The sequence below is a fragment of the Kribbella sp. NPDC051770 genome, from assembly GCF_040681455.1.
In the GTDB taxonomy this organism is placed as follows: domain Bacteria; phylum Actinomycetota; class Actinomycetes; order Propionibacteriales; family Kribbellaceae; genus Kribbella.
Map to the genome: position 1 here is coordinate 115344 of NZ_JBFAYT010000008.1, position 110460 is coordinate 225803.

The window sequence follows — 110460 nt, forward strand, 5'->3', positions numbered from 1 at the left end:
CACCCCGTCAGCGCCAGCTGCCCCAGCGCGCCCGTCGCGGCGACATGCACCGACTCCTCGTCGATCCCCGCCCACGCGGGGTACAGCGTCGTCAGCCACCGGAACAACCCGGCATCCGGCACCAGCCCGCGAGTCACCCACTGGTACAGGTGCTGGTGCGTGTTGACGAACCCGGGCGTGACCACGCACCCCCGCCCGTCCACCACCCGAGCCCCTTCGTACGCCGGCGCCGGACCGGCGCCGACAGCAACAATCTGATTGCCCTGGACAACTACATGACCGGTCGTGAACTCCCGCCGGTGAGGATCGAGGGTGACGACCGCCGCCGATTCGACGACGGTCGTCACAGTGCCGCGCTCGGCCATCGAGCTCAGCAGAACCCCGGTACGGCGTGCCAAGCGCTCCCGGCGTCGGAAGCGTCGTCGCGCACGACGGTCGCCTCGATCAGCCCGTACGGGCGATCGGCGGCGATGAAGACCTCGCCGGGGTTGTCCACCCCGAACGGCGACAGGTCGACCAGGAAGTGGTGCTTGTTCGGCGCCGAGAACTTGATCTCGGCGACCTCGGGATGCTGCTCGAGCACCGCCGAGCCCATCCCGTACAGCGTCTGCTGCAACGCGTAGCTGTGGATCTTCGCGAACTGCTCGAGCAGCAGCGCCTTGATCCCGTCGTACGACTTGTCCCAGTCGACGTCGGTGTGGTCGTAGCGCCAGCGCGCGACCAGGGAGGTGGCCAGGATCCGGTCGTCGGTCTCCGGCAGGGTCGTGTACTTGTCCTTGCGGAACCCGTGGAACTCCGACCCGGTCGACTTCAGCACCACCAGGTCGTGGATGCCCGACACCACGTACGCCGTACGCTCGGCGCCCCGGCCCTCGACGTTGACGATCGTCGACCGGACGCCGCTGCCGGAGCGGACGAAGGAGTGGTCGTGCTCCTGCCCGTCGGCGACGATCCGCTCCCACGGGTACTCCTCGACCGCGATCCGGGCGCCGTCGGCGGCCGGCGTCGCCTCGAGGAAGTGGTCGCCGAGGGTCAGCGCGAAGTCCTCGATGGCGCCGACGCCCTTCTCCTTGGCGAACGCGAACGCGGTGTTCTTCTGGGTGTCGGTCGGCAGCACCTCGGCCTGGTCGCCGGTGGTGTGCGCGTCCTCGAAGCGGCCGCGCAGCGCGGAGGAGACGTTCAGGTCGCGGATCTGGTGGCGGGCGGTGTCACGGTAGATGCGGACGACGCGGCTCTCGGCCTTGCCGTACTGGTTGGCTCCCAGGTGGATCGCCATCGGGTCAGCTCCCTCGATAGGTGGAAAAGGCGAACGGACTGAGCAGCAGCGGGACGTGGTGGTGCCGCTCGTCGGTGATCGTGAAGGTCACGGTGACCTCGGGGAAGAAGATCTCCTGGCCGGACGCGGCCGCGTAGGCGGCGACGTCGAACCAGAGCTGGTACGTGCCGGGCGCGAGCCCGTGCGGGGTCAGGTCGTTGACCCGGCCGTCGTCGTTGGTCCGGCCGGACCCGAGCTCGACGACCAGGTCGGCGGCCCGGTCGCCCGGGCGTTCGGTCCCGATCCGGGACAGCCGGACCGGTACGCCGCGCGCCGGTCGCCCGAGCGCGGTGTCGAGGACGTGCGTGCTGACGGTGCTCACACTCCCACCTCCTGGTCGACGACCTTGGTCAGCCGGAGCACGGCGATCTTGCGCAGCTCGTCCCGTACGACGGCCCGCTCGGTCGCGTCGTCGTTGCCCAGCCGCTCGCGCAGCGACGCCAGCATCTCGGCCGCCGACAGCCCGGTCGCGCAGATCAGGAAGACCCGCCCGAACCGTTGCTCGTACGCTCGGTTGCCCTCGGCAAGCGAGGCCCGCACCGAAGCGTCGTCGCCGACCCCGGACTGCTCGGCCCGCGACCACGCGGCCTCGGTCCCGTTGCCGTTGGCCCGGTCACCGATCCGCGGGTGCGCGGCGAGCGCCTTGTCGACCTCGGCGTCGCTGAACGTCTCCGCGGTCCGGCTCGCGACTGCGGTCAGCGCCGCGAGGTCGTCGTACGGGCGGCCGGCGAGCACGCGCTCGACCCAGCGGTCGACGTCGCAGCAGGCGGCCAGCATCGGTCTCAGCCGGTCGGCCGGCCCGGAGTTGAAGGCGCGCAGATCCATCAGTTCTCCCCAGTGGTCAGCAGTTCGCCGTCGATCCAGACGGCGCGCACGTCGGCCGGGGTGCCGAGCGTGAAGATCCGGGCCAGCACCTCTTCGGCGTCGGCCGCGTGCGTGATGCCGACGGCCAGCGGCGAGCTGTCGGCGGGCCGCAGCAGCTGGGCGTCGAAGCGCTTGCCGACGCTGAGATCGCCGACCTCGTCCAGGCCGAGCGCCTCGGCCCCGGCAGCCGTTGCCAGGTGCAACAGGTGCGCCGAGGTCAGCGGGTGGCCGTGGTCGCCGAGCAGCTGCTGGCAGAAGTACGCCTGCAGGCCCTCCTTGAGCAGCGAGAAGCCGGTGCCCGCGCCGACGTCCGAACCGAGCGCGACCCGTACGCCGTGGTCGAGGTGCCGGCCGATCGGGAACAGCCCGCTGCCGAGCGCGGCGTTGCTGGTCGGGCAGTGCGCGACGGTCGCGCCGCTGGTCCCGAGCAGCTTCAGCTCGACGTCGGTCGGGTGCACGTTGTGCGCGAAGACGCTGCGCCGGCCGACCAGCCCGTGCTTGTCGTACGTGCTCAGGTAGTCGCTGCCGCCGAACAGCTCGGCGACGGTCGCGATCTCGGCGTCGTTCTCGTTCAGGTGCGAGGTGAACCAGGCGTCCGGTACGTCGTCCAGTACGGCGTGGCAGGCGGCGAGCAGCTCGTCGGTGCAGGACAGCGAGAAGCGCGGCGTCACGGCGTACCGGTTGCGCCCGACGCCGTGCCACCGCGAAGCGAGCGCGACGGAGTCCGCGTGCGCGCGGTCGGGCGTGGTCAGCAGGTCGGGACGCAGCAGCCGATCGCTCACGACCAGGCCGCTGGTGACCCGCAGCCCGACCCGGGAGGCAGCGGCGAACAGCGTGTCCATCGCATCGACGTAGTGGGCGCCGAAGACCAGCGCGCTCGTCGTCCCGGCCGCCGCGAGACCGCGGACGAACTCGTCGGCGACGCTGCCGGCGTACGCCGGGTCGGCCATCCGTGCTTCCTCCGGCAGCGCGTACTTGTCCAGCCACTCCATCAGCGGCATCCCCATCCCGCCGACCGCGCGGATCTGCGGGAAGTGCACGTGCGTGTCGACGAACCCCGGCAGCACCAGCCCGCCGGTCAGGTCGACGACCTGCTCGGCCGGGTGCGCGCGGCGCAGCTCGGCGTACGGGCCGCGGGCCTGGATCACCCCGTCGACCACCAGCAGCGCGGCGTCGGTGGCGACCCGCAGGGTGCCGCCGGTGAACGGGTTGGCCGGGGTGTCGAGGAACGTGCCTCGGAACATGGTCATTGGGCCTCCCGGCCTGGACTGAGGAGTGGAGGGAGCGAAGCGACCGGAGCGACGAGGGAAGGCTGGGAGTTCCAGCCCAATGACCCGCCGTGCCGGAGGCACGGCATTGGTACAGTCATGCTTGTGCCTCACTTCTGGCCGGCGCTTGGTTGCGCTCGGCATTGAATTCCTGGAGCAGCCGGGCCGCCACGCTGACGGCGATGGTGGCCGGCTCCTTGCCGGGCAGGTCCGGCAGACCGATCGGGGTGGTGATCCTGGCGATCGCCTCGGGCGGGTTGCCGTCCTCGGCGAGCTTGCGCTGAAAACGCGTCCACTTGGCGCTGGAGCCGATCAGGCCGATCGTCGCCAGCTGCTCGTTGCGGATCGCGGCGTCGCAGAGGGCGGCGTCCTCGGCGTGGTCGTGGGTCATCACCAGGGCGTGCGTGCCCGGCGGGAGCTCGCCGACGACGAGCTCGGGGAGCACCGGGACCTGGTGCACGTGCACGCCGGCGACGGCGTCGTCGAGGACAGACAATCTTTCGGCCGTCAGCTGGTCGGGCCGGGAGTCGATCAGGTGCAGCTCGATGTCGTGCCGGGCGAGGATCCGCGCCAGCTCGAGGCCGACGTGCCCGACGCCGAAGATCGCGACCGACGGTACGACGGCCAGCGGCTCCAGCAGCAGCTTCATCTCGCCGCCGCAGCACTGCACGGCCTGCTGGTACGGCGCCTTGTCGGACAGCGCGAACTCCAGCACCTCGGGCTCGGTGGCTCCCTCGGCGATCATCTGCCGGGCCCGGTCGACCGCGACCATCTCCAGGTTGCCGCCGCCGACCGTCGCCCAGGTCTGTTGAGGACCAACGACCATCTTGGCGCCCGCCTCCCGCGGCGAATGCCCACGCACCGACAGGACGGTCATCAGCACGCCAGGCTGACGCTGCTCCCGGAGGCGCTGAACTGCTCGCATCCACTCCATGGCGGTTCTCACACTCCGCTCAGGTTGGAAGACAGGGCCTCGGCGGGGAGCGACGAGCGGGCTGCAGCGAGCGCCCAGTACACGGCTTCCGGGGTGGCCGGCGAGGGCAGGTCGACGCTCGTGCCCTCTGGGCCGAACGCCGCCGCTGCTTGCCGTAGCGCCTCCCGCACCGAGAACGCCAGCATCAGCGGCGGCTCACCAACCGCCTTGGAGCCGTAGACCGCGCCGTCCTCATGCGCCTTCTCCAGTAAATGCACGTTGAACACCTGCGGCATCTCCGAGAAGCTCGGCAGCTTGTACGTGCTGGCTGCCTGGGTGGCGAGCCGGCCACGATGGGGCCCGCTCGACTCGTCCCAGCGCAGATCCTCCAGCGTGAGCCACCCGGCGCCCTGGACGAAGCCGCCCTCGATCTGGCCGATGTCGATCAGCGGGCTCAGGCTGTCGCCGACGTCGTGCACGATGTCGACCCGGCGCAGCGTGTAGCTGCCGGTGAACGCGTCCACCTCGACCTCGGACGCCGCGACGCCGTACGCGAAGTACTTGAACGGCTCGCCGTGCATCGCGTTGGCGTCCCAGTGCAGGCCCTCGGTCCGGTAGAAGCCGGCCGCCCAGAGCTGCACCCGCTGGAAGTACGCCGCGCTGACGATCTCCTCCCACGGCACGCCGTCACCCGAGAGCCCGCGCACGACCCCATCGACGAACCGCACGTCGTGCGCACCGATCCCGAGCCGCCCGCCGGCGACCTGCGCGAGCCGCTCGCGGATCTGCTCGCACGCGTTCTTGATCGCGGCGCCGTTCAGGTCCGCGCCTGAGCTCGCGGCCGTCGCCGACGTGTTCGGGACCTTGTCGGTCCGGGTCGGCGCCAGCCGCACCCGTTCCAGCGGTACGCCGAGCGTCGTGGCGGCGACCTGCAGCATCTTCGTGTGCAGACCCTGGCCCATCTCGGTGCCGCCGTGGTTGATCAGCACCGACCCGTCCTTGTAGACGTGCACCAGCGCACCCGCCTGGTTGAACGCGGTCAGGTTGAACGAGATCCCGAACTTGACCGGCGTCGCCGCGATCGCGCGCTTCAGGTGGGGATGCGACGCGTTGAACCGTGAGATCTCGGCCTGCCGCCGCGCGATCTCACCGCCGCGCAGCACCTCGCTCCAGCACGCCTCCAGCCGCTCGGCGTGCCGCACCGGTTGCCCGTACGGCGTGGTGTGGCCGGGCTGGTACAGGTTGCGCCGGCGCAGCTCCATCGCGTCGTACCCGAGCAGGGGCGCGCAGCGCCCGAGCACGTCCTCGATCACGAGCATGCCCTGCGGCCCGCCGAACCCGCGGAACGCGGTCTGCGACGTCTTGTTGGTCTTCGCGATCTGCCCGTCGACGCGCACGTTCGGGATCCAGTAGGCGTTGTCGATGTGGCACATCGCGCGCGCCAGCACCGGCTCGGACAGGTCGAGGCTCCAGCCGCCGTCGGCGGTGAGCGTCGCGTCGAGCGCGAGCAGGTGGCCGTCGTCGTCGAAGCCGACCCGCCAGCGGCTGTGGAAGCCGTGCCGCTTGCCGGACATCGTGACGTCCTGGGTGCGGTTCAGTCGCAGCCGGACCGGCCGCCCGGTCAGCGTCGCGCCGAGCGCCGCGATCGCGGCGAACCCGTGCGGCTGCATCTCCTTGCCGCCGAAGCCGCCGCCCATCCGCAGGCACTGCACGGTGACCGCGTGGCTGGCGACGCCGAGCACGTGCGCAACGATCTCCTGGGTCTCCGACGGGTGCTGCGTGCTGCTCTGCACGAAGATCTGCCCGCCCTCGTCGACCAGCGCCAGCGCGACGTGCGTCTCCAGGTAGAAGTGCTCCTGGCCGGCGAACTCGAACTCGCCCTCGAACACGTGCGCCGCGGTGCCGAAGGCCGCCTCGACGTCACCGTGCTCGAGGTGCCGGCCGGTGCCCTGGAAGTTGCCTGCGGCAATTGCTTCGCGGACGCCGATCAAGGACGGCAGCTCGTCGTACTCGACCTCGACGGCCGCCGCGCCGAGCCGTGCGGCCTCCAGGGTCTCGCCGAGCACCCAGCAGATCGCGTGGCCGTGGAACATCACCTCTTCGTTCGGGAAGAGCGGCTCGTCGTGCTTCACCCCGGCGTCGTTCACGCCCGGGACGTCCTCGGAGGTGAGCACGCGAACCACCCCCGGTACGTCGTACGCCGGCTTGACCCGCAGCTCGACGATCCGGGCGTGCGCGTGCGGTGACTGCACCGGGTAGGCGTGCAGGACGTCGCGGGTCCGGACGACCAGGTCGTCGGTGTACAGGGCCTCGCCGGTGACGTGCAGCGCGGCGCTCTCGTGTGGGAGCGGTACGCCGACGACGGCCTGGGCGGGGCGCTCGGACAGCTGGCTCATGCGCTGACCCCCTCGACGTCGAGTTGCTGGGCATGGAAGCGGAGCAGCGACTGGCCGAGCATCGCCGACCGGTACGACGCGCTCGCGCGGTGGTCGTCCATCGGGGTGCCCTCGGTCGCCAGTACGGCGGCCGCCTCGCGGATGGTGCGGTCGGTCCACGGCCGGCCGATGAGTGCCTGCTCGGTCGCGGTGGCGCGCAGCGGTGTCGCCGCGACGCCGCCGAGGCCGATCCTCGCCTGACTGATGACCCCGTCGGCGATGTCGAACGCGTAGCCGACGGCCACGCTGGAGATGTCGTCGAAGCGGCGCTTGGCGATCTTGTGGAACGCGGTCAGCCGGGCGAGCGGGCGCGGGATCACGATCGTGCGGATCAGCTCGTCGGAGGCCTTGAGGGTTTGCCGGTAGCCGGTGAAGTAGTCGGCCAGCGCGACGACCCGCTCGCCGCGGCGCGAGGCCAGGACGAGGGAGGCGTCGAGGGCGAGCAGCGCCGGTGGGGTGTCACCGATCGGGGAGCCGGTGCCGAGGTTGCCGCCGATCGTGGCGCCGTTGCGGATCAGCCGGGAGGCGAACTGCGGGAAGAGCTGCGCCAGCAGCGGGACGCGGCCGGCGAGCATCCGCTCGATCTCGGTGAGCGTCAGAGCAGCGCCGAGCCGGATCTCGTCGTCGCCGACGGAGAACTCGCGCAGCTCGGTCAGCCGGTCGACGGCGACCACGAGCGGGGAGCGGACGCCGCGCAGGTTCACCTCGACGCCCGCGTCGGTCGACCCGGCGACGATCTTCGCCTCTGGGCACTCGGCGATCACGTCCAGTACTTCGTCCAGCCGCGCGGGCCGGACGAACTCGGCGCCGTCGGACTCGATCCGGGTCGCCACGGGCGCCGGGGGAGCACTGGTACGCCGTACAGCAAGTGAGTCGTCGGCCTCCGGGTCGCCCAGCGCGTAGGCGGCGTCCCGAATCGGCCGGTAGCCGGTGCACCGACACAAGTTCCCACTCAGCGCGTGCAGGTCGAACCCGTTCGGCCCGTGCTCGTGTTCACACTCAGTTGAAGAACGAGTCGGCCGGTAGTACTCGGCGGCCATGCTGCAGATGAAGCCCGGCGTACAGAACCCGCACTGCGAGCCGCCCCGAACGGCCATCTCCTGCTGGACCGGGTGCAGGTCGGCGCTGCTGCCCAACCCCTCCGCGGTGATCAGCTCCTGCCCGTCCAGCGCGGCGGCCGGGATCAGGCAGGCGTTGACCGCGGTCCACTCGGTCGGGCTGTCGATGCCCGGCCGGGCGACCAGGATCGAGCAGGCGCCGCACTCACCCTCGGCGCAGCCCTCCTTCGCTCCGGTCAGCCCGCGGTCGCGGAGCCAGTCCAGGACCGTGGTGTGGACGCTCGCGCCGTCCAGCGAGAGCTGGTTGCCGTTGACCTTGATCGTCGTACTCATCAGTTGCTGCCCCACCTGCTGGTTCGTGCACTGTGGATCGGGTTGGCGTCGGTCAGGAAGTCGTCGAAGCGGAAGCCGGCGATCTTCGCGATCTCCAGCAACGCCGCGGCGTGCTCCTGGTTCTCGCAGTTGCCGAGCCGTTCACGGCCCTGCTCGACGATCCGGGCGAACGAGTCCGCGTCCCGGACCGAGATCACCAGCGGGAAGCCGAAGCGCTGCTCGTACTGCTCGGTGATCGCCGACAGCTCGTCGCGCTCGGGCTCGGCCAGGAAGGTCAGCCCGCGGGTCGCCTGGTCCCGCAGCGACGCCTCGCCGGTCAGCCCGTCCGCGACCAGCTGCGACCCGAGCTGCGGGTACGAGCGGATCAGCTCACGCTGCTCCTCGACCGAGCCGGAGAACAGCGCCTCCTGGAAGGACCGCCGTAGCGCGTGCGTGTCGGTGAACGGCCGCATGTCCCAGGCCCGCTCGACCATCCAGCGCGGGCCCTGGAACAGCCCGGCGAAGGTCTCGACGAACTCCTCGCGCGACATCTTGTTCACCTGGTCCAGCCGGACCGAGCCCTCACCCGGCTGTCCGGCGACGGCCGGGCCGAAGTCCTTGCCGACGTGGTGGAAGAGCAGGTTCAGCAGGATCGCGGTCAGGCTGCCGAGCGTGATGCCGCTGCCGAAGATGATCTCGGCCCAGTCCGGCACCGCCTGCGCGACCTGCGGCTGCGCGGTCACGTACATCGCCAGCCCGACGCTGGTCGCGACGATCACCACGTTGCGGTGGTCGTGGAAGTCGACCTTGGTCAGCGTCTGGAACCCGACCACCGCGACCGTGGCGAACATCGCCAGCGCGGCGCCACCCAGAACCGGGTGCGGGATGCCGGCCACGATCGCGCCGGCCTTCGGCAGCAGGCCCAGGATGATCATGATGACGCCGGCCGCGGCGACCACCCAGCGGCTCTTCACGCGGGTCAGGCGGACCAGTCCGACGTTCTCGGCGAAGCAGGTGTACGGGAACGAGTTGAAGACGCCGCCGATCGTGGTGGCCAGGCCGTCGGCGCGCAGCGCCCGGGCGATGTCCTCGCGGCCGATCCGCTTCTCGACGATCTCACCGGTCGCGAAGACGTCCCCAGTCGTCTCCACCGCGGTGATCAGCATCACGACGACCATCGAGATGATCGCGGCGACCGAGAACTGCGGCCAGCCGAAGTAGAACGGTGTCGTCACTCCGACCCAGCCGGAGTCGGCGACGGCGCCGAAGTGGGCGTCCCCGAGCGCCCAGGCGACCAGCGTGCCGACGACCAGGCCGACCAGTACGGCGACCGTCGCCATGAAGCCCTTGAAGACGCGCTGGATCAGCACGATCAGCGCGAGCGTGCCCAGGGCGTACGCGAGGTTCTTGCCGCTGGTCGGGTCCGAGGTCGGACCGGCACCGCCGGTGGCGTCCGCGGCCGCGACCGGCAGCAGCGCCAGCCCGATGATCGTGATCACCGAGCCGGTGACGACCGGCGGGAAGAAGCGGATCAGCCGGCTGAAGAACGGTGCGATGAAGAACGTCGCGAGACCGGCCACCAGGACGGCGCCGTAGATGACCAGCAGGCCGTCGGTCCCACCGCCCGCGGCCAGGCCGATCGCGATCATCGGCGAGACCGCCGTGAAGGTGACACCCTGCAGCAGCGGGAGCCGGACGCCGACCTTCCAGAACCCGACGGACTGGATGATCGAGGCGATGCCGCAGGTGAACAGGTCGGCGTTGATCAGGTGCACCAGCTGCTCGGTGGTGAGGCCGATCGAGTTCGCCAGCAGGATCGGGACGATCACCGCGCCGGCGTAGAACGCGAGCACGTGCTGGGTGCCGTAGACGGCGAGCCGCCCGGGGGACATCACCTCGTCGACGGGATGACGAGCGGTGTGGCGGCGGGGGCGCAGGGCTGCCTTCATCGAACACCCTCCAAGGGGTCGGCGGCGGATTGTGACCTGCACGACAGCTTGCGTTCACCCCGCAGTCGCGGGCTATCGACGAACCTCCGAAGATCGGCCGCCGGGGTGGGCCCGGATCTGTGCGATCACCCAAAGAGCGCGGGTCAGAGGGATTTCAGCGCGAGGAACACGTCGATCTTGTCCTCCAGCTGGGACAGATCGCGACCGGTCAGTTGCTCTACGCGTTCGATCCGGTACCGGACCGTGTTGACGTGCAGGTGCATCGCTTCGGCGGTCCGGGACCAGGAGCCGGAGCAGGCGAGGAACTCGCGCAGGGTGGCGAGCAGCTCGCCACCGGTCTTGCGGTCGTGCTCGAGCACCGGGCCGAGCACGCGGTGCGTGTAGGTCCGGCGTACGTCGTCCGGGACGGTGGCGAGCAGGAGAACGTGGGAGGCGACCTGGTCGGAGGTGACGACGGAGACGGGAGTGGTGCCCGCGCGGGCGACGCGGTGGGCGAAGCGGGCTTCCTCGAGGGCGCCGGCGAGGGCGTCGACGGCGGTCTCGCCGCTGATACCGACGGCGATGCGTGACCTTCCGAGACCGGGCGCAAGCCGGCCGAAAGCGCGCCGGAGCAGAACGGGGAGATCAGATGTCCAGGGCAACAATCCGATGAGGAGCCCGTCACGTCCGGGTGCGACGGTGGCCGGTCCGATTGTTCCGGCAACATCTTCGAACACAGTCACAGCCACCTCGGCCGACCCTGCGTCGCGCGGTGCCTGATCTGCGGGCTGCGGCGTGAGCAGCTCGGCAACCACAACCACGAGCGGGCGCTCCGGCTGGGCGCCTGCTTGGCGTAGCCGGGTGGTGACCTCGGGCAACGGGCCGCCGGACTCGACCAGGCTGAGCGCGTCGGCCATCAGCGGACGCAGCGCGAGCCGGCCCTCGTCACGGCGTACGCGGTCGAGGGCGGCGATCGCGCACAGCTCGTGCACGGTCTCGACCTGGTCGCGCGGCCAGGTCGAGTGGTCGCCCTCGATCACCAGCAGCCAGGCGGTCAGCCGGTTGCCCAGCCCGGACCCGACCGGGAACACGCTGTACGCCGCGTCGCCCGCGTCCGCGACCGCCGGTGTCCGGTCCGCAGTCAGGAAGCGCCGCGTCACCGCGTCGAGGGTGAGGTCGTCGAGCGGCTCCGGCCCCGGTACGACGTGCCGCCCGGTCGCCGTGATCACCCGACAGGTGTGGCCGATGTCGGCCGAGATCTGCGCCGCGAGCTCGTCCAGGCTGCGCCCGGAGGCGATCGCCGAGAGCAGCTGCCGCTGCCGGACCAGGCTCGCGGAGAGTCGCGCGCCGCTGTCGGAGGCGGCCGCGACGTACTCGGTGACGTCGGCGAACGCGACCTCGGTCGGCACCTCGAGCAGCGTCAACTGATGCCGGCGGCATGCATCGACCAGATCCTGCGGGATCGTGCCGAAGAGCGCCTTCCCGGCCAGGATCGTCGTCGCGCCGCGTCCGGCGACCGAGGCCACGAACGTCTCGCTGTCGGTGGGACCGCGGCGCCAGACCAGACCGGTCAGGACCAGTTCGCCGCCGCTCAGGTAGTTGCCGGGCTCAAGCAAGTCGGTGGTGACGAGGCGGCCGATCGGGCGGTCCGAGGCGTCCTGCGCCTGGAACAGCAGACGCAGACCGAGCTCCGGTGCGCCGAAGAGTTCGGACAGCAGCATCGTGGATCACCTCCCGCCCCTTTTGAAGAAACCTACAGCGCCCGGGGCGCTTGACGCTGCCGGTGCGGGCAACTTATCGTCCTTTCGCAGAACAGAAACAATATTCCACAATGCGGAAGACGAGGGCTGATGATGCTGCGCTACACGGTGAACTGCTCGATCCTGTTCACCGAGCTCCCGCTGCTCGACCGGCCGGCCGCCGCGCGGACCGCCGGGTTCGACGCCGTCGAGTTCTGGTGGCCGTTCGCCGAGGCGGTGCCGGCCGACGCCGAGATCGACGCGTTCGTCCGGGCCGTCGAGGACGCCGGGGTCCAGCTGACCGGGCTCAACTTCTTCGCCGGTGACATGCCCGGCGGCGACCGCGGCCTGGTCTCCTGGCCGAAGCGGTCCGGGGAGTTCCGGGACAACATCGACGTCACGGTCGGCATCGGCGAGCGGCTCGGCTGCGGCGCGTTCAACGCGCTGTACGGCAACCGCGTCGACGACGCCCAGCCCGCCGAGCAGGACGAGCTCGCCGTCGAGAACCTCGGCCTCGCGGCCCAGGCCGCCGGGCGGATCGGAGCCGTCGTCCTGGTCGAGCCGGTCAGCGGCGCCGCGCGCTACCCGCTGCTGACCGCCGCCGACGCGCTGGCCGTGATCGACAAGGTCCAGGCGGCGTACGACGTACCGAACCTCGGGCTGCTGGCGGATCTCTACCACCTCGCGGTCAACGGCGACGACGTGGACCAGGTGATTGCCCGGCACATCGACCGGATCGCGCACGTGCAGATCGCCGACGCACCCGGCCGCAACCAGCCCGGCACCGGAACCCTTCCGCTCCAGGCGCAGCTCGGCGCCCTCGAAGCCGGTGGCTACACCGGCCTGGTCGGGCTCGAGTACAAGCCCACCGACACCACCCTGACTAGCTTCGACTGGAGAATCTGATGACGAACATCGCCTTCATCGGCCTCGGGATCATGGGCAGCCCGATGGCCGTGCACCTCGCGAACGCCGGGCACCAGGTGGCCGGTTTCAACCTGGACATGGCCGCCGCCAAGCCGCTGGTCGAGGCCGGCGGTCGCGCCGCCGAGTCGATCGCGGACGCGGTCAAGGACGCGGACGTGGTCTGCGTGATGGTGCCGGACTCGCCGGACGTCGAGCTGGTGCTGGCCGGACCGGACGGGGTCTTCCAGCACGCGCAGACCGGTGCCCTGGTCATCGACTTCTCCAGCATCCGGCCCGACGTCACCATCGAGCTGGCCGCACAGGCCCGCGCGAACGGGTTCCGGTTGCTCGACGCCCCGGTTTCCGGCGGCCAGGCCGGCGCGGTGAACGCGGCGCTGTCGATCATGGTCGGCGGCGAGGCCGAGGACTTCCAGACCGCCAAGCCGCTGTTCGACGGGGTCGGCAAGACCGTCGTGCACGTCGGCGGCAACGGCGCCGGGCAGACCGTGAAGGCCGCCAACCAGCTGATCGTCGCCGCCAACATCCAGGCGGTCTCCGAGGCGGTCGTCTTCCTGGAGGCGTACGGCGTCGACACCAAGGCCGCGCTGGAGGTGCTCGGCGGCGGGCTGGCCGGTTCGGCGGTGCTGAACCAGAAGAAGGAGAACATGCTGTCCCGCTCCTTCGAGCCGGGTTTCCGGATCGACCTGCACCACAAGGACATGGGCATCGTGACCGCGGCCGCGCGCGAGGCGGGCGTCGTCGTACCGCTCGGTGCGCTGGTCGCGCAGCTGGTCGCGTCGGCGCGGGCCAACGGTGACGGCGGGCTCGACCACTCCGCGCTGCTGCGCGGCGTCGAGCGGCTGAGCGGGAAGGCGACGAGCTGATGGCCAGGATGCGTGCGGTCGACGCCGCGGTCCTGATCCTGGAAAAGGAAGGATCCACCCAAGCCTTCGGGCTGCCCGGCGCCGCGATCAACCCGTTCTACAGCGCGATCCGCAACCACGGCGGCATCAAGCACGTGCTGGCCCGGCACGTCGAGGCCGCCTCGCACATGGCCGAGGGGTACACCCGCGCCACCGCGGGCAACATCGGCGTCTGCATCGGTACGTCGGGCCCGGCCGGCACCGACATGATCACCGGCCTGTACTCCGCGTCCGCCGACTCGATCCCGATCCTGTGCATCACCGGCCAGGCGCCGGTGGCCAAGCTGCACAAGGAGGACTTCCAGGCCGTCGACATCGCCGCGATCGCCAAGCCGGTCGCGAAGTGGGCGGTCACGGTGATGGAGGCCGCGCAGGTGCCGGGGACGTTCCAGAAGGCGTTCTGGCTGATGCGCGAAGGCCGGCCGGGGCCCGTGCTGATCGACCTGCCGGTCGACGTGCAGCTGGCCGAGATCGACTTCGACATCGACACCTACGAGCCGCTGCCGGTGACCCGCCCGGCCGCTTCGCGCGCCCAGGCCGAGAAGGCGCTGGCGATGCTGAACGCGTCCGAGCGGCCGCTGATCGTGTCGGGCGGTGGCGTGATCAACGCCGACGCCTCGGCGCTGCTGGTCGAGTTCGCCGAGCTGGTCGGCGTGCCGGTCGTGCCGACGCTGATGGGATGGGGGTCGATCCCGGACGACCACGCGCTGGCCGCCGGGATGGTCGGGCTGCAGACGTCGCACCGGTACGGGAACGCGACGATGCTCGCCTCGGACTTCGTGCTGGGCATCGGGAACCGGTGGGCGAACCGGCACACCGGGTCGCTGTCGACGTACACCGAGGGCCGGAAGTTCGTGCACGTGGACATCGAGCCGACGCAGATCGGCCGCGTGCTCGCGCCGGACTACTCGATCGTGTCCGACGCGCGGGCCGCTCTGGAGGTCTTCGTCGAGGTCGCTCGGGAGTGGGCCGCTGACGGCCGGCTCGCTGATCGCTCGGCGTGGGTCGCGGAGTGCCGGGACCGCCGTACGGCGTTGCAGCGCAAGACGCACTTCGACGAGGTGCCGATCAAGCCGCAGCGCGTGTACGAGGAGATGAACCGGGCGTTCGGGCCGGAGACGCGGTACGTGTCGACGATCGGGCTGTCGCAGATCCAGGCGGCGCAGATGCTGCACGTGTACCGGCCGCGGCACTGGATCAACGCTGGGCAGGCCGGACCGCTCGGGTGGACCGTTCCGGCGACGCTCGGCGTTGCGGTGGCCGATCCGGAGGCGACCGTGGTCGCGCTGTCGGGCGACTACGACTTCCAGTTCCTGATCGAGGAGCTGGCGGTCGGGGCGCAGTTCCAGATCCCGTACATCCACGTGGTCGTGAACAACTCCTACCTCGGGCTGATCCGGCAGGCGCAGCGCGGGCTGGAGATGGACTACTGCGTGCAGCTGTCCTTCGACAACATCAACAGCCCCGAGGTCGGCGGCTACGGCGTGGACCACGTGAAGGTCGCGGAAGGGCTCGGCTGCAAGGCGCTGCGGGTGTCCGCGCCGGACGACATCCTGCCGGCGCTGGAACAGGCCAAGAAGCTGATGGTCGAGCACCGGGTGCCGGTCGTCGTCGAGGTGATCCTGGAGCGCGTCACGAACGTTGCGATGGGCACCGAGATCGACGGCGTGGTCGAGTTCGAGGCGCTCGCCGAGCGGCCCGAGGACGCACCGACGGCGATCGTGCCGGTGGGCTGATGCGGGTCCTGGTCGCCTCGGACAAGTTCAAGGGCACGCTGACCAGCGCGGAGGTCGCCGCGGCGGTGAGCGACGGGGTACGACGGGTGCGGCCGGATGCTGTGGTCGACCGGGTCGTCGTGGCCGACGGTGGCGACGGGACACTCGCTGCCGCCGTCGCCGCGGGGTTCTCGTTCGTGGCTGTCAGGGCGACCGGGCCCACCGGGCAGCCGGTGCCCACCGGATACGCCCGGCGGGGTGACACGGCGGTGGTCGAGCTGGCCGACGCCTCCGGGCTGATCCGGCTGCCGGGTGGAGTGCTCGCTCCGATGACCGCCGGCACTCGCGGCACCGGCGAGCTGATCGCCGCTGCCGTCGAGGCCGGCGCGACCCGCGTGATCCTGGGGATCGGCGGGAGCGCGAGCACCGACGGGGGAGCGGGGATGCTGCGCGCACTGGGCGCGCGACTGCTCGACGCCTCCGGCACCGAGGTCGCCGACGGCGGAGCGGCACTCGCTGACGTGGTCTCCGTGGATTTGGAGGCCCTCGCCCACCTGAAGGACGTCGAGGTGATCGTCGCCTGCGACGTCGACAACCCGCTGACCGGGCCGAAGGGCGCGGCCGCGACGTACGGCCCGCAGAAGGGCGCGAGCCCGCAGCAGATCGAGCAGCTCGACAAGGCGCTCACGCACTGGGCGGACCTGATCGCCCAGGCAACCGCGCCCGGCGCGAGCGCTCTCGCGCCCTTCGGCGCGGATCCCGGGCGCAGCCCGGCGCCCGAGCCCCACCCGGAGCTCGGCTCTGGATCGGCACGCCTTCCCTTCCACCAGATCCCCGGTTCGGGGGCCGCTGGGGGTGTGGGGTTTGCGGCTCTGGCTGTCCTCGGCGCTCGGCTTGTGCCTGGGATCGAGCTGGTGCTGGAGCTGGTCGGTTTCACCGAGCGCCTCGCCGGGGTGGATCTGGTGGTGACCGGCGAAGGCGCTCTCGACGACCAGACACTGCACGGGAAGGCCGTCTCCGGTGTCGCCTCGGCGGCGCAGGCGGCCGGCGTTCCCGTGGTGGCAGTCTGTGGGACCAACCGGCTGGACGACCGCCGCCTGCGGGCGGCGGGGATCGAGGCGGCGTACGCGTTGACCGATCTGCAGCCCGACGTGAGCCGGTGCATCGCCGACCCCGTGCCGCTGTTGCGCGGGCTCGGGGAGCGGATCGGCCTACGATGAGAGCGACTGAGAGGGGCGTCGGATGACCTCGCTGGGGCTTGTCGTGCAGGGCAGCCGGGTGGTCACGGCCGCGGGGGAGCAGGCGCTTGCCGTCGGCATCGAGGGCGGGCGGATCAAGCTCGTCGCGCCGTACGGGACCGCGCTGGACGCCGCGCGGACGGTCGAGCTGGCCGACGACGAGGTGCTGATGCCGGGCGTGGTCGACACGCACGTGCACGTGAACGACCCCGGGCGGACCGAGTGGGAAGGCTTCACCAGCGCCACCCGCGCGGCGGCCGCGGGCGGCGTGACCACGATCGTCGACATGCCGCTGAACAGCATCCCGCCCACCTGCGACGTCGCCGCGCTGGAGCTGAAGCGGAAGACCGCCGAGCGGCAGGCGTCCGTCGACGTCGGGTTCTGGGGCGGCGCGATCCCCGGCAACGTCGCCGAGCTGCGCCCGCTGCACGACGCCGGGGTGTTCGGGTTCAAGTGCTTCCTGCTGCACTCCGGGGTCGACGAGTTCCCGCCGCTCGACCCGGCGCAGCTCGAGGCCGCGATGCGCGAGATCGCGACCTTCGACGGGCTGCTGATCGTGCACGCCGAGGACGCGCACCTGATCGAGTCCGCGCCGAGCGGGCGCGGGTACGACGGGTTCCTGCACTCGCGTCCGCGCGCGGCCGAGAACGCCGCGGTCGCGGGCGTCATCGAGCTCGCGCGCAGGACCGGCTGTCGCGTGCACATCTTGCACGTGTCCAGCGCCGAGGTTCTTCCGCTGCTCGCCGACGCCAAGCGGGACGGCGTATGGATCACGGCGGAGACCTGTCCGCACTACCTGACCTTCTGCGCCGAGGAGATCCCGGCCGGCGGTACGGCGTACAAGTGCTGCCCGCCGATCCGTGAGGCGGCGAACCGCGAGCTGCTCTGGCAGGGGCTGCGCGACGGCGTACTGGATCTGGTCGTTTCGGACCACTCGCCCTCGACGGTCGACCTCAAGCACCTGGACACCGGTGACTTCGGGACCGCCTGGGGTGGGATCGCGTCGCTCCAGGTCGCGCTGCCGGCGGTCTGGACGCAGGCCCGCGCCCGCGGGTTCACGCTGACCGACGTCGCGCGCTGGATGTGCGCGGCGCCTGCCGCGCAGGTCGGGCTGACCCAGAAGGGCCGGATCGAGCCCGGGTACGACGCCGACTTCAGCGTGTTCGCCCCCGACGACGCCTTCGTGGTGGACGCCACCACTCTGCAGCACAAGAACGCCGTCACCCCGTACGCCGGACGCCCGCTCGCCGGCGTCGTCCGCGCGACGTGGTTGCGCGGCGCACCGATCGACCTCGACGCCGGCCCGCGCGGCCGGTTGCTGACCCTAGGAGACCCACGATGAGCTACTACTCGCCGTCCGGCGGACACCCCGCCCAGACCGAGCTGACCACCGACCGTGCGGTCTTCACCGAGGCGTACGCCGTCCTGCCGCGCGGCACGATGCGCGACATCGTCACCAGCCTGCTCCCGTTCTGGGAAGGGACCCGGCTGTGGGTGCTGGCCCGGCCGCTGTCCGGGTTCGCGGAGACGTTCTCGCAGTACATCGTGGAGGTCTCGCCGGGCGGCGGCAGCGACCGGCCGGAGACCGATCCCGGGGCCGAGGCCGTCGTGTTCGTTGTCGAGGGCAACGTCGTACTGACCGTCGAGGGGGAGAAGCACGACCTGGCTCCCGGCGGCTACGCGTTCCTGCCGCCGGGCACCGACTGGACGCTGCGCAACACCAGCGACCAGGTCGCCCGCTTCCACCTGCTCCGCAAGGCGTACGAGCGGGTCGACGGTCTCGACGTACCGCCGGTGCTGGTCACCAACGAGACCGAGGTCGAGGGCATCGAGATGCCCGGCACCGAGGGCCGCTGGAAGACCCAGCGCTTCGTCGACCCGAGCGACGTCCGGCACGACATGCACGTGAACATCGTCACCTTCGAGCCCGGCGGCGTGATCCCGTTCCCGGAGACCCACGTGATGGAGCACGGCATCTACGTGCTCGAGGGCAAGGCCGTCTACCTGCTCAACAAGGACTGGGTCGAGGTCCAGGAGGGCGACTTCCTCTGGCTCCGCGCCTTCTGCCCCCAGGCCTGCTACGCCGGCGGCCCAACCCGCTTCCGCTACCTGATCTACAAAGACGTCAACCGCCACCCGAAGCTGCCCCGCTAGCCGCCTACCGTGCGGGGTATGACCGCTGACTTCCCCACCCCACCCGCCATCGACAGCCCCGAGGAACGGACCCGGTACGAGCGCGGCGCCGCGGTTCTCGACGCGGTGGACGGCGGCGCCGCCCCGGGAGTGATGGCCGCCCTCGGCGACGTCGCCCCCGCGATGGCCCACCACATCGTCGCCTTCGGTTTCGGTGACATCTACTCCCGCCCCGGCCTCGACCCCAAGCAGCGGCAGCTGGTGACGCTCGGGATTCTGACCGCGCTGGGTGGCTGCGAGCCGCAGCTGGAGGTGCACGTCGGTACGGCGCTGAACGTGGGGCTGACACCGACGGAGATCGTCGAGGCGCTGACCCACGCTGCCGGGTACTGCGGCTTCCCGCGGGCGCTGAACGCGATCTTCACCGCGAAGAAGGTGTTCGCCGAGCGGGGCCTGCTGCCGGTGGCCGGGGAGCAGCGCATGGACGGCTCGGAGCCGGTGGGCGACTAAGGTTTGCTCGTGCCTGATACCTCTCGGAGACCGCGTGTGCTCGACGTTCTCGGCGTTGACGAGGTCTGGGAGGTGCCGGACGGCTGGGTCGAGGGGGTGCGCGGGCGGCTCCGGGAGTGGGGGGACGACGCCGGTGCGCTGCGGCCCGGGGTGTTCGCGGAGTTCGTCGAGGGGACTCCGGCGGCGGTCTGGTTCGTGCACGAGGTGGCGCCGCTGCTGGCGGGGTGGGTGCCGGTTCTGCGCGGTGAGTACGCCGACCTCGGTGCGGTGCTGACGCGGGAGTTCCACCGGCCGGGGGCGCGGGTTGGGGGCGACGGGTACGTCGTACGGGTTGCGCAGGCGGACTGGCCGTTGCAGATGGTCTCCGGGGCTCGCGGGTTTCCCGAGGATGCGCGGATGCAGGCCTTGCGGGCGTCGCGGGACGTCGTGGAGCTGTTCGTGGAGGCGCCGCCGCTGGCGGCTCGGGCGCAGGCGCTGACGGCGGCGTTCGAGCGCGTGCTCGCGGATCGTGACGCGACCCGGATGCATGTCGCGGCGGACTACGACACCATCGCGGAGTACTGGCGGAGCGGGCTGCTGACCGACGCCGAGCGGGCGGTGCTGCCCGAGCTGGGTGGGCCGGCGGCCGCGTTGCGGTACTCGCTGGACTCGCTGCGGGACGTGCACGGGAAGCTGACGGCGGTGGTCGCGGACGACGAGAGCCGGGAGTTCGCGCAGCTGCTGGCGCGGATGATCCGGGCGGTCGGGTTGCGCGGGCAGCCGGCGGCGGTCGGGCAGATCCTCGGCGTCGCGGGGTGGGACGTCGAGTACGCGATCGCGGACCTGGAGAAGGGCTTCGACCCGCACGGCTGGCTCGCGCGGAACACGGCGTGGCTGGCGCGGGCGGTGGGCGAGGGGCACGAGGGGCTGGCGCGGTCCTGGGCGGCCGCGGCGACGCGGGTGTCGGTGCAGCTGACCGGCGTACCGGAGCGTGGGGCGTGGCCGGATCCGGAGGTGCCGGACCTGGGGGCGTTCTTCCAGCGGCCGGTGGCGACCGAGGAGCCGGTGAAGGTGACCTGGACAGCGAAGCCTGAACCTGAGGTCGAGATCGAGCCCGAGGTCGAGGTCAGGCCCGAGGTCGAGCCGGCGCCGGAGGAACTGGTCGTCCGTGAGGTTCCGGTGACCGAGGAGACCGGCGCGCTCGCCGAGCTCGACGCCCTGGTCGGGCTGGAGTCGGTCAAGGACTCGGTCCGCCGGATGGTGGCCGAGATCAAGACCAACCTGCGCCGCCAGGAGTTCGGCCTTCCGGCGCAGGAGCGCGCCCGGCACATGGTGTTCGTCGGCAAGCCCGGTACGGCGAAGACCACGATCGCCCGCCTGCTCGCGCGCATCTACAAGGAGCTCGGCGTCCTGGAGAGCGGTCACGTCGTCGAGGTCGACCGCTCCGATCTGGTCGGCCCGACCGTCGGTACGACGGCTCCGATGACCGCCGCGAAGTTCCGCGAGGCGCTCGGCGGCGTACTGTTCGTCGACGAGGCCTACACGCTGGTCCCCGAGGGCCAGCCGGGCGACTTCGGGCTGGAGGCGGTCGCCACGATCCTGAAGATGATGGAGGACCACCGCGACAAGTGCGTGGTGATCGTGGCCGGCTACCACCGCGAGATGCAGCGGTTCATGGAGTCGAACACCGGTCTGCAGTCGCGGTTCCCGAAGCTGCTGTCGTTCAGCGAGTACGACACCGACCAGCTGGTGGCGATCTTCGAGCTGCAGGCGCGGCAGCAGGGGATGGTCTACACGCACGAGGTGCTGGTCCGGGTCCGCAAGGTGATCCCGCCCGCGCCGCGGGGGCACAACTTCGGCAACGGGCGGTTCATCCGGAACCTGCTCGAGGAAGCGATCTCGAACCAGGCGACCCGGCTCGCGCGCCGCGACCCGGACACGCTGACCGAGCGCGACCTGCGCGAGCTGCTCCCGGAGGACGTGAAACCCGCCGCGTCGATGCGCGCCGAGGACTACTTGCTGCAGAAGCCCGGCACCTGATCAGAAGGGGCCGGCCCGCCGCCGATCCGCGGGCCGAGCCGCCGCTCAGATCTCCGGGACGCGTTCCCCGTCCCGTACCGGTCCGGGTGCTGTGCCCTCTCCGAACGGATTGCCACCCAGCGCTTCCCGCCCGTGCGGCATCAGCCAGTTCGCCAGCTCCGGCCCCTTGGGCACGATCTGGTTCGGGTTGATCGACGTGTGCACCAGGTAGTAGTGATCCTTGATCTGCTGGAAGTCGACGGTGTCCCCGAACCCCGGCGTCTGGAACAGGTCCCGCGCGTAGGCCCACAGCACCGGCAGCTCGCTCAGCTTGTTCCGGTTGCACTTGAAATGCCCGTGGTACACCGGATCGAAGCGCACCAGCGTCGTGAACAGCCGCACATCGGCCTCGGTGATCGAGTCCCCGACCAGGTACCGCTGGTCGAGCAGCCGATCGGAGATCCAGTCGAGCGCCGCGAACAGCTTGTCGTACGCCGTCTCGTACGCCTTCTGCGACCCGGCGAACCCACACTGGTACACCCCGTTGTTCACGTCGGTGTAGATGCGCTGGGCAACCTCGTCGATCTCGCCGCGCAAAGCCTCGGGATACAGGTCGGGTGCGCCCTCGCGCTGGTACGTCGTCCACTCCGTCGACAGATCCAGCGTCATCTGAGCGAAGTCGTTGGTCACCACCGCACCCGTCGGCTCGTCCACGATCGCCGGCACCGTGATCCCCTTCGGGTACTCCGGATCGCGCTTGAAGTACGCGTCCTGCAGCCGCGGGATCTTCAGCACCGGGTCGACCCCACCCGGGTCGAGGTCGAACGTCCAGCTCCGCTCGTCGTGGGTCGGGCCGCAGAAGCCGATCGACAGCACGTCCTCGAGGCCGAGCAGCCGGCGGACGATGATCGCGCGGTTCGCCCACGGGCAGGCCCGCGCGACCACCAGCCGGTAGCGTCCCGGTTCGACCGGGAAGCCGTCGCGGCCGTCCGCGGTGATCCGGGTGGAGATGTAGTCGGTGTCTCGGTCGAACTCGTCGTTGGAGGGCACCCCAGCAGAGTGCCCCACCAACGCCGAGTTCACTCGGTCACGGCGCGAGTCGCAGGTAGTCCAGGTTGAATCCGCCGCTCTCGCAGAACACGGTGAGATCCTGCTCACCCGCCGGGAGCGTGATCTCGGCGGTCACGGTCTGGTACGTCGCCCAGCCGCCGGTGTCCCGGACCGACACCTTGGCCAGCACCGCCCCGGAGGCGTCCCGCAGCGAGATCGCGTCGGTCGCGACCGCACCGGTCCCGTTCGCGGCCCGGACCTCGACCGTGTACGTGCGGGCCTCCTCGACGTCGAGCCGGTACTGCAGCCAGTTCCCGGCCGCCGTCCAGCCGACGTTCTTGCCGCCGCTGGCCGACGGGTTGGTCTCGACGAAGTTCGCGCCGCCGTCGGTCCAGCCGTGCTGCGCGACGTACGCCTCGGCCTCGACCCGCTCGCCGACCGGGGTGCCCTTCGGGTTGACGGTGACGTGCAGCGTCAGTTCGTCGTACGCCGCTCCGTCGGTGACCCGGATCTTCACGTCCTGCTTCCCGGCCGCGGTCGGCCGCAGCGTCACCAGCCCGGTGCGCGCGTCGAGGCTGACGCCGGCCGGCAGGTCCTTGGCGTAGAAGGCGAGCCGGTCGCGGTCCCGGTCGGTCGCGGACAGCTGCACGGTCGTGGTCGCGTACTGGTCGGCGACGACCTCGGGCACGTCCTTCAGCACCGGCGCGCGGTTGTGGTGCCCGTTCGGCACGTCGCCGTCCCACCGGTACGTCGCGAACGAGTTCGCCGGGACGGTGGTCGTGAACGACTTCCCGGCGAGCACGACCCGGACGGTCGTCGGGACCGTGTTGGAGTTGCCGAGGATCGCGACGAAGTCGTCGCCGCGGTCCTTGAACACGACGTTGCTGACGCCGTTCGAGGTCGCGCTGGACTCGACCCGGGTGTGCTCCGGCCCGAGGTACTTCGCGAACTGGCCCATCGCGTAGAGCTCGTTGCGGACCGTGAAGGTGCGTGCGGTGGTGTCGACCTTGACCAGCCGGTTCGGCCACTTGGTGGTCCGGCCGACCTCCTCCCAGTCGATGTCGTTGTCGCGGGCCGGCGTCCAGTGCAGCGTGCCGCCGTCCTGGTCGGTGGTCTGCGCCCACATCACGTACGACGACGCGTCCAGCCGGAAGTAGCTCAGGATCGTCGCGGGGTTCAGGTCGCTGGTCTCGGTCATGTGCACCGGCTTGCCGGTCTGCTCGTAGGCGTCGCGCATCACCGTCGGGTCGCCCCAGTACGGGTGGAACGCGATCGCGTCGCTCGCGGCCTTGGTCTTCGGGTCGTTGAAGATCCGGTAGTAGTTCTTGGTCTCGGTGCTGTTCGGGTCGCGCCAGTCGTAGAAGTTGAAGTCGTGCACGTACAGCTCGGTGCGCAGCCCGGCCCGGCGGACCTCGCGCTTGATCGCGACCGCGAGCTTCTGCTGCTGCTCGACGCTGATGTCCATCGCCGGGTAGACCACGTCGATGCCCGGCTCGTTGAGCAGGGTGAGCGCGTCGACCTTCACGCCGTACTTGGCGTACGCCTGCAAATACTTCACGTAGTACCGCGCGAACACGTCGATGCAGTCGTCGCGCAGCTTGCCGACCTGGTAGTACGACGTGGTGCTGCCGGGCTTGAGCGCGACCTCGCCGGTGAACCGGTTGTTGGTCTTCATCCAGGCCGGTGCGCTCCACGCGGAGGCGAAGAAGGTCGCCTTCGGGTTGTAGCGCTGGATCAGCTTGACGGTGTCGATGATGTGCGCGTCGACGTCGCGCTTGATCGAGAAGTGCTTGAGCCCGAAGTCCTCGCTGACGCCGGCCGGGAGCTCGTTGTAGGACCAGAACGGCAGGTGCTCGATCAGGTCGGGGCTGCCGATGGTGAGCCGGAACCGGTCGAAGCCGGCGCCGTTCCTCGGGTCGACGAGCAGCCGGACCGCGCGGTCGCGCTCGGCCGGGGTGAGTTTCCACAGGTTCGAGACGCTGGTCTCGTCGAGCGAGAAGCCGACGCCGGTGTACTTCTGGCGCAACGTGCTCGGGTCGACGACGACGGTCGCGTCGGTGGCACCGCGCTCGTCGCGGGTCACGAACGTGGTCGGCAGCGGCTGCCAGGCGTGGTCGGGCCCGCTGGAGGAGGTGCCGGTGACGGCGGCGCCGCGATCGGGCCGGCTCGCGGTGGCCGGCAGGCCGGCCGCAGCCAGCACACTGCCGGCCGCCAGCGCGACAACGACCGCCGCGGAGATGGAACGCCTCACGAATCCTCCTGGAGCTGGGGCGGGGAAAGCGCTTGCATCCGAGACGCTACCGGCAGCATGCGCATTCCACACCCCCTCCACGGTTCCGGAACTCCCACCCCATCAGCCCCCAACGCGGTCTTTGAGCACCGCTCAGTCACTTTTCGCGCCGAAAGATGACTGAGCGGTGCTCAAAGTTGGCGTTGGGGGGGCGAGGGTGAGGCCGAGCAGGACCTTGCGGCGCTCGTCGACCACCATCCGGGCGTGTTCGGCGTACGCGTCGGCGACGTTCTCACCGACCGGGCCGCTGCCGACGACGATGACGTCGTACTCGTCGGTCACCGGGTCAGCGCCCCGGCGCGCGGTTCACGATCTCCTGCAGGAACCAGCCGTTGCCGTCCGGGTCCTCGAAGGACAGCCAGGAGCCGTAGTCGCGGCGGTCGGCGTCGGGGCCGTCCACGCGGTTCGCCGTACCGGCGTGGTGGAAGACGCCGTCGGCGTCGTGCCAGACGCCGGAGACCTCGATGCCGAGGCCGAGCAGGTGCTCGCGGGCCGCGACGACGTCCTTGACCGTGAGTTGCAGGCCCTGCAGCGAGCCGGGTTCACCGTTGGTGACACCGGTGCCGAAGATGATCGAGCACTCCGAGCCCGGCGGGGTGAACTGGACGACTCGGAAGCCGTCGCCGACCGTGAAGTCGGCGTCCTCGCGCCACCGCAGCTGCTGGTAGAAGGCCTTGGCCTTGTCGACGTCCGCGACCGGGACCACCACGACCTCGAGCTTGAAATCCACCGCTGATCTCCCTCGTTCCGGGCGCGCACGCGCGCGACCGGAGCCGACGGTGCCAGGCGGATGTTCACGTCTTGTGAGCGTTCTGTGCACGGGTCTGATTGCGGAAGCCGAGTGTCCGGGACGGCGGTTAGGGTCGCGGCCATGGAGATGATGACTGGAGAGCAGATCGCGGCGGCGAAGCTGGCCGACTGGCGCAAGCTCGGGCAGGGGATGCACGCGCGGTACGTCGTGGCGGACTTCGGCGCCGGCGCGCGGTTCGTGAGCGCGGTCGCGGACGCCGGTACGGCGGCCGGGCACCAGCCTCGGGTGACGCTGGGTGACACGTTCGTGGATCTCAAGCTGATTAGCGACGACGCGGTGTACGTCGCGAACGGGGTCGAGCACGTCGTCGAGTACACGACGCGGAAGGACCTGGAGCTCGCGCAGCAGATCACCGAGATCGCGGCGACGCAGGGTGTGAAGGCCGACCCGGCCGGGATCACGACGATCGAGCTGGCGCTGGACACCGCCGACGCGGCGAAGGTCGCGCCGATGTGGGCGGCGCTGCTGACCGGCGACACCGCGGCGTCCGGGCGGGGGACGCCCGGGAACGACGTACGGGACGCGACCGGGCGGGTGCCGATCCTGTGGTTCCAGGACACCGACGCGCATGAGACGCCGCGTCAGCGGTTCCACCTCGACGTGTGGGTCGCGCCCGAGTACGCCGAGCAGCGGATCGCCGCCGCGGTCGCCGCGGGCGCGACGATCGTCGACGACAGCGAGGCCCCTTCGTTCGTGGTCCTCGCCGACGCCGACGGCAACAAGGCGTGCGTGTGCACGGACTCGCTAGGTCTTGACGACTGGGGCGTGACGCACTAGGCGGCGGCTCCGGTGGGCTGGAGCTGCGTGCGCAGGCCGGTCAGGATGCGGGTCAGCAACCGCGAGACCTGCATCTGGCTGATCCCGAGCTTGTGGCCGATGTCGGCCTGCTTCCAGTTCTCGACGAACCGCAGCTCGAGGATCTCCCGGTCCCGGGCGTCCAGCTCGGTGAGCAGCGGCGACAGCATCTCGGTCGCCTCGAACCGGTGCAGCTGCGGGTCCTCGGGGTCGGCGATCACGTCGGCGAGCGCCAGGTCGTGGTCGCCGTGCCCGGCCGGGCGGTCCAGCGACAGCACGGTGAAACATCCGCGCGCTCCTTCGGCCTGGGTGACCTCGTCGACCTCCGCGCCGACCTTGGCCGCGATCTCCTCCAGCGTCGGTTCCCGCCCGAGCTCCTGCTCCAGCTGCGGCAACGCGCCCGCGATCTTGCCCTGCAGCTCCTGCAGCCGGCGCGGGATCCGGACCGTCCAGCTGCAGTCGCGGAAGTAGCGCTTCACCTCGCCGCGGATCGTCGGGACGGCGTACCCGATGAACGGGACGCCGTCGTCGACACGGTAGTTGCGGACGGCCTTCATCAGTCCGAGGCAGGCGACCTGCTCCAGGTCGTCGTCCTCGACCCCGCGCCCGCGGAACCGCTGTGCGATCCCGCGGGCGATCTCGAGATTGAGCTCGGCGACCCGTTCGAGCAGCCGCTGCCGCTCCCCGGGATCAGTGGCCCGGGAACGGGCTTCGAGCAGCTCCCGGGTGGCCGACTCGCGCAGCGCGCGGTCCTCGGCCGAGGTGCAGTTGGTGGGTACGGCGGTGTGCATCATCGTGACCTCGCGACGGAGTCGTCACGGCGCGGCCTCTTCTCCGGACCGCGGTCATTGCGCTTCGACCGGCACACGTACCCAACGGTCAAACGTTCAGCCGAACACCGGTCCCGCGGTGGTGCCGTCGTCGTACGGCATCGCCATCAGGGCCTGGGCCTGCGCCTTCAGCGTGTACATCGCGCCGATCGACGGCCCGAGCTGCTGCGGTGTCCCGTTGAACGCGAGCTGCAGCTGCGCGAGCAGCCCCTGGTACGTCTTGCTGAACGCGTCCTGAGCGGCCCGGATCGGACTCCCCGGCTCGGCCAGTTCCGGGTTGCGCCGCATCGGCAGTACGCCGTCGAAGTCGACCGTCAGCTTGTCGCCGGTCGGCCCCGAGCGTGGGGTGTCGCCGCGCTGGTACCGCCGGCCCTGAGCGAGCTCCTGGAAGCGGTAGTAGTGCCCCACCTCGGCGCGCTCGGGGTGGAAGACGTCCTGATCCCCGTCCCAGACCTCGCCGCGCGACGTACCCTCGCCCTGCTCGACGATCTCCTCCAGCGCGGCGAGCGCCGACGCCAGATCGGTGACCGCCGTCAGCTTGCCGGTGCTGTGCGCGAACGGTCCCGCGGTCAGCTGGTACGACGGGTCGCCGGTGAACACCGCCGCCTCGCCGAGCCGCTCGGTCAGCTCCCGCAGCCCGTCCTCGATCGCCGAGTAGAACTGCCCGATCGTCTCGTAGCTGTCACCCTCGGCCGGAGAGCCGGGCGGTGCCGGCTGCTCCAGCCGGAGGAACATCTCCAGCGCCTCGGGCCCGAACGGCACCAGCGACAGCTCCAGCGACTTGTCGCCGTGCGGCATCGTCCGCGGGTGCCCGGGCAGGATCGCCGGGGTGTCCAGCCGCGGCTGCCCACCGACCGCGTTGAGCAGATTCGCCGCCAGCGCGAGATGAATCATCTCCTCGGCGAACACACTGCCCACCAGCTGCACGGCATCCGGATTGCGCTCCGGGTCGAGCGAGTAGAGCGCCACCAGGTACGGCGGCAACGTCGCGTGCTCCAGCTCGATCGCCCACTGCAGGTGCTCCCGCAGCTCCTCCAACTCCACAGTCTCGTTCCTCTCAGCTGGTCAGGACGGGCGGGCGGCGCGCAGGTGCTTGCGCTGCTCGAGCTCGGCTTCCTCGACGACGACCAGCATCGGCTGGGTCGGGTCGCAGAGCATGGTGACGGTGAAGCGCAGCGTCGACTGGTCGCTGGCGTTGCCGTCGGAGTAGTGGATGACGTCGCCGCCGGGCTCCCAGAAGGCCTCGCCGGCGCGGATGACGCGCTCGGGTTCGCCTTCCAGCTCGAAGCGCATCTCGCCCTCGATCACGTAGCCGAAGGCGGGGCCGCCGGGGTGGCGGTGCGGGGGAGCGCCGGGGTCACCCGGCGGGTACTCGATGACGACGGTCATCGCGTGGGCGCCGTCGGGGATGACCGGCGGTTGAGCTTCCTGCAGGACGGTCAGTGCGGTCTGCCAAACACCCATGGGAGTTCCTTCCGGAGTGGGGGACGATCAGGAGTTGTCGCGCAGCCAGTCCGCGTACGCCGTGCCGCCCTGCTGGGCGTCGTCGCCGGGGACCAGGGCGTACTCGGTGGGGGAGATGCCGTAGTAGACGGCCTTCGGGTCGGTGACCACCTGGCGCGAGTCGTTGCTGTTGGCAAGGACCTCGCGGAAGAAGTCGTCCATCCGGAAGCGCTCCGGGCCGGCCACGTTCACGGTGCCGTTCAGGGGCTCGCCGACGGCGGTCCGGCCGACGGCCTGGGCGACGTCGGCGCCCGCGATCGGCTGGAAGAACACGTGCTTGAGGTGCACCGCGTCCCCGACGGTGGAGGCGTCGGCGATGCTCGGGACGAACTCGAAGAACTGGGTGGCCCGGACGATCGAGTACGGCACCTCCGCGCTCTCGATCAGCTTCTCCTGGGCGAGCTTGGCCCGGAAGTAGCCGCTGTCCAGCAGCTGCTCGGTGCCGACCACCGACAGCGCGACGTGGTGCCGTACGCCGGCCGCCCGCTCCGCGGCGAGCAGGTTGCGGGTCGAGGTCTCGAAGAACTCCAGCACCGCGGCGTCCTCCCAGACCGGGGCGTTCGAGACGTCGACCACCACGTCGGCGCCGGTGAGCGCCTCGGCCAGCCCGGCACCGGTCAGCGTGTCGACGCCGGTGCTCGGCGCGGCCGCGACCGCGTCGTGGCCGTGCTCGCCGAGCTTCGCGACGATCTTCGAACCGATCAGACCAGTACCGCCGATGACCACGACCTTCATGTGAAGCCTTCCTGTCCGCCGGCGGCGCTCGTTGCCGTCCGGTCACCAGCTAAGACAGGAAGGCCCCGGGCCCTGTGACAGCGCCGGCGAACAAGTTCACTCCACGAGCTTGCCCTCGCTGGACACCTCGCGCATCAGCGCGCTCAGCTCGGCCGGGACGGCCGGGATCTCCTCCTGCTCGACCTGCCCAGGCCCGGACCAGACCAGGTTGACCTGGAGCTTCTCGTCCAGCTCGGGGTAGTCGGAGCGGTTGTGGCAGCCGCGCGTCTCCCGGCGTACGAGGGCGGCTTCGAGGGTCGCCCGCGAGGCCAGCGCGGACGCCTTGAGGTCGAAGGCGTGCGCGAGGTCCTGGAAGCCGGCGATGTCCGGGTGCACGCCGAGGTCGCCCATCCGCTGCTCGACCTCGGACAGCTCGTCGAGACCGGCGGTCAGCCCTTCCTCGTCCCGTACGACGCCCGCCCGCGTCGTCATCGTGTTCCGCAGTGCCCGCTGCAGGGCGCGGACGTTCTCCTCGCCGTCGCTGGCCAGCAGCCCGTCGATCTCGGCGCGCGCCTCGCCGACCGCCTCGGCCGAGCGCTCCTGGCGCTGCAGCCCGTTGGAGTACCGGGCCGCGTCCTCGGCGACGATCCGGCCGAACACCATCAACTCGATCAGCGAGTTGCCGCCGAGCCGGTTGGCGCCGTGCAGCCCGCTGGCCGCCTCACCGATCGCGTACAGGCCGTCGACGCCGGTCCCGTGGTCCTCGGGCCGGACCCAGACGCCGCCCATCGAGTAGTGCGCGGTCGGCGCGATCTCGATCGGCTCCTTGGTGATGTCGAGCATCTGCAGCTCGAGCAGCGTCTGGTACACCCGCGGCAGCCGCCGCATGATCGTCTCCCGCGGCAGGTGCGAGACGTCCAGCCAGACGCCGCCGTGCGCGGTCCCGCGGCCTTCCTTGATCTCCGTGTACGCCGCCAGCGCGACGCGGTCCCGCGTCGACAGCTCCATCCGCTCCGCGTCGTACCGGGCCATGAAGCGCTCGCCGGACGCGTTGCGCAGCTGGCCGCCCTCGCCGCGGGCGGCCTCGGAGACCAGCGTGCCGGCCGCGTTCTCCGGCTCGATCAGGCCGGACGGGTGGAACTGGACCAGCTCGGGGTCGCGGATCCGGCCGCCGGCCTCGACCGCGAGCCGGAACGAGTCGCCGGTGTTCTCGTCGCGGCGTGACGAGGTGTGCCGCCAGATCCGGGTGTGGCCGCCGGCCGCCAGGATCACCGCGTCGGCACGGATCAGGTACCGCTTGCCGGTCACCTGGTCGAAGCCGTACGCGCCGAAGACCCGGTTGTCCTTGGTCAGGATCCGGGTCACGTACACGGTGTCCAGGATCGGCACGTTCAGCTGCAGGGCGCGGTTGACCAGCGTGCGCTGGATCTCCAGACCGGTGTAGTCCCCGGCGAACGCCGTACGCCGGTAGGTGTGCGCGCCGAAGAACCGCTGCGAGATCCGGCCGTCGGCCTCACGCGCGAACGGCATCCCGTACCGCTCCAGGTCCGCGATGCCGCGGGCGGCCTGCTCGGTGACGATCTGGACAGTGACCGGGTTGGCCAGCAGGTAGCTCTCGCGCAGCGTGTCGGCGGCGTGCTGCTGCCAGGTGTCCTCGGGGTCCATCGTCGCGAGTGCCGCGTTGATCCCGCCGGCCGCCAGCGAGGTGTGCGCGTCGCCCCGCGATCGTTTGCCCAGGGCAAAGACGTCGACGCCCTGCTCGGCGAGCTCGATGGCGGCGCGCAGGCCGCCACCGCCGGTTCCGATCACCAGGACGGAGGTGGAGATCTGCTGCTCGGTCACGGTCACGGCGGTGCTCCTCTGGGTAGCGCGGGGGTTGTGCCTACTACCCAGAGGACCGCGCCCGGGGCCCGGATGTGACCGGGTGTGAGAGACCTAACTGCCCGGGGCCACCGGGTCCAGGCGTGGGTATGGCGCATCAGACATCCCGAGGTCGCGCCAGACGAACCGCGGGACGCCGGCCAGGAACTCGCGCAGGAACCGCGAGCTGTGCGCGACCGACTGCTGGCTGTGCTCGCCGGGGGAGAACCAGGCCCAGTCGTCGGCGATCCGGAACGGCGCCGGCGAGCTGGCCATCAGGAACTCCATCTGGCGCGGGTGGATCACGTCGTAGGCGAACTTGGTGCTCGGCGCGGTGACCTTGAACTGGTCGTTGAACTGCTCGCTCTCGAAGCTGATCCCGCGCCCGAACGTCCGGCCGGAGACGGTCAGCTCCGGCATCCGGCAGGGCAGCTGGAAGCCGAGGATCGCCTCGCTGTGGTTCTCGGTCACCGTCCGCGTCTGGGTCCGGCCCTCGCTGTCGGTGTAGCTCTCGGTGCGCGTGGTCTGCCAGTGGTGGGTGAACGCGACGAACGGCGGCCCGTCGCCGTCCCGGCCGCGGATCACGTTCTCGGTCCGGTGGCTGTGCCCGGCCCGGGACGACGGGGTGACGTCGAGCAGGCTGTCGTCGACACCCACCCAGTACCAGTCCGGGTGGTGGTAGAAGGACAGCCGCGGCTGCTGTTCCGGCTGGATCCGGTGGTCGAGCGGGGTCGCGTCGATCGCGTCGGCGACCGCGGCGAGCTGCTCCAGCCACGGGCCGAGCTGGTCGACCTCCTTGCGCGGCGGGTCGAGCACGGTCAGCTGGTCGCCGTCGATCCCGAGGCTGAGGCCGGGCATTCCGGCCGCCAGTCCGTTGAGCTGGTTGCAGACCTGCGGCGTGAGCACTTCCCCGGCGTACGCCGGATCGAGCGCGCCGATCTGCCACGCGGGACCGAGCGCGCCCGGCGACGGCATCTTCGTCGCCTCCACGCCCCAGCGGGGACGGGCCTCGCCGCCCATCACCCACAGCTCGGGCAGCCGCCGGGACAGGGTTACCATCGCGACCCAGCCCTTCCAGTTCTCGGTCTTGTACTCGATCACCTGGAACGGGCGGCCGGACGCGGTGTTCCCGCTGATCTGGTCGTCGGGGTCACGGCGGAAGCCGAGCCCGAACGGCGGGTTGGTGAGCCGCGCGACGGTGCCGAAGTCCGGGCTGTTCACGAACGTCCAGCCGCGCTCGCGCAGCGACTTGATGTACTGCTGGCGGCGGACCAGGGCGATGATGCCCCCGACGACGGCGGCGGCGACCACCAGACCGATCACCAGTACGACCGCGGTTCCTGCTGTCACGACTGTGCCTCCCCGAGTTCCCCTGGACGATAGCCCGGGATCAGGCCAGCCGGTGCTCCTCCAGCCAGGTGGTCGCCCGGCGCTTGGAGGCGCGCGAGAGCCACGCGTCCTGGATCACCTCGGCCAGCTCCTGGCGGGACAGGCCGCCGAGCTCGCCGGCGCGGACGAGCACCGACAGGTGGCCGTCGAAGTGCGGCGTACTGAAGAACGGGCTGCGCTCGTCCTCGACCAGGGCGAGTTTGTCGTCCTCCGACGGGACCCAGATCACGATCACGTCGTCGTACCGCTCGCCGGTGTCCGGGTCGAACGCGTCCGGCCGCGGGGTCCGGAAGAACACGAACGACTTGCCGCCGACCTGGTAGACGGGGTTGCCGGAGCCGCCCTTCTCGACCGTGACGTGCGGCATCCCGAGCGCGACCTCGTGCACGTCGGCAACCTTGGCTCTGCGGCTCGGCATCTGGTCAGTTTAGATGTCAAAGCGGGTGGGGCGGCTCCGACCAACGGGTGTCAGACCACTTCATCGGAGGGAACGATCATGGGCAAGGTACGTGTTCACAACTTCACGATCACGCTCGACGGGTTCGGGGCGGGGACGAACCAGCGGCTGGAGGAACCGTTCGGCGACGGGGTCGACCACCTGCACGACTGGATGGACCCGCTGTTCGACGACACCGCGACCGGGCTCGACGCCGAGGTCGGGCTGGACCGGGACGCGTTCGGGGCGACGATCATGGGCCGGAACATGTTCGGGCCGGTGCGCGGTGAGTGGCCGGACGAGTCGTGGACCGGTTGGTGGGGGCCCAACCCGCCGTACCACCACGACGTGTGGGTGTTCACGCACCACCCGCGGGCGGACGTTGCGATGGAGGGCGGGACGACCTTCCACTTCACCCAGGAGCCGATCGAGGTCGTGCTCGACAAGGCCAGGGCGGCCGCGGGGGACAAGGACGTGATCATCGCGGGTGGTGCGGCGACGGTCCGGCAGTACCTGCGGGCCGGGCTGATCGACCAGCTCGACATCGCGGTCGCGCCGATCCTGGCCGGGGCCGGCGAACCGCTGTTCGCCGGCCTCGGGGACGCGCTGAAGCAGTACGAGGTGGTGCGGCACCTCAGCTCACCCGCGGTGACCCACGTTCGGCTGGTACGACGTTAGTCGCACAGCTCCTTGTCGAGCAGCGCGTTGACGGCGGCCTTGTGGTTGCCGGCGCCCCAGGTGACCGAGACGGTGACGCTGCGGTGGTTGTCCGGCGCGACGAAGGTCCACGTCGAGTAACCCGGCGCGTCGCCGTCCTTGCCCCAGGCGGTGCCGCAGGAGGTGTCGCGACTGATCAGGCCGAGGCCGTACTGGGACTCGTGGGCGGTCTGCTTCATCTCGTGCACCAGGTCGGGTGGGAGCAGGTCGCCGTTGAGCAGGGCGAGGAAGAAGCGGTTCAGGTCGCGGGTGGTGGAGATCATCTCGCCGGCCGCGTTCAGGATCGACGGGTTGACGGTGGTGATGTCGACCAGGCGGCCGTCGATCGGGAGGTAGCCGCGGGCGTGCGGGGCGAGGATGAACGGGAACGTGCCGGGGACGCTCGTGCCGGTGAGGTGGAGCTTGCGGATGATGCGGTGGTCGATCTCGTCGGCGTACGAGTGGCCGGTGAGCTTCTCGACGAGCAGGCCGAGGACGAGGTAGCCGGTGTTGTTGTAGGCCACCTTGGAGCCCGGCGCGAAGTCCAGCGGGTACGCCGTCGCGCGGGCGACGAGCTCGGCGGTGGTCCAGGTCTTGTAGCGGATCTCCAGGAACTCGGCTGATCTCGGTGAAGGCATCGTCCGGAGTACTTCGTACAGGCCGCTGCTGTGGTTGAGGAGCTGACGGACGGTGATGCGGTCGTCCGGGACGACGCCGGGCATCAGGGTGTCGACGTGGTCGTCGAGGCGCAGCTTGCCCTCGTCGACGAGCTGGAGGACGACGGTCGCGAGGAAGGTCTTGGTCTCGCTGCCGATCCGGAAGCGGGCGTTGGAGGGGACGGGAAGGTGCGTGCCCGCGATGGCGGCGCCGCTGGAGGCACGCTCGCCGGTGCTGAGCTCGGCGGTCGCGCTGGTTGCTCCGGCGGCGACCACCGCGTCCACCTCGTGCTGGAGATCAGGGGCAGAAAGCGGCGCCGCGATCATCGCGGTCGCCAGCAGGGGGATCATCATGTGATCCACCCTGCTGCTCGGCCGTGGGCGGAGGTAACCGGGAAAGACCTGAACCAGGGCAGGGGAACCCCGGGGGAGCCCCCGAGTCCCGCTAGCGCAGGGCTGCGGGGAGTTCCTCCGCGTGGACGATCTGCAGCCGGCTCACCGCGCGGGTCAGTACGACGTACAGGCGGTGCAGGCCCCGGGGTTCGGCTGCCACGATCCGGTTCGGCTCGGCGACCACCACCGCGTCGAACTCCAGACCCTTGGCCAGCGTCGCGGGCACGCAGACCAGCCGGGTCGTGTCCATCGCGTCCTCGACAGCACCAAGCAGCGCAGCTTCCAGGCCTGCAGACGTGAGGACCTCGCGCAGGGCCTCGACCTGGTCGTCGGCGGCGATCAGCGCGACCGAGCCGACGCCGGCCAGCGCCTCCCGGCAGGCGGTCAGCACCGCGGGCTCGAAGGTTTCCTTGTCCGCGGCAACGACCTTCAGCGCTTCGGCGACCGTCCGGACCCCGGTCGGCGTCCCCAGCGTCGGCGCGATCGCCGGCAGCAGCCGGGCCGCGAAGTCGATGATCTGCTCCGGCACCCGGAACCCGCGATCCAGCTCGGCCACGATCCCGTCGTCCTTGCCGAGATGCGCCAGGACCTGATCCCACGGACCGGCCGCCCAGGCCGTCGTCGCCTGCGCGAGATCCCCGAGCACCGTCGCCGACCCGGTCCGGCACCGCCGGCCGAGCGCCCGCAGCTGCATCGCCGAGAGATCCTGCGCCTCGTCGAGCACCAGATGCCCGAGCGACCCCGCATGCCGCTCGATCAGGTCGTCCAACTCGTCCAGCAGTACGGCGTCCGCACTCGACCACTTCGCCGTCTTCGCCGACCGTGGCGCCTTCGCCCAGACCAGCGCCTGCCGCTCCTCGTCGGTCAGTTCCGGCGCGACCGTCTTCAGGAAGTCGGCGTCCGAGAACACCTTCCACAGCACCAGCTCCGGCGTCAACTTCGGCCACACCGCGTCGACCACCTGCTTGACCGGCTTCGACCGAGCCACCGCGTTCTGCACGCGGTCGTCAGGCGACTCGCCCCGGCGTTCCATCAGCACCAGTACGGCGTGCGCGATCCGCTGCGCGAGTGCGTTCCGGCCGGGCGTGTACCGCGTCGATTCCCGCAGCGCCGTCACGATGTCGACCAGCTCGTAGTCGTGCACGCGGTACCGCTGCGACCCCTTGCTGTACAGGATCCCCTCGGTCGGCGTACCGACGAAGGTCCAGAGCGCTCGCCGCAGGATCTCGGCCATCCGGGCGTCACCCTTGAGCCGCGCCGCCTCGGACGAGTCGACGGCGAGCACCGGCTGGGTGATCAACTCCTCGATGGTGATCTGCCGGACGTTCACCTCACCGAGCGCGGGCAGCACCTTGCGGATGTACGACAGGAACGAGCGGTTCGGCCCGACGATCACGACGCCGCCGCGGCTGAGCCGGTCCCGCTCGGTGTAGAGCAGGTACGCGACCCGGTGCAGCCCGACTGCGGTCTTGCCGGTGCCGGGAGCGCCCTGGACGCAGACGCTCGGCTGGAGCGGCGCGCGGACCAGGTCGTCCTGCTCGGGCTGGATGGTGGCGACGATGTCGCGCATCGGGCCGGTGCGCGGACGCTCGATCTCGGCTCGCAGGAACTTGTCGGCCTGGTCGAGCTCCTCGGTCCCGATCATCGGTTCGTCCTCGAAACCGGTCAGCTCGGCGGTGTCGGAGAACCCGTACCGGCGGCGCAGCAGCACGTGCTGCCGATCGCTGCGCGTGGCCCGGTAGAAGGGGACCGAGACCGGTGCCCGCCAGTCGATCACCATCGGTACGCCGGTCCCGTCGTGCACGTGCCGGCGGCCGATGTAGAACCGGTCCAGGTCCTCGATCGCGCCGTGCTCGTAGTCGAGCCGGCCGAAGAACAGCGGCACGTCGGGCAGGTCGAGCAGCGCCAGCGTGCGCTGCTGGTGGGCGCGCTGGTTGGCCTCGTTGGTGAACCGCTCGTCGTTGTCCTCGCCGCCGATCACGGGGATCTCGCGGACGGTGACGTCGTGGTGCATCCGGCGCAGCGCGGCGCGGGAGTCGGCCAGGTACGCGCGCTCGTCCTGCAGCTCGGCGGAGTCGGTAGGGGTTTCGGCCATCGGTGTGCAACCTCTCGTGCTGGAGGGAAACGACGGGGGTCGGCGGCGATCAACGAGATCCCGCCCCGGAGCACCCGGTTCGTTTCGATCCTTCACGCAGTGCGAACAACCCACCCGAAAAGACAGACCCGCGACGCTACCAGAGCGCCTGGCGTGCCTTCCACCGGTTTTCCCGTGAGGCCCAGGTCACGTCGGCGGGCTGTCACGGGCTCCGGGCAGCCGGTGTCTCGTGGGCAACCGAAAGCACCGAGAGAGGACGAACTCATGGAATCCCGGATCAACCTGCTGGCCGCCCCGACCTCCGGCAAGATCGCGAAGCGGTTCGCCGGAGCGGCGCTGGTGTTCGAGCAGTCCCCGCTCCCGCGGGACCTGCGCGAGCTCGTTCAGCTGCGGGTCAGCCAGATCAACGGCTGCGCCGCCTGCGTGGACATGCACACCAAGGAGGCCGTCGCCGCGGGCGAGAGCGAGCACCGGCTGAACATGGTCGCGGTGTGGCGCGAGGCGACCGTGTTCACCGAGCCCGAGCGGGCGGCGCTCGCACTCGCCGAGCAGGGCACCCGCCTCGCCGACGCGTTCGACGGCGTCAGCGACGAGACCTGGGCGACGGCCCGCAAGCACTTCGACGAGGACGAGCTCGGCACGCTGATCTGCCTGGTCGCGTTCATCAACGCCGCCAACCGGATGAACATCATCGCCAAGGTCCCCGGCGGGGACTACCAGGTGGGGATGGCCGCGGCGTTCCTGGAGTAGGACCCGAGGATCTGCAGCGCGTCGTACGACGGTGTGGCGGGCTCGGCGGTGAGCACCATCAGCCGCTGCCCGCTCCCGTCGGGGCTCACCCAGATGTCGCAGTCGAGGGTGAGATCGCCGACGACGGCGTGCCGGTAGTGCTTCGTCCCGTACGCCGCCGCGTTGACGCGCTGCTCGGCCCACGAGCTGCGGAAGTCGGCGTCCTGCACCGAGAGTTCGCCGACGAGCTGGGCCAGCGCCGGGTCGTCGGGTGTCGCGGCGGCCTCCATCCGGAGCGCGGCGACGGCGTCGCGGGCGTCGTGCTGCCAGTCGACGTGCAGCGCCCGGACCGCCGGGTCGGTGAAGAGCAGCCGGATGTAGTTGCGGTGGGCAACAGGAAGCCGGCCGAAGTCGGTGAACAGCGCGGCGGCGGTGTGGTTCCAGGCCAGCACGTCCATCCGGCGGCCGAGCGCGATCGCCGGGGTCCGGCCGAGCTGGTCGAGCAGCCGGCGGATCGCCGGGCGGACCTTCTGCGCCGGGCGCCGACGGCGCGGGCGGGCGTCGGTCTTGCCGGCGACGGCGTACAGGTAGGTCTGCTCGTCGTCGGTCAGGCGGAGCGCGCGGCTGAGCGTGGCGAGCACGGTCGCGGAGGCCTGGACGCGGCCCTGCTCGAGGCGGGTGTAGTAGTCGACGCTGATCGCGGCGAGCTGTGCGACCTCCTCGCGGCGCAGTCCCGCGACCTTGCGCTGACCGGTGTCCGGCAGGCCGACCTCGTACGGCGAGAGCGCGGCGCGGCGCGCTTTGAGGAAGGGACCCAGTTCGTCGGTCATGGCTCCATTGTCGGTCGGTCGCGGCGTGGTTGGCAGGGAAGGATCTTTCCCAGGCAGGAATCCGGCTCTTTTGGGGTGTGCTGGGCGGCGCGACGGTAGGGGCATGGACAAACACAGCGTGACTTTCGACAGCAACGGGTTCGCCCTCGCGGGGGATCTGTACGTTCCCGAGAACGCGGCGGGGCCGGCGATTGTGGTCGGGCATCCGGGGACCGGGGTGAAGGAGCAGGCGGCCGGGTTGTACGCGCGGAAGCTGGCCGAGGAGGGGTTCGTGACGCTCGCGTTCGACGCGGCGTACCAGGGGGAGAGCGCGGGGGAGCCGCGGGGGTTGGAGGATCCGGCGCAGCGCGTGGAGGACTTTAAGGCGGCGGTGTCGTTCCTGAGTACTGAGGTCGATGCTGAGCGGATCGGTGCCCTGGGCATCTGTGCGTCCGGTGGGTACCTCCTGAGTGCTGCTGCGGGCGATCACCGGATCAAGGCGGTCGCGACGGTGAGCGCCGCTGACATCGCTCGGCAGTTCCGCTTTGGTGCCGATGGGACGCAGGACCCGGCGGTGTTCCAGGCGATGCTCGACACCGCCGCTTCCGCTCGTACGGCCGCCGCTCGGGGTGAGGCCGTCGAGCCGCTGACGCTGTTCCCCGCGACCGCTGAGGAGGCGCGGGCGCTCGGTGGGGAGCACGCGGTCGAGGGGTTCGACTACTACCGCACGGCGCGCGGCGGGCACCCGCGGTCGGCCGGGGTGATGCCGTGGTCGAGCTTCGACCGGATGGCGTCGTTCGACGCGTTCGCCGGGGTGGGGCTGATCCAGCAGCCGCTGCTGATGCTCGTGGGGACGCGGGCGGAGACGGCGTGGATGACCGTCGAGGCGTTCCGGCTCGCGACCGAGCCGAAGCGGGTGCACTGGGTGGAAGGGGCATCGCACGTGGATCTGTACGACAAGCCCGAGTACGTCGACCCGGCGATCAAGGAGCTGGCGGCGTTCTACGCGGCCGGCCTGAGCTGACGGTGGAGTCCGGGCGCTCCCGCCGCGGCCTCAGCTGACCGCCCACGGGCGGAGCTTCTCCGGGTTGCGGACGCACTGGAAACTCGCCGGAGGTGCAGCGCTGGTCAGGACCAGTTGTTGCCGGCTTCGAGGCGGAGGGCGAGGAGGTGTTTGAGGGGCATTGACTCGCCGTCGCGGGCGCCGAGGCCTACGGTGAGGGGCGGGTCGGAGGGCTCGATCTCGACGCCGGAGAGGCGGGACTTGAGGCTGGAGTGGACGCCGAGCAGGTAGAAGTTGCCTTCGGCATCGACTGCGAGGGACTTGTTGCGTTTGAGGTACCAGCCGGTGAGGTTGGTGCGGTAGCTCGCGCCGGAGCTGATGACCTGGGCGCGGAGGGGGCCGGGGGTGATGCCGGCCGCCTGGGCGTCGGCGACGAAGTCCAGCAGCAGGGCTCGGGCGGCGGCGGTTTCGGTGGCGCGGCGGCGGTCGAGGGCGGCGGCTTGTTCGGCTGCGGCCTCGCGGCGGCGGTCTCGCCAGCTGGGTTCGCTCTGCACGGGGTCAGCCTAGGGCTTGGCCTGGGCGAGCAGGCCGTCGACCAGGGCGGTGAGGCCCTGGGCGAAGGTGTTCGCCTGAGCGATCTCACCCCACTGCGGTGCGACGGCCGTCAGGTACGGGAGGTGCTCGCTGCCGCCGCCGGTGAAAGGGCTGTTCTCGGCGGGTGGGAAGTCGGCGTCGGGGTGCCGGCGGGCGGTGTTCGCGCGGACCAGGATCTCGCCGACGGTGAAGTACCAGATGTTGCGGAAGACCAGGACGCCCTGCTCCGGCGTACAGCCGTGGTCGGCGGCGCCGGCCAGGATGGTTTCGACCACCCACAGCGCCGGGTCGCCGATGCGGGCGATGAAGCCGTCGGTGGTGAGCACCTCGGCGGCCCACGGCCACGCGGCGAACGCGTCGTGGATGAGGACGCCCGCCGCGACGATCCGGTCGCGCGGGTCGGCGGGGAGTTCGGGGCGCGGCAGCTGGGCGGCGTACTCGGTGAGGAGCAGGAGGAGCAGGTCCTCCTTGTCGCGGACGTGGTGGTAGAGCGTCGTCGCGCCGATTCCGAGCTCGCCGGCCAGCCCGCGGATGGTCAGCTTCTCCCAGCCGTCCCGGTCGATCAGCCGCCGCGCCGCCGCGAGGATCTCGGGGCGGGACGTCACCGGGGGACGCCCGGTCTGACCGGCTGTGGATCGTGGCACGCCCCCATCATGTCACTGCGCTCAGAGGTGGAGCGGCTGACGGCGCCGGGGGCGTGGCACCGTCAGCCGGTCACATGGGGGTCAGTAGCTGGCCAGCCGGTACCCGGTCCAGCCTTGCCCGACGTCCTCACCGGTGTTCAGCGAGCCGGTGCCCTTGCCGAGCCACCGGAACAGGTGCCCGTCGCTCTCGCGCACGGCCACCAGATCGGCCTTGCTGTCGCCGTTCACGTCCATCACGTTGAACTTGCCGAAGTTGTCCCAGCCGGATCCGACCTCGGTGTACGCCGCGAAGGTCCCGTTGCCGTTGCCCTCCCAGAAGTACAGCGTGCCCGCGGCGTTGCTGCCCCACAGGTCGCCGTCCCCGTCACCGTCGGCGTCCCCGCCGGCCAGCGTCGTGATCGAGGACCAGCCTTCACCGATCCGGATCCGCTGCCCGAACGAACCGGGCCCGGCGCCGGGGTACCAGTACAGGATCCCGCCGTCGCGCGCGACGATGTCGGCCTTGTCGTCCTTGTTGACGTCGAGGACCGCGAACCCTTCCAGCGAGTTCCACCCGACGCCCTCGGCCGCGAGCTTCGAGTAGCTCCCGGCGCCGTTGTTGAGCCAGTAGTGCAGCTTCCCGTCGGTGGAGGTCGCGTAGATGTCGGCGTACCCGTCGGCGTTGCTGTCACCGACACCGATCCGGTTGTACGCCGACGACCAGCCCGGCCCGATGTCCGACGAACCGCCGAACTCGCCGTCGGAGCGGCCGGGGTAGAGCCGCAGCACGTTGCCCGGCGAGACGGCCAGCAGGTCGTCGTACCGGTCGCCGTTGACGCTCTCGGCCGGACGGTTGGTGACGCCGCAGTTGTAGCTCGTGAAGAGCGGGCCGTTGTAGTCGAAGCTGTACGTGACCAGCTGCCCGTGCAGCTCGATGTGCTGCTCGTTGCCGTTGTAGAGCTGCGCGTAGTGCAGGTGCGGTCCGCTCGCGTTGCCCACGGCACCGACTCGGCCGATGAACTGGCCCCGGGCGACCTGCGTGCCGCTGGCGACGTCACGCGAGCTGAGGTGCCTGTACTCCGACGTCCACCCGCCGCCGTGGTTGATCGTGATCACCCCGGCCGCACCCAGCGAAACGACACCGGCCGCGCTGGCGACGACGGGCTTGCCGAGGTCGTCGTCGCCGGAACCCCAGTTGAAGTCGAGCGGGTAGTAGTTGTCCCCGCCGTGCCCGGTGTACGTCGCACCGTTCCACTTCTCGCCGCACGGGAACGGCAGCTCGAAGTCCGGCTTCGCGTCGACCTGGGCCGACGCGGGCAGGCTGACCGCCGTACCGGCGACGGTGAGCAGGGTGAGGGCCAGTCCGGCCAGAGAACGCTTGAACAGGCTCATGGTCGGCGTCCTCAGAACATCGCGGGTCGGTAGTTGGTCCAGCCCTGGCCGACGTCCTGGCCGGTGTTCAGCGCACCGGTGCCCTTGCCGGTCCAGCGGAACAGGTGCCCGTCGCTCTGCTTGACCGCGACCAGGTCGGCCTTGCCGTCGCCGTTGACGTCCATCGCGTTCATCGGGCCGAAGCCGGTCCAGCCGCCGCCGACGTCGACGCGGGTCGCGAAGGTGCCGTTGCCGGCGCCCCTGTAGAAGAACAGGTTGCCCGCGGCATCGGTCGCCCAGAGGTCGCCGTCCCCGTCGCCGTCGGCGTCACCACCGGCGAACTCCATGTTCGCCCAGCCCTCGCCGATCTTGATCCGCTGGCCGAAGTCGCCGTTGCCCTGGCCCGGGTACCAGTACAGGAACCCGCCGTCGCGCCCGACGATGTCGGCCTTGTTGTCCTTGTTGAGGTCGACGACCGTGAACCACTCCAGCGTGTTCCAGCCGGTGCCGGAGTTGGCCAGCTTGGTGAAGGTGCCGTGGCCGGAGTTGTGCCAGTAGTGCAGCTTGCCGTCGGTCGACGTCGCGAAGATGTCCGCGGCACCGTCGGCGTTGGAGTCGCCGACGCCGATCCGGTTGTAGTACGACGACCAGCCCGGCCCGATGTCGGCCGAACCGCCGAAGGTGCCGGTCGCGTTCCCGGGGTAGATCCGCAGCGTGTTGTCCGGGTCGACGGCCAGCAGGTCGTCGTACTTGTCGCCGTTGACGCTCTCGGCGGCCTTCGGCGCGACACCGCCGCTGGTCCACCACGTCGTCTGCTTGCGCGCGCCGGGCCAGCTGAAGCTGAAGTGGATGTGGTCGGTGTGCGGGTTCGGGCCGGAGTAGGCTCGCCAGCCCTCGCTTGCCCGGGAGGCCGACCAGATCTTGTGGTTCCAGATCAGGTAGACGATGCCGAGCCGGCGGGCGATCGCGTGCTTGTTGCCGTACTGGTCGGTGGCCAGCATCCAGTTCAGCAGCTCGTTGGCCTTGGCCAGCTGGGTCGCGTTGCCGGCGTTGAAGCCGAAGTCGAGCGCGCGGCCGTCGTGGTGGTCGCTCGGTGCGCCGACCGCGCACGGGCGGGTGATGCCCATGCTGTTCTGGCCGGGGTACTCCGCGTCCAGCATCGCCTGCAGGCTAACCGGTCCGGCCTTCGCGGTCGGGTCGCAGCCCGGTGCCGGGGCCGCCATGTAGGGGTCGATCGCGGCCGGGAACGTCGGCGTCGGTGGGACGGCGACCGCTGCCGGTGCGGTGCTCAGGGTGGCCGCGAGCACGGCGGCGCCGGCGAGGCCGGCCAGGAGTTTCTTCACGGTTTGCTCCACTGGGTCGGGCGGGTGTGTGGTGCTGGGACTGTGACCCGCCCGTGCGGAGTTCGAGAAGTGTTTCTGCAGCAACGTGCAGGCGGGAATTGATGCAGCACAAGGGGTTTCGGCGCGCCTCGGCGCATCCGCCGATAGGATCGGCCCATGACGCAGCAGCCGCCGTACCAGCCACCGCAGTACGGTCCTCCGCCCCGCAACCGGGGGCCGTTGATCGTGATCGGGGTGCTCGGACTGGTGGTCGTTGTCCTGATCGCGCTGACGCTGCTGGTGGTGATGCGCAACGACGACAGCGGCGCGGAGTCGGAGCCGACGCGTGGGCCGCGGAACCCGGACGCTGTCGCCTTCCACCGGGTGGTGACCGCGACGCCGGACGGGTGCGCGACGCCGCCGTCGACGCCGGGGATCGTCTGTGGGGTGGACAAGACGAGCTACACGCTGGGCAAGGTCGAGCTGAACGGGCGGAACGTTTCGGATGCGGCCGAGAAGTTCTCCAACGGGTCGTGGGTGGTGACGCTGCAGCTCGACGAGGCCGGCAAGAAGTTGTTCGGGGACCTCACCGCCGACCTGGCCACGAAGAGCCCGCCGGCCAACCAGATCGCGATCGTGGTCGACGGTCAGGTGATCAGCGCGCCGTCGGTGGCCTCGGCCATCCCCGGTGGGGAGATCGAGATCTCCGGGCAGTTCACCCAGGACGACGCGAGGAAGCTGGCCGACTCGATGGCGGGGTGATCAACGCGCGGGCCGCTGGGTGGTCAGGTCGGAGGGGCGGGCGGGCCGACCAGCGTTGCAGCGTGCGTGATCAGCGCGGCAGCGTGCGGGTGTCGACGAGCTGCTGCGCGACGTCGCGCAGCTTGGTGTTGGTGTCCTGGGAGTAGCGCTTGAGGATCGCGAACGCGCGGTCGCTGTCGACGTCGAAGCGTTCCATCAGGATGCCCATCGCCATCCCGACCAGCTTGCGGGCGTCGATCGCCTGCGCCATCGTCTCCTCGTGCCGCGCGGTCGCGACGGCGACCGTCGCGTGCCGGGCGAGGATCTGCGCGATCGCCTCGTCGTCGGGCCCGAACGCGTCGGCGTCCGGACTGTAGAGGCCGAGCGCGCCGACGGTCCGGGAGCCGTCCCCGAGCATCAGCGGTACGTCGAGCACGCTGCGCACACCGAGCCCGGAGACCTTCGCGGCCCACTTCGGCCAGCGCTCGTCGGTCAGGGTGTCCCGGATCAGGATCGTCGAGCGCTCCCGCATCGAGGTGATCAGCGGGCCGTCCTCGGCGTCGATCTGCAACGTGTAGACGTCGGCGACGACCGGGTCGGTCACGGCGGCGATCTCAGCGCGGTGCCCGCGAGCGGCGAGCGCCAGCCCGGCGTACGTGCAGTTCAGCGCCTGCAACGCGAACTGCACCACCGCGTCGACGGTCTCGTCGACCCCGGACGCGTCGTGCAGCTCCACCGCGAGCCGCGCGAACACGTCGGCCGCCACACCGTTCACAGGGTCGAGCGTCGCCACATCGGTCTCCCAGGTCCGCCTTGTCGTTGACCCCATTTTGCCCCACCGGCGATCAGGTCACCGGGAGATCCCGCTCCAGAATCGAGTCGGTCAGCACGGCCAGGTCGCCGCCGACCAGGTCGGGCCGCGGTCCGTGCGGGCTGAGGACCATCCCCGGCCGGCTGATGAACGCCGCCTTGCACCCGGCCTCGAGCGCACCGGTGACGTCCCAGCTGTGCGCGGCGATCAACCGGACCTCGCCGATCGGTACGCCGAACGCGTCCGCCACCGCCTGGTACGGCTCCCGCGCGGGCTTGAGGTGCCGCACGGTGTCGGCGGAGATCACCCGGTCGAAGTACTGCCGGATCCCCGCGTTGGTCAGCTGCTGCTCGGCGACGTCCTGCACCGAGTTCGTCAGCGCGACCAGCCGCAACGGCGTACCGGCCAGGCGCGCCAGCGCCTCGGGGACCTCGGGGTGCGGCGGCAGCGACGACATCAGGGCGACGGTCTCGTTCACCTGCTCGTCGGACAGTACGACGCCCTGCCGCTCCGCGAGCATGCGGAGCGCCGCCTGCTGCGCGGTGGTGAAGTCGACGTACGCGCCGGTCAGCCCGCCGACGAACGCGAGCTGCAGCATCTGGCCGAACCACAGCGGCCGGGTGGCCGCCGTACCGAACAGCTCCTCGAAGCGGGGATCGAGGGCCTGCAGGTCGAGCAGTGTCTCGTTGACGTCGAAGGCGAGGACGTGGGTCATGCGATCAGCTCCGCGCTCTCGAAGGGGCGTTCCAGATCTGGCCGGACGCGTCGCCGCCGAGCTGGTCGACCAGCGCCCGCGCCGACTCCTCGGGGGTGATCAGCCGGCCCTCGGCGTGCGTGGTGAGGAAGCGCTCGTGCGTCGCCGCGTCGAGGCGGCCGCCGCCTTCGCTGCGGATACCGGCCTGCATCGCGGTGTCGACGGTCCCGGGACGGTAGACGTTGACGGTCACGCCGGTGCCGCTCAGCTCGGCGGCCAGGTTCAGGGTGTGCGCCTCCAGCGCGGCCTTGGTCGCGACGTACGCGTTGCCGCCGATCAGGCTCGCGGGGTTGGCCACGACGCCGCTGCTCACGTTGACGATCCGGCCCCAGCCGGCCGACAGCATGCCCGGCAGGACGGCGAAGGTCAGCGTCGCGGGACTGACGACGTTCAGCGCGAAGGCGTGGGCCCAGGCCTCCGGGTCGACACGCGCGCTCGGGCTGAGCGGGGCGACGGTCGCGGCGTTGTTGATCAGCAGGTCGATCGGGCCCTCGGCAACGATCTTGTCGAGCAGGGCCGGGACGTCGGCGGGTTCGGCCAGGTCGGCGGTGAGGGCCCGCGCCGCGCCGCCGCTGCCGTGGATGCGGGCCACGGTCTCGGCCAGCTGGGTCTCGGTGCGGGCGACGAGCGTCGTCCGGACGCCCGCGGCGGCGAGCTGCCAGGCGACGGCCTGGCCGATCCCGCGGCCGGCGCCGGTGACGAGGGCGTGCTTGCCGGACAGACTCACGAGCTGCTCCCGGAAAATAGAGGGCTGGTTCTAGAAATGCTAGCTTAGGGGAGTGGAGCGGAAGCTGACGGCCAAGGGGGAGGCCACGCGGGGCCGGATCGTCGCGGCCGCCGCCGGGCTGATGTACGAGCGGGGTGTGGCGGGAACCAGCACGGAGGACGTGCTCGCGGCAGCGGGGGTGCGGAGCCCTTCGCAGCTCTACCACTACTTCGGGGACAAGCGGGCTCTGGTCCAGGCGGTGATCCAGTACCAGACGGAGTTCGTGCTGAGCTTCCAGAAACCGCTGCTCAGCCGCCTGGACAGCTTCGAGGCGCTCGAGGCCTGGCGGGACGCCGTGGTCGAGCGGCAGGCGGCCCGCAACTGCGAAGGCGGCTGCCCGATCGGATCGCTGGCCGGTGAGCTGGCCGACCGGGACACCCGGGCGCGCGGTGAGCTCGCGGAGACGTTCGGCCAGTGGGAGCAGGCGATCCGCGACGGGCTGGCCTCGCTGCAGGATCGCGGTGAGCTGGACCCGGCGGCCGACGTCGACGAGCTGGCGCTGGTGCTGCTCACCGCGTTGCAGGGCGGGCTGCTGATGACTCAGGTACGGCGGGACACGACCGCGCTGCACGCCGTACTGACGGCGACGATCGACTACCTGCGCGGGTTCGGCTTGATGCCCGCGGCGTAGTTCAGCGCGGTCAGGGTGTTGCGGAGGGCGGCCAGGTCGGGGGCCGGGGTGATCGCGAAGTCGGCGTACAGGCAGAGGGCGAGGTTGCCCTCGGGGGTGCGGCCGGCGACCTCGGGCCGGCCGGTGTCGTCGTCGAGGACGAGCCAGCCGAGGTCGTCGAGCTCGGTCAGGGCGGACGGGCCGGGCTGGTCGTCGCCGGGTGGCAGGACCAGGAGGCCGGCGCCGGTGAGCTCGTCCAGGTACGCCGTGTGGGCGTCGAGCTCGACGACGGCGAGATCGACGTAGTCGACGCCGGCGCGTGGAGTGTCCTCCGACAGGCAGGCGATCGCGACCCCGTGCGGCAGGCAGGTCGTCTGCGGCACCGGCCGGGAGTACGGCGTACCGGGGCGGCGCAGACAGCGGCGGGTCGGGGAGATCGGCAGCGGGCGCCGGCGGGTGTTGCGATGGCTCACGCGGCGGCCTCGACCTCGAACACGCGATCCAGCCCGGTCCGGTGCAGGGCGTCGGCGGCCCGGCGGTTGGCGTGCCGGATCACCACACCGCCGCCGCGGCGGCGGCAGATCCGGTGCGTGTCGAGCAGGGCCTCGAGCAACGTGGACGACATCTGGTCCAGGTCCGAGACGTCGATCACCAGCAGGCACGCGCCGTCCATCACCAGGTCGTTCAGCTGCCATCGCAACGCGGTCAGGCCGGCGGCGACCTCGGCCTCGCTGATCGTCACGATCGCCTTCCGTGGCGGTGGGGTGTGGACGGAGTGTGTCATGGCGGACCTCCCGGCGGCGCTGACAGGGTCTCTCCACTCTTCCGCGCGCACGTTGAGATCGGTCGGGCGCCTTCTTTACGATCAGATGACGAGACCGCCCCCGGGCGGCGGCTGCCACCGATCGGTTGCAAGGATGGTTCGATGGCACTGCAGGTCCTGGTCGTCGAGGACGACGACCGCATCCGCACCGTCCTGCGGCTCGCGCTGGAGGACGAGGGGCACCAGGTCACCGAGGCTGTCGACACGCCCGCGGCCCTGGACCGGGTGCGGTCGGTGATGCCCGACCTGGTGCTGGTCGACCTGATGCTCGGCGAGGTCGACGGCTACACCTGCATCCGGGAGATCCGCCGGCTCAGCGACATCCCGATCGTGATCGTCAGCGCCCGCTCCGACACCCATGACATCGTCGCCGGACTCGAGGCAGGGGCCGACGACTACGTGACGAAACCCTTCCAGGTCAAGGAGTTGACCGCACGGCTGCGCGCGCTGCGGCGCCGGCTGCGGACCAGCACGGAGGCGACCGAACCGGACGTCGTACTGGACTCCGATCCGGTACGGCGGTTGGTGCTGTCGCGGTCGCGCGGGTCGGTGCTGCTGCAAGGCGCGGATCTCAACCTGACGGTCACGGAGTACCGGTTGCTCGCCGAGCTGGCCCGGCCGCCCGGGCGGGTGCTGAGCCGCCCGGCGCTGCTGTCGTCGGTGTGGGAGCACGGCTTCTACGGCGACGAGCGGATCGTCGACGTGCACATCCGGCGGCTGCGGACCAAGATCGAGCGCGACCCGGGGCGCCCGCTGCTGGTGGTCACCGTGCGCGGGATGGGCTACCGGCTGGACCCGCGGTGAACCGCGCGATCGCGGCCCTGGGGCTGCGGCACCGGATCGTGATCGCGTTCGCGCTGGTGGCGCTGCTGGTCTCGACGGTGTTCGCGGTCAGCACGTACGCGCTGGCGCGCGGGTACCTGCTCGGGCAGCGGGAGCGGGTCGTCGAGCACCAGGCGCTGGCCGACGCCGGGTTCGTGCAGCGGCGGTTGGAGACGGCGGGGGCGGACGTGTCGGCCGTGCTGACCGCGGCCGGTACGCCGGCCGGGCACACCGTCGTACTGAAGTGGCAGGAGCAGTGGTACGGGTCGGCGCTGGACGAGGGGCGCGAGGCGGTCCCGGCGGCGCTGCAGGCGGAGGCGGCTGCTGGGAGGGCCTCGACGCAGCGGTTCCGGACTGCGGATGGGCCGGTGCTGGTGGTGGGGGTGCCGTTGCCTGCGGTGGACGGGGAGTTCTACGAGATCGCGCCGTTGAACGAGCTGGACGGGATCTTGCGGCTGCTGAGCAGCATTCTGATCGGCGGCGCGTTCTTGTCGGCCGGCGCTGGGGCTGCGTTGGGGGCTTGGGCGAGTCGGTCGGTGGTGACGCCGTTGAACCGGGTGGCGGTCGCCGCGGCGACGATCGCGGGCGGGGAGCTGGACACGCGGCTGCCGCCGACGGAGGACCCGGAGCTGGCGACGATTGTTGCCTCGTTCAACAGTATGGTCGAGACGTTGCAGCAGCGGATCGAGCGGGACGCGCGGCTGGCGGCTGATGTGAGTCATGAGCTGCGGTCGCCGTTGACGACGCTGGTCGGGAGCGTGGATCTGCTGACGGCGCGCAAGGACGAGTTGCCGGAGCGGTCGCAGCAGTTGCTCGGTCTGATCTCGGCGGATCTGGAGCGGTTCCGGCGGTTGCTGGACGACTTGCTGGAGCTGGCGCGGTCGGACGCTGGGCTTGATCTGGGCTCGGAGGCGACGGTGTCGCTGGGGGAGCTCTTGCGGTACGTCGTTGCCGAGATCGGCGGGGATCCCGCGGTGGTGTCCGGGGTCGAGGGAGTTGAGGTTCGCGGTGACAAGGCGCGGTTGGGGCGGTTGTTCCGGAACCTGGTGGAGAACGCCGATCGGCACGGCGGTGGGGTGACCGGCGTGGTGATCGGGCGGTCGGGGGAGGACGTGCTCGTGTCGGTGGACGACGCCGGAGGTGGGGTGGCGCCGGAAGATCGGGAGCGGGTGTTCGAGAGGTTCGCGACCGGGCCGAATCGGCGCGGGTCCTCGTCGGGGACCGGGTTGGGGCTTGCGCTGGTGGCGGAGACGGCGGCTGCGCATGGTGGCGCGGTGTGGTGCGAGGCGTCACCGGCGGGTGGCGCGCGGTTCGTCGTACGGCTGCCGGAGGTGAAGCGATGAGGCTGCGGTGGGGGCTGGCGGTCGTCGTACTGGTGGTTGGTGGGTGTGGGGTTCCTGCGCAGGACTCGCCCGTGGGGATCGACCCGGAGGTGGTGCCGTCGCGGTTGCGGGAGACGGCTTTGCCGCGGGAAGCGTCGCCGCCGACCGCGGAGCCCGGGCAGGTGAGCGTGGTGGTGAACTTCGTCCGCAAGGACCGGTTGGTGCGGTCGGTGCGTGAAGTCCCGAACGGCCCGGCCCAGGACCGGCTCGCGGCGATCGTCGCCGCGCTGGTCGCCGGGCCGACCGAGCGGGAACGGGCGAGCGGGATCTCCTCGGCCTTGCCTGTCGGTCTGGAGCTGACGGTCTCGGCGCTGGAGGGGAGCCGCGCGGTGATCGGGCTGACCGGCGAAGCCGACGGCTCGGCGGCGGAGAACGTGCTCGCGGTCGGGCAGATCGTGCTGACGGCGACGGCGATCCCGACCGTGAAGGAGGTCAGCTTCGAACGCGACGGCCTGCCGGTCGAGGCGCTGCTGGCGGATGGAGCGCTGACGATGAATCCGCTGACGGCCGCGGACTACGCGGCGCTGCGTGCGGGGTGATCAGTCGTCGTACGCGAGCCGGACGAGGGGGAGCCGGTCGGCGATGTCCGGTGGGAGAGGTTCGTCGCTGGTGAGGTCTTCGATGCCGAGCACCTTGCCGAGGGCGCGGGCGGCTCGACGGTGGTGTTGGCGGTAGTCCTCCAGCGTGCTGCGCGCCTCGTCTGCGGGGAGCACTTCGGCGTGTGCGGCGACGTCGACCCGGCGGCCGGTCCAGACGCGCACCGCGGGATCTGCCTGCACGTTGCGGAACCACTGCGCCTTTCCCGCGTAGCCGGAGACGACGGTGACTGCCTCTGGGGTGCGTCCGACGACCTCCAGTACGACGTACCGGGCAAGACCTGAGCGGCGGCCGCGGTGCTGGAGCATCAGGACGCGGGGGCCGAGCAGGCCGCCGAGGCCGTGCTTGAAGAGTGGGATCGGGGCGCGGGCCAGACGGCGGGGGAAGCGTTTCGGGGGCACGCGTTCCACCCTGCCACTGGTTTCAGTGGGCCTCAGGTCGGAGCTGGCGGTGCGTGTCGCCGGCGAGGGGCTGGTGGTCAGCAGCTCAAGCATGACGCTTTGCGCGTGGGAGCGCAGTTGCGGCGATCACCACGGCGACCAGTAGCACCGCGGCGCAGAGCATCAGGCCTCGGGCGTACCCATCGTTCAAGGTGGTTGGTGTGATGGTCGCCCCGGTGTGGTGGTGGGCGGCCGTGCCCAGCGCGGCGAGGCCCAGCGAAGCACCGAGTTGGCGGGAGCTGTTGAGCAGCCCGGAGGCGGTGCCGGTCTCGTCGGGGGCGACGCCGGCGGTGGCGGTCGCGACCAGCGGGCCGAGGCAGAGGCCGAAGCCGATGCTGGCGATGATCGACGGGCCGAGGACGTCGGTGAGGAAGCCGCCGCCGACGCTGATCTGGCCGAACCACGCGAAGCCGGTCGCGGTCAGCAGCGCGCCGCCGATCAGCAGCTTCTTCGCCGGGACGAGGTAGCCGAGCTTGATCGCGAGCACCGAACCGACGACGACGCCGAGCGCGAACGGCAGGAACATCACCCCGGTCAGCGCCGGACCGACCGCGAGCACGCGCTGCAGGTACAGCGACATGAAGTAGAACGACGACGCCATCGCCGCGCCGACCAGCAGGTTGTAGGCGTTCGCGCCGGAGACCGCGCGGTTGGCGAAGATGCCGAGCCGGACCAGCGGTTCACGGCGGGTGGTCCGCTCGACCACGACGAAACCGGCCAGCAGCACGACGGCGATCGCGAGCGTGATCATCGTGGTCGGCGAACCCCACGCGTGCCGGTCGGTCCGGACGACGCCGAAGACGAGCGTCGTCATCCCGCCGGTGGCGAGCAGGGCGCCGAGCACGTCCGGCCGCCCCCGCCGTACGCCGGGAAGCCCGTCGGCGACGCCACCGAAGGCGAGCACGAACGCGACCGTCGCCATCGGGACGTTCACGAACATCACCCACCGCCAGCTCGCGTACTGCGTGAGCACACCGCCGATCAGCACGCCGAGCGCACCGCCGGCCGCGTTCATCGCACTCCACACACCGAAGGCGCGGACGCGCTCGCGCCCACTGGGGAAGGTCGTCGCCAGCAGCGCCAGCGCGGCAGGCGCCAGTGCGGCGGCTCCGATGCCCTGGGCGGCCCGGGCCGCGACCAGTTGCCCGGGGTCCTGCGCGAACCCACCGGCCAGCGAGGCCAGTCCGAACAGCCCGAGCCCGGCCAGCAGCAGGTGCTTGCGGCCGTACCGGTCGCTGGCCTTGCCGCCGAGCAGGAGGAGTCCGCCGAACGTGAGCGCGTAGGCATGGATCACCCAGGTGACGCCGGTCGGCGAGAAGCCCAGGCCGGTGGCGATCTCGGGAAGTCCCACGTTCACGACCGAGAGGTCCAGGGACACCATGAACTGCACGACGGCGACCACGGCGAGGGTGGTCGCGGGCTTGTGCTGGAGCTTTTGGAACATGTTCCGAAAGTAGCATCGGAGATCGGCGCCTGCAAGCGGCCGGGGTCAGAGCTCGATGGTCCGCTCGGTGACAGCGGCCAGCAGGTCGGGGTCGTGGGAGATGGCGATGACGCCGATCTCGTGCGTGCGGGCGTGCTCGAGGAGGATGCGCCAGATGCGGGCCTGGGTGAGGGCGTCGAGGCTGGCCGTGATCTCGTCGGCGATCAGGTACCGCGGCCGGGCGAGGAGGGCGCGGGCGAGGTTGACGCGCTGGAGCTCGCCGCCGCTGATCTCGTGGGGGAAGCGGGTGAGCCAGCTGGGGTCGACGAGGTCCGCAGTCGCCGTCCCGGCGGAGAGGAGGTCCGGGGCGTCCGCGCCTGGCCCGGGGGCGGCCGGCCCCTTGGCGACCGGGCCTGTCCCGGGTTCGGCGAGGATTCGGTGGACCGGCCAGTGCGGGTTCATCGCGCGTTCGGGATGCTGGAGAACGAGCTGCACGGGATGCGCGCCGGTGTACGGATCGAGCAGGATCTCGCCGCGCTGCGGTTTCAGGAAGCCGGCCAGCAGTTTGCCGATCGTCGACTTGCCGCAGCCGCTCGGCCCGAAGAGGCCGACCACCTCACCCGGCTCGACCGACAGAGAGGTGCCGCGGACGACCCACTCGTCGGCGTACCGGTACCAGAGGTCCTTGACGATCAGCATGGGAGCTCGAATCCGTTGGCAGGAAGGGCCTTCCACAGGGCCCGGGTGTACGGGTCGCGCAGCTCGCCGGACGTGAAGTCGGCCGGGCGCGCGGTCTCGACGGTCCGGCCGTCGCGGCAGATGACGACGGTGTCCGCAACCTGTACGGCGCCGCCGAGCTCGTGCGTGATCAGGACGACGGCCCGACCCGCGTCGGCCAGCGCGCGAAACTCCTTCAGGACGGCGGCGGCGTCCTCCCGGGGGAGACCGGGCGTGGGCTCGTCGGCGAGGATCAGGTGCGGGTCGGCCATCGTCGCCATCGTGACCAGGACGCGCCGGATCATCCCGCCGGACAGCTCGTGCGGGTACTGCCGCAGGACCTCGGGGCCGAGTCCGCGGTCGGCCAGTGCTTGCGCGGCGACCTGTTGGGGTGCTGGGTGCCCAGCCAGCTGCGCAGACCGGGTGACTTGGCGACCGACCCGACTCAACGGGTCCAGGTAGTCGACCGACTGGGGGAGCAGGACGATCTCTCGGCCTGCCAGGTCACGCCGGTTCGCATGATCGAGCACGCGGCCGTCGTACCGAACCACCCCGGACTCGGTGGCGTTCGGCGGCAGCATGCCCAGTACGGCGTGCGCGAGCAGCGTCTTGCCGGCTCCGGACGCACCGACGAGCGCAACCAGCTCACCACGGTCGGCGGCCAGGCTCATGCCGGACAGGGCGACGACCTCGCGTCGGCGCAGCCCTCGCTCGTACTGGGTGAACGAGACAGTTAGGTCCTCGATGGCGAGCAGCGGGCTCACAGGTGGTGGCTCCTCGGGTCGAGCAGGGCTCGGGTGTTCTCGCCGATCGCGTCGACCAGCTTGACGACGACGAGCAGGCACAGGCCGGGCAGTACGGCGAGCCACCAGGCTCCGGCGGACAGGAAGCGCATCGACTCCGCCAGCAGGACGCCGATCGACGGTTCGGCCGGGTCGACGCCGAGACCGAGGAAGGACAGGGCGGCCTCGTGCAGGATGGCGTGCGGGAACAGCAGCACGGTGCCGACCAGGAAGTGCCCGACGAGCTGCGGTGCTACGTGCCGGCTGGCGATCCACCAGCGGCCGCGCCCGAGCCGGCGGGAGATCATCACGTAGTCCGACGAGACGACCTGACGTGCGTGCCCGCGCAGGACCCGGGTCAGCGACGGCCAGTGCGTCACGGCGACCGCGATCACGACTGCCCGCGTCCCGCCGCCGAGCGCGAACGCGAGCAGGATCAGCAGCACCAGGTGGGGGAGTGCGAGGAACAGATCGACAAGCCACGTCACCGCGCGGTCCACGACCGGGCCGCCGACCGCCGCCGCGCATGCCATCAGCATCGCCAGCAGGCCGGAGACCAGCGCCGCGCTGACGCCGACCACCAGACTCAGCCGCAGTCCGGACAGCACCCGCGCGAGCATGTCCCGTCCGAGCCGGTCGGTGCCGAACAGATGCTCCCAGGACGGACTGAGGTTGCGTGCCGCCAGCTCGGTGGTGCTCGCGGCGTCGACGGACAGCGTGCCCGCGACGGTCACGCCGATGACGACCACGAGCGAGATGGCGAGATAGCCCAAGGTCCGGCTGCGCCGGCTGATCACGAGCAGCTGGTTCATGCGAGCCGCCGTGTTCTGGGGTCGAGCCGGGTGTGCAGTACGTCGCCGAGTTGGTTACCGACGTACACGAACAGCGTGGTGAACAGGGCGATTCCGAGCAGCAGCGGGACGTCCTGGCCGAGTGCCGCCGCGGTGGTCGCGGCCCCGAGGCCGGGGTACGAGAAGACCTGCTCGGCGAGCAGCGAGCCGCCGAACAGCTCGCCGAGCGAGCTGAACTGCAGCAGCAGCGCCGGGCCGGCAGCGTTGCGCAGTACGTGGTGGACGACGACGCCTGTGGTCCGTTCTCCCTGTGCGCGAGCGAAGGCCACGTAGTCGCTCGCCATCGTGACGCTGACGGCCTGCCGCGTGTGCAGTACGACGGGCGCGACGCCGACCAGGCTCAGCGTGACCGCCGGCAGCAGCAGGTGGTGCAAGCGGTCGAGCAGGCTCACCTCACTGGCGATCTCCCCGACCGGTACGGCGCAGCAGACCGGCGTCCACTGCAGCGAGACCGAGAACGCGTACAGGAGGAGCAGCCCGACCCAGAACGTCGGCGCCGACGCGAGCGTGTACGCCCACCAGGTGATGACGCGGTCGGTGAGCTTCCCGCGCCGGAGGCCGGCCAGCAGACCGAGCCCGAAACCGATCACGCCGGACAGGCTCCAGGCGACCGCCATCAGCGCGAGGCTGGTCAGGAACTTGCCGGCGATCACGTCGACGACCGGCTGGTTGAACGTGTGGGACTGCCCGAGGTCGCCCCTGACGACCTGGGACAGCCAGCTGGTGAACCGCTCGACCGGCGGGTCGTTCAGCCCCCAGCGTTCGGCGATCTGGGCACGCTGCTCCGGACCGATCGCCGCGATGTCGGCGCCGACGTACGCGTTGACGGGATCGACCGGCGAGCCGAGCATCAGCGCGAACGACGCGACCGCGACCGCGAGCAGCAGCAGGACCAGCCGCACCAGGCGGGTCAGCACGTCCACTTCCACCGCGCGATCCCGGCGGTGATCGGCCAGCCGTGACCGTGCGGCTCGATCTGCGGCGTCCCGAGATCGAGGCATTCGCTGACGAAGTACGTGTGCTCGAGATTGACCAGCCAGGCCCAGGCCGCGTCCTGGCCGAAGCCCTTCTGGGCGGCCTTCCAGTGCGCGGTCGCCTGCTCCGGGTCGGTCGCGCTCATCGCGGCGTCCAGATCCTTCTGTACGGCGGCGTTCGCGTAGTAGCCCGGGTTCCAGTACTCGACGCCGGCCTGCGTCGACGAGTACAGGTTGTACATCTCGGTCGGGTCCTGGCTGCCCCAGCCGAACAGCACGGCGTCGGAGTGCAGCCGCTGGTCGATGACCTCCCAGCTCACGCCCTGCGCCTTGATCTGGAGGCCGAGCGGCTTCACCATGTCCGCGACGCTCAGCGCGAGGCCCTGCCGCAGCGTGTCGTCGGCCGGGTACAGCAGCGTGAACGCCGCCTTGACGCCGTTGCGCTCACGGACGCCGTTCTTGTCGATCCAGCCGGCGTCGGTCAGCAGCTGCTTGGACTTGCCGGGGTCGCCACTCTCGATCGCCGACGACGGCTCGTACCAGGGCAGGCCGTCGACCGGCCCGGTCGCGGGCGAGCCGAACCCTTCCAGGACGCCGTCGACCAGCGCGTCGCGGTCGAGGGCGACGTTGATCGCATGCCGGATCGCCTTGTCGGAGGTGACGTTGTTGCCGATCGGCTGGCCGTCCTTGGTCTTGCGGCCGGTGTCCGCGACGTACGGGAACATCACGCCCCGGTTGTCGACCGACTTGACCGGCGTCAGCTTCATCCCGGCGATCGCGGTCGTCGCCAGGTTCGACGGTACGGCGGCCAGCGAGGTCTGCCCGGCCTTCGCGGCGGCCAGCGTCGCGTCCTCGCCGGTGAAGGTGAACACGACGCGCTCGAAGGCCGGCTTCGGGCCGTAGTACGACTCGTTGCGCTGGACGATCAGCTGCTGGCCCTGGTCCCACTGGACGAGGGTGAACGGGCCGGAGCCGATCGGCTTGCGGGCGTAGTCCTTGCCGTGGGCGTGCTGCGGCACGATGCCGAGCGAGACCAGCCGGTTCACGAACGTGCTCTGCGGGCGGTGCAGCCGCAGCTCGACCGTGTCGTTGTCGATGGCAACGGCCTGGCGGAGCGCGGTGACGTCGGTCAGCCCGCCGGACCTGCTCGCGGTGGTGAAGGTGTAGGCGACGTCCTGCGCGGTGACCGGCTTGCCGTCGCTGAACTTCGCGTCGGTGCGCAGGTCGACGGTCCAGACCAGCCCGTCGGCGCTCACCGTGTGCCGGGTGGCCAGGTCGTTGACGATCTTCAGGTCGGCGTCACGGGCGAGCAGCGTCGACTGGAACAGCGGTGACCCGTACCGGCCCCAGCCGAGCGTCGGGTCGTAGCCGTCCTCGGACTCGCCGCCGATCGCCAGCCGAAGTTCCTTCGGTGTGCCGCCCGGCGCCGCGTTGTCGACACCCGCCGTACACGCCGTCGACACCATCAGCAGTCCTAGTACGGCTGACGCCGCCCTCACCCCACGCAGCACCGGATCCTCCTCGGTCCATCTGCGACTCGATCGCAGAAGTCGAGGGAAACCTAAGCGGTGATCGGGGGTGAGGGCAACTGCTGGGTCAGGATGCGGAGACCTGCTGGTACAGGGCGTGCAGCTCGGCGGGGGTGGCTTCGCTGCCGGTGCTGTCGGTGTGGCGCTGGACGTGACGGGCGAAGGCAGCTTCCTCCTCGGGGGTGAGGGTGAGGCCGTACTCGGTCTGCAGCAGGTAGGCGATGCCGCCCTTGCCGGACTGGCTGTTGACGCGGATCACGGCGTCGTACGTGCGGCCGAGGTCGGCCGGGTCGATGGGCAGGTAGGGGACGTCCCACGGGTGTTCGCGTTCCGGTACGCCGGCCGCCGCCGCGCGGCGGGTGTGCTCGGCGAGGCCCTTGCGGATCGCATCCTGGTGGGTGCCGGAGAACGCGGTGTGGACCAGATCGCCGACGTACGGGTGCCGGGCCGGGACCGGGAGGCGGGTGCAGTACTCGACGGTCTCGCGGATCCGGTCGATGTCGGAGAAGTCGATCATCGGGTCGACGCCCTGGGTGTACAGGTTGAGCGCGAGGGTGGCCAGGTCGACGTTGCCGGTGCGCTCGCCGTTGCCGAAGACGCAGCCCTCGACGCGCTGGGCGCCGGCCAGGACGGCGAGCTCGGCGCAGGCGATGCCGGTACCGCGGTCGTTGTGCGGGTGCACGGACAGGATCACGCTGTCACGGCGATCGAGGGACTTGTCCATGTACTCGATCTGGTCCGCGTACACGTTCGGCGTCGCGACCTCGACGGTCGCTGGCAGGTTGAGTGTGACCGGGCGATCGGGGGTGGCGTCCCACCGGTCGGTCAGCCGGCTGCACAGCTCGAGGATGAAGTCGGGCTCGGTGAGGTTGAAGACCTCGGGGGAGAACTGGAAGCGGATGTTGTCGCGTCCTTTGCTCAGCCTCAGGATGTCCTCGGCCGCGGTGAGCACGAGCTCGGTCAGCTCGGCGCGGGACCGGCGCAGGACGACGTCGCGCCACAACGGCGCGGTGGCGGCGTACAGGTGGACGACGACCGGCGTACGGAGGTCGCGGACGGACTCGAGCGTGCGCTCGATCAGCGCCCGCCGGGCCGGGGTGAAGACGACGGTCGTGACGTCGTCGGGGACGTCGGTCAGCTGCCGGACGAAGTCGAAGTCGGTCTGCGACGCGGACGGGTAGCCGACCTCGACCTCTTTGTAGCCGATGGCAACGAGCAGGTCGAGGAAGCGGCGCTTGCGGGCCGGGTCCATCGGCTCGGCCAGCGCCTGGTTGCCGTCGCGCAGGTCGACCGGGACCCAGAGCGGCGCGGTGGTGGTCCGGCGGTTCGGCCAGTCCCGGGTGATCTCGGCGACCGGGACCCGGTCGAAGGCGGAGCGGTAACGGTGGTTCGGCATCGGCGAAGCCTGCTGCCGGTTCCAGCGGTGGTCCATGAAGAGTGTCCTCGCGGGCAAGAGCTCGGGGACCGGCGCACACCAGCACTCCACGGAGGGGCGCCGGTCGAATCAGCTCCCGCCGTGGCGGCTGAGAAGAAGAAGGCTCCGGGACACGGAGGTGACTCTAGTACACGGCCGTGTCCTTTGCGCGTGACTATCCGGCCGGTACGACGGTGTAGCCGTGGTCGCGGATCGCGGCGAAGCAGGTCTCCTGGACTTCCGGGGTGGGGAAGGCGGCGGTGACGCGCTTGGTGTCGAGGTCGATGGTCGAGCCGGTGACCCCGTGGGTCTGGAGGACGCCGGTGATCGTGTTCGTGCAGTGCGAGCAGGTCATGTCGGGGACCTCGAACACGACGTCGTCGGGAACGGTCATGGTGGTGGGCTCCTGTCCTACGGTGACGGTGTCGAGCAGGGTGACGAAGGTGTCGACGAAGAGGCCGACCAGGCCCGGGAGCAGGGCCGGGTGGGTGGTGGTCATGTTGGCGAGGCATCTCGGGGTCTCGCCGGTGGGGAGATCGGCGTACTGCGGGAGATCGGCCGTGGCGATCGCCTCGGCTTTGAGGGCGCGGAGGACGGTCGTCGACTCGGCGGTGTAGCGGAGGGCGCCGGTCGCGGTGCGTTCGAGGGCGATCGGGATCATGCCGCGGCGGAAGGTCGACGACTGCAGACCCCAGTACCAGGTGTTGGCGACGACCTGGAAGATGCCGGCGTCGCGGAGGGTTGTCGCGAAGGCTGCCGGTTCGTCGTACGGGGTGGCGAGGTAGGCGTGCTGGACCAGTGCGCGGGCGGTGGTCTCGAAGCCGATGGCGAGGATCTCGCGGGGGTCGACGTCGGTGGTGGTCGCGGTCATCACGCGACGGTCGTGCGGGTTCAGCGGGGTCGCTGCGGGGAGCGCCTTGCGGAGGGCGAGGGTGGTCTCGCGCGCGACGACGGGGACGATCGGGCCGAGGGCGCTGCAGTGGGCGACATTCAGTACGCCGGTGCTGTCGTGCCAGGTCAGGCGATGGGTCGCGCTGGTGGCGACCGGGGTGTCGAGGTACGCGCGCTGGACGGTCGTCAGGCTGCCGTCGGGGGAGAGGCCGGTGATCTCCGGGGTGGCGGTCCAGGGCGTCGGCTGGTCGAGGACGGGCGTCCAGGCAGTGAATGCGTCGGCGAGGATCTGGGCGGCCGCTGCGCGGTTGTAGTCGGTCACATCGCCTCCCCGGGGGACTCGCTTCATTCTCCCGGGGAGGGGGCGGCCTCGCTGGTCACGCCGCGTGTCCGCCGGTCAGGCCGGCAGGTGCCTCACCGCCGGGTGAGCCGGATGACCGGGTACTCGCGCTCCGACTTCTCCTGGTACTTCGCGATCCTCGGCTGAGCCTCCGCGATCTGCTTCCACGCCTCCGCACGCTCGGCTTTGCCGAGCCGCTCAGCACTCACCGGTACGGCGGGCTGCCCCGCGAACTCAACCGTGACCTGGTCCGGGTGCGCCGTCAGGTTCGCGTGCCAGTCCGGGTGCTGACTGCCACCGCCCGAGGCGACCACGAGCCACGCGTCACCATCGGGAAACCAGGCCAGCGCGGTCGCCCGCGGCTCACCACTGCGCCGTCCGATCGTGTTGAGCACGAGCACGTCCATGCCCATCATCTGGCCCTTGCCGTCGCGGATCTTCCGCGCGGCCCGCGCGCCCATCGTGCGCTGCAGCCAGCGCGAGAAGCGTCCCGGTGTCCCCGGCTTGCGTTCCACCTGCTGAGTCATGCCGACGACGCTAGAGGTCACGCACCCCGGGTCGCTTCTCGATTCCTGATCACCTGCGCGCGGCGGCGATCTCCAGCCCCAGCTCGCTGCCGGGGAAGCGGTCGATCATCTCGCGCAGCTCGCCGGCGCCGACGTTCGCACCGAACGCCTCGGCCCGCGGCTGCAGCCGTACGCCGGCCGCCAGGTCGTCGAGCACCACGGCATCGAAGCCGAGGTCGTCGACCAGCTCCGCGACCACGGCGACGTCCGACGGGTCGTCCCCGGCGACCGCGATCGCCTTGCGGCCCGGCGTACCGGACGGGCGGGAGCCCTCGTCGAGGTCGTGGTAGCCCATGTGGTTGAAGCCCTTGACGACGCGGGCGCCGTCGAGGAAGGCGGCGACCAGCTCGCTGGACGACGTCCGCGGGTCGGTCAGGTCGGCGCGGTGGCCGTCGATCTCCCACCAGTAGTTCATCGCGTCGACGACCAGCTTGCCGCGCAGCTGGTCGACCGGGAGCGCCTGGTACTTGCCGAGCGGCAGCGCCAGCACGACGAGATCGGCCTGGGCCGCCGCCTCCACCGCAGTGGTGGCGACGGCACCGGGGACCAGGATCTCGACGGTGAGCGCGATCTTGCCCGGGGCACCGGAGCCGGCGATCAGCACTTTGTAGCCTGCGGCAACGGCCAGCCGGCCGAGCACGGTGCCGACCTTGCCGGCGCCGAGGATCCCGATGGTGTGCACGCCGGCGGCGGTCATGCCTGCTCCACCGGGGTCAGCTCGGCCAGCCGCTCGCGGACCTGCGGGATCACCTTGCCGCCGAACAGCTCGACCGCGCGCATCCGCGCCCCGATCGGCTGGGTGCCGCTGGTGTAGATCAGGTCGAAGCGCCCGACGCCGACCGCGCTCACCGCACGGGCGATCTTGGCCGCGACGGTGTCCGGCGACCCGATGTAGAGCGAGCCGTACTCGATCTCGGCCAGGTACTCCTGGCGCTTGATCGGCGGCCAGCCGCGCTGCTGCCCGATCCGGTCCCGGATCACCTTGTAGTGCGGCCAGTAGATCTCGCGGGCCTCCTCGTCGGTGTCGGCGACGAAGCCCGGCGAGTGCATGCCGACCGGGTACGCCGTGGTGCCGAACTCCGCGGCGGCCCGCCGGTACAGGTCGATGTACGGCGCGAACCGCTCCGGCTGGCCACCGATGATCGCGAGCATCAGCGGCAGCCCGTGGTGCGCGGTCCGGATCACCGACTGCGGCGACCCGCCGACGCCGATCCAGGTCTTCAGCCGCCCGGACTCGGTCTTGGGGAACACGTCGGCGTCGGTCAGCGCCGGCCGCGTCGTACCGGACCAGGTGACCGGCTTCTCGTCGAGCAGCTTGACGAACAGATCCGCCTTCTCCTCGAACAGCACGTCGTAGTCGGCCAGGTCGTAGCCGAACAGCGGGAACGACTCGGTGAACGAGCCGCGGCCGAGGATCACCTCGGCGCGCCCGTTGGACAGCGCGTCGACGGTCGCGAACCGCTGGAAGACGCGGACCGGGTCGTCGGAGCTGAGCACGGTCACACCGGAGGCCAGCCGGATCCGCTCGGTCCTGGTGGCGATGCCCGCGAGCACGGTCTCCGGCGAGGAGACCGAGTACTCCGGCCGGTGGTGCTCGCCGAGGGCGATCACGTCGACGCCGAGCTGGTCGGCCACGACGGCCTCCTCGACCACCTGGCGGATCGCCACGGCGTGCGAGACCGGCTTGCCGTCGGCGTCCTGCGGGACGTCGCCGAAGGTGTCGAGTCCGAACTCGAGATCTGTCACGGGTACTGCGCTCCTTGCTGGGGTGTTGGGTTTCAGGCGGCGGTGGGTTGGGCGGCGAGCAGCTCGCGGACCCGCGGGGCGACCTCGCGGCCGAGCAGCTCGATGGTGCGGGCCCGGGCGTCCCGGGGCAGGAACATCACGTCGTACTTGAGGTCGAAGCGGGTCAGGTGCAGGTCGCGGGCCACGGTCGCGATCTTCTGCGCGACGGTCTCCGGGGAGCCGACGAACAGCGCGCCCTCGTCGACCTCGGCGAGGTAGCGGTCCTTGGTGGTGGCGTAGAAGCCGCGTTCGCGGGCCAGGTTCTCGACCACCGGCTGCCAGTAGCGCCACCAGGTCTCGACGGCTTCGGCGTCGGTCTCGGCGACCATGCCGAGCGAGTGCTGGCCGATCGGGAGCCGCGGGGTGCCGAGGTCGTCGAGCGCGCGTTCGTACAGGGCGACGTTGCCGGCGAAACGTTGCGGGCGGCCGCCGATGATCGCCATCATCAGCGGCAGGCCGTACCGGGCGGCGCGGAGCACGGAGTTGGGCGTGCCGCCGACGCCGATCCAGGTGGGGATGCCGCCGGGGCGCATCCGCGGGTGCAGGGTCTGGCCGGTCAGCGGCGCCCGGACGGAGCCAAACCAGGTGACCACCTCACCGAAGGAGTCGAGTCCCAGCTCGAAACCACTCATCACTGTCGCCTCGTCCCGTCGTCGGCCCTTGGGGTTGACATGTCAATCATATCCTTGAGTTGACGCGTCAACTCGGGTTCGAGAGAAGTAACGCGAGGTTCCGGCGAATTCTTCCCACCGGTACTGAGTAGATTCGGTGCATGGCGATCGGCCCGGCGGTATCGGTGGACGCGGCGCGGCGGGTCGCGCTGGGGGCGCAGGGGTTCGGGGCGGCGCGGCCTGCGCGGGTTGGGGTGCGGGAGTTGCGCCGGGCGGTCGAGCGGATCGGGGTGTTGCAGCTCGACTCGGTGAACGTGTTGTGCCGGTCGCACTACCTGCCGTTGTTCTCGCGGCTGGGGGACTACTCGCGGGAGCGGCTGGACCGGATGTGCTGGGGTGGCGGCGAGCTGTTCGAGTACTTCTGGGGGCACAAGGCGGCGCTGCTGCCAGTGGCGTCGTACCCGCTGGTGCGGTGGCGGATGGAGGTGGTGTCGCGGCAGGTGTGGGATCAGCCGCTGCATCCGGAGCTGCAGGTGCCGTGGTCGGTGGTGGTGGGGATGCGGCGGCTGGAGGTCGAGCGGCCGGGGCTGGTCGACGAGGTGCTGGCGATGGTTGCCGCTGAGGGGCCGATCACGGCGGGGGAGGCCGACCGGGACGGCGTACGGCGGAAGCGGAGCGACCCGGACCCGGACCCGTCGACCGGGCGGATGTGGAACTGGCAGGACGCGAAGATCGCGATCGAGTACCTGTTCGCGAGCGGGAAGGTGGCGATCGCCGGGCGGCGGCACTTCGAGCGGCTGTACGACGTCGCCGAGCGGGTGCTGCCGGCGGCCGCTGTGGACGTGGATGATGACGAGGCGCGCCGGGAACTGGTGCGGATCGCGGCGCGGTCGCTCGGGGTGATGACGGCGGGCGAGCTGTGCGGTGCGACCAAGGGCCACTATCCGTTGCCTGCAGCAACTGCTCGCCGAGTGGTCGGTGAGCTCGTCGACGCGGGCGACCTCGTCCCCGTACAGGTCGACGGCGTGAAGCAGCAGAGCTACCTCTGGAGAGACGCCGAGGACCGGCCGATCGACGCCCGCGCGCTGCTCTCGCCGTTCGACACCCTGATCTGGAACCGCGACCGCACCGAACGCCTCTTCGGCTTCCGCTACCGGATCAGCATCTACACCCCGGAGCCGCAACGGATCCACGGGTACTACGTGCTGCCGTTCCTGCTCGGCGACCAGCTCGTCGCCCGGGTGGACCTCAAGGCCGACCGGCGGAACGCGACCCTCGTGGTGCCAACGCTCACTGCAGATGCGACCGAGGTGGTCGAGCCACTCGCTGCCGAGCTGCAACTGATGGCCCGCTGGCTGGAGCTGGACCGGGTGGAGGTGACAGCCCGCGGAGCTTTCGGACGGAAGCTTGCGAGGGTGGTCAACTGACCTAGAATGACCACTGATTCACTGCACATTCGATGCCTCGGTGAGGACCTTGATGACGACCACGTACGCCGCCGCCGGTGATCGCTACGAGCAGCTCGCCTACCGGCGGGCCGGGCGGTCCGGGCTGGACCTGCCGGCGATCTCGCTCGGGCTGTGGCAGAAGTTCGGCACCGACTACCCGTTCGCCACCCAGCGGGCGATCGTGCTGCACGCCTTCGACCTCGGCGTCACCCACATCGACAACGCCAACCGGTACGGGCCGCCGTTCCGTGGCGCGGAGAAGTTCCTCGGGCGGTTGCTGCGCACCGACCTCGCGCCGTACCGGGACGAGCTGGTGATCACCACCAAGGCCGGCAACCCGATTGCGCCCGGCCCGTACGCCAAGGGTGGGTCGCGCAAGTCGTTGCTGAGCTCGCTCGACCACAGCCTGCGTGATCTCGGGACCGAGTACGTCGACGTCTTCTACCACCACCGGCCCGACCCGGGCACGCCGCTGGAGGAGACCGTCGGTGCGCTGGTCAGCGCCGTCCAGCAGGGCAAGGCCTTGTACGTCGGGCTGTCGAACTACCCGACCGACCAGGCGCACGAGGCCGCCGTGCTGCTGCGGCAGGCCGGCGTACGGCTGCTCGTGCACCAGCCGCGGTACTCGATCTTCGACCGGACGCCGGAACGCTCGGGCCTGCTCGACCAAGCGGCGGCCGACGGGTTCGGGTTGGTTGCCTACAGCCCCTTGGCGCAGGGGCTGCTGACCGACAAGTACCTCGACGGGACGATCCCCGAGGGCGCCCGGGCGGCGATCAGCACGTTCCTGTCAGCGGACCAGATCGACGCGACCTACCGCGAGCGCGCGACGGCGCTGAGCAAGATCGCGCACGCGCGCGGCCAGTCGCTCGCGCAGCTGGCGCTGCAGTGGGTGCTGCGGCGGCCGGAGGTGACCACCGCGCTGATCGGTGCCAGCTCGACGAGCCAGCTCGACCACAACCTCGCGGCGCTGAGCTTCCCGCCGCTGACCGATGCCGAGCTGGCGCTGATCGACGAGCATGGTGTGCACGGCACCGGCCAGCGGTCCTGATCTGTGGAGGCGTTCGTGACCCTTTCCCCTGAGGCTTCCTACCGTGAGCGGTACGGCTCGGAGGTGACACCGCCGGCCGAGTGGACCGAGGTGCTCGCGCAGCAGCTCGCCCACCGGTCGGTGCGCAGCTACCGGCCCGACCCGGTCCCGGACGAGACGCTGACGGCGCTGATCGCCGCGGCGCAGTCGGCGCCGACGTCGGGCAACCTGCAGCTGTGGAGCGTGGTCGCCGTACGGGAGGAAGCGCGTCGTACGCGGCTGGCCGAGCTCGCGGGGGAGCAGGACTTCATCGCGGAGGCGCCGCTGCTGCTCGTGTGGCTCGCGGACCTGGCCCGCGCCCGGCACGTGACCGAGCAGATCGGGCAGGCGTCGTCGGAGGGCGCGGACTTCGTCGAGGCGGCGCTGCTCGGTTTCGTGGACGTCGCGCTCGCGGCGCAGAACGCGGCGCTGGCCGCGGAGTCGCTCGGGCTCGGGACGGTGTTCGTCGGTGCGATCCGGAACCGGCCGCTCGAGGTCGCGGCCGAGCTGGAGCTGCCGGCGAACGTGTTCCCGGTCTTCGGGCTGACCGTCGGCCACCCCGCCCGGTACGACGAGACGACGGTCAAGCCGCGGCTCCCGCAGGAAGCCGTGCTGCACCACGAGCGGTACGCGCTGGAGCCGCAGGCCGCTCATGTGGACGCGTACGAGGAGGTGCTGAACGAGTACTACGCCGCGGCCGGGCTGCCGATGAGCTGGGTCCGGCGGGTGGCGTCGCGGTTCGGGAGCGTGGCCGGGCTGAAGGGCCGCGAGCACCTGCGCGAGGCGCTCCGGGCGAAGGGGTTCCAGCTTCGGTGAGAGCGCTTGCGTGACGGAGGGGACCACTGGCGCGTTGACAAGGCATGAAGACTCACGGGGACAGTGTTGAGGAGGTTCGGCCGGACACGGTCGATCCCGGGCTCGCGGCGGCGACGCTGAGCGTCTACGCGCACCGCCACGAGGTGATCCATCTGTTGTACTCGGCAACCGACGAGCCGGACGCGCTGCGCCGGGTGGCGGAGATCCTGCACCTGGAGGAGTCGACCGTGGCCCGGGTGCTCGACCAGCCGCTGCGGTGGATGGCCGCTCCGGCGCGCGAGGCGCTGGAGCTGGCCGCCGCCCGCGGGATGGCCGCCGAGCTCAGTCCAGCGGCGGCGGAGCGCAGCCCAGCGGTGGTGGAGTAGTCCACTCTGCGCTCGCCCGTCAGCAGGGCGGGGTGCGGTCCTCGTAGAGCGACGGGCTAACGCTTCGCGCTGATCGCGAGCAGGGCGGTGTCGTCGGCGAGTGGTTCGCCGAAGCTGGTGAGCAGGTCGGAGAGGGCTTTGACCAGCTCGCTGGCCGGCGTACCGGCGTACTGGACGGCGAGGTTGCGCAGGGCCTGCTCGCCGTAGAAGTCATCGCCGACGCGGGCCTCGGTGAGGCCGTCGGTGTAGAGCAGCAGGGTGTCACCGGGGTGCAGGCGCAGGCGGGTCGGGGGGAACTCGCCGGTCGGGAGGATGCCGATCAGCGTGCCGTCGGCGCTCGGGAGGAACCCGGCGGTGCCGTCGGCGCGGATCAGCAGCGGGGGCGGGTGGCCGCCGGAGGCGAACTCGATCTCGACCTGGCCGGTGCCGGGGTCGCGGGTCAGCGTGCCGAAGACGGCGGTGCAGTACCGCGGGTCGCCGGTCGCGAAGCGCTCGTTGAGGACCGCGTTGAGCGTCGCGAGAGCGGAGCCGGGATCGTGCAGTGCGGCGGCGCGCAGGGTGTAGCGGGCGAGCGAGGTGACGGCCGCGGCGGCCGGGCCCTTGCCGCAGACGTCGCCGAGGAAGAAGCCCCAGCGTTCCCGGTCGACGGCGAAGACGTCGTAGAAGTCGCCGCCGAGCTGGATCGCGGAGGCGGTGTGGTAGTACGCCGCGGTCTCGACGCCGGGAATGTCGGGGAGCTGCGCGGGGAGCAGGGATTGCTGGAGAACGGCCAGCGCGTCCTGGAGCTGAGCGCGATCGGCTTCGGCCTGGCGCTGGGCCTCCTCGGCCAGCTTGCGGCCTCTCAGCAGCTCCTCCTCGTACGCCCGGCGGAGCTGCGCGTCGAAGACCGTCGTACGGGTCAGCGCCGGTTCGCCGTTGTCGTCGTACTTGACGATCGACGAGACCAGGACCGGGATGCGGCCGCCGTCGGTCGACTTGAGCTCGAGGGCGACGCCGCTGACCTCGCCCTGCATCCGCAGCAGCGGCGCGAGGTGCGTCTCGTGGTACAGCCGACCGCCGATCGTCAGCAGGTCGGTGAAGCGCTTGCGCCCGACCACCTCGTCACGCCGCAGGCCGAGCCAGCCGAGCAGCGTCGCGTTGATCATCACGATCGTGCCGTCCATCGCCGTCGACACCTGACCGCTCGGCACGGACTCGTAGACCTCCTCGGCGCTGTCGCCCTGGCTCACCTCAGGTCCGCGAGGAAGTCGGTGATCGCACGGTTCGTCGCCTCCGGCGCGGACAGGTGCGGGCAGTGGCCGGTTGCGTCGAGCGTGACGAGGGTCGAGCCGGCGATGGCGGCATGCGTGTACGCACCGACCTCGCGCGGCGCGATCACGTCCTCGGTCGCCTCCAGGATCAGCGTCGGCACCCGCACCGAGGCCAGATCCTTGCGCGAGTCCGACAGGAACGTCGTACGGGCGAACACCCGCGCCATCGCCGGGTCGGTCGCGCAGAAGCTCGTCGTCAGCTCCTCACCGAGCTCGGGGCGGTCGGCGTTGCCCATGATCACCGGTGCCATCGCCGACGACCAGCCGAGGTAGTTGGACTCCAGCGAGGCGAGCAGCTCGTCGATGTCGTCGCGGCCGAAACCGCCGCGGTAGTCGCCGTCGTTCAGGTAGCACGGCGACGGCGCGACCATCACCAGCGCGCCGATCCGCTCCGGCGCCTTGCGAGCGGCCAGGACGCCGATCATCGCGCTGACCGAGTGCCCGACGAAGACCGCGTCGTGCAGGTCGAGCGCCGTACAGACCTCGACGACGTCGTCGGCGTACCCGTCGAGGCTGGAGTAGCGCTGCTCGTCGAAGGCGGCCGGGTCGGACTGGCCGGAGCCGACGTAGTCGAACAGGGCGACGCGGTAGTCGCCGGCGAGCGCGGGGACGGTCAGGCGCCACATGTTCTGGTCGCAGCCGAAGCCGTGCGCGAGCAGGACCGGCCGGCCGCCGGGGTTCCCGGTGGTGATGACGTTGTTCCGGCGCAGGGTGTCCACCTGGACATCTTCGCAGTCGGGCCGAGGGCTCGCGGGGACGCCTTACCGGCGCTTGCGCTGCTTGTCGTACAGGGGGCCCGGGCAGGGCTCCTCGCCGGCGGCGTCGGCGAGGTCGTACGCGACCAGCGGGCAGCGGGTGCAGTAGAGCAGTCCGTCGTCCGGGTCGACCAGGAGGTCGTGGTTGCCGGTCTGGAACGGGACCGGGCAGGCCGTGTGCTCGATCTCCAGGCGGTCCGCGAAGTGCGTGTCGCAGCGGATGCAGACCGGGCCCGCGGCGAACCGGCCCTGAGCGGTGACGCGGTGCAGGTCGACCACCTGGTGACCGTTGATCTCGGCGTACGGATCCGTCACGGGCGTCGTCCTCCAGGCTGGTCTGCGCTCGCCCTCCTAGGTGCCCACAGCAAGGTTGTCGTACGCATCCGGTCTATGACGGATCCGTCACGAGCCGGCCGGGACCCGGTCGACGACCGTCAGCAGCTTGTGCAGCATCGTCACCCGGAGCACGGACTCGACCCGCGGCTGCGGCGCCGCGAGGGTCAGCGAGCCGCCCGCGGCATCGGCCGCGCGGTGCAGCTGGACCAGCGCGCCGAGGCCGCTGGAGTCGCAGAACGAGAGGCCGGCCAGGTCGAGGATCAGCGCCCGGCCCGCGGAGACCACGGGCTCGCCCGCGGCCAGCAGGTCGTTCGTCGTACCGAAGTCGAGCTCGCCGGAGACCGTCGCGACCACGTCGGTCCCGCGGTCCTCGGTGCTGACCGTCAGCAGCTGGAAATCGCTCACTGGGGAAGTTTACGGGTGTCGATCAGCTGCTGGGCGACGTCCCGGAGCTTGGTGTTGGTGTCCTGCGAGTAGCGCTTCAGGATCTCGAACGCGCGCGACTCGTCCAGGTCGAAACGCTCCATCAGGATGCCCATCGCCTGACCGACCAGCTTGCGGGCGTCGACCGCGGCCGTCATCGTCTCGCCGTCCCGGGCCGAGGCGACCGCGACCGACGCGTGCCGGGCCAGGATGTACGCGATCGCCTCGTCGTCGGCGGTGAAGGCGTCCGCGCTGTCGTTGTACAGACTCAGTACGCCGACCAGCTGCTCGGCGGCCCACATCGGTACGTGCAGCACCGAGCCCACGCCGTACGACGTCAGGCGGCGGCTCCAGGCGGGCCAGCGGGTCTCGGTCGCGACGTCGGCGACGTACACGGTGCTGCCGTTGGTGAGCGCGGCGAGGAGCGGGCCCTCGCCGGAGTCGATCTGCTCCTGGTAGATCCGCGCGACCAGCGGGTCGGTGACGGCGCCGATCTCCCAGCCGCCGTGCGTGGTGAGCATCACCCCGGCGTACGTGCAGGCTTCGGCCTGCAGGGCGAACTGGACGACGGCGTCGACGGTTTCTTCCACGCCGTCGGCATCGTGCAGCTCGACGGCCAGTTGCGCGAACACCGTGGCGAGCAGCGGCTCCGGACCGTCGAGAGCCCCCTGCAGGACCTGCTGGTCCACCGCCGGGGCCGAGGCGTGCTCAGTCATGCCCCATATGATGCACGGCCGCTCTCTTCGCGCCACATAACTCCTCGATGATGGTCCCGAGTCGTTACCGGCGTGTTCGGCTGCTGTTTCCGGTGGTTTGGTGCGGGAACCGGCGACGGGTCAGCACTTCTCGGAGGGAAGGACCGGTTCGATGGGTGACTACGAGGCGTCGACCGTGGTGGATGTGGCGCCGAACGTGCTGTTCGACTACCTGTCGGACGTCGAGCGGCTGCCGGAGTACTTGCCGCAGATGACCTCGGCTCATCGGCTGGAGGAGCCGTCGGTGGAATCGCAGGGTGCGGAGGCGAGGCTTCCCGGGGAGGCGGTCCACGAGCGGGTCGAGGTGGCTGCGGTGGAGGGCGACTCGGCGCGTGAGGTGCGGAGCGAGGCGGAGCTGGAGATCGTCGAGGAGGGCCGGAAGATCCGCTGGTCGGCGCCGGGGCCGCACGAGTACCACGGGGAGCTGGACGTGGACTTCGTCGCGGACGGGACTGCGCGGTTGACGGTGCGGTTGCACACGGCGCACGTGGAGGGTCCGTCGATCGACGAGGGGTTGGAGCGGACGCTGGCCGGGATCAAGGCGACGGTGGAGAGCCCGGAGAAGCAGCCACGGGAGTAGGTGCCCGGGGGTTGGTATTCGCCCGGCGGGAGCGCTGGGTCGCGAGTAGTCTCCCCGCGTGGAGAAGCTGCAGCGGGTGCTCGACGGGTTGGTGGCTGACGGAGCTTCCGGCGTACTGGTGCATTGGCGTGGGCCAGAGGGCGAGTGGGTCGGCGGCAGCGGGGTGGGTGAACGGGCGGGTGGGCAACCTGTGGACCCATCGAGCTGGTTCCGTGCCGGAAGCATCACGAAGACCTTCACCGCGGTCGTCGTGCTGCAGCTGGCGACCGAGGGACTGGTGCGGCTCGACGGCCCGGCAGCGGACTGGTTGCCCTCGGACGTGTCGGTGCGGCAGCTGCTGAACCACACGAGTCGCCTCTACAGCTACACCGACGACCTCCCGGACGTGGCAGGAATCGTCGAGGGCCGCTTCGATCATTGGGACCCGCGGGAGACGCTGGCCCGCGTGGTCGGAAGGCCTCGCGTCGCCGAGGAGTGGTCCTACTCGAACACGAACTACATCGCCCTCGGGTTGCTGATCGAAGCGGTGACGGGTCGTCCGTACGCCGACGTCGTGCGCGATCGGATTCTCGAACCACTCGGGTTGCACCACACGCGCCTCCCCGGCGACGACCTGGAGCTTCCCACGCCGGGTCTGCACGCTTATCTGGAGGTCGACGGGGACTTGGTGGACGTCGCTCGGGTCAACGTCTCCCAGGCCTGGGCGGCCGGTGAGCTGATGTCCACGGCGGTTGACCTGAACTGCTTCTACTCGGCGCTACTTGGCGGCGAACTGCTCGGTGCGGAAGCTCTCGACGAGATGCTCGCCGCAGTGCCGACCGGCGACGGGTCGGCGTACGGGCTGGGCATCGCGCGGGAGACGCTGCCCGACGGGCAGGTCCTGTGGGGTCACACCGGTGGAATCTTCGGCTACCACACCGTCAGCTACCACGCGCCTGACCTGACTCGGCAGGTCACCCTCGCCCACGCTGGAGCCCACGGCGAGGAACCGGACACAGCTCCGCTGCTGGCGGCGCTGCTCGGCTGAGACCTGGCTGGGCTCACGCGCTGCTGCGCCTGGCCGACGCGCTGTCCGGCGTACACCTGCTGGGCTGGTGCGTTGCAGGAACCTGCAACGGGTTTGCTGGTTCGGGGTGGGGCGGCGAGCGTGTGCGGACCAGGCCCCCGGTCGGTCGGGGGCAAACCGCCCACTGGAGGAATCATGTTCGAGATCAAGCGTGGTACTGCCGCCGTACTGACCGTGCCGTTGCTGGTCGGTGGCTTCGTGGTCGTCAGCACGCAGACTGCCGAGGCGGCCTGCAACCGGCCGGCGACGCAGAACCTCAGCCCGGCCGCCGGGCGGGTCAAGTCCGCGTCGCCGCTGCGCGTCGGGCCGTCGGAGGGATGCGGCGTGGTGCGCACGATCGGCACCGGGACCGACCTGTTCTACCACTGCTGGGTCGAGAACACGGCCGGCAACAAGTGGACCTACGTCCGGGTCGCGAACACCAACGTCGAGGGCTGGATGTACAACGGCAACCTCAACGACGGCGGCAGCGTGCACCCCGACAACCGCTGCCGGGCCTGACCCCGAGGACGGCGCCTCACGCACGGGGCGAGGCGCCGTCCCTCAGCAGGCCGACGCGACCGCGAGCAGGAACCAGCCGGTGTGCGGGATCCACTGCTCGGCCCAGCGCCAGCTGTCGCCCTCGGGGGCGGCGTCCGGGAGGAAGGCGATGTCGGCCTCGTCCGTCCAGCCCGCGGTGATGCCGTTGAGGATGCCGCCGGGGAGGTTGGGGAAGTCCGAGGTGTAGTCGGCGTTGTTGCGGCCGCGGCCGTGGAGCATCGAGGTGTCGAAGGGGTTTCGGCCGGTGATCCAGGCGAGTTGGTCGGCGGCGAAGGTGTGCAGGTCCGCGGTGCGGGCCTCGGGGTGTTTCGCGCAGGCGTGCGCTGCGGCGGCGAGGGAGGCGATCGCGGCGTTCTCGCCCTGCCACCAGTAGCCGGTCTCGTTGGCGTGGGGGAAGAAAAAGGCCTCGCGGGGTAGGCAACCGGTTGGTTGGTTGAGCGTGCGAGGGTAGCCGAAGGGGTTGGGGACGGATGCGGTGCGGTCGAGGATCGCGTGCATCGCGTCGATCGCCGTACGGCGTGCTGCGCCGGCTTCGGGGGCGTCGGGGAGGAGCTCGGCGAAGCGGAGGAGGGCGAGGATCGGGAGGCCTGGCTCGGCGGCGTGGAAGAAGGGCCGGCCCAGGTCGTCGGCGCGGAAGTAGCCGGAATGGTTGTCGCTGGGCTGGTCGGCACGGGAGGTCCCGGAGCCGTTGTCGGTGGGCTTCTCGTACCGGCTGATCAGGGAAGTTGCTCGGCGGCGAGCGGCTTCGGTGCTCATATCGTGCGACTGTTCGGCTGCGGCCAGAGCTGCGGTCAGTTCGGTGGCGGCGAGCAGGGCGCAGTAGTCGTCGATGATCGACTCCTTGCCGTCGAAGAGGTAGGCGAGGTTCTGCTTCTCGAGGTGCTCGAACGCCTCTCGGGCCGCCGTCAGGTACGTCGTACGAGGGAAGTCACCGTCGTCGTCGACGGTCGCGGCGCGGGCCAGGGCGGCGATGGCCAGGCCGCCGCCTTGGCGGTACGCCGCTTGGTAGCGGCTGGTGCGGACGCAGTCCTGGAGCGGCGCGGTGATCACCCGTTCGTCGAGCTGCTTGGTGAGCGCGTCGAAGATGCCGGTGTAGAAGTAGCCGTCGGGGGAGCGGAAGCGGACGAGGAAGTCGGCACCCCAGAGCGCTTCGTCGCGGAGGCGGGCGCCGAGGATCTTGGTGAGGGCGGGGCTCAGTTCGTCGCGGGCGGCGAGCATGGCCCAGGCGCAGAGGGGGATCTGTTGCGGGCTCATCGTGGACGTGTAGGTGAGGTGGGAGAGGAACTTGCTGGTGTCGCCGCTCGCGTCGAGCCAGCCGCCGCGGGCGTCGACCGTCGTACCGGAGTCGTCGTCCCAGCGGCGCGCGGTGCGGTCCTTGCGGTCGATCTCGCCGCTGGAGCGCATCGCTTTGAAGTAGGCCAGTACGTCGGACATGGTCTGGCGCTGGAGGCGCTCGGGGGCGATCACGAAGGGCTCCGAGGTGAGCTCGAGGTCACCGGTGCGGGCGCGCACGAAATAGGTGCCGGGGGCAAGGGATTGGGGGAGGGGGATCCGGGAGTACGGGCCGCCGGTCCACCCCGGAACCTTCTCGATTTTTCCTGGGACCAGATGATGGGTTGTTTCGGGTCCGACGAGTTCGGCGGTGAGTGGTCCTGAAGGGACGACCGCGATGACGGCCGTCGTGCCGCCGGCGCCGAGGTGGGGGACCAGGATCGCCGGCGTGTGCTCGTCCAGTGGGCGCATCAGCCCATTGTCTGGTGGATCCAGCTCACCGGGCTGCGCTTAGATTGAGTGTTCAACTATCATGGTCGGAGGTGACCGAGAGAGTTGGGGAACATGGCGATCTTCAGGCTGAATCATGCGGTGCTGTACGTCGGGGACGTGGCGAGGAGTGTCGCGTTCTACCGTGACGTGCTCGGCTTCGGGTACACCGAGGGTGGCGACGGTTTCCAGGGGGCCGCGTTCCTGCGGGCGCCGGGTTCGACCAACGACCACGACCTCGGGCTGTTCGAGATCGGCGCGCAGGCCGGGCCGTCGCTGGCCGGGCGGGCGACGGTCGGGCTGTACCACCTGGCGTGGGAGGTGGACACGCTCGGCGATCTCGCGGATCTCGAGCAGGGGCTGACCGCGGCGGGTGCGCTGGTCGGCAAGTCGGATCACGGGACGACGAAGTCGCTGTACGGCAAGGACCCGGACGGGCTGGAGTTCGAGATCGTCTGGATCATCCCGGCGGAGCTGCTGACTGATGCCGACCGCAACAAAGCGGGGGTGGCGCCGCTGGATCTGGCGGCCGAGCTCGAGAAGTACGGGCGTGAGGCGAAGAGCGGGGTCGGGATCTCCCGGACGGCCGGCTGAGCGCGTCGCGCTCAGCGTGGTGGGATCAGGCCCCTTCACCCGAGCGCGCGGTCGAGGGTGTCGCGTGGTGCCGGTACGCCGTGGGCCGGCAGCACGAGGTCGATCGGCCGCGCGAGCAGCGGCGCGAGGGTTTCGGCGAGCTCGGCGCGGGAGAGGCCGGTGCCTTCGGGTGGGACCTCCAGGCCGCGGCCGAAGTCGGCGAGGCTGTCGCCGGTGATGACGAGCCGGCGGTCCTCGATCCACAGCACGAGGTCGTTGTGGGTTCGCCCGGGGAACACCTCGATGCCGAACGGCAGTTGGTCGCCGGCAGAGAACCACTTGTGCTCGTGCGACTGCAGTGGGTCGGCGTAGAGCCAGGCGAGGTCTGGGCTTCCGGAGCCCGCCTGCTCCCGCGTGACGCCGTACTTCGTGATCAGGTCGTCGGCGGTGTCCGGCCAGTGGTCGGCGGGGGGCCAGTCGGGGTGTGGCGCTTGCCAGTTCCAGAGGCCGGGGTGAGCTCGGCGAGGGTCATCGAGGCAGCAGGGCCAGGTCGCGTTCGGCGTACTGGCGGTGTTCCCACTCCTCGATGAGGACGATGTTCAGGCACTCGGTGATGGGGAGGTCCTCGATCACCGGCCAGCCGGGGGCGGTCTGGGTGACGGTCGTCGCGAGCTGGGTGTCGGTGAGGCCGGCGAGGAAGTCGCGGACCATCGTCTGGCGCTCCGTGCGGAGGGCGAGCGCTTCGTCGAGGGACGGGCGGGCTTCGCGGTCCCACGGGATGCCGGGCCAGCCGGGTGCCTCGTCCCAGGGGAGGCTGAGCGGGTGCCACGGTGACGGGTTGCCGAGGATCATCCGGCCGACCCAGGCGTCGCTGGCGAAGCTCAGGTGCCGCAGGGTCTGGATGAACGACCACTCGCCGCCGACGCTGCGGTGCAGGTCCTCCTCGGGGAACGTGCGGGCACGCTCGACCGTGCCGGCCCAGAGGCGTTCCAGGATCGCCCAGGCCTCCCGGTAGCCGTCGGCGGTCTCGGGGCGCATCTTCGTGCGTTCCGGCGTACGGCGGTTGAGCTCGGCGTCGATCAGCGGCGCGATGTCGACCCCGTTCACGACCACGTTGATCAGCTCGCCGTGGATCTCCACGTCGTGCAGCTCGACGCCGTGCAGCGTGCTGCGGTAGAGGCCGCCGCCGCGGACCACGAGATCGCTGAAGTCGACCTTGCGTACGAGTCGTCTGTCGTCCATGCCAGTCACGATAGGGCCGTTGCCGGACATTCCCCTTCCGCGAATCCGGTCAGATGATGAGCAGATGGACGAGCACGAGCTGAACAGGGTGATCTGGAGCGCGGGGACCTGGGACACGGTGGCGGCGCTGGTCGCGTCGGTCGGGCCGAAGCTGCTGGACGAGGTGCCGGTCGGGCCGGGCGTCGAAGTGCTCGACGTCGCGACCGGTTCGGGCAGCTCGGTCGCGATCCCGGCCGTGCAGCGCGGCGCCACGGTCGTCGCGAGCGACCTGACGCCGCAGCACTTCGTGGCCGGACGGCGACGGGCGGCCGCAGCGGGCGTCGAGCTGGAGTGGGTCGAGGCGGACGCGGAGGAACTGCCGTTCGAGGACGGCCGGTTCGACCGGGTGTTCTCGACGTTCGGGCACATGTTCGCGCCGGACCAGGCGAAGGCCGGCGCCGAGCTGGTCCGGGTCTGCAAGCCCGGCGGCACGATCGCGCTCGCCACCTGGACGCCGTCCGGGTACGCCGGGCAACTGTTCGGCGTGATCGGGCAGCACCTCCCGCCGGGTCCCGGTGGAGCGTCACCGGTCGCGTGGGGCGAGGCCGATCACGTCCGCGCGATGGTCCCCGGCGTGGACTTCACCTTCCACACCGACAGCGTCGACCTGACCGCGCCGAGCGTCGAGGAGTTCGCCGCGCTCTACGCCGAGAACTTCGGCCCGCTGGTGGTCGCCCGCGAGGCGCTCGGGCCGCGCTGGTCCGCGCTGCACGACGACCTGCTTGCCTACGACAACGAGTGGAACGCGGCCACCGACGGGTCGCTGCGGATCGTCGCGGAGTACCTGGTCTCGGTCGGTCGCAAGCCGGTCGCCGGGTGACCGCATACTGTGCACAAGAGCGGACTCGGCAAAGGAGTGGTTGACGGTGGATCTCCAGCTGAAGGGCCTGCGGGCCCTGGTCACCGGCGGGACGAAGGGCATCGGGCGCGCGGTCGTCGAGGGGCTGGTCGCGGAGGGCGCCTCGGTGGCGTTCTGCGCCCGGACCGAGAGCGACGTGACCGCGGCGGTCGAGGACCTGCGCGCGGGCGGCGCGACGGTCAGCGGGACGGCGCTCGACATCGGTGACGGGCCGGCGCTGATCAGCTGGGTGAACGACAGCGCCGCCGAGCTCGGCGGGATCGACATCGTGGTCGCCAACGTCAGCGCGCTGGCGATCGGCATCGAGGGCGAGGAGCCCTGGAAGCAGAGCTTCGAGGTCGACATGATGGGCACGGTCCGGATGGTCGACGCGGCGATGCCGTTCCTCGGCCGGAGCGAGTGGCCGTCGATCGTGACCGTGTCGAGCGTCTCGGCGCGCGAGATCGACTTCGCGGCCGGCCCGTACGGGACGTTCAAGGCCGCGATCGTGCACTACACCCAGGGCCTGGCCTTCCAGCTCGCCGGCAAGGGCATCCGCGCGAACACGGTCTCCCCGGGCAACACATACTTCCCCGGGGGCGTCTGGGAGTCGGTCGAGAGCGGCAACCCGCAGCTCTTCGCCGACTCGCTCGCGCTGAACCCGACCGGCCGGATGGCGCGCCCGGACGAGATCGCCCGCGGCGTCGTCTTCCTGGCCAGCCCGGCCGCCAGCTTCGTCAGCGGCACCAACCTGGTGATCGACGGCGCGCTGACCCGCGGGGTCCAGTTCTAGGTCTGCGGGACCACCTTGCTGTTGTTGCTCGCGGCCACGAACTTCTGCCGCGGGAGGCGGTCGAGCCAGTAGTCCATCAGCAGGTCGCCGCGGCCGCCCTGGTAGGAGCTGCAGCGGATCCGTGGGACGGCCATCGGGTCGAACGTCCTGCTGTACGGCGACGGGCACGGCCCGGCGCCGACCAGCAGCACGCCGTCGTTGCGGTACGCCGTACTGCCGTGTCCTCCGCTCGCGAGGACGCGGCGGTCGCGCGGGTGCACGCCGAGCGGCAGCGCGAGCGTGCGCGGGGGAGCGGCGGGGACTGCGCTGGTGATCATCGCCGCCAGGCGGGCGATCTCGTTCTCGGCCTGGGCGGTGGTCTGGTGGCGGAGGTTGGGGTGGTCCCAGGTGTGGTTGCCGAGCTCGCAGCCGGCGTCGTTCAGGTACTTCAGGGCGCGCGGGACGTCGGCGCCGGTGAGGCCGAACGGGGACTTGTTGAGGTAGAAGGATGCGACGGCGGGGAAGTCGGGGAAGCGCGTCTGGAAAGCGAGCAGGATGCCCATCGCGGTGTCCGGGACGACGCGGCCGGACTTGTCGAGGGCGAACTGCCCGGGGGTGCTGTCGTCGAACGTGAGGACGACGGGGGTCTTGCCGGCGGGGACGGTGGAGAGGTCGCGGCGGACCAGGTCGAGGGTGCGGATCGGGTGGTAGCCCTCGCGCTGCAGGCGCTCGAGCTCGGCGCGGAAGAAGGCGGGGGTCATGTCGTACTCGCCGCTGACGTTGGGGGTGAGGCGGTGGTGCATCAGGACGGGGATGACGCCGAGCTCGCTGGGGGTTGGGGGACGGGAGGCGGCCGCCGGTGACGTGGAAGCGGGCCCGCTGGACGGGGCAGGGGCGGCCGGTCTGATGGGCGTGTGGTCGGCGACGACCGGCGCGGCGTCGGGTCCGCTCGTGTCATTGCATCCGGCAACAACTGCCGCCGCCGCGGCGGCGAGGAACGTCCGGCGGGCCAGCTGCCCGCTCATTCGTAGATCACCAGCTCGGGCCGCGGCTTCAACGCGAGGACCTGGGCCGGTGTCATCAGCGGGCCGTGCCGGGTGTCCTCCTCGTAGAACAGCTTGAACGCGGTGTGCACACCGCGCGGCAGCTTCGTCACCAGTCCCCGGTACGTCGCCTCCTTCGCGCCGCGGGTGCCGATGCCGTCGACGGACTTCACCAGGGCGACGCCCGGGTGCGGGCGGAGCGCGGCCTCGTTGGTGACGATGCGCTTGGTGAGCTGGTGGAAGACGAACAGCTTCTCCGGGAGCCGGTACTTGGTGGTCACCGCGGAGAGGTAGGCGCCGATCTCGTTCAGCTCCGCGCCCGTCGTACGGCCGAAGACGCGTCCGGGGACCTGGCCGCGGCCGACCTGCCACTCGGGGTCGACCGCCAGGCCGACGTCCGGCTGGCGAAGCCATGGTTCGAGGCGGCGGATCTCGTCGATCGGTTTCGCCTGGCCGGGCTGGACGTCGAGCATCAGGAGCATCTTGTGCTTGCGGGCGACCGCCAGGTAGCGGTCGATCTGCTTCGGGTCGATCCGCGAGCGGTACTTGCCGTCGCGGCCGGCGGAGCCCTGGGCGGTGACGACGATCAGTTCCATCACCGGGAGGATCGTCCGGCCGCCCTGGTACGACGCCGCCAGCTTCTCCAGTCGGGTGGCGCGCTCCTCGAGGTTGCTGTCGAGGGGGCCGAGCGCGGGGGCGCCGGGGGCGCCGACGAAGGCGACGAGTTGGTGGGTGGGGAACAAGGTGCGTCCACCGCGGGGGAGTTGGGGGAGTGGCTTTGGTTTCGGCTTCGGAGGTTGTGCTGCCGAAGGAGTTGCCTGGCTCGGCCTCGAAGGCTGATCGGACGGCGCGACGTCCGCGGCGACGTCGGAGCAGCCGACGGGAAACGAGATCAAGACCAGCAGAGCGAGCGCACGGCGTACGGCCACGAAGGCCCCCGATTCCCCAGAAATCGAACGCGGGCAACGCGGCTGTACCCGATGACCTCACGCTAGGTGTGTCGGTACGGATGCACAACGTGACCACGCCGACACGTTCTCGCCTTTGTGTGGCGTCGATTGACAGTCGATAGGAAGGCGGTGATAGTCGAGCCGTGCAGATGATGGATCGGGTCGTGGTTCCGCTCAGGGTGTTCCTGGTGCTGCTGTTCGTGGGGCTGGTGTTCGCGCAGGTGGTCAGCCTGCCGGGGCAGTTCGGGCAGTTGAAGGGGGACGGCGCCGATCTGCGCTGGCCGCTGACGGTGTTCTCGATCGTCGAGGTGGTCTGCGTGCAGGTGGTGATCGTCTGCATCTGGCGGCTGCTGACGCTGGTGAAGTCGGACCGGATCTTCAGCGAGAAGGCGTTCGGCTGGGTGAACGTGATCCTGGTCGCGATGGTGGCCGGCTGGGTGCTGCTGCTCGGGATGACGATCTACCTGTCGGTGCGCGCCGACGACCCCGGGCTGCCGATCCTGCTGATCGGGCTGGTGCTGGCCGGCGGTGTCGTGCTGATGCTGATGGTCGTGATGCGCGCGCTGCTGCGCCAGGCGACCACGCTGCAGACCGACATGGAAGCGGTGATCTGATGCCGATCGTGGTCCGGATCGACGTCGAGCTCGCCAAACGCAAGATGGGCGTCGGCGAGTTCGCGGAGCTCGTCGGCCTGACCCCCGCCAACGTCGCCGTGCTCAAGAACGGCCGCGCCAAGGCGGTCCGCTTCAGCACCCTGGAGGCGATGTGCCGCGTCCTGGACTGCCAGCCCGGAGATCTTCTGGAGTGGGTCGAGGACTGATGTCGAATCCGCGCCGGCCCGTCCGACGCAGGGGTGACGACATCGACGAAAGGGTTGGACCCATGTCTTTTCAGGCGTACCTGGACACCATCGAGGACAAGACCGGCATGACCCCGCGGGCGCTGCTGGAGATCGCGCGGGAGCAGGGCTTCGAGGGCCCGGAGACCAAGATCGCGCCGCTGGCGGCGTGGTTGAAGGACGAGTACGGCGTGGGCCGCGGGCACGCGATGGCGCTGCTGCACGTGATCAAGAACGGGACCGCGATCAGCGACAAGCACGTCGGCACGACCGGGGTGCACCGCGACGCGAGCAACGAGCTGTGGCTGGACGGGAAGGCGACGAACCCGCTCAGGTGACGGTAGTCCAGCGGCGCCTCCCGGAGGGGGAAGCGCCGCCGGGTGGTCAGTCGCGGATGGCGTGGAAGCTGCTCATGTGGTCGACCATGGCGACCTCGGTGGGGAGACGTTCCATGCTGCTGGCGCCCAGGAAGCCGACGACGCCCTCGACCTTCGACAGCACGTGCCGGGCATCGTCCGGGGTGGCGATCGGGCCGCCGTGGCAGATCACCAGGGCGTCCGGGTTCACCGCGAAGATCGCGTCCCGCAGCCGGGTGACCAGGTCGACGGACTCGTCGAGGGTGAGGCTGCTCCGCGCGCCGATCATGCCCGACGTGGTGAGGCCCATGTGCGGGACCAGGACGTCGGCGCCGGCCTGTGCCATCGCGGTCGCCTCGGCCTCGTTGTGCACGTAGGCGAGCGTGACCAGGTCACGCTCGCGGGCGGCGGTGACCATCGCGACCTCGGTGTAGAACCCCAGCCCGGTCTCCTCCAGGTTGGCCCGGATGATCCCGTCGAACAGGCAGACCGTCGGGTAGTTCTGCACCCCGGCGAACCCGGTCTCCTTGACCTTGTCGAGGAAGCGCGGGATGTCCCGGAACGGGTCCGACCCGCAGACCCCGGCCATCACCGGCAGTCGCTTGGTCAGCGGCAGCACCTCGGCGCCCATCTCCATCACGATCGCGTTCGCGTCGCCGTACGGCATCAGGCCGGCCATCGAGCTGCGCCCGGCCATCCGGTACCGGCCGGAGTTGTAGACCACGACGAAGTCGAGCCCGGCCTCCTCGGCGCACTTCGCGGACAGCCCGGTACCGGCGCCGCCGCCGACGATCGGACGGCCCTCGGCGACCTTGCGGCGGAATCCGGCCAGCAGCTCGGCGCGGGACAGCGTGTTCATCTCGTCTCCTTCTCCAGCCAGGTGGCCAGCAGCTCGACCGCGGCGGCGGAGACCGCCGGGTCGTTGAGGTCGGTGTCGAAGTCGCGTACGACGATGTCCGGCCGCAGCGCGGCGCGGAGGGCGCGGTAGAGCGCGTGGTCGGCGGCCGGGTCGTGGAAAGGAGCCCCGGGCACCGAAAGTTGGGACAGCCCCTGGTGCGGGAAGAGCACGGCGACCGGCGCGGTCGACGGGTTGATCCGGGCGGCGATCCGGCGGCCGAGCTCCGCGCACTCGACGGTGCTGGTGCGCATCAGGGTGACGGCCGGGTTGTGCGGGTGCAGCAGCCGGTCGCGGAACTGCTCCGGGACCCGCTCGGGTCCGTAGAAGTTGACCATGTCGAGCGCGCCCACACTCACCACCTGCGGCACGCCGGCGCCCGCCGCGGCGGTCAGCCGGTCCGGGCCGGCCGAGCAGACGCCGCCCACCAGCTCGTCGGCGAGCTCGGTCGTGGTCAGGTCGGCAACCGCCTGGAGGCCGCCGGTCCGCACCAGTGCTTCGAGCGTCCGCCCGCCGACGCCCGTGCAGTGGAAGGTCACCGCCTCGATCCCGGCCTGGTCGAGACCGGTGACAACGGCGCTCCCGCAGTCGGTCGTGACCCCGAACATGCTGACGGCCACGAGTGGGCCGTCGCCGGCGGACCGGTGCGGTGTCGCCGCCATACCGACGACCGCGGCGGCCGCGTTGGCCAGGACGGGCCGGCTGAGCCGGTTCAGGCCGTTGATGTCGACGACCGGGTACATCAGCGTCAGGTCGGCCTCGCGGACGTACGCCCGGGTGTCCCCGGCGGCGATCGTCGAGACGAGCACCTTCGGCAGCCCGAGCGGGAGCGCGGCGCAGACCTCGCTCATCACGTACGCCGCGTTGGAGCCGCCGACCGCGAGTACGGCGTCGACCTCGCCTCTGGCGACCAGCTCGTGCACCACGACCGCGGCGCCGCGACCCATCACGGTCATCGCCGCGTTCCGGTCCGCGGCCCGGCGCAGCGCGCTGAGCTCGGCGCCACCGGCTCGGGCGACGGTCTGGCGGGTGATCGTGCGTGCGTCGGCCAGTACGCCGAGACCCGGTTCGCCGAGCACGCCGATGTCGACCAGCACCGAGCTGGCGCCCAGCTCGCTGATCCGGTCGCGCAGGAACGCGTACTCGGCGGCCTTGGTGTCGAGCGCCCCGACCAGAGCGATCGCCATCAACTGATCCCGTAGTCAGGGACCACGACCTCGGCGCCGCCGCGCAGCGCCGACTGGTGGGCGCAGATTCCCGGTGCGGTCCAGGTGGCGGCCGTGCGGGCGTCCACCCGCGCGGGACGTCCCTCGACGATGCTCGACACGAACTCGTGCACCAGATGCGGGTGCGACCCGCCGTGCCCGCCGGAGGCGAACGGCCGTAACGGCTCGGGGAGCAGCTCGGGCGCGCCCGCGGGCCGGACGTCGCGCTCATCGACCTGACGGCCCCGCCGCCCCGGTTCCAGCGGCCGCATCGCGAACTCCTTCATCGGACCGCCCTCGAGCTGCGGCCACTCCAGGGCGCCCTCGTCGCCGTACACCGAGAAACCTTCGAGGTAGCTGCGGCCGAGCTGGAAGAACGACATGGTGACGTTCGCCACGAGCTCGCCGGCCAGCTGGAAGAGCGCGGCCTCGGTCCCGAAGCCGGGCCCGCCGACACCGACCCGGTCCGGCGTGAGCCGGCTCGACCCGAGGCACCGCACCGACTCCACCCGCGAACCGGCCAGCGCGAGCGCGGGGGAGAGCGCGTGCGTGACGTAGTGCATGGGCGGGTAGCCCAGCCAGTACGGCGGGAAGCCGTCGAGGTTCTGCAGGTGGTCGCCCTTGAAGTACGCCAGCCGGCCGAGCTGCCCCGACTCGAGCAGCGACCGGGCGTGGAAGAACTCGCGCGAGTACACCGCGGTCTCCATCATCATGTAGTTGCGCCCGGCCCCTTCCTGGGCCGCGATCAGCTGGTCGAGGTCTTCCAGGGTCGTTGCCATCGGCACCGCCGACGCGCAGTGCCGGCCGGACTTCAGCACCTGCTGGACCTGACCGGCGTGCAGCGCGACCGGCGTCAGCAGGTGCACCGCGTCCCAGCCCGGTGCGGCCAGCGCCTCGTCGAGACTGCCGAACCGGTCGGTGACCCCGAGGCGGTCCGCGACGGCCGTCGTACGGGCGGGGTCGCTGTCGACCACGGCGACCCGGCCGACCGACTCGTGCGCCTGGTAGATCGGGACGAAGTCGGCGCCGAACCCGAGGCCGACCACGATGACGTCGATGCTCATCGGACCGGCACCTCCCGCTCCTCGCCGAACAGGAAGACCGCGCCGCCGCTGGCGAAGTTGTCCAGGTCCTCGTTGGCCGCGCGGCCGGCCTGCGACTCCAGGACCAGCTCGAGATCGGCGCGGCTGTCGGTGTAGAGCTCCGCCTGGTAGTGGTACGCCGGGGGAGTGCCGTCCGGCGCCGGGTCGAACCGGCAGACCGTCCATCGCTTCAGCCCGGTCATCCGCCGGGCGATCGGGATGTGCTGGTCGTCGTAGTACCGGTCGAACGCCCCGGTGTCGTCCGGGGTTCCGTAGAGCACGGTCACCTTGTACATGTCAGCCCTTCAGTCCGGTCAGCGCGATGCCCTCGACGAAGTACTTCTGCGCGAAGGCGAACAGCAGCACGATCGGCAGCAGCACCACGGCGGCCGCGGCCATCAGGTAGCCCCACTGTGCCGTGTAGGTGCCCTGGAACGAGGCGAGGCCCATCGCGAGGGTGTACTTGTCGGAGTCGTTCAGGTAGATCAGCGGCCCGAGGTAGTCGTTCCACACACCGAGGAAGGTGAAGACGCCGACCACCGCCAGTGCCGGTTTCGACAGCGGCAGGATGATCCGCCAGTAGACCTGGAACGGCGAGGCGCCGTCGATGTAGGCCGACTCGTCCAGCTCGTACGGGATCGAGAGGAAGAACTGGCGGAGCAGGGAGATGTTGAACACGGCCGTCCCGAAGAACGACGGCAGCACCAGCGGCACGTAGGTGTTCACCATCCCGATCTTCTGCCAGAACAGGAAGGTCGGGATGAGCGTCACGGCGTACGGGAGCATCACGCCGGACATCAGCAGGCCGAAGACCAGGTTCTTGTGCTTCCAGCGCAGCCGGGCGAACGAGAACGCGGCCAGCGAGCAGGACAGCAGCGTGCCGACCAGTACGCCGGCCTCGATGATCAGGGTGTTCAGGAAGTAGCGGGCGAACGGGACCTGGGTGAGCGCCCCGGTGAAGTTGTCCCAGGCGAACGGTTTCGGGATCCACTGCGGCGGCGAGACGAAGATCTGGCCGCTGTTCATCAGCGCGCTGCGGACCAGCCAGATTAGCGGCAGCAGGGTCGGGATCGCCCCGGCTACGAGGAGTGCGTAGACCAGCACCTTCTTCGCCAGCCCGCGGGGTGCGAGCGGTTTGCGCGGCGGAGCCGGTAGGTCGGCCGTGACGGCGGTCTTCTCCAGTACTGCGGTCATCGGGTGCTCCCCGCCTCGTAGTAGACCCATCGGCTGGAGTTGCGGAACAGCACGACGGTGACGGCCATGATCACCAGGAAGAGGACCCAGGCCAGCGCGCTGGCGTAGCCCATCTCGTTGTTGGTGAACGCGGTCCGGTACAGGTAGTAGATGTAGAACAGGGTCGAGTCGTTCGGGCCGCCCTCGGTCATCACCGCGGCCTGGACGAAGACCTGCAGCGCGCCGATCACGCCGGTGACGAGGCTGTAGAAGATCGTCGGCGTCATCATCGGCAGCGTGATGTGCCGGAACTTGCGCCAGGTCCCGCCACCGTCGACGGAGATCGCCTCGTACAGCTGCCGCGGCACGCCCTGCAGCCCCGCCAGGAAGATGACAGCGACGTTGCCGAAGCCCCAGACCGACATCAGGATCAGCGACGGGATCGCCGTGGACTCGTCGAAGATCCACTGCGAGCGCGGCAGCCCGGCCTTCTCGGTGATCGTGTTGAGCAGCCCGAAGTCGGGGTTGAACAACCAGATCCACAGCATCGAGTTGGCCACGATCGGGACGATCGCGGGCAGGTAGTAGATCACCCGGAACACGGCCTGACCGCGGACCGGCTGGTTCAGCAGCAGCGCGACCGCGAAGGCGACGATCAGCAGCAGCGGTACGGCGCCGAGTGTGTAGTACAGCGTTGCCCACAGCGACTTGTAGAAGCTGTCGTCGGCGGTGAACATCCGCTGGTAGTTGGCCAGGCCGACGAAACTCGGCCGGCCGCCGATCGTCCAGTCGGTCAGGCTGATCACCAGCGACGCGATCATCGGGAGCAGCGTGAAGGCGACGAAGCCGATGATCGCGGGCAGTGCCAGCAGCACGCCCCAGCGTGCCTCCTGCTTCTGGGGGCCGGCCATCTCAGAGTTCCTGGGTGGGCCACTTGCCCTGCAGCAGCGGCTGCATCTTCGGTTTCAGCGCCTTCACGATGTCGATCGGCGCGCCCTTGTTCAGGCTGATCTGCTCCAGCGCCGGGTCGAGCACCTGGTGGATCCGGTCGGCGTTCTTGATCTGCTGCCCCCAGTCGGTGACGCCGTTCTTGAGCGTCGGCTCGACCACCGCGGTCTGGAAGTTGGCGGGGTACTTGTCCTTCAGCACCCACTTGTCGATCTCGGCCTGGTCGGTGTAGTACTTCTTCTGCAGCGGAGCCCACAGGCCGTCCTTGAACAGGTCCACGTGCTCGGGGTCGTTGTAGTAGAGGTAGAGCTCGATCGCCTCCTCCGTCCGCTCGGTCTTCGCGAAGATCGCGCCCGCGGCACCGCCGGTCATGGTCAGCGGCTCCTGGAACTTGGGCAGGACGCCGACCCCGAACGGCACCTTCGACTCCATCAGGTCGAGCAGCGTCCAGTTGCCGTCGATGATCATCCCGACCCGCTTGGTCTGCAGCTGGACCGACGTGGTCGGGGCGTTCTTGCCGAGCTGCGCCGGCGTCGGCGCCACCCGGTGGACGTAGATCAGGTCCTGGATCTTCTTCAGCACGTCGACGGCCGCGGCCGAGTCGAGCGCGAACGCCGTCCCGTCCTCGTTGACCATGTCGCCGCCGTTGGACCGCAGCAGGCTGTAGAGCGGAGCACCGCCGACCGGCGCGATGGTGCCGAACTGCTTCACCTTGCCCGGGTCGAAGCCGTCCTCGCTCGGGTGCTTGCCGTTCTGGTCGAGGGTGAGCTTGTCGGCGGCCTCGACGAAGTCGTCCCAGGTCCAGGCGGTCGCGGCGGTGAACGGCGCCGGGTCGAGGCCGGCCGCGCTGAACGCGTCGGTGTTGTAGTAGAGGATCTGGACACCCATCGCGAGCTGGTTCGCGGCGAGCTTGTCCTTGCCGTACCAGAAGTAGCTGCTCGGCAGCCGGTCCTTGAGGTCGGGGTACTTGTCCAGGTACGGGAACAGGTTGAGGATCAGGTCCTTGCCCGCGAGGTCGTACAGCTGGCCGGTGCCGAGGTAGCCGAGGTCGGGCGGGGTGTTGGCCGCGACCAGGCTGGAGACCTTGGTCGGATAGTTGGAGACCGGGACGAACATCGGCTTCACGTTCGCGCCGTCGTGCTCCTTGGCGTACTTCTTCAGCATGTCGTCGATCGCCTTCTTCTCGAAGGCCGATCCCCAGTACATGAAGCTCAGGCCGGACCCGCCGCCGCTGCCGCCGCCCCCGTCGCCGCAGCCGGCCAGCACGGTGGATCCCAGGCCGGCGGCGACCGCGGCCGCGCTGCCGGTCTTGAAGAGCTGTCTCCTGCTGAGTCGGGTCTGTCCGGTCATCGCTGCTCCTCGGAGGTCGTTTCGGCGAGCGTAGGACCAATAATGTCGACCGTCAACATAAAGATGTCGAGTACAGTGATAAATCATCAGACCTCGGGGAGGACCCATGACCACGCAGGAGTACCGCGCCGGCCGCCGGCCGCCGGTGTCCCGAATCACCCGGTCCGGCGAGATTCTGGACCTGGTACGCCGTGGCCAGGCGATCACCACCGGGCAGCTCGCCGACCAGCTCGGGATCGCCCGGTCGACGGTGAACGACCGCGTCGAACTGCTGCTCGCCTCCGGACTGCTGACTCCGGCGGCGGAGTCGCCGACCGGGTCGCGGGGGCGCCCGGCGTCCACCCTCGCCTTCAACCCACGGGCCGGTACGACGCTCGCCGCGCAGCTCGGGATCTCCGGCGTCCGGCTGGCGGTCACCGACCTGGCCGGGGTGATCCTGAGCAGCGAGATGATCGACATCGACCTGGCCGACGGCCCGCGGCGGGTCCTGCGGCTGGTGACCGATGGTTTCGACCAGGCGCTGGCCCGGCTCGGAGAGGATCGCGCGCGGGTGCACGGGATCGGCTTCGGCCTGCCGGCTCGCGTGGAGCTGGCCGGGCGTCCGGGCGAGCCGGAGTTGACCGACGAGGTGGTCCGCGACGTGCTCGCCGCGTGGTTGCCGGTGCCGGTCTTCGTCGACCACGACGTCAACCTGTTGGCGTTCGGTGAGCTGTGCGCCCGCGACGACGCCCCCGAGGTGCTGGTCAGCGTCAAGGTGGGCACGGTGATCGGCTGCGGTCTGGTGGTCAACGGGCAGGTCGTGCAGGGCGAGTCCGGGATGGCCGGCGAGATCGGCCACACCCGCGTCGGTGACTCCGAGGTGCCGTGCGGCTGTGGCAACGTCGGCTGCCTGAACGCCGTCGCGAGTGGTGGTGCGCTGGCCCGGCGCCTGCGGGAGCAGGGGATCGATGCGCCGAACGCCCGGGCGGTCGCGGCGCTGGCGAAGTCCGGTGACGTCACCGCCGGTCATGCAGTGCGGATGGCCGGTCGCGATCTCGGTGAGGTGCTCGCCGGGGTGGTCAACCTGCTGAACCCCGCCGTGATCAGTCTGTGGGGCTATCTGGCCGAGGCTGAGGAACAGTTGATCGCGGGGATCCGGGAGAGTATCGCGCGGTCGGCCCAGCCGGGGCCGGCCGGCAAGGTCCGGATCGAGCCGGCCGTGATGGGCGCTGACGCGGGCCTGTACGGCGCGGCGATGATGGTCGTCGAGCACGCGCTCCGGCCGGACGCGGTGGAGAGTCACCTGCACGCCAGTCTCGGATGAGCACCTGACCCGTCAGGAGTTAGGTTAGGCTGCCCTTCGACCGATCTGGGTGAGGAGCTGGGGCATGCGGGCACGGGTGGTGGCGATCGCGGCGGCGCTGGTGCTGGCGCTGGGGGCGTGCGGCAGCGGGAGTGACGGGGACGAAGCGCCGGTCGCCAGTGGCGACGGATTCCCGGTGACGATCGACCACCTGTTCGGCTCGACGACGATCAAGGCGAAGCCGGAGCGGATCGTCGCGATCGGCGGCGGGGACATGGAGAGCGCGATCGCGATCGGCGCCGTACCGGTCGCCGGTGCGGACTGGTTCGGGTTCACCGAGACTCGGACCTGGGTCAAGGACGCGCTCGGGGACCGGCCGGCGCCGAAGCTGGTGGCGTCGTTCGAGCCGAAGTTCGAGGAGATCGCGGCGCTGAAGCCGGACCTGATCCTCTACGTGAACTCGATCAACGACAAGAAGCAGTACGAGACCTTCAGCGGGATCGCGCCGACGGTCGCGGCGCCGGCCGGGACCAAGAACGTGTACGGCGTGAAGTGGCAGGACCAGGTGACGACGATCGCGAAGGCGACCGGCCGGACCGCCGACGGCCTGAAGGTGATCGCCGACACCGAGGGCCTGCTCGCCGCGACCGCGAAGGCGAACCCGGGCTGGGCCGGCAAGACGATCACCGCCGGGGTGTTCAGCACCGACCAGTTCTCGGCCTGGCTGCCGTCCGACCCGCGGATGCGGCTGCTCACCGCGCTCGGGTTCAGGACCAACCCGCAGATCGATGCCCTGGACAACGGTGACTTCTACGTGAAGATCGCGCAGGAGCAGCTGGAGAAGCTGAACGCCGACCTGATCCTGCTCGCCGCCGCCGACCAGGACGGCAAGGTCGACCCGAAGGTGACCGGCAACCCGGTCTACAACAACCTGGCCACGGTCAAGGCCGGGCACGTCGCGTACTTCGGCGGCGCGCCGGTGATCAACTCCAACTCCGGCAGCGGCCAGTTCTCCAGCGCGTTCTCGATCGGCGGCCCGCTCGGCATCAAGTACCTGACCGGCAAGATCGCGCCGCTGCTGAACAAGGCGCTGCCCGCTAGCTCGTGACGCGCTGGGCCGCCTTGTCGAAGAGGCGGTCCGGGATGAGCCGGCGAACCTTCGGTACGACGTACGCGGCCGCGCCGATCGGGTAGCGGGTCTTCGGGCGCTCGGCGGTGACCGCGTGCTCGATCTGCTCGGCGACCTTCTGCGGGCTGGCGCCGTGCTTGGAGGCGTGGCGCAGACTCTCGCGGAACGCGTCGACGCGTTCGGCGTACCGGTCGTTGGCGGGGAGGCGGTCGAGGGTCTGGATCGCCTTCGCCCACAGGGGAGTGGCGATCGGGCCGGGCTCGACGAGGCTCACGGAGATACCGTCCGGGTCGAGCTCCTGGCGCCAGGCGTCGGCGATGGCTTCCATCGCGTACTTCGAGGCGTGGTAGGCGCCGGCGAGCTGGACGGAGACCAGGCCGCCCATGGAGCCGACGAAGACGATCCGGCCGGGGCCGCGGCGCTCGCCCTCTCGTCCTGCCCGGCGAAGGACCGGCAGCGCGAGTTGGGTGACGGCTACCGAGCCGACGACATTCACGTCGAGCTGGTGGCGGAGGCTGTCGATCGGGAGCAGTTCCAACGGGCCGGCGATGCCTTCACCCGCGATGTTCACCACGGCGTCGAGACCGGCTTCGCCCAGTGCGGTGTCGACCTCGGTGATCAGGGCGCGGACCGAGTCGGCGTCCGTGACGTCGACCTGGTGGACCGAGAGTTTCTCCGAGGTCTGCTTGGCGAGGATCTCGCCGTCGGAAGGGTCGTGGACGGCGGCGAAGACGCGGATCCCGAGCTGGTCGAGCCGGAGTGCGGTCGCCGCTCCGATCCCGCTGCCGGCACCGGTCAGGAGTACTGCGGACATGACGTTCCCCTCGATGGGTGACGATGTGTTCGCCGCCCGGTACCCCTCGACGGGATCGGGAACCTAGCGGCGCGGCTTGCCTCGGCGGGTCGGCCGGCGCTGCGCGGCCGCCTTCTTCGCGGGCGCGCCCTGCTTGGCCTGCGCGGGCTTCTTCTTCGGCTGCTTCTTCTCCTCGCGCTGCGGCGTCCGGGTGCTGTTCACCGTCCGGCCGCGGACGATGCCGATGAACTGCTCCATCAGGTCGCTCGGGTCGCCCTCGGGCCAGGTCAGGACGACGCTCGACTCCGGCGCTTCGACGAGAGGCCGGTACGTGAGGTCCTTGCGGTGGTGCAGCCGCGCCAGCGACTGCGGCACGATCAGTACGCCGACGCCCGCCGCGACGAGCTCGATCGCCTCGGCGGTGGTCGCGGGGACGATGGTCGCCGCTTCGCCGGGGCGGTCGGTCCAGGTGAGGGTGTCGTCCTGCGGGTAGAGCACGAACTCGTCAGCGAGATCCGCCGCGGTGACTTCTTCGGCCGCCGTCACCAGGTGATCCTTCGGGACCACGACGACCGTGGTCTCCGTGTAGAGCGGGATCGCGTTCAGCCCGGTCCGGTCGATCGGCAGCCGGACCAGACCGGCGTCCGCCTCACCCCGCCGTACGACGTCCGCCGCCTCCGCCGCGGTGACCGTCACCAGCGTAAGGGTGACCCGGGGGAGGCGCTCCTGCCAGATCCGCACCCACTTCGCCGGAGTGACCCCGGGAACGTACGCGAGCCGGAAGGCCGCGGGGGCCGGCGCGGAGCTGGGGGCGGTCTCGGGCTCGGGGATGGGGTCGGTCACCGGGTCAGGTTATCCGGCGGTGGTCTGCGAGCCGGTCAACCCTCGATACCCTGGCGGTATGACGTCGCAGAAATCCCCTCAGACGATGAAGCCCGCGACTGCGGCGAAGAAGCTCGGTGTGCTGCTCGAGGAAACCCCGGCCGAGTTCCGGGACGGTGTGGTCTCGCGCGACCAGCTGAACGCCCTCCAGGCCGACCCGCCGGAGTGGCTGCGTGAGCTGCGCAAGACGGGGCCGCACCCGCGGCCGGTGGTCGCGGCGAAGCTCGGGGTGTCGATCTCGGGCCTGGCCCGCGCTGGGATGACCGAGCCGTTGACCACCGAGCAGATCGAGGCGCTGAAGGAAGAGTTCCCGGAGTGGTTGCGGCGGGAGCGCAACACGCACGCGGAGGTTCAGCGCGAGGCCGCGCAGCTGAAGGCGGAGCGCTCCGAGGCCTGAGCGAGGAACAGCCGCTGACCGGCGGGCCGGCGCCCAAAGGCCGGCCCGCCGGTCAGGGGATCAGTGCTGGGGGCGGTAGCGGACCGTGCGGCCGTTCAGCGGCTGGAGGGCGCGGCTGTCGCCGTCGGGGAAGCGCGACTGGAAGTGGTGCAGCGAGACCGGGAGGATCTCGCGGTGGTGCGCGAGCACCAGCCAGGAGACCGGCTCGGAGTACGGCGCGGTGGTGAGCGAGCCGTCGTACCGGTACGTCGACAGGTCGTGCGGCAGCGCCGTCGCGAGGTTGATCTGGCCGAGGTCGACCTCCTCGTCGCACTCCTCGGGGACCGTCGCGAGCACCTTGTCCTGCAGCGTTCCGCCGTGCCCGCCGGTGCCGATGAACAGCGCGACGACGAGCTTCTCGCCGTTCGGGCCGCTGTGCACGAAGTGCTGCTCGAGCGCGTACTGGTGGCCGTTGAGCCGGTGCTCGGAGCGGGTGTGGAAGTGGAAGTTCACCAGGTCGTAGCGCACGCCGCCGACCGTGACCCAGGCCGCGCCGGCCGGGATCTCGGCGAGGATCGTCTCCTCCGCGGTCCGGTTGTCGCAGCCGCCGGGCTGACCGGCGTCGCGGCTCTCGTACCGGATCTTCAGCGCGAGCGAGCTCGGGTAGTGGACGTGCAGCGCGGGCAGCGCGGGGCTGGTCACGGCGTGCGCGGTCCGGATGTCGATCGGGCTCTGGTGCGGTGTCTGCGCGGACGCGCTGGTGAGCAGCGACGGCGAGGCCAGTACGGCGGCGGTCGCGGGGACGCCGAGGAGCAGGGCACGGCGGGACACAGGCAGGGACACGGGGGACTCCGTACTTTGGGCGGGAACAGGACACCCGGTCCTCAACCGGGCATCCGCGAGTATGCGCCCGGCGACGGACGGTCAGCGCCGAAGTCCGCCCAGGACGGCGACTTTCCGCCCGACCGGGAACAAATCAGGTCCGCCAGGGCAACACCCTCAAGCTCGCGAGAGCGCGTCCCGCAGCGCGGCTCGGGCCGTGATGCCGAGCTTCGGGAACACCCGGTACAGGTGCGCCGCGACGGTCCGCGGTGACAGCGCCAACCGCTCCCCGATCTCCTTATTCGTCAGCCCGGTCGCAGCCAGCAATGCGATCTCGTGCTCCTGCCCGGTCAACCCGCTGTCCGGCCGCCGCGCCGCAGCCGCCCGGGTCAACCCGGTCGCCCGCAACTCGTTCTCCACCCGCCGTGACCAAGGCGCAGCCTCCAGCCCGTCGAAGACAGCAAGCGCCGCGGTCAGCTCCCGCCGAGCCGCCGCGATCTGCCGATGCCGCCGCAACGCCTCGCCGTAGCAGAGCCGCACCCGCGCCAGATCGAACGGCCACTGCTCAGCCCCCGGTACGGCGAGAGCCCGCTCGAAGCACGCCGTGCGCCGGTCCTCCGGCGCCACCAACGCCTCCGCGCCACGAATCACCAACGCCAACCGCGGCGACAACCCATCCAGAGAAGCCGCCTTGGCCGCGGCGACATGCGCCCGCGCCTGCGGCTCCCGCCCCGACCGCACCGCCGACTCGACCAGATCGAACAGCACCCACAACGCGTGCGGCAGGTGTGGAGGGAAGGAACCGGCCGGGCAGACCTCCGCAGCATGCCGGTACGCCGCCTCGAAGTCGCCGCGACCGAGCGCCGCCAGGCACCGGATCTGCCGCGCCATCCCCTGTACCAGCAGGGCGCCGCGCGCACCGGCCCAACGATCCAGCTCGTCGGCGGCCGCTTCCGCCGTACCGACTCCGCGGGCGGCGTTCACCAGGTAGCCGATGTACCCGTCGAAGACCCAGGTATACCGCAGATAGCCGTGCTCGGTGGCCAGCGTGCGGCCTTCGTCGACGAGCTGCCCGACCTCGTCCCACCGGCCGTGCATCCAGGCGTCGACCGACAGCGAGACGATCGCGTTGATCGCCGCCGAGACCGCGCCGCCCTGCCGGCCGTCCTCGACCACCCGCCACAACGCCTCGCGGCACGCGCTCAGCCGGTCGAGATAGACCGACGCGACGCCGAGCCGGATGATCGCCCACGGGTTGTCGGTGCGGGCCAGGCCGTCGGTCTCGGCCTTGAGCAGCGGCAGTACGGCGTGGCCGCGCCGGGCCGGGTCCCAGTTGCCGGCCAGGATCGTCAGGTCGGCCGGTGCGTCGGGACCGAGCCGTTCCATGTGGGCGTCGAACGGTGCCCACAGCTCGGCCCGGCCGCTGAAGTAGCAGACCGTCGCGAGCAGGGCGAGTGCGTCGGTCAGCGTCTTGGCGTCGACCTTGTGCGCGTGCGCTTCGAGGGCGAGCGTGAGCAGCCGGTGCGGGGTGTCGATCGCGCAGTCGCGGTTGAACAGCACACAGGCCGCGGCCGTCGACAACTGCAGCGAGCAGGTCGGGTCGATCAGCGAACGGTTCGCGGTCTCCAGCAGGTCGGCGGCGTTGCCGAGCTCGCCGATCACCTCAGCGCCGATGATCGCGGCCTGCGCCAGCCGGCGGACGCGCGCGTCCCGGTCGACGCTCAGCTCGGCGGCGCGGGTCAGGGTCTCCACGCTGGCCACGGCGTCGCCGCGGCCGAGCACGATGTGCGCGGCCTGGTCGACGATCTCGGCGACCGTCTCGTCCGGCTCGATGGTGGCCTCGGCGAGGTGCCAGGCCCGGCGGACGGGGTCGGTGCAGCGGTCGGCGAGCAGCTTGTGCGCGCGGCGGCGGTCGCCGATCGCGGACAGCTCGACGACGGCCAGCCGGCTCAGCGGATGCCGGAAGAGCAGCTTGCCGTTGCGTTCGTGGAGCTGGGCGACACCCTCGTCGAGCGCCGCGCGGACCGGACCGTGGACGTCGACGGCCCGCTGGTCGATCGGGCTGGACAGCGCGGCGAGCAGCAGCAGTTCGCGGGTCGCCTCGGGCAGGCCGCTGATCCGCTCGGCGAACATGTCCTGCAGCCGGCTGCCGATCGGGAGCGTCGTGATGGTGGCCGATCCGTGCCGGACCGACGGCAGCTCGGTCAGGGCGAGCGGGTTGCCCTGCGCCTCCTCGGCGATCCGGCGGCGGTCGCGCGAGGTCAGCTCGGGGTGGCGGTGCCGGAGCAGCTCGCCGCTGGCCGCGTCGTCGAGAGGACCGATGACGAGCTGCGGCATCCCGCCGTACTCGAAGAAGGCGGTGCTGCCGGTCCGGCGGCCGATCAGCAGGCCGACCGGAAGCTCGGCGAGGCGCCGGGCGACCAGGCCGAGCACGACGGCGCTCGACCGGTCGACCCAGGGGATGTCGTCGACCACGAGCAGGACCGGCGTCGCGACGGACAGATTCGCGAGCAGGTCGAGCACGGCGTTCGAGACCGTGAGGAAGTTCGGTACCGGGCCGCTCTCGAGCCCGAGCGCGACGCGCAGCGGCTGGCTGCCGCGGCCACGCACGACCGGCAGCAGCAACTGGTTCAGTCCGGCGAAACTGATGTCGGCCTCGAACTCGACCCCGGCCGCGCGCAGGACCCGCTGGTCCTGCTCGGCGGCGTACGCGGCTGCGTCGTCGAGCAGCACGCTCTTGCCGATACCGACCTCGCCGACGACCAGCAACGCGTCGCCGGATTCCACCGTCTTGCGGATCTCCGCCCGCTCGACCTCACGGCCGATCAGGCAGGCCCTCGTCCTCGAGCCGTTCACGTTCTTCTCCGAGCCACCCCACGGATGTAGCAAAGACTACATCCACCTACCCGAGGTATTACCCGTTACGGCGTTACGGATTTCCACCGTCATTTGACCGATGCCGGGGACCGGCGCCGTCCGCACGCTGGGGTGCGACGCAGCCTCACGAAAGGACAGTGACATGACGGGCAAGCTCTCTGGCAAGGTCGCGATCGTCGCCGGCGGCTCGGCGAACATCGGCAAGCTGTTCGCCGAGGCACTGGCCGACGACGGCGCCGACGTGGTCGTGCACTATAACAGCCCGCGCCGGTCCGACGAGGCCGACGTCGTGGTCAAGGACCTGGCCAACCGCGGGGTCCGGGCGTTCTCGCACCAGGCCGACCTGACCAGCAACGCCGAGATCACCCGGCTGGTCGACACCGCGATCGACCGGTTCGGCAGCTGGGACATCCTGGTCAACACCGCCGGCCTGATCATCCGCAAGCCGCTGGCCGAGACCACCGAGGACGAGTACGACCGCTCGTTCGCGATCAACGCCAAGATCCCGTTCTTCTTCATGGCCGAGGCGGCCGGCAAGATGGCCGACAACGGGCGGATCGTCACCATGGTGACCACCCAGGTCGCGGTCACCGCCGCCACCTACTCGGCGTACGCCGGCAGCAAGGCCCCGGTCGAGCACTTCACCAAGGCCTTCGCCAAGGAGGTCGGCGCCCGCGGCGTCACGGTGAACTGCATCGCCCTCGGCCCGCAGAAGACGCCGTTCTTCTTCGACGCCGAGACCCCGGACACGATCGCCTGGCTGAGCGGCATGACCGTCACCGGCGAGCTCGGCGACCCGCACGACGTGGTTCCGGTGATGCGGTTCCTGACCGCGCCGGAGACGCGCTGGGTGACCGCCCAGACGGTCTACGTCAACGGCGGCATGATCTCCCCGATCAACTGACCGCCGGACGGTCACGGGTTGTCGACAGTGGTCACGCAGCGTCCTACACTCGCCAGCGGGGGTGGGGGAGATGCCGACAGCCGAAGAGGCTTACACGGAATCGATGTTCGGGCAGTTCAGCTACCTGGCCAACTGGTTGCCCGGTACGCCGCTGAAGCTCGGCCTGATCGGGGTGCTGCAGGGAAAGACGTTCGTCCCGAAGTCGCCGATCGGAACCTTCGGGGTGAGGTTCGGCACGACCAGCGAGCCGGGTCCGCAGCAGTCGCTGCAGTTCCAGTCGTCGAGCGAGATCAAGGTCGACGTCAAGGTCGCCGGTGAGGTGTCCAAGCTGGTGCCGGCGCTGCCCGAGGCGCAGGCCGGGGCCGCGGTGTCGTTCGGGGCGAGCAGCGGCGTGGTCTTCCACGCCCGGGGGATCACGATCAGCAGGGTCAGCGACGTGATCGGCCTCGAGGCGGCGATCTGGGACCTGTGGGACCGCGGCATCTGGAACCCGGACTGGGTGGTGATCACCGAGCTGGTGAAGGCCGACCGGACCACGGTGCTGATCTCCGAGGGCCGGTACGGCAAGGTCGAGCTCGGGGTCAGCGCGGCGGTGCCGGCCGGGCCGGTCGACCTCGGTGACCTGACCGGCGACCTGAGCGTCGTGTCGTCGTACGGCATGCACACGCAGCTGATCGGCGAAGGCGGGCTGAGTCCGCTGTTCCGCGCCGTACGGATCAAGAAGAGCCTGTTCGGTACGAAGATCACCGGCGCTCGCGCGGCGCTGCCGCCGACGGAGCCCGGGGTGACGCCGCGTCGCGGTGCGGAGCGTCCTGACGGCGACTTGACCGAGGACGCCACGGACTAGCGGGCAGGCACCTCATGCAGCGCGATCCTGTACCGGCCGGTCCCGGTCGGACGGCGGTGCCGGACCTCGACCCGGTAGTCGCCTTCCATCAGCGCGAGCTCGACGCGGACGTTGCCGCCGAGCCCGCCCTCGGCGATGTCGGCGATCGGTGCTTCGGTGCCGCCCCGGAAGACCTGCAGCTTGAGGTCGGTGTAGCCCGAGGTCTCGAGCCGGTACTCGCCGGGATGGTCGATCGTGAAGTGGAAGGCGTTCGTGGCGTCCGGCGTCGCGATCCGGGCGTCCTGCGGCGGCCCGTCGCAGACCAGTATGGTCGCTGCCGCGTCGGTCGCCGGGTAGCTCTGCGCGATGAACTCGCGGTCGAGCACCGACAGCGTCCGGTTGGCCTTGACCTCGTACCGGCCGGCGGTGAGCTCGGGCGGGATCGCGTAGAGCATGATCGACCGCGGGTCGAAGGCGGTGTGCCGGGTCTGACTGGTCGCGTACTTCGTGAGGAGGTTGCGCTCGATCTCCTCGTCGCTCCAGCCGTTCAGCGGCCCGCCGTAGTGCCGGTAGACGGCGGGCAGGTCCCACGGGATGCCCGCGGCCGGGCTGGAGTGCTCGTGCACGCAGCCGATCGCGTGCCCGAACTCGTGCAGCACCACCGGCTGCCACTCGTCGGGCTCGTCCTCGCGGAGCCAGCCGAAGTTCATCGTCGGCTCGCTGGGCGCCGCGGTCAGCGCCTCGGTGCCGACCAGCGACCACGAACCGCCCGGTACGAAGGCGATCCGGACCTCGGCGGTGCGCGGGTCGTCGACGAACGCGAACCGCAGCTTCGCGTGGTTCGTCCACTCGGTCGCCAGCGCCCGCACGCCCTCGCGTTGCGCTGCGGACCCGTCCAGGAAGGCGATCCGCAGCGTCCGGCCGTTGCTCCACATCCGCCTGGTCTCCAGCGCGAGGCGCAACCTCTGCTGCTTGGTCCTCGGCTTCGGGGCGTCGGGTGCGTTGGCCGGGCGTTCGTCGACGGCTCGCTCGGCGGCCTCCAGCACGAGATCGTCCTCGAGCGTCCGATCGACACAGCAGCGGATCAGTTCGTCCCCCATGGGCGCCACAGTGACACCGCTTCGAGCAGGAAGCCAGCCCGATGACGCTCCGGTTCGTGGTGAAGGTCGACCAGGCGTGGAAGCTGACCACGACCTGCCCTGACCTGCCCGCGTGGGAACCCGAGTCGGCCGGGCCGGACGAGCTGATCCGGATCGATGACGGGACCGGCCACACGATCCCGCGGCCGCCGTACGAGCTGCATCATCGGGACGCCGATCACGATGGTCTTGCGGCGGCCTCCGATGCCGCCGAAGTGATGGCCCTGTACGACGCGCTGCGCGAACGCCGGGCGACCCGCGACGAGCAGGAGCGCTTCGGGCACTACCTGTTCGACGTACTGCTCGGCAACGATCGCTGGTCCGAGATCCTGCAGACCGCCCAGGCGTACGGCCACCAGGCGATCGAGCTGGCGCTGGCGCTGCGACCCGACGACATCGACCTCGCGCGACTGAACTGGGAGATGCTCTGCGCCGGCGGCGGTTTCGTCGTCGCCGGGACACCGACGACGAAGGTCGCGATCACCCGCCTGGTCGAGACGGCGTACGCCGCGCCACCGCCGCTCGGCGTACCGCCGCGGGCGTTGTTCGTGATCGGCTCGTCCTGGCACGACGAGACGCTGCGGCCGGCTGCCGAACTGCTCGCGCTGCTCAAGCTCGGCCACGACGGACGCGCATTGCGCTACCGGGTGCTGGAGCACGCTCGGCCGCAGCAGATCCGCCGCGAGATCGAGGAGTTCCAGCCCGAGATCGTGCACTTCGTCGCGCACGGCGGCATCGACGCGGAGACCCGCCGCGGGTACCTGCTGCTCAAGCCCGACGAGCACGAAGCCGCCGAACGCCGGTACGCCGACCAGATCCTCTCCGACCTGCGCCGCGCTCCGGTCCCCGCGACGATCGTGGTCCTGAGCGCCTGCTCGACCGCCGGGGCGCCGGGCTCCGAGCGGCTGTTCGGCGCGAACGACGCGACCTCGATGGCCGCCGAACTGGTTGCCGGAGGCATTCCGGTCGTCGTCGGCATGGCCGGGCGGGTCGCGGATCTGGCCAGCCGGTTGTTCTCGCGGACCTTCGCCGAGTCGGTCGTGCACGGCGAGCCGCTGGTCCGGGCCACCGCCGAGGCGCGGGCCGCTGCGTTCGCGACCACCGAGGATCCGGTCGCGGGGATGGACTGGGCGTTGCCCGCTGTGTTCCTGTCCAGCCAGGTCCCGACCGACTACCGGCCGCTCGACACGACCGCGACGCAGGAACGCTGGGACGAGCTGGACGGCTGGATCCGCGGGTACGACGACGGGCACCTGCCGGTCTTCTGCGCGCGGGAGAACTTCCTGCCGCCGTTCCGCCGGATGTTCGAGCCGGGCACGAAGAAGTACGGGCTGGCGGCGTACACGGGCTCGCAGTTGAAGGGGACCGGGCGGACGAGGTTGCTGCGGGAGCTGGCGGCTCATGCTTTGCGCGACGGGCATCTGCCGTTGCTGCTGACCTCGGATCGCGATCATCCGCGGACGGCGTCCGGGCTCGGGAAGCTGTTCCTCGACGAGATCTCGCGGGTGCGGGTGAACGTGCTGGGGATCGACGAGGAGGACACCCAACTGCTGGCGCTCGAGGCCGACGCGCGAGATCGCCTGGAGCTGAACGTGCGGATGGCGCTGGAGCGCGCCGGCGAGGTGACGTCGCTGGTGCTGAACCGTGCGCTGCAGACCGACCTGAAGAACCTGCGCCGCGACGTCGCCCGGCAGATCCCGTACTTCGCCGGGCTGCAGAGCCGGATCGTGGTGCTGATGGACGACATCGACGAGTACGGCGGACTGCTGGACGACCTACTCGATCGGACGAACGGGTTGTTCACGCCGTACGGGCTGGGGACGAAGGCGTTGCCGGTGCCGGTGGTGCTGACGTGGGCGCACGGCCGCAGCGGGGACCAGTGGGTGCGTTCGCTGATCCCGAACCAGCAGGAGCATCCGTGGCTGGAGGTGGTCGAGCTGGCGCCGTTCTCGACGGTGAACGGTGAGGACTTGATGGCCTATCAGACGGTGCTGCTGCATCCGTTCGCTGGTGCTGGGGTCGCTGCGGATCATGTGCTGGGGAAGTCGTGGGTGTTCAACCCCGATGTCGGGCAGGCGCTGTTCCATGCCGTGCGCAACAATGCGCGGAACACCTTGAAGGGGATTCCGTTCAACTTCCACCAGCCGGCGTACGAGATCTGGGTGGAGCTGGCACAGCAGACCGGGTTCGTCGTGCCTGCGCGGGACGAGGATCACCTGACGTGGCTGAAGGCGGACCGATGAGCAGCGAGCCGGGGATCGCGGAGCTGGAACGGCGGATCACGGCGGACGTCGTACGGCGACGGCGGGCGGAGCTGGACGAGCTGGGGCGACATGCGCTGCTGTGGCTGGCGGTGACGCCTTCGTGGACCTGGCCGCTGGCGGAGGCTTGCTCGTTTCCGGTTGATGATCTGGATGCGTTTGTCGATCGGGCGGTCCGGGCGGGGATCTGCCGGGTGGCAAGGGCTGGTCGGGGTGGTGGGGATCAGGAGCTGAGGCTGCTCGCGGGGTTGGCGGAGTGGCTGCCGGCTGGACTGGTTGAGGAGGCGCTGCGCCTCGCGGCGGAGGCTGACGATGCTGGGCTGCAGGCGAGCGCAGTGGTCGCGCTGGCGCCGGTTGCTGCGCAGTGGGGGACGGTTGTCGAGTGTGTGTCGGCGATCGACCGTCCCGGGCCGCGGGCAACGGCTTGGGCGGGGATCTTCGGGTTCTTGCCTGAGGAGGAGCGCATTCGGCTGCTGCCGGAGGCGGTGGCGGCGGTGCTGGCGGTGCCTCGGGTGGATCATCGGCCGGGGTTGCTGGGGGAGCTGGCGAGGTGCTTGCCGGAGGAGGCGCGTGCCGGCGTCGTACCGGAGATCGCGGACGCGGTGGATGCGCTGAGCGATCCGGTTGATCGAGCGACTGCGTTGGTCGAGGTTGCGGATCTGGTGCCGAGGGAGGTGGAGCTCGATGGACTGGAGGAACCGGCGGACCGGGCGCGGCTGCGGTTGGATCTGATCCGGCGGCGGCCGTCCCGCGGGTTGGCGGCGCGGGCGCTCGAGGATGCACGGCAGGTGGTGGACCCGGTCGAGCGGGATCTGCTGCTGCTCGCGGTGGTGCAGGCGGATCCTTACGTGGAAGGCGATCTTGGGATCCAGGACCCGCAGACCCGGGCGTTGGCTTACGGGCTGGGATCAAAGCCGAAGCCGCTCACTCTGACCCAGCTGCTCGAAGGTCTCGCCGACCCGGCCACCCGAGTCACCGTTGCGGCCACGATCCTCGCCTCCAGGCGGGAGCTGGCTGTTGTGGATCTGGCGCTGCGAGCTGCTGCCGAGTTGCCGGACACTGCGGAATCGGCCGGGCCGTTGGCTGCCCTCGCCTCTGCTCTGGAAGGCGCGGCTGCGGCACCGATCATCCAGCGAGGCCTCCGCGCCGTCGCGCAGATCGGCGAGCCTGCTCGCCGCATCCAAGCGGGTCTCAACTTCGCCCCCGCGCTTCCACCCGACGTACTCGCCGACTACGCCGCGACCGTCAACTCCATCGAGGACTTCCCCACGCGCCTTCGGCTGCTCACGCGGCTGGTTCCGCTGCTCGACGATCCTCAGCGCGCGCAACTGATCGGGGACGCGCTGCGTATCGTCCGCAACCGCGGCTCCGCCGACAGCTTCTGGATGCCCGACGCCGTGCGGCACGACGTACTGGCTCAGCTCGACGTCCCCGAGTCCCTTCTCCACAAAGTCGTGCACGACATCGCCTCGGCTGTCAGCCGGACCCGCGCCCAGGTCCCCGCCCCCGTCCAGCGCTGGGCGCGCTTCGCCCAAGCCACCGCCGGTCGACGCCTCTCCGCGGCCGGGGCCGCGCGCTTCCTCGACCACGAAGTCAGCCGCGCCCTGACCGCCCGCGACCTCCCCGGCGCCCTCGACTGGATCGACACCGCGAAGCTCCTCGCCGCCACGCTCGGCAACGAGCTGGAAGGCTCGGTCCGGTACGCCGCCCGCCGGGTCGAGCTGCTGTACCGCCAGCGCCAGGACGCCCGTCGAGCCGTCCCGCTGCTCCTCCTCGACGAACAGGTCAACGCCTTCGAAGACCTGCTGGCCGACGCCGGAGATGCCTGGGCGCTGCACTACCTGGGCTCCGGCGGCGTCGGCAAGACCACCTTGCTGAGCCATCTGATCCGCTCCGCCGACGAGTACGAGATGGCCGTCGGTCGCGTCGACTTCGACTACCTCACGCCCGACTACCCGCGCGAACGCCCTGGCCAGCTGCTCCTGGAGCTGATGGCGGAGCTGCAGCTGTACGCCCGCGCCGGCCACGAGGAGTCCACCGTCGCGGCGTTCCACCAGAACGTCTCCACCCTGCACCGCACCTGGAACGCCGTACCGGCCTCCGAACGGCCCGAGCCGGTCGACGACCCCGACTTCCAGGCTCTCCTGACCACCTTCTGCGACTACCTCACTCTGCTCGGCCGCCGCCGAGTGGTGATCTTCCTCGACACCTGCGAGGAACTCGTCCGCTGGCAACCCGGCGACACCCACCTGCCGAGCGTGACCGCGACGTTCACGATCCTGGAGACGGTCCGCGCGATGCTCGACCGTGCGGGTGTCGATCTCAAGGTCGTCTTCGCCGGCCGCCGTCCTCTTGCCAGCGGCAACGGTCCCGGGCCCGGCGAGTGGACCGTGGAGGGGAGCGTCGACGACCTGCCGGCGCGCCCGTACCTGCGCGTGCACGAGATCCGGGGCTTCACCGAGGCGCAGGCCCGCGAGTACCTGCGCAGGATCCGCAAGCTCGACGTACCTGCGGAGGTCGAGACGGAGGTCCTCGCGCGGAGCGAGCAGCAACAGGACGCTCGGGTGCTCCGGACGGGGGAGCCGCGTGTGGACTCGCCCGACGAACCGAGCACGATGCGGGTCGACGAGCCGAGCGCGAGCTCGACCGGTGATCACGCGACTTCGGCGGGCGATCGGCGGTATCTGCCGTTCGACCTCGCGCTCTACGCCGACTGGCTGCTCGCCGACAGCACCCTGACCGCCGAGGAGATCCGCAGCGGCGGCGTGGACCCGTACATCGACCGCCGCATCGTCGCACGTGTGAAGTCGGAGGCCGCCAAGTCCCTCCTCCCGGCGCTCGCGCTCGTTCACCGAGCCGACGCCCCACTCCTCGAGGCCGTCTTCGACGGCGACCACGAATCCTTCCGCGAGGCCTTCGAGGCCCTGGCCGACCACGAGTGGATCCGCCGCTCGGCCGGCCCCGACCCGGCGGCCCGCGTGGAGCTCCAGTTCGAACCCCGCATGCACGACCGCCTCCGCGCGTACTACGAGCACGACGACCGCATCGACGAGCTCGACCGGGTACGCCGTGACCTGGTCCCCGTCCTCGAAGATCGCCTCGACCACCGCCAGCTGGGCGAGCTCTCCCCACTCCTCGTCGACGACGCCCTGAAGCTCCTCCCGGAAGACACCGCCGCCGACCACGTCCACACCCTGGTCCTCCGAGCCGCAGCCGGCGCCCGCTGGGACTGGATCGAAGAACTGGTCCGCCAGTTGCTCGGCGACAACGGCCTCCTCGGCCGCCACCCGCGGCACCCGGCGCGCCCGTCGGCCGAGGCGGCCCACGCGGCCTGGCTCACCCACGAGGGCCGGCAGGAAGAGGCGCAGGGCTTCTGGTCGTCGGTCCTCACCTCCGCGCAGCTGGACAACGACGGCTCGCGAGCGATCTGGCTGAGCCGCCGCGCACTGCTGAGCGCGAACGAGGTAGGAGAGATCGGCCAGGTGCTCCGCCAGACCCAACGCGCTCCGGTGCCGATGGCGACCGGCACGACGGAACCCGCGGCGGGTGCACGGGATTCGGCGGGTCGGGACGGTTCACCCGGCTCTGCGGGGCCAACGGGTTCGGCGGGCCCGGGCGGTCCACCTGGCTCGGTGGGTTCGTCGGCGATACCGCTCCTCCGCGTCGAGCCCGAGGACCTGCAGCTTGTCGCCTCATGCTGTGCGGCGCTGGATCGGGTTGCTGACTTCGACGAGCTGCGGGAGGTGAGCTTCCTCGACGAGTGGCTGGACGACGTCGAGCGGTGGGAGCTGCCGCCGTACCTGCGGGCCCACGTTCAGTTGCTCCGGGCAAGGATGTTGGCGGAGAACACGTTCGCGCTCGACGTCGCGGAGGTGATCTGGGCGGAGTCCGAGCAGGTCTGGCTCGATCTGGTCGTGCCGGACTCGATGCGCGACCGGATCCGCCTGTACCGAGTGGCGCTGAGCGTGGTGAGTCCAGTCGACGACGAGACGATGGCGCTGTGGTCGGACGAGGCGACGCGGACCATCGACGGGGAGCGCCTGCGGTCGGCGGTGCTGCGGGAGCAGCTCGCGCGGCGGCCGGTGAGCGGCGCGGTGGCGGAGGAGCTGCTCGAGTGGGACCGGTTCGAGGTGCGGCCGCGGCCCGTCTGCGGAGTGCATCGGCGAACCCAGCCGCTGTTCGTGTCGGCGGCGTACGCGCTGCTGTCGGACGGGGACCCGGAGCGTGCGCTTCAGGTGCTGGGCGAGCGACTGGCCTCGGCTGAGGATGGCGACCTGGAGACGGTTCGAGCGGCTGAGCTCGCGACGTTGCACGTCCTGCGCCGGGCGCGCATCGCGGCTCAGCGGTACCTGGTCTACCGGTGCATCCGGTCCGACGATCGCGAGGTGCGCGAGGCCGCGCTCGCCGTACTGGCGCTGACGGCCGAACCGCAGGAGGTGCAGAGTCTCGCTCCGGACGAGTGGCAGTACCAGGCGGCGTTCGGCGCCGGCTCGCGGGAGCGGCTGCGGGCCCTCGGCGAGGCGAAGGGCTGGCGGACGCGAGCGGATCGGCGAGTGGGCGAAGAGCTGGACCGGATGGAATGGCGGGCGCTGACCGGAGTGGAGACCACGACGTACAGCGTGGCTTTCCCGAGCGACCCGATCGCGAGCGCGCAGGCGCGGCTGCGGCTGAGCGCCTTCGACCGGAACATCCGCGAGTCGATCCCCGAAGGGCTCGGGCCGCGGCGGCTCGGGGAGCTGGCCTTCGAGGCCGGCGAGCTGATGGCACTGCGGCTGCCGGATCGTGCGGCCGAGCTGCTCGACCTGGCCGTGGCATGGTTCCGGACCGCCGGCGACCCGCTGTCGGCGGCAGAGGCTGAGGTGTGTGCCGCGATCGCGCACGCCCACGCGCGGCCGGACCGGCTGAGTGAGTCCGAGGGGCTGGAGCTGCTGGGGCGGATGATGGAGGCCCGGCGGACGAGCGACGAGTTGTCGACGCAGCTGAGCCCGGATCCCGACCCCGGCGAGCGCGGTCCCATGCGCCCGGGCTCGTCGGTCTTCCCGGCCGGGATGGATCAGAACGGGTGGCCGATCCGGGCCGTGTTCGTGGAGATGTGGGCGCAGGGTTCGCGGAGCGCCGACGACGCGTCGCTGCCGGTCGAGTTCCAGCATGGCCGGTACGACTTCGAGCTCCCTGGGCGTGCTCGGCGGGTGCCGACCACCGTGGTGACCGGGGTGGCGGCTGTTGTCGGCGTGGCCGTGGCGACGGCTGTGCAGGTGTGGTCGGGGCAGCGGTTGCTGGCTGCGCTCGGGGTCTCGCTGGCGGCTGTGGCGGTGCTGGTCGCGTTGCCGATCGGGGTCGTGTGGTTCGCGCGGATGATGACGCGGACGGTCACGGATCTCGGGCGGCAGGGGACCGCGGCGCGGATCGTCGTACGGGCTGTTGGCAATGGTGTGGTGACCGTCGAGCTGCGGATTCGGGAGGCGGGGCTGCATCGGCGGGAGGCTTCGGTGCTGGAATCGATTCGGTTGATGGGGGACCTGTACGGCGCGATCCTGGCACGGCGGCCGGCGCGGTTGTTCGATAGTGCGGAGCGGGTTGCGGCGACGGTTTCCTGGCAGCCGGGGACACGGCTGGGTGGGCTGCCGGTCGAGGTGGTGCGGCCGCTGCGGGAGTTGCGGGAGGCACAGGGGAGGACCAACCTGTGCGTGGATCTCGACGTACCGCTGGAGCTTGCGGGGCTGGACTGGGAGCGAGCGGTCGAGACGGCGGTGGACGGTCGGCCGCCGCTGCAGCCGGGGTCGGGGCCGCTGTACGTCTCGCGGGTGACGAGTGCGCCGGCGGGCAAGCTGCCGCCGATGAACCGACGGGAGTTGTCCTTCGGGGTTGTTGCGTCGTCGGCTTGGATTCGTGGGGCCGATCAGGTGTGGTCGCGGGTTGCGGAGCCGTTGCGGGCTTCGGATGAGCTGGTGCGGCCGACGGTGTTCCATGCGATCGGGCAGCCTTCGCGGACCGGGGACTGGTTGGAGATCCCGGGGGACTCGGTGAGCTCGTCGTCGTCGGCTCCGGCACCCGGCAGGCGGTTGACCGGCGACTTCCTGCCTGGTGGGACGACGCTGGTGGTGCTCCAGGTCGAGCCGTACGCGATCGAGCGGCGGACGGCGACCGACCGCGACGCCGTCGCCGGGCTGAAGCAGTTGGCGTACGGCGTACATGCGAACGGCGCTTGGGCCGTGGTGGTGATCCCGAGCCTGCCGCCTGAGCTGGCGACCGAGGTGGTGACGGTCATTGCCGACACGCTGAGGCTCGAGCGGGACCGGTTCTACAGGCTCGGGGCGTCGCTGGTCCGGAAGATCCAGCGGGAGGACCCGTTGGCCAGTCGGCTGCGGGAGGCGCGGCGTCAAGCGCAGGCGATCGTGCGTGGGTGGGACGGGTGGTCGGAGGAGACGCCGGAGAGTCTGCCGGTGGAGCTGGCCGATGACATCTGCCTGTATCTGCGCGACGGTGCGGTGCGGAGCTGACCACCGGGCGGCAGCTGCGCGGGGTGAGGGGAGCGTGCGGCGCAGGTCGGTGTGGATCAACCACCCCCGTGGGGCAGGATGGGCTCATGACTTCTCCGACGACCCCCGACAGCACGTCGTACCGGCCGGATGCGGAGGTGGTGGAGCTGTGCAGCGAGCTGATTCGCTTCGACACCACCAACTACGGCAACGGGAAGAGCAACGGCGAGCGGGGTGCGGCGGAGTACGTCGCGGCGAAGCTCGACGAGGTGGGGATCGAGTCGACGATCTACGAGTCGGAGCCGGGGCGGGCGACGCTGGTCGCGCACTGGGAGGGGGAGGACCAGTCGGCCGACCCGCTGCTCGTGCACGGGCACCTGGACGTCGTACCGGCGGACCCGAAGGACTGGAAGGTCGATCCGTTCGCCGGTGAGATGTTCGACGGGTGCGTCTGGGGTCGCGGTGCGGTCGACATGAAGGACTTCGACGCGATGGTGCTGTCGGTGGTCCGGGCGCGGCAGCGGGCCGGGGTCAAGCCGCGGCGGCCGGTGCGGCTGGTGTTCACGGCCGACGAGGAGGCCGGCGGCCTGTACGGCGCGCAGTGGCTGATCAACAACCACCCGGACACGATCGCGGACTGCACCGAGGGGATCGGTGAGGTCGGCGGGTTCTCGATCACCGTGCAGGACGACCTGCGGCTGTACCTGATCGAGACGGCCGAGAAGGGCATGAACTGGATGCGCCTGAAGGCCCGCGGCACCGCCGGGCACGGGTCGATGGTGAACGACGACAACGCGGTCACCGAGCTGGCGCGGGCGGTGACCCGGATCGGCGAGCACGAGTGGCCGCTGCGGATCACGCCGACCGTGCGCGAGTTCCTGAAGACGCTGGAGGACCTGCTCGGCACCGAGCTGGACCCCGAGGACCGGTCCGGCGTGCTGTCGAAGCTCGGCTCGTTCAGCCGGATGTTCGGCGCGACGATCCGCAACACCGCCAACCCGACGATGCTGAACGCCGGCTACAAGGTGAACGTCATCCCCGGCGACGCCGAGGCGCACATCGACGGCCGGTTCCTGCCGGGGTACGAGGACGAGTTCTTCGCCACCATCGACGAACTGCTCGGCGACAAGGTGCAGCGCGAGACGGTGATCGAGGACATCGCGCTGGAGACCGAGTTCAGCGGCGGCCTGGTCGAGGCGATGAAGTCGTGCCTCGCGGCCGAGGACCCGCAGGCCCGTACGGCGCCGCTGCTGATGTCCGGCGGCACCGACGCGAAGTCGTGGTCCCGCCTCGGCATCCGCTGCTTCGGCTTCGTCCCGCTGCAACTCCCGCCGGACCTGGACTTCATGGGGATGTTCCACGGCATCGACGAGCGAGTCCCGACGGCGTCGCTGGAGTTCGGCTCGCGGGTGCTCGACCGGTTCCTGACGGAGGCCTGAAAACCGCTGGGGGCTCGGCTGCCGGTGGGATGCTGGCCGGGATGCCCGAGATCGTCATCACCACGCTGGCCGAGCGGCCGGAGGTCACGCCGTACCTGGGGGACTTCTGGGGTGTGTGGCCGCGGTTCATGCTGAACGACCTGATCGCGGATGCGTTGCTGTGGCGGGTGACGGAGGAGTTCGCCGATCAGTGCCTGATCGCGACCGAGGACGGGGAGCTGGTCGCGCATGCTCGGAGCATCGGGTTTTGCTTTCGGGTCCGGGGATCGGACGGAGCTGCCGGCTGGCGGGTGGGATCAGGTGATGCAGTGGGGTGCGACGATCTCGATCGCGGGCGGGTGCAACGATCATCGGGGTCGCGCCGCGGTCGATGGTGATCGCGGGGACGCTGGGGGAGTGGCGCGCGTGGACGGGGTTGCCGTTCGACCGCACGGGGCCGGTGCTGGTGCCGAAGGCGCTGGCGCCGGTGATGTGCGATGCGGAGCATGACCATGCGGTGTACGTCGAGCCGAATGTCTGGGTGCGGCACGACTTGTAGAAAGTGCTCAGAGCGTCCGCATCACCTTGATGATGCGCCGCCGGAGCCACACCTTTCGGCGCCCGTCGGGATACCGCCGCAGCCGGGCGAGTTCCCAGCCGCCGTACTCGGCGTGTTCGGTGAGCAGGCGGCGGACCGCTCCGCGGGACTCTGTTCGGGACACCTCGAACTGCTGCAACTCGTACTCGGCCATCCGCACCTCCGTCACTTCAGGCGTTACCTCACGACACATCCTCCAGCGCGGCCGTGATGGCCGGCGGAAGGGTGAGCTCCTCCGTTCCCAGCACCGACTTCAACTGCATCGCCGTCCGGGCGCCGACGATGGCCGCCGTCACGCCCGGCCGGTCCCGGACCCAGGTCAGGGCGACCTCGAGCGGGCTCCAGCCGAGCCCGTCGGCGGCGCGGGCGACCGCTTCCACGATGCCCGAACCGCGGCCGTCGAGGTAGGGGTCGACGAATCTGGACAGATGCTGAGACGCGGCCCGGGAGTCCGCGGGGATCCCGGTCCGGTACTTCCCAGTCAACACGCCCCGTCCAAGCGGCGACCAGGCCAGTACGCCGATGCCGAGCCCACCGGCGGCGCGGATGGCGTCGGCTTCGGCGTCGCGGGCGAGCAGCGAGTACTCGACCTGGTTCGAGACCGGTACGGCGCGACCGGGCCAGGCCTGCTGCCAGGTGACGGCCCGGGCCGACTTCCAGCCCGCGTAGTTCGACACCCCGACGTACCGGACCTTGCCGGAGCTGACCGCGTGGTCGAGCGCCGAGAGCGTCTCCTCCAGCGGTACGTCGTCGGACCAGGTGTGCAGCTGCCACAGGTCGATGTGGTCGACGCCGAGCCGCCGCAGCGACCCTTCCAGATCGCGGAGCAGCGCACCGCGCGAGGTGTCGGTGATCCGTTCGCCGCGCCGGACGCTGAACCCCGCCTTGGTCGCGATGACCAGGTCGTCGCGGTCGACGACGTCGCTGATCAGCGAGCCGATCAGGCGCTCGCTGTCACCGTCCCCGTACGCCGCCGCGGTGTCGATCAGGGTCCCGCCCGCCGCCACGAAGGCGGCGAGCTGTTCACGGGCCTCGTGCTCGTCGGTGTCCCGGCCCCAGGACATCGTGCCCAGTCCGAGGCGGCTCACCGCCAGACCACTGTGACCCAGATAGCGCTGCTGCATACACCGAGCCTATTGCCGACGACCGGGAACGGCTCGTTAGGCTCGCCTGTCATGCGACTCGGACTCAACATCGGCTTCGTCCTCGGTGGCGACGACCACCTCGATCACCTGAGGCTGGTGAAGGAGGCCGAAGCGCTCGGTTTCTCGGTCACCTGGGCCGCGGAGGCGT

111 protein-coding genes (2 of these 111 running past the window's edge) are annotated in these 110460 nt (G+C 70.6%); 41 read left to right on the forward strand and 70 right to left on the reverse strand.

Going from position 1 to position 110460, the window contains the following annotated elements:
• The 10 genes from AB0M01_RS25600 to AB0M01_RS25645 all read right to left on the reverse strand — a co-directional run.
• Positions 1 to 365 carry the 5' portion of an 8-oxoguanine deaminase gene (locus AB0M01_RS25600; protein WP_363673679.1) on the reverse strand. 1006 nt of this gene lie to the left of the window's left edge, so 365 of the gene's 1371 nt are visible here — the first part of the coding sequence; it begins with the start codon at positions 363 to 365; its stop codon lies beyond the left edge, outside the window.
• A gap of 5 nt (positions 366 to 370) precedes the next feature.
• Positions 371 to 1276, reverse strand: a complete 906-nt coding sequence (pucL, locus tag AB0M01_RS25605) for a factor-independent urate hydroxylase (RefSeq protein ID WP_363673681.1) — start codon at positions 1274 to 1276, stop codon at positions 371 to 373.
• Positions 1277 to 1280: 4 nt separating this feature from the next.
• A complete protein-coding gene (gene uraH / locus AB0M01_RS25610) occupies positions 1281 to 1637 on the reverse strand; it encodes a hydroxyisourate hydrolase (protein ID WP_363673683.1) in 357 nt (118 codons plus the stop codon).
• Entirely contained in the window at positions 1634 to 2140 is a 507-nt protein-coding gene (gene uraD / locus AB0M01_RS25615) for a 2-oxo-4-hydroxy-4-carboxy-5-ureidoimidazoline decarboxylase (RefSeq protein WP_363673685.1), read from the reverse strand. The genes uraH and uraD (AB0M01_RS25615) overlap by 4 nt, the downstream gene beginning before the upstream one ends.
• Positions 2140 to 3429, reverse strand: a complete 1290-nt coding sequence (gene guaD / locus AB0M01_RS25620) for a guanine deaminase (protein ID WP_363673687.1) — start codon at positions 3427 to 3429, stop codon at positions 2140 to 2142. Before guaD ends, uraD (AB0M01_RS25615) begins: the two co-directional genes overlap by 1 nt.
• 115 nt (positions 3430 to 3544) lie before the next feature.
• Positions 3545 to 4372 carry a xanthine dehydrogenase accessory protein XdhC gene (gene xdhC / locus AB0M01_RS25625; RefSeq protein WP_363673689.1) on the reverse strand — a complete coding sequence of 276 codons (828 nt, stop codon included), beginning with the start codon at positions 4370 to 4372 and terminating at the stop codon, positions 3545 to 3547.
• A gap of 17 nt (positions 4373 to 4389) precedes the next feature.
• Positions 4390 to 6756 (reverse strand): xanthine dehydrogenase molybdopterin binding subunit, encoded by a 2367-nt coding sequence (gene xdhB / locus AB0M01_RS25630; RefSeq protein ID WP_363673691.1) that lies wholly within the window; start codon positions 6754 to 6756, stop codon positions 4390 to 4392.
• On the reverse strand, positions 6753 to 8186 hold the full coding sequence (locus AB0M01_RS25635; protein ID WP_363673693.1) for an FAD binding domain-containing protein: 1434 nt from the start codon (positions 8184 to 8186) through the stop codon (positions 6753 to 6755). Before AB0M01_RS25635 ends, xdhB begins: the two co-directional genes overlap by 4 nt.
• Complete coding sequence (uraD, locus tag AB0M01_RS25640; protein ID WP_363673695.1) at positions 8186 to 10114, reverse strand: 2-oxo-4-hydroxy-4-carboxy-5-ureidoimidazoline decarboxylase; 1929 nt, start codon at positions 10112 to 10114, stop codon at positions 8186 to 8188. Before uraD (AB0M01_RS25640) ends, AB0M01_RS25635 begins: the two co-directional genes overlap by 1 nt.
• Positions 10115 to 10257: 143 nt before the next feature.
• The gene (locus AB0M01_RS25645) at positions 10258 to 11814 is read right to left on the reverse strand and encodes a helix-turn-helix domain-containing protein (RefSeq protein WP_363673697.1); all 1557 of its coding nucleotides are present in this window, start codon (positions 11812 to 11814) and stop codon (positions 10258 to 10260) included.
• Positions 11815 to 11943: 129 nt separating this feature from the next.
• On the opposite strand from AB0M01_RS25645, the gene AB0M01_RS25650 reads away from it, so the two are divergent.
• The 8 genes from AB0M01_RS25650 to AB0M01_RS25685 are packed head-to-tail and all read left to right on the forward strand — an operon-like array spanning position 11944 to position 21276.
• Positions 11944 to 12738 (forward strand): TIM barrel protein, encoded by a 795-nt coding sequence (locus tag AB0M01_RS25650; protein WP_363673699.1) that lies wholly within the window; start codon positions 11944 to 11946, stop codon positions 12736 to 12738.
• Positions 12738 to 13622, forward strand: a complete 885-nt coding sequence (locus tag AB0M01_RS25655) for a 2-hydroxy-3-oxopropionate reductase (protein ID WP_363673701.1) — start codon at positions 12738 to 12740, stop codon at positions 13620 to 13622. Before AB0M01_RS25650 ends, AB0M01_RS25655 begins: the two co-directional genes overlap by 1 nt.
• On the forward strand, positions 13622 to 15397 hold the full coding sequence (gene gcl, locus AB0M01_RS25660; RefSeq protein WP_363673704.1) for a glyoxylate carboligase: 1776 nt from the start codon (positions 13622 to 13624) through the stop codon (positions 15395 to 15397). The genes AB0M01_RS25655 and gcl overlap by 1 nt, the downstream gene beginning before the upstream one ends.
• Positions 15397 to 16596, forward strand: a complete 1200-nt coding sequence (locus tag AB0M01_RS25665) for a glycerate kinase (RefSeq protein ID WP_363673706.1) — start codon at positions 15397 to 15399, stop codon at positions 16594 to 16596. The genes gcl and AB0M01_RS25665 overlap by 1 nt, the downstream gene beginning before the upstream one ends.
• A gap of 22 nt (positions 16597 to 16618) precedes the next feature.
• The gene (gene allB, locus AB0M01_RS25670) at positions 16619 to 17956 is read left to right on the forward strand and encodes an allantoinase AllB (protein ID WP_363673708.1); all 1338 of its coding nucleotides are present in this window, start codon (positions 16619 to 16621) and stop codon (positions 17954 to 17956) included.
• A complete protein-coding gene (locus AB0M01_RS25675; RefSeq protein WP_363673710.1) occupies positions 17953 to 18768 on the forward strand; it encodes a bifunctional allantoicase/(S)-ureidoglycine aminohydrolase in 816 nt (271 codons plus the stop codon). Before allB ends, AB0M01_RS25675 begins: the two co-directional genes overlap by 4 nt.
• Positions 18769 to 18786: 18 nt before the next feature.
• A complete protein-coding gene (locus tag AB0M01_RS25680) occupies positions 18787 to 19257 on the forward strand; it encodes a carboxymuconolactone decarboxylase family protein (protein WP_363673712.1) in 471 nt (156 codons plus the stop codon).
• 36 nt (positions 19258 to 19293) lie between these two features.
• Positions 19294 to 21276 carry an AAA family ATPase gene (locus tag AB0M01_RS25685; protein ID WP_363673714.1) on the forward strand — a complete coding sequence of 661 codons (1983 nt, stop codon included), beginning with the start codon at positions 19294 to 19296 and terminating at the stop codon, positions 21274 to 21276.
• Between the two features lie 45 nt (positions 21277 to 21321).
• Here AB0M01_RS25685 and AB0M01_RS25690 read toward each other — a convergent pair whose 3' ends face one another.
• The 4 genes from AB0M01_RS25690 to AB0M01_RS25705 form a co-directional block, all read right to left on the reverse strand.
• A complete protein-coding gene (locus AB0M01_RS25690; protein ID WP_363673716.1) occupies positions 21322 to 22305 on the reverse strand; it encodes a glutathione S-transferase C-terminal domain-containing protein in 984 nt (327 codons plus the stop codon).
• Positions 22306 to 22342: 37 nt separating this feature from the next.
• Positions 22343 to 24556, reverse strand: coding sequence for a carbohydrate-binding protein (locus tag AB0M01_RS25695; protein ID WP_363673718.1), 2214 nt, complete (start codon positions 24554 to 24556; stop codon positions 22343 to 22345).
• Between the two features lie 132 nt (positions 24557 to 24688).
• Entirely contained in the window at positions 24689 to 24877 is a 189-nt protein-coding gene (locus tag AB0M01_RS25700) for a hypothetical protein (protein ID WP_363673720.1), read from the reverse strand.
• Positions 24878 to 24881: 4 nt separating this feature from the next.
• The gene (locus AB0M01_RS25705) at positions 24882 to 25325 is read right to left on the reverse strand and encodes a VOC family protein (RefSeq protein WP_363673722.1); all 444 of its coding nucleotides are present in this window, start codon (positions 25323 to 25325) and stop codon (positions 24882 to 24884) included.
• Between the two features lie 141 nt (positions 25326 to 25466).
• On the opposite strand from AB0M01_RS25705, the gene AB0M01_RS25710 reads away from it, so the two are divergent.
• Positions 25467 to 26183 carry a VOC family protein gene (locus AB0M01_RS25710; RefSeq protein WP_363673724.1) on the forward strand — a complete coding sequence of 239 codons (717 nt, stop codon included), beginning with the start codon at positions 25467 to 25469 and terminating at the stop codon, positions 26181 to 26183.
• On the opposite strand, the gene AB0M01_RS25715 is transcribed toward AB0M01_RS25710, so the two are convergent.
• From AB0M01_RS25715 to AB0M01_RS25745, 7 genes are all read right to left on the reverse strand, one after another.
• The gene (locus AB0M01_RS25715; protein WP_363673726.1) at positions 26180 to 26992 is read right to left on the reverse strand and encodes a SigB/SigF/SigG family RNA polymerase sigma factor; all 813 of its coding nucleotides are present in this window, start codon (positions 26990 to 26992) and stop codon (positions 26180 to 26182) included. The two genes, AB0M01_RS25710 and AB0M01_RS25715, sit on opposite strands and share 4 nt — an antisense overlap.
• Before the next feature lie 96 nt (positions 26993 to 27088).
• Complete coding sequence (locus AB0M01_RS25720) at positions 27089 to 28075, reverse strand: ferritin-like protein (RefSeq protein WP_363673728.1); 987 nt, start codon at positions 28073 to 28075, stop codon at positions 27089 to 27091.
• 21 nt (positions 28076 to 28096) lie between these two features.
• Positions 28097 to 28495: a cupin domain-containing protein gene (locus AB0M01_RS25725; protein WP_363673730.1), complete on the reverse strand. Its 399-nt coding sequence runs from the start codon at positions 28493 to 28495 to the stop codon at positions 28097 to 28099.
• Between the two features lie 27 nt (positions 28496 to 28522).
• On the reverse strand, positions 28523 to 29269 hold the full coding sequence (locus AB0M01_RS25730) for an SDR family oxidoreductase (protein ID WP_363673732.1): 747 nt from the start codon (positions 29267 to 29269) through the stop codon (positions 28523 to 28525).
• Between the two features lie 96 nt (positions 29270 to 29365).
• The gene (locus AB0M01_RS25735) at positions 29366 to 31096 is read right to left on the reverse strand and encodes an FAD-binding protein (protein ID WP_363673734.1); all 1731 of its coding nucleotides are present in this window, start codon (positions 31094 to 31096) and stop codon (positions 29366 to 29368) included.
• 87 nt (positions 31097 to 31183) lie between these two features.
• The gene (locus tag AB0M01_RS25740; RefSeq protein ID WP_363673736.1) at positions 31184 to 32458 is read right to left on the reverse strand and encodes a hypothetical protein; all 1275 of its coding nucleotides are present in this window, start codon (positions 32456 to 32458) and stop codon (positions 31184 to 31186) included.
• Positions 32459 to 32498: 40 nt separating this feature from the next.
• Complete coding sequence (locus AB0M01_RS25745) at positions 32499 to 32915, reverse strand: MmcQ/YjbR family DNA-binding protein (protein ID WP_363673738.1); 417 nt, start codon at positions 32913 to 32915, stop codon at positions 32499 to 32501.
• 78 nt (positions 32916 to 32993) lie between these two features.
• Here AB0M01_RS25745 and AB0M01_RS25750 point away from each other — a divergent pair, with 78 nt between their 5' ends.
• The gene (locus tag AB0M01_RS25750) at positions 32994 to 33611 is read left to right on the forward strand and encodes a dihydrofolate reductase family protein (protein WP_363673740.1); all 618 of its coding nucleotides are present in this window, start codon (positions 32994 to 32996) and stop codon (positions 33609 to 33611) included.
• Here the strand turns inward: AB0M01_RS25750 and AB0M01_RS25755 are convergent.
• On the reverse strand, positions 33608 to 34639 hold the full coding sequence (locus AB0M01_RS25755; protein ID WP_363673742.1) for a serine hydrolase domain-containing protein: 1032 nt from the start codon (positions 34637 to 34639) through the stop codon (positions 33608 to 33610). The genes AB0M01_RS25750 and AB0M01_RS25755 overlap by 4 nt on opposite strands.
• 91 nt (positions 34640 to 34730) lie before the next feature.
• A complete protein-coding gene (locus AB0M01_RS25760) occupies positions 34731 to 36773 on the reverse strand; it encodes an AAA family ATPase (RefSeq protein ID WP_363673744.1) in 2043 nt (680 codons plus the stop codon).
• A gap of 264 nt (positions 36774 to 37037) precedes the next feature.
• On the opposite strand from AB0M01_RS25760, the gene AB0M01_RS25765 reads away from it, so the two are divergent.
• Positions 37038 to 37523, forward strand: coding sequence for a carboxymuconolactone decarboxylase family protein (locus AB0M01_RS25765; RefSeq protein ID WP_363673746.1), 486 nt, complete (start codon positions 37038 to 37040; stop codon positions 37521 to 37523).
• Here the strand turns inward: AB0M01_RS25765 and AB0M01_RS25770 are convergent.
• Positions 37487 to 38332, reverse strand: a complete 846-nt coding sequence (locus AB0M01_RS25770; RefSeq protein ID WP_363673748.1) for a helix-turn-helix domain-containing protein — start codon at positions 38330 to 38332, stop codon at positions 37487 to 37489. The genes AB0M01_RS25765 and AB0M01_RS25770 overlap by 37 nt on opposite strands.
• 103 nt (positions 38333 to 38435) lie before the next feature.
• Here AB0M01_RS25770 and AB0M01_RS25775 point away from each other — a divergent pair, with 103 nt between their 5' ends.
• The gene (locus AB0M01_RS25775; protein ID WP_363673750.1) at positions 38436 to 39335 is read left to right on the forward strand and encodes an alpha/beta hydrolase; all 900 of its coding nucleotides are present in this window, start codon (positions 38436 to 38438) and stop codon (positions 39333 to 39335) included.
• Between the two features lie 104 nt (positions 39336 to 39439).
• On the opposite strand, the gene AB0M01_RS25780 is transcribed toward AB0M01_RS25775, so the two are convergent.
• From AB0M01_RS25780 to AB0M01_RS25795, 4 genes are all read right to left on the reverse strand, one after another.
• Positions 39440 to 39868, reverse strand: a complete 429-nt coding sequence (locus tag AB0M01_RS25780; protein ID WP_363673752.1) for a hypothetical protein — start codon at positions 39866 to 39868, stop codon at positions 39440 to 39442.
• 9 nt (positions 39869 to 39877) lie between these two features.
• Complete coding sequence (locus AB0M01_RS25785; protein ID WP_363673754.1) at positions 39878 to 40552, reverse strand: TetR/AcrR family transcriptional regulator; 675 nt, start codon at positions 40550 to 40552, stop codon at positions 39878 to 39880.
• An 81-nt stretch (positions 40553 to 40633) separates the two neighbouring features.
• Complete coding sequence (locus tag AB0M01_RS25790; RefSeq protein ID WP_363673756.1) at positions 40634 to 41923, reverse strand: VCBS repeat domain-containing M23 family metallopeptidase; 1290 nt, start codon at positions 41921 to 41923, stop codon at positions 40634 to 40636.
• Between the two features lie 11 nt (positions 41924 to 41934).
• Positions 41935 to 43245, reverse strand: a complete 1311-nt coding sequence (locus AB0M01_RS25795; protein WP_363673758.1) for a VCBS repeat-containing protein — start codon at positions 43243 to 43245, stop codon at positions 41935 to 41937.
• 156 nt (positions 43246 to 43401) lie between these two features.
• Between AB0M01_RS25795 and AB0M01_RS25800 the strand changes: the two genes are divergently transcribed.
• Positions 43402 to 43986, forward strand: a complete 585-nt coding sequence (locus AB0M01_RS25800; protein WP_363673760.1) for a hypothetical protein — start codon at positions 43402 to 43404, stop codon at positions 43984 to 43986.
• Between the two features lie 70 nt (positions 43987 to 44056).
• Here the strand turns inward: AB0M01_RS25800 and AB0M01_RS25805 are convergent, their stop codons facing one another.
• The 3 genes from AB0M01_RS25805 to AB0M01_RS25815 are packed head-to-tail and all read right to left on the reverse strand — an operon-like array spanning position 44057 to position 46257.
• Positions 44057 to 44758, reverse strand: a complete 702-nt coding sequence (locus AB0M01_RS25805; RefSeq protein WP_363673762.1) for a GAF and ANTAR domain-containing protein — start codon at positions 44756 to 44758, stop codon at positions 44057 to 44059.
• A 52-nt stretch (positions 44759 to 44810) separates the two neighbouring features.
• Complete coding sequence (locus tag AB0M01_RS25810; RefSeq protein WP_363673764.1) at positions 44811 to 45491, reverse strand: haloacid dehalogenase type II; 681 nt, start codon at positions 45489 to 45491, stop codon at positions 44811 to 44813.
• Between the two features lie 4 nt (positions 45492 to 45495).
• Positions 45496 to 46257: an SDR family oxidoreductase gene (locus AB0M01_RS25815; protein ID WP_363673766.1), complete on the reverse strand. Its 762-nt coding sequence runs from the start codon at positions 46255 to 46257 to the stop codon at positions 45496 to 45498.
• 52 nt (positions 46258 to 46309) lie between these two features.
• Here AB0M01_RS25815 and AB0M01_RS25820 point away from each other — a divergent pair, with 52 nt between their 5' ends.
• Entirely contained in the window at positions 46310 to 46927 is a 618-nt protein-coding gene (locus AB0M01_RS25820) for a TetR/AcrR family transcriptional regulator (RefSeq protein WP_363673769.1), read from the forward strand.
• Here the strand turns inward: AB0M01_RS25820 and AB0M01_RS25825 are convergent.
• Both AB0M01_RS25825 and AB0M01_RS25830 read right to left on the reverse strand, forming a co-directional pair.
• Complete coding sequence (locus AB0M01_RS25825; RefSeq protein WP_363673771.1) at positions 46891 to 47379, reverse strand: hypothetical protein; 489 nt, start codon at positions 47377 to 47379, stop codon at positions 46891 to 46893. The genes AB0M01_RS25820 and AB0M01_RS25825 overlap by 37 nt on opposite strands.
• Positions 47376 to 47690: an STAS domain-containing protein gene (locus tag AB0M01_RS25830; RefSeq protein ID WP_363673773.1), complete on the reverse strand. Its 315-nt coding sequence runs from the start codon at positions 47688 to 47690 to the stop codon at positions 47376 to 47378. Before AB0M01_RS25830 ends, AB0M01_RS25825 begins: the two co-directional genes overlap by 4 nt.
• 141 nt (positions 47691 to 47831) lie before the next feature.
• Here AB0M01_RS25830 and AB0M01_RS25835 point away from each other — a divergent pair, with 141 nt between their 5' ends.
• Genes AB0M01_RS25835 through AB0M01_RS25845 form a run of 3 tightly spaced genes read left to right on the forward strand, consistent with a single transcriptional unit; the run spans position 47832 to position 50472 of the window.
• Positions 47832 to 48533, forward strand: coding sequence for a response regulator transcription factor (locus AB0M01_RS25835; protein ID WP_363673775.1), 702 nt, complete (start codon positions 47832 to 47834; stop codon positions 48531 to 48533).
• Positions 48530 to 49894: a HAMP domain-containing sensor histidine kinase gene (locus tag AB0M01_RS25840; RefSeq protein WP_363673777.1), complete on the forward strand. Its 1365-nt coding sequence runs from the start codon at positions 48530 to 48532 to the stop codon at positions 49892 to 49894. Before AB0M01_RS25835 ends, AB0M01_RS25840 begins: the two co-directional genes overlap by 4 nt.
• Positions 49891 to 50472, forward strand: a complete 582-nt coding sequence (locus AB0M01_RS25845; RefSeq protein ID WP_363673779.1) for a GerMN domain-containing protein — start codon at positions 49891 to 49893, stop codon at positions 50470 to 50472. The genes AB0M01_RS25840 and AB0M01_RS25845 overlap by 4 nt, the downstream gene beginning before the upstream one ends.
• On the opposite strand, the gene AB0M01_RS25850 is transcribed toward AB0M01_RS25845, so the two are convergent.
• The 13 genes from AB0M01_RS25850 to AB0M01_RS25910 form a co-directional block, all read right to left on the reverse strand.
• Positions 50473 to 50931, reverse strand: a complete 459-nt coding sequence (locus AB0M01_RS25850; RefSeq protein ID WP_363673781.1) for a nitroreductase family deazaflavin-dependent oxidoreductase — start codon at positions 50929 to 50931, stop codon at positions 50473 to 50475.
• Positions 50932 to 51016: 85 nt separating this feature from the next.
• Complete coding sequence (locus AB0M01_RS25855) at positions 51017 to 52414, reverse strand: MFS transporter (RefSeq protein ID WP_363673783.1); 1398 nt, start codon at positions 52412 to 52414, stop codon at positions 51017 to 51019.
• Between the two features lie 45 nt (positions 52415 to 52459).
• Entirely contained in the window at positions 52460 to 53092 is a 633-nt protein-coding gene (locus AB0M01_RS25860) for an ATP-binding cassette domain-containing protein (protein ID WP_363673785.1), read from the reverse strand.
• Complete coding sequence (locus AB0M01_RS25865) at positions 53086 to 53874, reverse strand: ATP-binding cassette domain-containing protein (protein ID WP_363673787.1); 789 nt, start codon at positions 53872 to 53874, stop codon at positions 53086 to 53088. The genes AB0M01_RS25860 and AB0M01_RS25865 overlap by 7 nt, the downstream gene beginning before the upstream one ends.
• On the reverse strand, positions 53871 to 54704 hold the full coding sequence (locus AB0M01_RS25870; protein WP_363673789.1) for an ABC transporter permease: 834 nt from the start codon (positions 54702 to 54704) through the stop codon (positions 53871 to 53873). The genes AB0M01_RS25865 and AB0M01_RS25870 overlap by 4 nt, the downstream gene beginning before the upstream one ends.
• The gene (locus tag AB0M01_RS25875; RefSeq protein ID WP_363673791.1) at positions 54701 to 55672 is read right to left on the reverse strand and encodes an ABC transporter permease; all 972 of its coding nucleotides are present in this window, start codon (positions 55670 to 55672) and stop codon (positions 54701 to 54703) included. The genes AB0M01_RS25870 and AB0M01_RS25875 overlap by 4 nt, the downstream gene beginning before the upstream one ends.
• Positions 55654 to 57228 (reverse strand): ABC transporter substrate-binding protein, encoded by a 1575-nt coding sequence (locus AB0M01_RS25880; RefSeq protein ID WP_363673793.1) that lies wholly within the window; start codon positions 57226 to 57228, stop codon positions 55654 to 55656. Before AB0M01_RS25880 ends, AB0M01_RS25875 begins: the two co-directional genes overlap by 19 nt.
• Positions 57229 to 57313: 85 nt before the next feature.
• Complete coding sequence (locus AB0M01_RS25885; protein ID WP_363673795.1) at positions 57314 to 58642, reverse strand: 2-isopropylmalate synthase; 1329 nt, start codon at positions 58640 to 58642, stop codon at positions 57314 to 57316.
• Positions 58643 to 58835: 193 nt separating this feature from the next.
• Positions 58836 to 59873: a heavy-metal-associated domain-containing protein gene (locus tag AB0M01_RS25890; protein WP_363673797.1), complete on the reverse strand. Its 1038-nt coding sequence runs from the start codon at positions 59871 to 59873 to the stop codon at positions 58836 to 58838.
• A gap of 92 nt (positions 59874 to 59965) precedes the next feature.
• Complete coding sequence (locus tag AB0M01_RS25895) at positions 59966 to 60418, reverse strand: nitroreductase family deazaflavin-dependent oxidoreductase (RefSeq protein WP_363673799.1); 453 nt, start codon at positions 60416 to 60418, stop codon at positions 59966 to 59968.
• A 49-nt stretch (positions 60419 to 60467) separates the two neighbouring features.
• Positions 60468 to 61154 (reverse strand): NAD(P)-binding domain-containing protein, encoded by a 687-nt coding sequence (locus tag AB0M01_RS25900; RefSeq protein ID WP_363673801.1) that lies wholly within the window; start codon positions 61152 to 61154, stop codon positions 60468 to 60470.
• On the reverse strand, positions 61151 to 62203 hold the full coding sequence (locus AB0M01_RS25905) for an LLM class flavin-dependent oxidoreductase (protein ID WP_363673803.1): 1053 nt from the start codon (positions 62201 to 62203) through the stop codon (positions 61151 to 61153). Before AB0M01_RS25905 ends, AB0M01_RS25900 begins: the two co-directional genes overlap by 4 nt.
• 32 nt (positions 62204 to 62235) lie before the next feature.
• A complete protein-coding gene (locus tag AB0M01_RS25910; RefSeq protein WP_363673805.1) occupies positions 62236 to 62874 on the reverse strand; it encodes an LLM class flavin-dependent oxidoreductase in 639 nt (212 codons plus the stop codon).
• A gap of 140 nt (positions 62875 to 63014) precedes the next feature.
• Here AB0M01_RS25910 and AB0M01_RS25915 point away from each other — a divergent pair, with 140 nt between their 5' ends.
• Genes AB0M01_RS25915 through AB0M01_RS25930 form a run of 4 tightly spaced genes read left to right on the forward strand, consistent with a single transcriptional unit; the run spans position 63015 to position 66551 of the window.
• A complete protein-coding gene (locus AB0M01_RS25915; protein ID WP_363673807.1) occupies positions 63015 to 64280 on the forward strand; it encodes a crosslink repair DNA glycosylase YcaQ family protein in 1266 nt (421 codons plus the stop codon).
• Between the two features lie 52 nt (positions 64281 to 64332).
• A complete protein-coding gene (locus AB0M01_RS25920; RefSeq protein WP_363673809.1) occupies positions 64333 to 65352 on the forward strand; it encodes an aldo/keto reductase in 1020 nt (339 codons plus the stop codon).
• 15 nt (positions 65353 to 65367) lie between these two features.
• Positions 65368 to 66186 (forward strand): NADPH-dependent oxidoreductase, encoded by an 819-nt coding sequence (locus AB0M01_RS25925; protein WP_363673811.1) that lies wholly within the window; start codon positions 65368 to 65370, stop codon positions 66184 to 66186.
• Positions 66187 to 66230: 44 nt separating this feature from the next.
• Positions 66231 to 66551 carry a hypothetical protein gene (locus tag AB0M01_RS25930; protein WP_363673813.1) on the forward strand — a complete coding sequence of 107 codons (321 nt, stop codon included), beginning with the start codon at positions 66231 to 66233 and terminating at the stop codon, positions 66549 to 66551.
• 56 nt (positions 66552 to 66607) lie between these two features.
• On the opposite strand, the gene AB0M01_RS25935 is transcribed toward AB0M01_RS25930, so the two are convergent.
• The 5 genes from AB0M01_RS25935 to AB0M01_RS25955 all read right to left on the reverse strand — a co-directional run bounded on the left by AB0M01_RS25935 (position 66608) and on the right by AB0M01_RS25955 (position 70091).
• Positions 66608 to 67780: a SpoIIE family protein phosphatase gene (locus AB0M01_RS25935; RefSeq protein ID WP_363673815.1), complete on the reverse strand. Its 1173-nt coding sequence runs from the start codon at positions 67778 to 67780 to the stop codon at positions 66608 to 66610.
• Entirely contained in the window at positions 67777 to 68580 is an 804-nt protein-coding gene (locus tag AB0M01_RS25940) for an alpha/beta hydrolase (protein ID WP_363673817.1), read from the reverse strand. The genes AB0M01_RS25935 and AB0M01_RS25940 overlap by 4 nt, the downstream gene beginning before the upstream one ends.
• Before the next feature lie 42 nt (positions 68581 to 68622).
• Positions 68623 to 68931 (reverse strand): hypothetical protein, encoded by a 309-nt coding sequence (locus AB0M01_RS25945; protein WP_363673819.1) that lies wholly within the window; start codon positions 68929 to 68931, stop codon positions 68623 to 68625.
• A gap of 87 nt (positions 68932 to 69018) precedes the next feature.
• Positions 69019 to 69357 carry an STAS domain-containing protein gene (locus tag AB0M01_RS25950; protein ID WP_363673821.1) on the reverse strand — a complete coding sequence of 113 codons (339 nt, stop codon included), beginning with the start codon at positions 69355 to 69357 and terminating at the stop codon, positions 69019 to 69021.
• Complete coding sequence (locus tag AB0M01_RS25955; RefSeq protein ID WP_363673822.1) at positions 69354 to 70091, reverse strand: GAF and ANTAR domain-containing protein; 738 nt, start codon at positions 70089 to 70091, stop codon at positions 69354 to 69356. The genes AB0M01_RS25950 and AB0M01_RS25955 overlap by 4 nt, the downstream gene beginning before the upstream one ends.
• A 151-nt stretch (positions 70092 to 70242) precedes the next feature.
• Between AB0M01_RS25955 and AB0M01_RS25960 the strand changes: the two genes are divergently transcribed.
• The 3 genes from AB0M01_RS25960 to AB0M01_RS25970 all read left to right on the forward strand — a co-directional run bounded on the left by AB0M01_RS25960 (position 70243) and on the right by AB0M01_RS25970 (position 72277).
• A complete protein-coding gene (locus AB0M01_RS25960) occupies positions 70243 to 70710 on the forward strand; it encodes an SRPBCC family protein (RefSeq protein WP_363673824.1) in 468 nt (155 codons plus the stop codon).
• 58 nt (positions 70711 to 70768) lie between these two features.
• Positions 70769 to 71737: a serine hydrolase domain-containing protein gene (locus AB0M01_RS25965; protein WP_363673826.1), complete on the forward strand. Its 969-nt coding sequence runs from the start codon at positions 70769 to 70771 to the stop codon at positions 71735 to 71737.
• Between the two features lie 174 nt (positions 71738 to 71911).
• Positions 71912 to 72277, forward strand: coding sequence for a hypothetical protein (locus AB0M01_RS25970; RefSeq protein ID WP_363673828.1), 366 nt, complete (start codon positions 71912 to 71914; stop codon positions 72275 to 72277).
• Between the two features lie 42 nt (positions 72278 to 72319).
• Here the strand turns inward: AB0M01_RS25970 and AB0M01_RS25975 are convergent, their stop codons facing one another.
• Positions 72320 to 74059 carry a glycoside hydrolase family 9 protein gene (locus tag AB0M01_RS25975; protein WP_363673830.1) on the reverse strand — a complete coding sequence of 580 codons (1740 nt, stop codon included), beginning with the start codon at positions 74057 to 74059 and terminating at the stop codon, positions 72320 to 72322.
• A gap of 93 nt (positions 74060 to 74152) precedes the next feature.
• Between AB0M01_RS25975 and AB0M01_RS25980 the strand changes: the two genes are divergently transcribed.
• A complete protein-coding gene (locus AB0M01_RS25980) occupies positions 74153 to 74671 on the forward strand; it encodes a VOC family protein (RefSeq protein ID WP_363673832.1) in 519 nt (172 codons plus the stop codon).
• 35 nt (positions 74672 to 74706) lie between these two features.
• Here AB0M01_RS25980 and AB0M01_RS25985 read toward each other — a convergent pair whose 3' ends face one another.
• Positions 74707 to 74919 carry a hypothetical protein gene (locus AB0M01_RS25985; protein ID WP_363673834.1) on the reverse strand — a complete coding sequence of 71 codons (213 nt, stop codon included), beginning with the start codon at positions 74917 to 74919 and terminating at the stop codon, positions 74707 to 74709.
• Positions 74920 to 75178: 259 nt separating this feature from the next.
• The gene (locus AB0M01_RS25990) at positions 75179 to 75892 is read right to left on the reverse strand and encodes a DinB family protein (RefSeq protein WP_363673836.1); all 714 of its coding nucleotides are present in this window, start codon (positions 75890 to 75892) and stop codon (positions 75179 to 75181) included.
• Between the two features lie 64 nt (positions 75893 to 75956).
• Between AB0M01_RS25990 and AB0M01_RS25995 the strand changes: the two genes are divergently transcribed.
• Positions 75957 to 76751 carry a class I SAM-dependent methyltransferase gene (locus AB0M01_RS25995; protein WP_363673838.1) on the forward strand — a complete coding sequence of 265 codons (795 nt, stop codon included), beginning with the start codon at positions 75957 to 75959 and terminating at the stop codon, positions 76749 to 76751.
• 46 nt (positions 76752 to 76797) lie between these two features.
• Positions 76798 to 77562, forward strand: a complete 765-nt coding sequence (locus AB0M01_RS26000) for an SDR family oxidoreductase (RefSeq protein WP_363673840.1) — start codon at positions 76798 to 76800, stop codon at positions 77560 to 77562.
• On the opposite strand, the gene AB0M01_RS26005 is transcribed toward AB0M01_RS26000, so the two are convergent.
• Together AB0M01_RS26005 and AB0M01_RS26010 are read right to left on the reverse strand one after the other, a co-directional pair.
• A complete protein-coding gene (locus AB0M01_RS26005) occupies positions 77559 to 78566 on the reverse strand; it encodes a polysaccharide deacetylase family protein (RefSeq protein ID WP_363673842.1) in 1008 nt (335 codons plus the stop codon). The genes AB0M01_RS26000 and AB0M01_RS26005 overlap by 4 nt on opposite strands.
• Complete coding sequence (locus tag AB0M01_RS26010; protein ID WP_363673844.1) at positions 78563 to 79327, reverse strand: hypothetical protein; 765 nt, start codon at positions 79325 to 79327, stop codon at positions 78563 to 78565. The genes AB0M01_RS26005 and AB0M01_RS26010 overlap by 4 nt, the downstream gene beginning before the upstream one ends.
• 371 nt (positions 79328 to 79698) lie before the next feature.
• Between AB0M01_RS26010 and AB0M01_RS26015 the strand changes: the two genes are divergently transcribed.
• The 3 genes from AB0M01_RS26015 (at position 79699) to AB0M01_RS26025 (ending at position 80710) form a co-directional block, all read left to right on the forward strand.
• Positions 79699 to 80148: a DUF2975 domain-containing protein gene (locus tag AB0M01_RS26015; protein WP_363673846.1), complete on the forward strand. Its 450-nt coding sequence runs from the start codon at positions 79699 to 79701 to the stop codon at positions 80146 to 80148.
• A complete protein-coding gene (locus AB0M01_RS26020) occupies positions 80148 to 80354 on the forward strand; it encodes a helix-turn-helix transcriptional regulator (RefSeq protein ID WP_184794626.1) in 207 nt (68 codons plus the stop codon). Before AB0M01_RS26015 ends, AB0M01_RS26020 begins: the two co-directional genes overlap by 1 nt.
• 62 nt (positions 80355 to 80416) lie before the next feature.
• Entirely contained in the window at positions 80417 to 80710 is a 294-nt protein-coding gene (locus tag AB0M01_RS26025) for a DUF4287 domain-containing protein (protein ID WP_363673848.1), read from the forward strand.
• Positions 80711 to 80756: 46 nt separating this feature from the next.
• Here AB0M01_RS26025 and AB0M01_RS26030 read toward each other — a convergent pair whose 3' ends face one another.
• The 7 genes from AB0M01_RS26030 to AB0M01_RS26060 are packed head-to-tail and all read right to left on the reverse strand — an operon-like array spanning position 80757 to position 87381.
• Entirely contained in the window at positions 80757 to 81587 is an 831-nt protein-coding gene (locus AB0M01_RS26030) for a phosphoenolpyruvate hydrolase family protein (RefSeq protein ID WP_363673850.1), read from the reverse strand.
• Complete coding sequence (locus tag AB0M01_RS26035) at positions 81584 to 82810, reverse strand: Tm-1-like ATP-binding domain-containing protein (RefSeq protein ID WP_363673852.1); 1227 nt, start codon at positions 82808 to 82810, stop codon at positions 81584 to 81586. The genes AB0M01_RS26030 and AB0M01_RS26035 overlap by 4 nt, the downstream gene beginning before the upstream one ends.
• Positions 82810 to 83892, reverse strand: a complete 1083-nt coding sequence (locus AB0M01_RS26040; RefSeq protein WP_363673854.1) for a Gfo/Idh/MocA family oxidoreductase — start codon at positions 83890 to 83892, stop codon at positions 82810 to 82812. Before AB0M01_RS26040 ends, AB0M01_RS26035 begins: the two co-directional genes overlap by 1 nt.
• Positions 83889 to 84206 (reverse strand): EthD family reductase, encoded by a 318-nt coding sequence (locus AB0M01_RS26045; RefSeq protein WP_363673856.1) that lies wholly within the window; start codon positions 84204 to 84206, stop codon positions 83889 to 83891. Before AB0M01_RS26045 ends, AB0M01_RS26040 begins: the two co-directional genes overlap by 4 nt.
• Before the next feature lies 1 nt (position 84207).
• Complete coding sequence (locus AB0M01_RS26050) at positions 84208 to 85104, reverse strand: carbohydrate ABC transporter permease (RefSeq protein ID WP_363673858.1); 897 nt, start codon at positions 85102 to 85104, stop codon at positions 84208 to 84210.
• Positions 85101 to 85994, reverse strand: a complete 894-nt coding sequence (locus AB0M01_RS26055) for a sugar ABC transporter permease (protein WP_363673860.1) — start codon at positions 85992 to 85994, stop codon at positions 85101 to 85103. The genes AB0M01_RS26050 and AB0M01_RS26055 overlap by 4 nt, the downstream gene beginning before the upstream one ends.
• A 1-nt stretch (position 85995) precedes the next feature.
• The gene (locus AB0M01_RS26060) at positions 85996 to 87381 is read right to left on the reverse strand and encodes an extracellular solute-binding protein (RefSeq protein WP_363673862.1); all 1386 of its coding nucleotides are present in this window, start codon (positions 87379 to 87381) and stop codon (positions 85996 to 85998) included.
• A 106-nt stretch (positions 87382 to 87487) separates the two neighbouring features.
• On the opposite strand from AB0M01_RS26060, the gene AB0M01_RS26065 reads away from it, so the two are divergent.
• Entirely contained in the window at positions 87488 to 88684 is a 1197-nt protein-coding gene (locus AB0M01_RS26065) for an ROK family transcriptional regulator (RefSeq protein ID WP_363673864.1), read from the forward strand.
• 64 nt (positions 88685 to 88748) lie between these two features.
• Positions 88749 to 89771: an iron-siderophore ABC transporter substrate-binding protein gene (locus AB0M01_RS26070; RefSeq protein WP_363673866.1), complete on the forward strand. Its 1023-nt coding sequence runs from the start codon at positions 88749 to 88751 to the stop codon at positions 89769 to 89771.
• Here AB0M01_RS26070 and AB0M01_RS26075 read toward each other — a convergent pair.
• Both AB0M01_RS26075 and AB0M01_RS26080 read right to left on the reverse strand, forming a co-directional pair.
• Complete coding sequence (locus AB0M01_RS26075; RefSeq protein ID WP_363673868.1) at positions 89761 to 90606, reverse strand: SDR family NAD(P)-dependent oxidoreductase; 846 nt, start codon at positions 90604 to 90606, stop codon at positions 89761 to 89763. The genes AB0M01_RS26070 and AB0M01_RS26075 overlap by 11 nt on opposite strands.
• 63 nt (positions 90607 to 90669) lie before the next feature.
• Positions 90670 to 91428, reverse strand: a complete 759-nt coding sequence (locus AB0M01_RS26080) for a LysR family substrate-binding domain-containing protein (protein ID WP_363673870.1) — start codon at positions 91426 to 91428, stop codon at positions 90670 to 90672.
• 58 nt (positions 91429 to 91486) lie between these two features.
• Between AB0M01_RS26080 and AB0M01_RS26085 the strand changes: the two genes are divergently transcribed.
• Entirely contained in the window at positions 91487 to 91864 is a 378-nt protein-coding gene (locus tag AB0M01_RS26085) for a DUF5997 family protein (RefSeq protein WP_363673872.1), read from the forward strand.
• A gap of 60 nt (positions 91865 to 91924) precedes the next feature.
• Here the strand turns inward: AB0M01_RS26085 and AB0M01_RS26090 are convergent, their stop codons facing one another.
• Together AB0M01_RS26090 and AB0M01_RS26095 are read right to left on the reverse strand one after the other, a co-directional pair.
• Positions 91925 to 92686, reverse strand: a complete 762-nt coding sequence (locus AB0M01_RS26090) for a carbonic anhydrase family protein (protein WP_363673874.1) — start codon at positions 92684 to 92686, stop codon at positions 91925 to 91927.
• 156 nt (positions 92687 to 92842) lie between these two features.
• Entirely contained in the window at positions 92843 to 95521 is a 2679-nt protein-coding gene (locus AB0M01_RS26095; protein WP_363673876.1) for an AAA family ATPase, read from the reverse strand.
• A gap of 163 nt (positions 95522 to 95684) precedes the next feature.
• Here AB0M01_RS26095 and AB0M01_RS26100 point away from each other — a divergent pair, with 163 nt between their 5' ends.
• Positions 95685 to 96446 carry an SDR family oxidoreductase gene (locus tag AB0M01_RS26100; RefSeq protein ID WP_363673878.1) on the forward strand — a complete coding sequence of 254 codons (762 nt, stop codon included), beginning with the start codon at positions 95685 to 95687 and terminating at the stop codon, positions 96444 to 96446.
• A 70-nt stretch (positions 96447 to 96516) separates the two neighbouring features.
• Entirely contained in the window at positions 96517 to 97293 is a 777-nt protein-coding gene (locus tag AB0M01_RS26105) for a hypothetical protein (protein WP_363673880.1), read from the forward strand.
• Here AB0M01_RS26105 and AB0M01_RS26110 read toward each other — a convergent pair.
• Positions 97290 to 98372 carry a hypothetical protein gene (locus AB0M01_RS26110; RefSeq protein ID WP_363673882.1) on the reverse strand — a complete coding sequence of 361 codons (1083 nt, stop codon included), beginning with the start codon at positions 98370 to 98372 and terminating at the stop codon, positions 97290 to 97292. The two genes, AB0M01_RS26105 and AB0M01_RS26110, sit on opposite strands and share 4 nt — an antisense overlap.
• A 41-nt stretch (positions 98373 to 98413) precedes the next feature.
• On the opposite strand from AB0M01_RS26110, the gene AB0M01_RS26115 reads away from it, so the two are divergent.
• The 5 genes from AB0M01_RS26115 (at position 98414) to AB0M01_RS26135 (ending at position 109128) form a co-directional block, all read left to right on the forward strand.
• Entirely contained in the window at positions 98414 to 100654 is a 2241-nt protein-coding gene (locus AB0M01_RS26115) for a CHAT domain-containing protein (RefSeq protein ID WP_363673884.1), read from the forward strand.
• Entirely contained in the window at positions 100651 to 107172 is a 6522-nt protein-coding gene (locus tag AB0M01_RS26120; RefSeq protein ID WP_363673887.1) for a hypothetical protein, read from the forward strand. The genes AB0M01_RS26115 and AB0M01_RS26120 overlap by 4 nt, the downstream gene beginning before the upstream one ends.
• Positions 107173 to 107258: 86 nt before the next feature.
• A complete protein-coding gene (locus AB0M01_RS26125; RefSeq protein ID WP_363673889.1) occupies positions 107259 to 108590 on the forward strand; it encodes a M20/M25/M40 family metallo-hydrolase in 1332 nt (443 codons plus the stop codon).
• A 41-nt stretch (positions 108591 to 108631) separates the two neighbouring features.
• Positions 108632 to 108967: a hypothetical protein gene (locus AB0M01_RS26130; protein WP_363673891.1), complete on the forward strand. Its 336-nt coding sequence runs from the start codon at positions 108632 to 108634 to the stop codon at positions 108965 to 108967.
• Positions 108961 to 109128: a hypothetical protein gene (locus AB0M01_RS26135; RefSeq protein WP_363673893.1), complete on the forward strand. Its 168-nt coding sequence runs from the start codon at positions 108961 to 108963 to the stop codon at positions 109126 to 109128. Before AB0M01_RS26130 ends, AB0M01_RS26135 begins: the two co-directional genes overlap by 7 nt.
• Positions 109129 to 109135: 7 nt before the next feature.
• Here AB0M01_RS26135 and AB0M01_RS26140 read toward each other — a convergent pair whose 3' ends face one another.
• Together AB0M01_RS26140 and AB0M01_RS26145 are read right to left on the reverse strand one after the other, a co-directional pair.
• Positions 109136 to 109321, reverse strand: a complete 186-nt coding sequence (locus tag AB0M01_RS26140; RefSeq protein WP_363673895.1) for a DUF5703 family protein — start codon at positions 109319 to 109321, stop codon at positions 109136 to 109138.
• Between the two features lie 28 nt (positions 109322 to 109349).
• On the reverse strand, positions 109350 to 110291 hold the full coding sequence (locus AB0M01_RS26145; protein ID WP_363673898.1) for an aldo/keto reductase: 942 nt from the start codon (positions 110289 to 110291) through the stop codon (positions 109350 to 109352).
• 51 nt (positions 110292 to 110342) lie between these two features.
• Between AB0M01_RS26145 and AB0M01_RS26150 the strand changes: the two genes are divergently transcribed.
• Positions 110343 to 110460, forward strand: the start of a protein-coding gene (locus tag AB0M01_RS26150; protein WP_363673900.1) for an LLM class F420-dependent oxidoreductase. 941 nt of this gene lie beyond the right edge of the window; the window shows 118 of its 1059 coding nt (coding positions 1-118); its start codon is at positions 110343 to 110345; its stop codon lies beyond the right edge, outside the window.

What these genes read in the sequence shown, in the direction of transcription:
- AB0M01_RS25980 (WP_363673832.1), top strand. Translation starts at nt 74,153, where the DNA reads ATGGCGATCTTCAGGCTGAATCATGCGGTGCTGTACGTCGGGGACGTG.
- AB0M01_RS25800 (WP_363673760.1), top strand. Translation starts at nt 43,402, where the DNA reads ATGACGCAGCAGCCGCCGTACCAGCCACCGCAGTACGGTCCTCCGCCC.
- AB0M01_RS26115 (WP_363673884.1), top strand. Translation starts at nt 98,414, where the DNA reads ATGACGCTCCGGTTCGTGGTGAAGGTCGACCAGGCGTGGAAGCTGACC.
- uraD (WP_363673685.1), bottom strand. Translation starts at nt 2,140, where the DNA reads ATGGATCTGCGCGCCTTCAACTCCGGGCCGGCCGACCGGCTGAGACCG.
- AB0M01_RS25675 (WP_363673710.1), top strand. Translation starts at nt 17,953, where the DNA reads ATGAGCTACTACTCGCCGTCCGGCGGACACCCCGCCCAGACCGAGCTG.
- AB0M01_RS26100 (WP_363673878.1), top strand. Translation starts at nt 95,685, where the DNA reads ATGACGGGCAAGCTCTCTGGCAAGGTCGCGATCGTCGCCGGCGGCTCG.
- AB0M01_RS26020 (WP_184794626.1), top strand. Translation starts at nt 80,148, where the DNA reads ATGCCGATCGTGGTCCGGATCGACGTCGAGCTCGCCAAACGCAAGATG.
- AB0M01_RS25960 (WP_363673824.1), top strand. Translation starts at nt 70,243, where the DNA reads ATGGGTGACTACGAGGCGTCGACCGTGGTGGATGTGGCGCCGAACGTG.
- AB0M01_RS25710 (WP_363673724.1), top strand. Translation starts at nt 25,467, where the DNA reads ATGGAGATGATGACTGGAGAGCAGATCGCGGCGGCGAAGCTGGCCGAC.
- AB0M01_RS25995 (WP_363673838.1), top strand. Translation starts at nt 75,957, where the DNA reads ATGGACGAGCACGAGCTGAACAGGGTGATCTGGAGCGCGGGGACCTGG.
- allB (WP_363673708.1), top strand. Translation starts at nt 16,619, where the DNA reads ATGACCTCGCTGGGGCTTGTCGTGCAGGGCAGCCGGGTGGTCACGGCC.
- AB0M01_RS25870 (WP_363673789.1), bottom strand. Translation starts at nt 54,704, where the DNA reads ATGAACCAGCTGCTCGTGATCAGCCGGCGCAGCCGGACCTTGGGCTAT.
- AB0M01_RS25990 (WP_363673836.1), bottom strand. Translation starts at nt 75,892, where the DNA reads ATGGACGACAGACGACTCGTACGCAAGGTCGACTTCAGCGATCTCGTG.
- AB0M01_RS25635 (WP_363673693.1), bottom strand. Translation starts at nt 8,186, where the DNA reads ATGAGTACGACGATCAAGGTCAACGGCAACCAGCTCTCGCTGGACGGC.
- AB0M01_RS25895 (WP_363673799.1), bottom strand. Translation starts at nt 60,418, where the DNA reads ATGACTCAGCAGGTGGAACGCAAGCCGGGGACACCGGGACGCTTCTCG.
- AB0M01_RS26130 (WP_363673891.1), top strand. Translation starts at nt 108,632, where the DNA reads ATGCCCGAGATCGTCATCACCACGCTGGCCGAGCGGCCGGAGGTCACG.
- AB0M01_RS26075 (WP_363673868.1), bottom strand. Translation starts at nt 90,606, where the DNA reads ATGTCCGCAGTACTCCTGACCGGTGCCGGCAGCGGGATCGGAGCGGCG.
- AB0M01_RS25955 (WP_363673822.1), bottom strand. Translation starts at nt 70,091, where the DNA reads ATGACTGAGCACGCCTCGGCCCCGGCGGTGGACCAGCAGGTCCTGCAG.
- gcl (WP_363673704.1), top strand. Translation starts at nt 13,622, where the DNA reads ATGGCCAGGATGCGTGCGGTCGACGCCGCGGTCCTGATCCTGGAAAAG.
- AB0M01_RS26085 (WP_363673872.1), top strand. Translation starts at nt 91,487, where the DNA reads ATGACGTCGCAGAAATCCCCTCAGACGATGAAGCCCGCGACTGCGGCG.
- AB0M01_RS26050 (WP_363673858.1), bottom strand. Translation starts at nt 85,104, where the DNA reads ATGACCGCAGTACTGGAGAAGACCGCCGTCACGGCCGACCTACCGGCT.
- AB0M01_RS26125 (WP_363673889.1), top strand. Translation starts at nt 107,259, where the DNA reads ATGACTTCTCCGACGACCCCCGACAGCACGTCGTACCGGCCGGATGCG.
- AB0M01_RS25915 (WP_363673807.1), top strand. Translation starts at nt 63,015, where the DNA reads ATGGCGATCGGCCCGGCGGTATCGGTGGACGCGGCGCGGCGGGTCGCG.
- AB0M01_RS26005 (WP_363673842.1), bottom strand. Translation starts at nt 78,566, where the DNA reads ATGAGCGGGCAGCTGGCCCGCCGGACGTTCCTCGCCGCCGCGGCGGCG.
- AB0M01_RS25750 (WP_363673740.1), top strand. Translation starts at nt 32,994, where the DNA reads ATGGGCAAGGTACGTGTTCACAACTTCACGATCACGCTCGACGGGTTC.
- AB0M01_RS26030 (WP_363673850.1), bottom strand. Translation starts at nt 81,587, where the DNA reads ATGAACACGCTGTCCCGCGCCGAGCTGCTGGCCGGATTCCGCCGCAAG.
- AB0M01_RS26105 (WP_363673880.1), top strand. Translation starts at nt 96,517, where the DNA reads ATGCCGACAGCCGAAGAGGCTTACACGGAATCGATGTTCGGGCAGTTC.
- AB0M01_RS26070 (WP_363673866.1), top strand. Translation starts at nt 88,749, where the DNA reads ATGCGGGCACGGGTGGTGGCGATCGCGGCGGCGCTGGTGCTGGCGCTG.
- AB0M01_RS25830 (WP_363673773.1), bottom strand. Translation starts at nt 47,690, where the DNA reads ATGACACACTCCGTCCACACCCCACCGCCACGGAAGGCGATCGTGACG.
- AB0M01_RS25885 (WP_363673795.1), bottom strand. Translation starts at nt 58,642, where the DNA reads ATGCCGAACCACCGTTACCGCTCCGCCTTCGACCGGGTCCCGGTCGCC.
- AB0M01_RS25775 (WP_363673750.1), top strand. Translation starts at nt 38,436, where the DNA reads ATGGACAAACACAGCGTGACTTTCGACAGCAACGGGTTCGCCCTCGCG.
- AB0M01_RS26120 (WP_363673887.1), top strand. Translation starts at nt 100,651, where the DNA reads ATGAGCAGCGAGCCGGGGATCGCGGAGCTGGAACGGCGGATCACGGCG.
- AB0M01_RS25970 (WP_363673828.1), top strand. Translation starts at nt 71,912, where the DNA reads ATGTTCGAGATCAAGCGTGGTACTGCCGCCGTACTGACCGTGCCGTTG.
- AB0M01_RS25770 (WP_363673748.1), bottom strand. Translation starts at nt 38,332, where the DNA reads ATGACCGACGAACTGGGTCCCTTCCTCAAAGCGCGCCGCGCCGCGCTC.
- AB0M01_RS26135 (WP_363673893.1), top strand. Translation starts at nt 108,961, where the DNA reads ATGGTGATCGCGGGGACGCTGGGGGAGTGGCGCGCGTGGACGGGGTTG.
- AB0M01_RS26065 (WP_363673864.1), top strand. Translation starts at nt 87,488, where the DNA reads ATGACCACGCAGGAGTACCGCGCCGGCCGCCGGCCGCCGGTGTCCCGA.
- AB0M01_RS25860 (WP_363673785.1), bottom strand. Translation starts at nt 53,092, where the DNA reads ATGCTGATCGTCAAGGACCTCTGGTACCGGTACGCCGACGAGTGGGTC.
- AB0M01_RS25665 (WP_363673706.1), top strand. Translation starts at nt 15,397, where the DNA reads ATGCGGGTCCTGGTCGCCTCGGACAAGTTCAAGGGCACGCTGACCAGC.
- AB0M01_RS25910 (WP_363673805.1), bottom strand. Translation starts at nt 62,874, where the DNA reads ATGAGTGGTTTCGAGCTGGGACTCGACTCCTTCGGTGAGGTGGTCACC.
- AB0M01_RS25730 (WP_363673732.1), bottom strand. Translation starts at nt 29,269, where the DNA reads ATGAAGGTCGTGGTCATCGGCGGTACTGGTCTGATCGGTTCGAAGATC.
- AB0M01_RS25855 (WP_363673783.1), bottom strand. Translation starts at nt 52,414, where the DNA reads ATGTTCCAAAAGCTCCAGCACAAGCCCGCGACCACCCTCGCCGTGGTC.
- AB0M01_RS26145 (WP_363673898.1), bottom strand. Translation starts at nt 110,291, where the DNA reads ATGCAGCAGCGCTATCTGGGTCACAGTGGTCTGGCGGTGAGCCGCCTC.
- AB0M01_RS25645 (WP_363673697.1), bottom strand. Translation starts at nt 11,814, where the DNA reads ATGCTGCTGTCCGAACTCTTCGGCGCACCGGAGCTCGGTCTGCGTCTG.
- AB0M01_RS26045 (WP_363673856.1), bottom strand. Translation starts at nt 84,206, where the DNA reads ATGTACAAGGTGACCGTGCTCTACGGAACCCCGGACGACACCGGGGCG.
- AB0M01_RS25900 (WP_363673801.1), bottom strand. Translation starts at nt 61,154, where the DNA reads ATGACCGCCGCCGGCGTGCACACCATCGGGATCCTCGGCGCCGGCAAG.
- AB0M01_RS25930 (WP_363673813.1), top strand. Translation starts at nt 66,231, where the DNA reads ATGAAGACTCACGGGGACAGTGTTGAGGAGGTTCGGCCGGACACGGTC.
- AB0M01_RS25790 (WP_363673756.1), bottom strand. Translation starts at nt 41,923, where the DNA reads ATGAGCCTGTTCAAGCGTTCTCTGGCCGGACTGGCCCTCACCCTGCTC.
- AB0M01_RS25920 (WP_363673809.1), top strand. Translation starts at nt 64,333, where the DNA reads ATGACGACCACGTACGCCGCCGCCGGTGATCGCTACGAGCAGCTCGCC.
- AB0M01_RS25835 (WP_363673775.1), top strand. Translation starts at nt 47,832, where the DNA reads ATGGCACTGCAGGTCCTGGTCGTCGAGGACGACGACCGCATCCGCACC.
- AB0M01_RS26140 (WP_363673895.1), bottom strand. Translation starts at nt 109,321, where the DNA reads ATGGCCGAGTACGAGTTGCAGCAGTTCGAGGTGTCCCGAACAGAGTCC.
- AB0M01_RS25715 (WP_363673726.1), bottom strand. Translation starts at nt 26,992, where the DNA reads ATGCACACCGCCGTACCCACCAACTGCACCTCGGCCGAGGACCGCGCG.
- AB0M01_RS25650 (WP_363673699.1), top strand. Translation starts at nt 11,944, where the DNA reads ATGATGCTGCGCTACACGGTGAACTGCTCGATCCTGTTCACCGAGCTC.
- AB0M01_RS25655 (WP_363673701.1), top strand. Translation starts at nt 12,738, where the DNA reads ATGACGAACATCGCCTTCATCGGCCTCGGGATCATGGGCAGCCCGATG.
- AB0M01_RS25680 (WP_363673712.1), top strand. Translation starts at nt 18,787, where the DNA reads ATGACCGCTGACTTCCCCACCCCACCCGCCATCGACAGCCCCGAGGAA.
- AB0M01_RS26040 (WP_363673854.1), bottom strand. Translation starts at nt 83,892, where the DNA reads ATGAGCATCGACGTCATCGTGGTCGGCCTCGGGTTCGGCGCCGACTTC.
- AB0M01_RS25975 (WP_363673830.1), bottom strand. Translation starts at nt 74,059, where the DNA reads ATGCGCCCACTGGACGAGCACACGCCGGCGATCCTGGTCCCCCACCTC.
- AB0M01_RS25755 (WP_363673742.1), bottom strand. Translation starts at nt 34,639, where the DNA reads ATGATGATCCCCCTGCTGGCGACCGCGATGATCGCGGCGCCGCTTTCT.
- AB0M01_RS25760 (WP_363673744.1), bottom strand. Translation starts at nt 36,773, where the DNA reads ATGGCCGAAACCCCTACCGACTCCGCCGAGCTGCAGGACGAGCGCGCG.
- AB0M01_RS25845 (WP_363673779.1), top strand. Translation starts at nt 49,891, where the DNA reads ATGAGGCTGCGGTGGGGGCTGGCGGTCGTCGTACTGGTGGTTGGTGGG.
- AB0M01_RS26110 (WP_363673882.1), bottom strand. Translation starts at nt 98,372, where the DNA reads ATGGGGGACGAACTGATCCGCTGCTGTGTCGATCGGACGCTCGAGGAC.
- AB0M01_RS25725 (WP_363673730.1), bottom strand. Translation starts at nt 28,495, where the DNA reads ATGGGTGTTTGGCAGACCGCACTGACCGTCCTGCAGGAAGCTCAACCG.
- xdhB (WP_363673691.1), bottom strand. Translation starts at nt 6,756, where the DNA reads ATGAGCCAGCTGTCCGAGCGCCCCGCCCAGGCCGTCGTCGGCGTACCG.
- uraD (WP_363673695.1), bottom strand. Translation starts at nt 10,114, where the DNA reads ATGAAGGCAGCCCTGCGCCCCCGCCGCCACACCGCTCGTCATCCCGTC.
- AB0M01_RS26055 (WP_363673860.1), bottom strand. Translation starts at nt 85,994, where the DNA reads ATGGCCGGCCCCCAGAAGCAGGAGGCACGCTGGGGCGTGCTGCTGGCA.
- pucL (WP_363673681.1), bottom strand. Translation starts at nt 1,276, where the DNA reads ATGGCGATCCACCTGGGAGCCAACCAGTACGGCAAGGCCGAGAGCCGC.
- guaD (WP_363673687.1), bottom strand. Translation starts at nt 3,429, where the DNA reads ATGACCATGTTCCGAGGCACGTTCCTCGACACCCCGGCCAACCCGTTC.
- AB0M01_RS25810 (WP_363673764.1), bottom strand. Translation starts at nt 45,491, where the DNA reads ATGACCCACGTCCTCGCCTTCGACGTCAACGAGACACTGCTCGACCTG.
- AB0M01_RS26060 (WP_363673862.1), bottom strand. Translation starts at nt 87,381, where the DNA reads ATGACCGGACAGACCCGACTCAGCAGGAGACAGCTCTTCAAGACCGGC.
- AB0M01_RS26035 (WP_363673852.1), bottom strand. Translation starts at nt 82,810, where the DNA reads ATGGCGATCGCTCTGGTCGGGGCGCTCGACACCAAGGCCGCCGAGTAC.
- xdhC (WP_363673689.1), bottom strand. Translation starts at nt 4,372, where the DNA reads ATGCGAGCAGTTCAGCGCCTCCGGGAGCAGCGTCAGCCTGGCGTGCTG.
- AB0M01_RS25765 (WP_363673746.1), top strand. Translation starts at nt 37,038, where the DNA reads ATGGAATCCCGGATCAACCTGCTGGCCGCCCCGACCTCCGGCAAGATC.
- AB0M01_RS26025 (WP_363673848.1), top strand. Translation starts at nt 80,417, where the DNA reads ATGTCTTTTCAGGCGTACCTGGACACCATCGAGGACAAGACCGGCATG.
- AB0M01_RS25745 (WP_363673738.1), bottom strand. Translation starts at nt 32,915, where the DNA reads ATGCCGAGCCGCAGAGCCAAGGTTGCCGACGTGCACGAGGTCGCGCTC.